Genomic DNA, 112,590 nt, shown 5'->3' on the forward strand with positions numbered 1-112,590 from the left:
GTCGCAGACAGCGGGGTCGCCTTTTCTTTGCTTACTTTCTTTTGGCGAAGCAAAAGAAAGTGAGTCGCCCGCCGGGGCGAGACCCGGCCTCGAAAAGCAAACTAGGCAGCCAGCCAATGAACGCTGAAGAGCTTCTCAGGATCCGTCCAAACCGCCCCCGGCCGAAACCCGGCACGAACAGCCAACGCACGAAGCCCATCCACAGTGAACTTGTGCGAGTACTCCGTATGAATGGTCTCCCCCTCCTCGAACCCAAACCGTTCCCCATTCAAAGAAACGCTCTGAACCCGCCGGCTCACAAGATGCATCTCGATCCGCTGACGAGGCGCGTTATAGAACGCCGCGTGCGCAAACCCATCCAGATCGAAATCAGCATCGAGCTCCGCATTCGCCCGACGCAGCAGGTTCAGATTGAACTGCGCAGTCACGCCTTGCGCATCGTTGTAGGCCGCATGCAACCGATCCGGCGCTTTCACCAGATCGACACCGATCAAGAGCCCCCCGCCCCGCAGCATCCGCGCCGCAAGCTGCAGAAAAGCCAGCGCTTCATCGGGCTCGAAATTCCCGATCGTCGACCCCGGGAAAAAACCAACGCGACGACCCGAGCCAGCCATCGGCGCAGGCAGCACCAGGGGCATCGTGTAGTCCGCGGCAATGGGCTGCACCACAAGCGCCGGATAGTCCGCCTTCAACCGCTCCGCGGCCGCTTCGAGGTGCGCCCCCGAAATGTCGATCGGCAGATAACGCTTGGGCGCCTCGAGCGCATCGAGCAAGAGCCGCACCTTCGTGAGCGACCCCGCACCGAACTCCACGATCTCCGCGTTCGGCCCGACCTGCTCGGCGATCTCCCCTGCGCATTCGCCAAGGATGCGCAGCTCGGTGCGCGTCGGGTAGTACTCGGGCAGTTCGCAGATGCGATCGAACAGCTGCGAGCCGGCCGCGTCGTAGAAGAACTTGGGCGAGATGCTGCGCGGCGTGCGCGACAGCCCCGCCTGCATCTCCCGACCGAACTCGGACAGCGGCACGACAGCCGCCGGCGCGCGCTGTTGTGGCGACTGCTGCGAGGTCTTCGAAGCAACGAACGAAGACAGCGACGAAGAGGAGGTTGGATTGCGCATGATCAAAGGTCTTTCGCGAGCCGCAGCCCCGTGAATTGCCAGCGCGCCGCCGGCGGAAAGAAGTTGCGATAACTCGGCCGCGCGTGCCCGGCCGGCGTGGCGACGCTGCCGCCGCGCAGCACCAGCTGCCCCACCATGAACTTGCCGTTGTATTCGGCCGCGATGCCGGGCATCGGGCGAAAGCCCGGGTACGGGTCGTACGAGGAGCGCGTCCACTGCCAGACGTGGCCGGTCATCTGCGTGATGCCGGGTGCGTCGAACGCGGCCTCCCATTCGAACTCGGTCGGCAGCCGCGCGCCGGCCCATTCGGCATACGCGGCGGCCTCATAGAAACTCAATTGCGACACCGGCGCATCTGCTTCCATCGGTCGCACGCCATGCAGGCCGAACACATGCCATTCGGCAGCGCCTTGCTGCTGCGTGCCGAGGTTCAGGCGCGGATCGTCGGCGGCAAGCCAGTACGCGGGGTGACGCCAGCCATTGGCCTGCACCGCCGCCCATCCGTCGGAGAGCCACAGCTCCGCACGCTGATAGCCGCCATCGGCAATGAACTGCGCATAGTCGCCGCAGTTCACGAGCCGGTCGGCAATGGCGTAGGGCTGCAGCAGCGCCTTGTGGCGCGGCGTCTCGTTGTCGAAAGAGAAATCGGGACCCGCGTGCCCCACCTCTGCGATACCGCCGTGCTGCGGAATCCAGCGCACTGCAGGCGGCACCGCGGCCAGCCGCAATGCGGGCCCGCTCGCCGGCTTGTACGCAGGCAGCAGCGGATTGCATGAGAGCGCATGCAGGATGTCGGTGAGCAGCAGTTCCTGGTGCTGCTGCTCATGGTTCAGCCCGAGCGTGACGATGGGCTCGATGGCGGCCCAGTCCTGCTCGTCGACGCCGCCTTCGAGCAGTGCAAGCACCGCCTCGTCGACATGCCGCCGGTACGCATGCACCTCGTCCACCGAAGGTCGCGTGAGCAACCCGCGCTGCGGGCGCGGATGCCGCGGCCCGAGCGCCTCGTAGTACGAATTGAAGAGGTAATGAAATCGCGGATCGAAGGGCTGATACCCCTCGGCATGCGGTTGCAGAAGCACCGTCTCGAAAAACCACGTCGTGTGCGCGAGATGCCATTTGGTCGGGCTCGCATCGGGCATCGACTGGATGCATTGGTCTTCGGCGGAAAGCGGGGCGGCAAGTGCCAGGCTCGTGGCGCGCACTTCGCGAAACCTGTCGCGCAACATGCTCGCCGCCTGTGTGATCGGCCGGGAAAGCGTCATGGGGTCTCCAGTCGGGTCAGCCGCAAGTTTTAGCCCATAGGGGTCGGCGCAGTCCGTAGGACAAAACGCCGCAGGGGCGCCGCCGGAAAGTCGACGGGCAGCCACTGTGGCACAAGATGGCGGGGCGTGCAGGGCGGCTGCGTATCATCCGTTCGATGCAAACGAACACCTCCCCGGCCAGGCCCAAGGTCGTCATCGTCGGCTGCGGATTCGGCGGACTCGAGGCGGCCCGCAAGCTGCAGCGCGCCGACGTCGATGTCACCGTGATCGACAAGACCAACCACCACCTGTTCCAGCCCCTGCTCTACCAGGTGGCGACCGCCGGGCTCGCCGCGCCCTCGATCGCGGCGCCGGTGCGTGCGCTGTTTCGCAAGCAACAAAACATCACCACGCTGCTCGGCGAAGTGAGCGCCATCGATCCCGCCGGCCGCACGGTGCAGCTGGCGAACGGCACCAGCGTTCCCTACGACCACCTGATCGTCGCCGCCGGCGCCACGCACAGCTATTTCGGCCACGACGAATGGGCGCCCGTCGCGCCGGGCCTGAAGACGCTGGCCGATGCCTTCGAGATCCGCCGCCGCGTGCTGCTGTCGTTCGAGACCGCCGAGACCACCACCGACCCCGCGCTTCGCCGCGCCCTGCTCACCTTCGTGGTGATCGGCGCCGGCCCGACCGGCGTCGAAATGGCCGGCACGCTCGCCGAAATCGCCAAGCACACGCTCTCGGGCGAGTTTCGGCATATCGACCCGAGCAGCTCGCAGGTGCTGCTGGTCGAAGGCGGCCCGCGCGTGCTGCAGGCCATGCCCGAATCGCTGAGCCAGAAGGCGCTCGAGCAACTGGAAAAACTCGGTGTCGAAGTGCGGCTGAATGCACGCGTCACCGCCATCGACAGCACCGGGCTCGAAGTGCAGACCGGCGGCGGCGCGGACGGCGCACCGGTCGCGAGCTACCGAATCGATAGCAGCTGCGTGGTCTGGGCCGCGGGCGTCGCGGCTTCGCCGCTGGGCAGCATGCTCGGCACGGCCACCGGCGTCGAATGCGATCGCGCGGGCCGCATCAAGGTCGAGCCCGACCTGAGCCTCGCGGGCCATCCCGAAATCAGCGTGGTGGGCGACCTCGCGGCCGCCATGAGCCACGCACCCGGCAAGCCACCCAAGCCGGTGCCCGGCGTGTCGCCCGGCGCCAAGCAGATGGGGCGCGCCGCGGCGTCGAACATCCTGCGCCGCATCGCGGGCCAGCCGACGGTGCCGTTCCGCTATGCGGACTACGGCAACCTCGCGACCATCGGCCGCAACTCGGCGGTGGTGGACCTGGGCACGCCCTTCGGCCCGCTGCGCTTCAGCGGCCGGCTCGCGTGGCTGTTCTGGCTGTTCGCGCACGCGTACTTCCTCATCGGCTTTCGCAACCGCGTCGTCGTGATGATGGATTGGGCGGGCGCGTACTGGAGCTTCCAGCGCAATGCGCGCGTGGTGGCCGACGTGCAGGGCAAGAGCGAATCCTGAAACCGGAGCCGAGGCCATGTTGTCGCTGACCTGGTGGATCGCCATTCATGCCGTCGAAGCGCTGTTCCTTCTCTGGGTGCTGCGCTGGGGCGGCGCGGAGCGGCTCGAGGGCACGTGGGCCTCGGGCTTCATCAGCAGCTTCGCGCCGCGCTGGAACGCCGAGGGCCTCCGCATGGCGGCGCTGATCCTGCTGGTGTTCTGCGCGATCACCTTCGTCGCTGGGCTGTTCATGCCCTCGCTGCGTTGCTGGAGCAGCGGCGCCTGCTGAGCGCCGCCGCCGCTTTCAACATCAGGTTCCGATCACACCGCCGTCGTTCTTCGTGATGACCACGGTGGCCGAGCGCGGGCGCCCCGCGCCGTCGGGCCACTTCGACACCGCGAGCGGACGGTCCGGATCGCTGCGCTCGTTGGCCGGCTCGCCCGGATGCTGGATGTTGATGAACAGCGTGCGCAAATCCGGCGTGGCCGTGAGGCCGGTGATCTCGCAGCCGGCCGGGCCGACCAGGAAGCGGCGGATCTCGCCCTTGGTCGGGTCGCAGGCCAGCATCTGGTTGTTCAGCAGGTTGCTGTAGTCGCCCTTGCCGAGCGTGGAGGTCGATACATCGGTCTCGATCCACAGCACACCGCGCGCATCGACCATCAGGCCGTCGGGGCTGCCGAAGGTGTCGCCCTGGATGTTGCCCTGCGCCTCGTAGCGCGATTGCTTCGGGTCGCCCGCGAGCACGAGGTGGTTCCACGCGAACCTGGTCGCGTCGAGATCGCCGCTTTCCTTCCAGCGGATGATCTGGCCCATCGTGTTGTTCGAGCGCGGATTGGCCGCGTCCATGAAGGGCTGGCCCGGCGCGCCGCGGTTGCTGTTGTTGGTGAGCGTGCAGTAGACCTCCTTCGTCAGCGGATCGACGGTCGTCCACTCGGGGCGGTCCATCTTGGTCGCGCCCAAGAGGTCGCTCGCCTGGCGCGCCTTGATGAGCACGTCGCCCTGGCTCGCGAAACCCTTGTCGGCGACAAGCCCGTTCCGGCCCTGCACGAGCGGCAGCCACTCGCCCGTGCCGTCCACATCGAAGCGGCCGACGTACAGCGTGCCGTGGTCGAGCAGTTCGCGGTTGGCCGCGGCGCCGCCGGGCTGGACCTTGTCGCGGCTCACGAACTTGTAGATGTATTCGAAGCGCGAGTCCTCGCCCATGTAGACGACGGCGCGGCCGTCGTTGGTGAGCGCGGTGGCGGCGCCTTCGTGCGCGGCGCGGCCCATGGCGGTGCGCTTGCGCGGGGTCGATGCCGGGTCCTGCGGATCGATCTCGACCACCCAGCCGTAGCGGTTCGATTCGTTCGGGTGCCTGGCCACGTCGAAGCGCTCTTCGTGCTCGTGCCAGCGGTACTTGGCGCCGTTGCCCTTCTTGATGCCCCAGCGCTTCTGGTGGGCGTCGGGGGTGTCGGTGCCCTCGAAGTAGTCGGCGAAGTTTTCTTCGCAGGTCAGGTACGTGCCCCACGGCGTCTGGCCGTTGGAGCAGTTGTTGTACGTGCCCAGCACCTGCGTGCCGGTCGGGTCGCCCGCGGTGCGCAGCATCGGGTGGCCGGCGGCGGGGCCGGTGAGCGTCATCGGCGTGAGCGCGGTGATGCGGCGCGCAAAACGCGACGGCAGCACCTGCGACCACTTCGCGCCTTCGCGCTGCAGCTCGATGACCGACACGCCGTGCGCATTCATCGACTTGCGCACCTTCTCGGCCGTCCAGGTCTTCATGCCGTCGGTGTGCAGCAGGCCGTCGTCGACGTATTCATGGTTCAGCACCAGGAGGCCGCGGTTCGATCCGTCGAGCGGAAAGAAGGCCATGCCGTCGTGGTGCATGCCGGCCTGCAGGGCCTGTTCGTCGGCGGTGTTGGAGCCGTCGGTCTTGAAGGCGGGCATGCGGCCCGCGATGCCGGTGGCGTCGCCCCAGCGGTAGATGACCTGCGCGCTGTAGCCCTCGGGCACGACGACGCGGTCGACGGCCGCCATGGGCACGCTCTTGAAGCCGATGGCGCGGCCCAGCGTGCTCACCGATGAATTGCTGCCGCCGCCGGTGGCTGCGCAACCGGTCAGCGCACCGGCTGCGAGCGGCCCGAAAAGCCCGGCCACCGCCGCCGCGAGACCGCCGCGCACGAACACGCGGCGCCTGGGGTCGGACACGTCGTGGATCGTGGGGTTGGCGGAAGGGTTGGAGTCCTCCATCTGCTCGAAGTCTTTGGCCATTTCTCTGATCTCTTTGTCATGTGGGTTGTGAGAACTTTCGATGTTCGCGTAAACCCGTGAATCTCCCATGACAACGGGAACCCTTTCGGGTGACAGATTTCCGGAATTTAATTCCAACTACTGAATTGAAAAGCCGCCGCTTTTTTGCAATTCTTTCATCTCGCCCCAAAATTGAATTACGGAAATTCCAATGACTCATTTCCTACGGAAATACGTAGTGGCAGCGGCCTGCATGACCGTGCCGCTCTTTGCTCACGCCCAATCCATTCCGCTGGACGACGTGCCCGCGATCGCCAAGGCACTGATGCGCGGCCAGGCGGTTCGCACGAGCTTCGACCTGTCGAAATGCAGGAACGACAGCCCCGGCGAGCCGAGTCCCGCCGTGAGCGGAGGGCTGGTCATCGATCCCTTCAATATCCTGCCCAATGGAACGATCGCGCTCTCGAATACGCATTTCACCCTCGGCCCGGGCAATCAGCCGGTGAACGAGATCATCCGTTTTCGAGTGAATACCGACCGCTCGGTTCAATTGACGATCACCACCCTCTCGATGCCGACCTACCAGCCATTGCGCAATATTGCATTGACCTGCGAGGTGGGGAATAGCGTAAATTTCTTTGTGCAAATTCTTTAGGCAATTCGTTGGCTATCCCAAATTCAATTCAGAAATCGGGTGAATTGCGCGGGGCTCGGGGCGGGTGCACAGGCACCGGGTAACAAGCCTCAGAAGAAGCCTTCACCCCAGTGCGATTCGCGCTGGCTCTTGCGCCAATCCCATGGCGGCACCGGCTTCGTATCGGCCCACAGCCCCAGGTGCCGCGAGCGGGCACTGTCCTGCAGCTTGAAGAGCCCGCCGCCGCGCTTGGTCGCGATCTTGTTGTAGTCGTACACCCAGGCCCAGCCCTCGGACACCATGCGGCTGCCCGCGTCCTCGCCGTTGCACGACACGTCGGCCACGGTGCGGCCGTAGCGGTCGGTGTCGCGCTCGGTGATGACCGCCTTCTCGGCGTAGCAAAGGCGGCTCAGCGCCTGTCGGCTGCGCTGGCCGTAGGGCTGCTTCTTTTCAGGGGCGTCGATGGCCGCGATGCGCACCTTGACCTGCTCGTAGGCACCGATGCGGCCGCAGCGCGCGGTGAGCGTGTCGCCGTCGGTCACGCCGACGATGAGGCAGGTGCGGGGAGCGGCGTGGGCCAGCAGCGAAAGGGAGAAGAGAACGGAGAGAAGGAAGGACGAACGAAAGCGCATGCAGGAATGGAACGGACACGTTGCGAGAAGCAAAAGATTCTCGGCGCGAAGCGCCCGCGCCATCCGGCCGAATCATTTGTTTTCGTCTTCCTGCAACAGGCGCCACATCACCTTGCCGCTGCCGCTCTTGGGCAGCGCGTCCACGAACTGCACCTTGCGCGGAATCTTGTAGACCGCCATGTTCTCGCGGCACCAGTCGATGATCTGCTGCTCGGTCGTGTCCTTGTGCGTCGCGCGCAGCACCACCACGGCCTTGACCGATTCGCCGCGGTAGTCGTCCTTGGTCGAGATGACGCAGGCCTCCTGGATCGCGGGGTGGCGGAACATCAGCAGTTCGACCTCGGCGGGCCACACCTTGAAGCCGCTCGCGTTGATCATGCGTTTGAGGCGATCGGTCATGAAGAAGTAGCCGTCCTCGTCCATGCGGCCCATGTCGCCGGAGCGGAAGAAGCGCTTGCCCTCGAACTCGACGAAGGCGGCCCGGGTGGCATCGGGCCGCTTCCAGTAGCCCTGGAACACCTCGGGGCCGTGGATGATGATCTCGCCCGATTCGCCGATGGGCATTTCCACCAGCGTGTCGGGGTCGACCACGCGCGCGTCGGTGCTCATGAACGGGATGCCCAGGCACTGCTGCTTGGGGTTCTCCGACGGGTTGGTGTGCGAGGGCGCGGCCGTCTCGGTGAGGCCGTAGCCCTCCTGGTACTTCAGGCCGTACTGCTCGAACAGGCGCTGCGCCACAGCCTGCGGCATCGCGGCGCCGCCGCCGCCGATGTGCGTGATGCTCGAGAGGTCGTAGCTCGCGAAGTTGGGGCTGGCCATGAGGTCGATGACCATGGTGGGGATGTTGGTCCAGCTCGTCACCTTCCAGCGCGAGATGAGCCGGCCCGCCACGTCGCGGTCCCAGCGCGGCATGATGACCAGCGTGGCCGCCGCGAGGATCGAGGTGTGCATCATGCTCACCACGCCGGTGATGTGGAACATGGGCACCACGGCCAGCACCACGGCCTCCGATGTCGCATGGCCCCAGAGCTGGCCCGAGACGGCGTTGTGCATCAGGCTCGAATGGTGGTGCACGCAGCCCTTGGGCAGGCCCGTGGTGCCGCTGGTGTAGGGCAGGAGCGCCATGTCGTTGGCGCCCACCACATGCGCGGGGGCCGGGTGGCCGGCTTCGAGCGCGTCGGTCCACGCCATCGCCTGGCCGCCGGCGAGCGCGGGCAGCGGGTGGCGGGTGGTGAGCCAGGCGGTCCATGCGGGCGCGGGTGCGTCGTCGCCGGAAACATCAGCATCGAAGGCGTCGGTGAACTGGGTCACGACGATGTGCGCGAGCCGCTGTTCGGGCGGCAGTGCGTCGCTGGCCTTGGCCAGTTCGGCGGCAAGGTCGCCGGTGGTGAGCGCCACCTTGGCGTCGGGGTCGACGATGTAGTGCTTGAGCTCCTCGGCCCGGTTCATCGGGTTGACCGGCACCACCACCGCATTGGCCCGCAGGATCGCGAAGTGCGCGACCACGAGCTGCGGGCAGTTCTGCATGTCCAGGATCACGCGGTCGCCGCGCTGCACGCCCAGCGCATGCAGCGTGCCGGCCAGCCGCTCGACCTGCCCGGCGAGCTCGCGGTAGCTCATCACGCGGCCGAAGAAGACGAGCGCGGCCTTGTCGGGGTAGCGGGCGGCGGAGACCGAGAGGTTGTGCCAGAGCGAAGTGGCGGGCACGGTGAGCGAATGCGGCAGGCGTTTGGGCCAGAACTTGTAATGCGGGCGTTGTTGCATGGTGGGAACGGCGGGGAAGGAAGAAGAAGAAAAACGAGGGGAAAGCGAAGGGAAACGCACCAGCCTAAGCCGCCCCGGCCGCGCCTCCCATCGGGGAAGCCCCCGGTGCGTCACATTGGCGACGCCCATTCTTCTCACACTGGCCGTGGATCGCGGATGCGCCGTGCGACTACAGACACGGCCGGCTTTCCGCGCGATACCTGACGCTCTCTTCCATCCACCCAACCAACCACCGAAGGAACCCACCATGGCAGCAGACAAGCACGCAAGCGTTCACTGGGAAGGCGCCGGCAAGACCGGCAAGGGCCAGATCAGCACCGAGACCGGCGCCCTGAAAGACTATCCCTACGGCTTCGCGAGCCGCTTCGAGGACGACAAGCGCGGCACCAACCCCGAGGAGATCGTCGGCGCGGCCCATGCGGCCTGCCTGACGATGGCCTTCGCCTTCGCGCTGGAAGCGGCGGGCCTGACCGCGACGCGCATCGACACCAAGGCCGCCGTGCGGCTGGCCAAGGACGGCGCCGGCTTCAAGATCGACCGCATCCAGCTCGAACTGGATGCGGCCGTGCCCGGCCTGGACGAAGCGAAGTTCCAGGAAATCGCGGCCGCCGCCAAAGCCGGCTGCCCGCTGTCGAAGGCGCTTGCGAGCGTGCCCGAGATCACGCTGAAGGCCACGCTGGCCAGCTGACCTCGCTGCTTATGATCGTCTCCACAAAAAGGAGACGGATCATGAACAAGCCCACCCGGACCGCACTGGCGGTCCTTTCTTTCGCCCTTGGCACGCTCGGCACGCTCGGCACCACGGCGGCCATGGCCGCCTACCCCGACAAGCCGATCAAGGTCGTCATCGGCTTCCCGGCCGGCGGCCCGCTCGACCAGCATGCGCGCCTGCTCACCGACAAGCTGCAGGCGGTGCTCGGCCAGCCGCTGATCGTCGACTACAAGCCCGGCGCGGGCGGCTCGGTGGGCGCCGATGCGGTCGCCAAGAGCCCGGCCGACGGCTACACGCTGATGCTGGCCAACACCGGCGTGGCGGTGATCAACGGCGCGCTCTACAGCAAGCTGCCCTACAACACGCAGCGCGACTTCGTGCCGATCGCGCGCACCGCGATGCAGCCGCTGGCCCTGCTGGTCACACCCAAGCTGCCGGTGCAGAACCTCAAGCAGTTCATCGACTACGCCAAGGCGCGGCCCGGCCAGGTCAACTACGGCTCGGCGGGCAACGGCGGCATCAGCCACCTCGTGCCCGAGATGTTCAAGACCGCGACCGGCATCTTCATGGTCCACATCCCCTACCGCGGCAGCGCGCCGGCCTTCACCGACCTGATGGGCGGGCAGGTGCAGTTCATGGCCGAGTCGATTCCACAGGCCGCCAACTATCACAAGCAAGGCAAGGTGCGCGCGCTGGCCGTGACCAGCCGCGAGCGCAACCCGGCGCTGCCCGACGTGCCGACAGTCATCGAGTCGGGCGTCAAGGGCTTCGAGGTGGTGGGCTTCTACGGTTTCCTCGCGCCGAAGGACACGCCCAGGGACGTGGTCGCCAAGCTCAGCGATGCGTTCCGGCAGGTGCTGACCAGCCCCGAGGTGCGCGAGCGCATGGTGAGCCAGGGCGCAGACCCGGCCTACCTGGGCAGCGAGGACTTCGCACGCTTCCTGGCGACGGAAACGCCGCGCTGGGACAAGGCGGTGAAGGCGTCGGGCGCGCGGATGGATTGAGCGCCGCCGGCGTTCAGCGCGGCGTGGCCGCGTGCCGCTCGAGCTGCTCGCGGCTCAATAGCTCGATGCTGCGGTAGCCCACGCGCAGCGTGCCGTCTTCCTCCCAGAGCTTGAGTTGCCGGTTCACGCTCTGGCGCGACACGCCGAGCATGAACGACAGGTCTTCCTGCGATACGCCGAGCGTGGTGCTGCCGCTTGCATCGCCCGGCACGGCGGCGCGTGCATCCAGCGTGAGCAGCCGGTGCGCGAGCCGCACGGGCAGCGGCATCAGGATCACGTCGTCGATCCACGCGAGCGCCTGCCGCAGCCGCAGGCACACCAGCCGCGTGAAGGCCATGTGCACATCGGGGTGCTCGGCGATCAGCCGATGAAAGTCCGCCGCGGCCACCACGGCCATCTCGGTGACGTCGACCGCGAAGGTGTCGTAGACGCGCTCGCGCCCCACCAGCAGCGACACCTCGCCGAACCAGTGCCCGGGTTCGAGCATCGCGATCACCGCCTCGCGCCCGCCCGGCGCGACCACGCTCACGCGCAGCGATCCGCTCACCACGCCGAACAGCGCATCGGGCGACGAGCCCTTGTGGAACAGCGACTCGCCACGCGCCAGCGTGCGCCGGTGTGCCACCGCGAGCAGGCGCGCCTGCACGTCTTCGGCCAGCCGCATGTCGTTGCCTTGCGGCGGTGACGGTGCTGCCGCCTGGGCTTCGGTGGCGCGGGATGAAAGGGGCGTGCGTGGCATCGCGGGTTTGTCCGGGGTGGCGAATGCCAACAACGGACAGTCTTGGTGCATGGGGGTGCCGATAGTACGCAGCGAGCCCGGGTCACCGCAATTGGAGCCATCGCGGCAACCCGATGTCACCTGTCACATGGAGCACACCCCGATGAACACCCAGCCCCAACGAACCGAACTTCAAGCCCGCCGCGAGCGCCTTGTGCTCGACCATTTCGCCGACGAGACCCGGCAGGATTTCGACGCGGTGCTCGGCACCTTCCCGCATCCGCACTACGAGCTGATTCCGAGCGGCGAAGTGCACGACGGCAATGACAACGTGCGCCAGTACTACGCCGAAACGCGCCGCGCCTTTCCCGACCAGCGCCACGAGATCATCCAGCTGCGGCACGCCGACGACTCGGTGATCGTGGAGTTCTGGCTGCTGGGCACGCATCGCGGTCCGCTCAAGGGCATTCCGCCGACGGGCAACGCTTTTCGCTGCCGCATGAACGCCTTCTTCATCTTCGAGGGCGACGTGCTGGTCTGCGAGCGCGTGTACTTCGACACGCTGACGATGCTGCGGCAGCTGCTGGTGGGCGTGCCGCCGGAGATGGTCGGCGCGCTGGTGAGCGGGCTGCTCGGCCAGCCGGCCGCAACGCCCAAGGCCGAGGCCGCCGTCGCATGACCACCGCGCGGCCGCTCGAAGGCCGGCACGCCGTCATCACGGGCGGCGCGCGCGGCATCGGCCTTGCCATTGCGCGGCGCTGCCTGGCGGACGGCGCGAGCGTGGCGCTGTGGGATGTGGAAGCGGAGGCGCTGGCCGAAGCGGTGCGGCAGCTCGCGCCGCTGGGCACGGTGACCTCGGCGCTGGTCGATGTGCGCGACGAAGGCCAGATCGCGCGCGCGGCCTCGGAGGCGCAGGAAGGCTTCGGCGGCATCGACATCCTCGTCAACAACGCGGGCGTGCTCGGCCCGACCGTCACGGCGTGGGAACACACGCCCGCGCAATGGCGCAACGTGCTGGACATCAACCTCACCGGCGCATGGCAGTGCTGCCACGCCATCGTGCCGGTGATGCTGGCTAGGCAGCGGGGGCGCATCGTCAACATCGCCTCGGTGGCGGGCAAGGAAGGCAACGGCTTGAACGCGGCGTACTCGGCTTCCAAGGCGGGGCTGATTTCGCTGACGAAGTCGCTGGGCAAGGAGCTCGCGTTGTCTGGCGTGCTGGTGAACTGCATCACGCCGTCGGCGGCCGATACGGCGGTGTTCGCGGGCGTGCCTGCGGAGCATCGCGAGCAACTGCGCACTGCGTTGCTGGCGCGGGTGCCGATGGGGCGATTCGTGGAGGTCGATGAAGTGGCAGCGATGGCTGCGTGGCTGGCTTCGGACGATTGCTCTTTCAGTACGGGGGCGGTGTTCGATATCTCGGGCGGGCGCTCGGTGTATTGAGCTTTTCAGGGCGTGTGCGCAGGGCACCGGGTACTCCCCTCCGCGAATGTCCCCCGGGCTTCGCCCTCCTCCTTGATTTCGCTGCGGGGAGCACCCGGTGCCCTGCGCACACCAGGCGCTGTCGTTGCATTGGCCGATCGACGAGCGCTCATCGAATCGAAAGACAAGTCCTCATTTCCAGGAGACGAAGATGATCCGAGACCCTGAACCCACCGGCTTTGCGCAACTGGCGCACTTCGATGGCGCGCGCGGCGCGGCGATGCCGCAGGACCGCCTGCGGGCCATTCGCCACGGCGCCGAGGCATTGCGGGAACAACTGCTGGATGCACCTCCGGTGCGCTTTGCGCGCAGCTTCAACCTGCTGCGCATTCCGTATCCGGCGTGGTTTGCTTTCACCGGCGTTTACTCGCAGCAGTTGCTCAAGCCGCACATGGTTCATCTGCTGGCGCGCACGGTGCTGATCCAGTACGACGACTTCGAAGGGCGCCTCCGCACGCTGCTCTTCACGCCGGCCGACTTCGAGGCGGGCAACGAAACGCCCTACTTCAAGCGGCTGAGCGAGCAGACGCCGAAGTTCCTGCACAAGACCATCGCGCCGATCTACCAGACCGTGCCGCAGGCGCTGGCGAGCTGCGGCGTGGCACCCGAACAGATCGACTACATCACCTACGACCACCTGCACACGCAGGATGTGCGCCGCTGGCTCGGCAGCGCGGACGTGCCTGGCCTGCTGCCGAACGCGAAGTTGCTCGTTCACCGGCAGGAGCTCGCGAACGTGCAGGGCCTGCTGCCGGTGCAGGCCGAGTGGTACTGCCCGCGCGGCCTCGATGGCGTGCCGGCCGAACGCATCGTCGCTTTCGACGGGAGCATCCAGCTCGGCCGCGGGCTTGCGCTGGTGCACACGCCGGGCCACACCGAAGGCAATCACTCGCTGGTCTATCGCACCGGCGACGGGTTGCGGGTGAGCAGCGAGAACGGCGTGGCGGCCGACAGCTGGGCGCCGCTGCAGTCGCGCCACAACGGCATCCGCCGCTATGCGCAAGCGACGGGCGCGGAGGTGATCCTCAACGGCAACACGCAGGAAAGCAGCAACGACCAGTACCTGTCGATGGTGCTGGAGAAGACGCTCGCGGGCACCTCGCCCACGCACGGGTTCAGCAACGTCGTGCCGTCCAGCGAATGCTCGCCGCACTGGCTCTTTCCGGGCGCGCCGACCAGCCACCTCTGGGGCGAGACGAGCTTCGGCACGCTGGCCCGGCGCTGAAAAGAAAAAAAGAGAAGGAGACAACCGATGAACACCGCCACCCTCGATGCCGCCGACACGCGCACGCCCGCCTCGGCCGATGCGCGCGACGACGCCGCGCTTTTCCGCAAGATCACCTGGCGGCTGATGCCGCTGCTGTGCGCCTGCTACGTGCTGAACTACCTGGACCGCACCAACGTCGGCTATGCGCAGTTGCAGATGAAGGACCAGCTGGGCTTCAGCGATGCGGTGTTCGGCCTGGGGGCCGGCATCTTCTTCATCGGCTATGCGGTGTTCGAGATTCCGAGCAACCTGATGCTCGCGAAGATCGGCGTGCGCGCGACGCTGCTGCGCATCATGGGTCTGTGGGGGCTGGCTTCGGCGGCGATGATGTTCGCGACGACGCCGATGCAGTTCTATGTGCTGCGCTTCCTGATCGGCGTGTTCGAGGCGGGCTTCGCGCCCGGCGTGCTGTTCTACCTGACGCTGTGGTTTCCGTCGCACCGCCGCGCGCAGGCGACCGCCCTCTTCTTCATGGCCTTCGGCGCGGCGCCGATCGTCGCGGGGCCCATCGCGGGGCTCACGATGACCTACCTCGACGGGGTGCTCGCGCTGCGCGGCTGGCAGTGGCTGTTCCTGCTCGAAGGGCTGCCGAGCGTGCTGCTGGGCATCGTCGCGTTTCGCTGGCTCTCGAACAGCCCGGCACAGGCGCCGTGGCTCACGGCTGCCGAGAAGCAGCGCGTGGCGCGCCTGCTGGCCGAGGACCAGGCCGCGAACGGTGCCGCCGAGCGGCACACCTTCGGTGCGGCCATGCGCGACGGGCGCGTGTGGCTGATCGGCTTCATGTCGTTCCTGATCATCCTGGGCATCTATGCGCTGTCGTTCTGGCAGCCGACCATCCTCAAATCGATGGGGCTCAGCGTGCTGCAGATCGGTTTCTATTCGGTCATTCCGGCGGTTGCGGGCATCGCGGCCAACATCGTGGTCGGGCGGCATTCCGACCGCCGGAAGGAACGGCGCTGGCATTTCGCCATCGGTGCGCTGGCGGGTGCGGCGGGCCTCGCGCTGACCACGCTCTTCATGCAGAGCCCGCTGGCGGCCGTGCTGTGCCTGGCGCTGGCGGCCATGGGCATCTCGAGCGCGTTCACCGTGCTGTGGGCGATTCCGGGCAACTTCATGTCGAAGAGCGCCGCGGCCGCGGGCATCGCGCTCATCAGCACCATCGGGGGCAGCGCGGGGCTGGTCGCACCGATGATGGTCGGTGCGCTCAAGACGCTGACGGGCGGCTTCACGGCCAGCCTCTATGTGCTGAGCGGGGCGCTGGTGCTGTCGGCGCTGCTCATGCTGCTGGTCCTGCCCGCGAGCGCGCTGGCCAGGCGGTAGCGCACTCGCGCCGCGCGCGCCGCACCACCGGCGCGCGGCACCGATCCATTTCGGTGCACATATCTTGCATACCAGTTGGCACAAAAGCTGCTGGTATGCAGGCGAATGTCTACATCCGCATCCGAAATCAGTGCACGCATCGTCGAAGCGGTGATGGCGCAGAAGCTCGCGCCGGGTTCGCGCCTGGGCGAGCAGCAGTTGGCCATGCTCTTCGACTGCAGCCGCACCATCGTGCGCGAAGCTCTCACCCGGCTGGCCGCGCGCGGCATCGTCACGGTGAGCGCCCGGCGCGGCTGGTTCGTGATCGAGCCCTCGCAGGAAGAAGCCCGCGAAGCCTTCGAGGCGCGCCGCGTGATCGAGCTGGGGCTCATCCGCAGCGCGGCCACCACCGGCAAGCTCGACAAGGCGGCACTCCGTCAATTGAAGTCGCACCTCCAGCGTGAAAAAGGCGCACTGAAAGAGAGCGACGTCGGCAACCGCAGCTTCCTGCTGGGCGACTTCCATGTGTGCCTGGCCGAGTGCCTGGGCAACACGCTGCTGGCCGATACGCTGCGCGACTTCACCGCGCGCACCACGCTGATCGCCATGCTCTACCAGAGCACGCACGACGCGGTGCAGTCCTGCGAAGACCATGTGCAGATCGTCGCGGCGCTCGAGCGCGGCGACCACGCCGCCGCCGAGGCGCTGATGGCCGAACACATCGGCACGGTGCAGTCGGCACTGCGCGTGCAGGCGCCCACCGATCCGCTCGCGCAACTGCGCGATGCGCTGGCGCCGCTGCAGAACACGGCCTCGACCCCACCCAAGCGCCGCAAGCCCGCCGCGCCTTCCGGCGACGACCCCGATTCATCGACTTACCTAGGAGCCCTGCTATGACTTTCTCTGCATCGAAACGCCACCTCGCCCTCGCGTTCGCTTCCGTCGCCATGCTGGCCGCGGCCGGCGGCGCCCACGCCCAGAACGCACTGGACAACGTGCTCAAGGCCAAGACCATCAAGATCGCCGTGCCGACCGACTACCCGCCCTACGGCTCGGTCGACAAGAACATGAAGCCGCAGGGCCTGGACGTGGAGATGGCCGAACTCATCGCCTCCAAGCTCGGCGTGAAGGTCGAGCTGGTGCCCGTGACCAGCGCCAACCGCATTCCGTACCTGCAGACGCGCAAGGCAGACCTCGTGATCTCCACGCTCGGCAAGAACCCCGAACGCGAGAAGGTGATCGACTTTTCGTCGGCCTATGCGCCCTTCTTCCAGGCCGTGTACGCCGCCAAGAGCATGAAGCTCACGAACTTCTCCGACATGGCCGGCAAGACCGTCGCCGTGACGCGCGGTGCGATGGAAGACCAGGAACTGAACAAGGTGGCGCCGCCGAACGTCGACTACCGCCGCTTCGAGGACAACAACGCGACGATCGCGGCCTTCGTGGCCGGCCAGACGCAAACCCTGGCGACCAGCGCGGCGGTCGCCGGCGACATGCTCGCCAAGAACCCCAAGGTGAGCGCCGAGTTCAAGCTGCTGCTGAAAGACAGCCCCTGCTTCGTCGGCATCGCCAAGGGTGAGACCGCATTGAAGACCAAGGTCAACGAAATCATTGCCGCCGCCAAGAAGGACGGCACGCTGGACGCCCTGTCGAAGAAGTGGCTCGGCAAGGCCGCCGGCGATCTTCCGGTCTGATCGAGTCACGCGGCCATGAACATCGAGTTTGACTTTTACGCGGTGCTCTCCGAATGGCCGCTGCTGCTGCGCGGCGTGGCGTGGACCGTCGGTCTCACGGCCATCGGCACCGTGCTGGGCATGATCGTGGGCACGTTCTGCGCGTGGGCGCGTGCCGGCGGGCCCGTGTGGCTGCGCGCCATCGTGGGCACCTATGTGGAGCTGATCCGCAACACGCCGTTCATCGTGCAGCTGTTCTTCATCTTCTTCGGGCTGCCGGCGGCGGGCGTGAAGCTCTCGCCCGAAGTGGCGTCGGTGATCGCGATGGTGCTGAACCTCGGCGCGTATTCCACCGAAATCATCCGTGCCGGCATCGAGGCCACGCCCAAGGGGCAGATCGAAGCGGCCGTGAGCCTCGCGCTCAGCAAGGCGCAGGTCTTCTTGCGCGTGGTGTTGCCGCCCGCGCTCAAGAAGGTGTGGCCGGCGATGGTGAGCCAGATCGTCATCGTGATGCTGGGCTCGGCGGTGTGCGGCCAGATCTCGACCGAAGAGCTGAGCTACGCGGCCAACCTGATCCAGAGCCGCAACTTCCGCGCGTTCGAGGCCTTCATCGTCGCCACGCTGATCTACCTGGCGCTGTCGGTGGCGCTGCGGCGGCTGCTCGACTGGGCAGGGCCGAAGTTCTTCTTCGGCCGCTGAACGCGAGGAACCCATCGCCATGAGTGATTTTTCTTTGTGGGACATCCTGCGCAACCTGCTGATGGCGCTGCGCTGGACCGTCGTGCTCTCGCTGATCGCCTTCATCGGCGGCGGCCTCGTGGGCGGGCTGCTGCTGTTCCTGCGCCTGCGCGGCGGCAGGATTGCGGGCAAGGCCGTCGGCCTCTATGTGCAGCTCTTCCAGGGCACGCCGCTGCTGATGCAGCTGTTTCTCGCCTACTTCGGCATCGCGCTGTTCGGCGTCGACGTGTCGGCATGGACCGCCGCGAGCGTGGCGCTCACGCTCTACACCAGCGCCTTTCTCACCGAAATCTGGCGCGGCTGCGTCGCCTCGATTCCCAAGGGCCAGTGGGAAGCATCCGGCAGCCTGGCCTTGAGCTTCGGCGAGCAGATGCGCCATGTGATCCTGCCGCAGGCCGTGAAGATCGCGATCGCGCCGACGGTCGGCTTTCTGGTGCAGGTGATCAAGGGCACGGCGCTCGCCTCGGTGATCGGCTTTGTCGAGCTCACCAAGGCCGGCAGCATGATTTCGAACGCCACCTTCCAGCCCTTCGTGGTGTTCAGCTGCGTGGCGCTGCTTTACTTCGTGCTGTGCTTCCCCGTGAGCCTGTACGCCAAGAACCTCGAGAGGAAGACCCATGGCCGCCGTGCTTGACCAAGCCAAACCCGAATCCACGACCTTCGCCGCGCCCATCGTGCGCATCACGGCGCTGCGCAAGTCCTACGGCACCAACGAGGTGCTCAAGGGCATCGACCTGGACGTGAAGCGCGGCGAGGTGATCGCCATCATCGGCAAGAGCGGCTCGGGCAAGAGCACGCTGCTTCGTTGCATCAACGGGCTCGAAGTGTTCCAGGAAGGCTCGCTCACCGTCGACAGCAAACCGCTGCTGCACGAAAGCGCGATGGCCATGCGCGAGCTGCGCCAGCGCGTGGGGATGATCTTCCAGAGCTTCAATCTTTTTCCGCACCTCACGGTCGGCAAGAACGTGATGCTCGCGCCCACGCTGGTGAAGAAGCGCGGGTCGATGGAGGCCGCTTCGCAGGCGCGCAAGCTGCTCGACCGCGTGGGCCTCGCCGAGAAGTTCGATGCCATGCCCGACCAGCTCTCGGGCGGCCAGCAGCAGCGCGTGGCGATTGCCCGTGCGCTCGCGATGGAGCCGGCCGTGCTGCTGTGCGACGAGATCACCTCGGCGCTCGACCCCGAACTGGTGGGCGAGGTGCTGCGCGTGGTGGAGTCGCTGGCCGACGAAGGCATGACGCTGCTGATGGTGACGCACGAGATGAGCTTCGCGCGCAAGGTGAGCGACCGGGTGATCTTCATGCACCAGGGGCGCGTGCACGAAATGGGGCCGCCGGCGGAGCTGTTCGGGAATCCGCAGACGGCGGAGTTGAAGCAGTTTCTTTCTTCGCTGCACGATTGAGGGTTTCGGCTCCGACTGTCCGCGGTTATCCTCCGCCCATGGCCTGCCTGAAGAACGCGTCGATTATTCGCACCATCGAGAAGATGGTGGGTTAGCGCGCGATCCGTAAGACAGTCACGCCATGCAACCCGCCCCACGAGGCGGGTTTCTTTTTGCCTCCTGGGGATTGTTCCAAGTCACAGGAGAAAAGAGATGACCCCCATGCTCCACATGGTCTGCGGCAAGATCGGCGCCGGCAAATCGACGCTCACCCGGCGCCTGGCAGAGGCGCCGGCCACCGTGCTCATCAGCGAGGATGCGTGGCTGGCCACGCTGTACCCGGGCGAGATCGTCGCGCTGCCTGACTACGTGCGGGCCTCGGGCCGGCTCAAGCAAGTCATGGCCGCGCACGTGGTGGCGCTTCTGCAGGCCGGCGTGTCGGTGGTGCTCGACTTTCCGGCCAACACGGTGAGCAGCCGGGCCTGGGCGCGCGGCATCTTCGAGAAGGCGGGCGTGCCGCATCGGCTCCATTTCCTGGATGTGCCGGACCCCATCTGCAAGGCGCGGCTCCGCGCACGCAATGCAAGCGGCGAGCACCCCTTCGAGACGACAGATGCCCAGTTCGACCTGATCACGCGCCATTTCGTCGCGCCCGAGGAAGCGGAAGGCTTTCATGTGGTTCGCGCTCCGCAGGCCTGATCCATAAGATCGCCAGTGATGCACATCGATCAAGCCCTCCCCGCCGAGGCGGCCACCGTCGCCGCTGTCCTCAATGAAGCCGCCCAATGGCTCGCCACCGAGGGGAGGCCGCTGTGGTCGGGCACCGACATCGGCATCGAACGTATCCAGCGCGACACCGATGCCGGGCGCTACTTCATCGCGCGCGAGAACGGCGACGTGGCCGGCGTGGTGCGGATCGACATGGAAGACCCGTACTTCTGGCCCGAGATCGAACCCGGCAGCTCGGCCTTCGTGCACAAGCTGGCTGTTCGCAGGTCTTGGGGCGGCAAGGGCGTGTCGACCACCCTGCTGACCTTCGCGCGCGAGCACACCCGTGGCCTGGGCCGCCCGTACCTGCGCCTCGATTGCGTGGCGGACCGGCAGGCGTTGCGCTCGCTCTACGAGGGCTTCGGCTTCGTATTGCACAGCGTCATCCAGAAGGAAACCAGGTCGTTTGCCCGTTACGAATTGCGCGTCGACGGCTGACTGTCCGACAGGCGATGGCGCCGCGTCGGCGCTGGCGGGAACACACCGGCCTGTGGCAAGCTCGGAACCCCTATGAACCTCCGCCCTTCGTCCCTCACCTCCCGTCGCCGGATGCTGCAGGCCCTGCTCGGTACGGCCGCCCTGCAGGCCCCGTTCGCGGCGCTGGCCGGCTTCAACTTCTTCACCAGCGAATACACCGCGAGCCGCGACGAGCTGCAGGCGATGATCGCCAAGCGCTTCCCGGTGGCCGAGCGCTATGCCGAGATCTTCATGGTCGGGCTGCGCGATCCGCAACTGGGGCTGGATGCCGGCGCCAACCGCGCGGCCCTCACCGCCACGCTGACGATTGCAAGCCCCTTGCTGGCCGCGTCGCCGGTGCAGGGGGTCGTGTCGATGAGCAGCGCGCTGCGCTACGACGCCGCCACGCGCACGCTGCGGCTCGATCGCCCGAAGTCCGAACGCCTCGAGCTGCAGGGCGTGGAAGGCCGCGATGCCGAACGGCTGCAGAAGGTCGGCTCGATCGTCGCGCAGGAACTGCTGCAGGGCCAGGTGCTGCGCAGCTTCACCGCCGACGAACTCACCATGGGCCGCAAGACCTACGAGATCGGCGACATCACCGTGCAAGACAACGGCATCAAGGTGCAGCTCAAATGAAATACCCCTTGCTCGTCGCCGCGCTGCTGATGGCGGGCTGTGCCGCCATCGTCCCCACCGCAAAGCAGCACTTCGACCTGCAGGCGCATCGCGGCGGCCGCGGGCTCGCACCCGAGAACACGCTGGCCGCGTTCTCGAACGCGATCGACCTGGGCGTGACCACGCTGGAACTCGACATCGGACTCACGGCCGACAACGTGGTCGTGATCTCGCACGACACCGCGCTCAACCCCGACCACACGCGCGACGCAAACGGCAGCTGGCTCGCATCGCGCAGCGGCGCGGCCGTGCGCGCGCTCACGCTGGCCCAGTTGCAGACCTACGACGTGGGCCGCCTGAACCCCACGAGCAACTACGGCAAGCAGTTCGCACTGCAGCAGCCGCGCGACGGCGAACGCATTCCGACGCTCGCCGCGCTGTTCGCGCTGATGCAGGCACGCGGCGCCGCGGCGGCCACGGTGCGTTTCAACATCGAGACCAAGATCGACCCGACGAAGCCCGACGAAACCGCCGCGCCCGACCCCATGGTGCGCGCGCTGCTCGCCGAGATCGACAAGGCGAAGATGGCCGACCGCGTGACCATCCAGAGCTTCGATTGGCGCACGCTGGCGCTGGTCGGGCAGCTCGCGCCGCAGTTGCCGCGCGCCTACCTCAGCACCGCGCGCACGCTCAAGGACAGCCGCTGGACCGCCGGCCTCGATGCGGCCGGCTTCGCCTCGGTGCCGCAGCTGGTCAAGGCGGCTGCGGGCAAGAGCGCGGGGCCCGTGATCTGGTCGCCGGCCTATGCGGACCTGACGCCCGCCGCCATCAAGGAAGCACAGAAGCTCGGCATGAAGGTGCTGCCCTGGACGGTGAACCAGCGCGCCGACATGCAGCGGCTGATGGACTGGGGCGCGGACGGCATCATCACCGACTACCCCGACGTGCTGCGCGACCTGATGCGCGAGCGCGGGCTGTCGATGCCACCCTCCGGAAAGGTAGCGGGATGAGCGCGGCACAACAGATCGACACCATCGCCGCGCATATTGCAGCGCTGAATAGCGGCGGTGGCGGCGGATCGGTCACCGCGCTCTCGAACGATGCCCGCGCCAGCACCGAGCTGCTCGGCGCCCTGCCGCCACGCTACGGCGAGGTCTTGCTGAACCTGCTCGACCGGCTCGAATCGAGCGCGCTCTTCAGCGAAGAAAGCTGCTCCTTCAGCCAGAAGGACCTGCTGGACAACCTGCAGGTGTGGGTCGACAAGGCCCGCGGCCAACTGGTGTCTTAGGGCACAGGTTTATCATCCTGTCCCATGCGCACCCTGCTGCTCGCCCTCATGATCGCCCTGCTGCCCATCCGCGGCTGGCTGGGCGACGCCATGGCGGTGGAGATGGTGCGGCACTCGCTGCCGGCCGCCTCGCTCGTCGCACAAGAGGCCTCCCCGGCCTCGGTGGCGGTGGATGCGCATTGCCACGAAGCCATGGAAGCAGCCGACAGCGGCGACATGAGCACCATGGCGCACCACCATGACGACGGCAACGGCAGCGACCACGGCACCGACCACCAGGGTTGCGGCACCTGCACCGCCTGCCAGGTCTGCCACACGGTGGCCCTTGGCGGCACACCCCTCATCGATATCGTGCACAGCGCCCCCCAGGCGCCGCCGGCCGCCCACTCGGCCCGCTTCGCGAGCGCAGAGCCCGTTCCGGGCCTGAAGCCGCCCATTTCCTGATCTCCCTGCCCGTAGTCCGTCCGCAGTGAGCCTTTTCCGGCTCTCGGCGTTGGTCGTATTGCTCATGGAGATCGAGCGTGAACCCCATTGTTCGCCGGCACATTGCCGGCCCCCTTCGCTATCGAAGAAGTAGCAGCGCGCTGTTCAAGCATGCCGCCGCACTCGGCAGCGCTTTCGTGCTGGCCGGCTGCGCCAGTCTTTCCCCCGACGGCGGCACTGCCGACGTGCAGGCGCTGATCGGCAACAACCCGCTGATGGCGGGCACCGCCGCCCAGCGCGTGCCCGACGAGGCCTCGCAGAAAAGCGTCGATGCGCTGCTCGCCAAGCCGCTCGACGCCGAGGCCGCCGTGCGCATCGCGCTCGTCAACAGCCCGCGCGTGCAGGACGCCTTTGCCACGCTGCAGATCAGCGACGCCGACCGCGTGCAGGCCGCGAGCCTGCCGAACCCTGTGCTCTCGTTCAGCCGCCTGGCGCAGGGCCGCGAACGCGAGTTCGAGCGGATGCTGAGCTTCAACGTGATCGGGCTCGTCACGCTGCCGTGGCAGGCGCGCTGGGCCGGTCAGCGGCACGAGGCCGCCAAGCTGCAGGCCGCGCAGAGCGTGCTGCTGCTGGCCGCCGACACGCGCCGCGCGTGGGTGCGCGCGGTGTCGGCGCAGCAGAGCGTGGTGTACCTGCGCGATGCGAAGGACGCCGCCGAAGCCGGCGCCGAGCTCGCGCACCGCATGGCGCAGGTCGGCAACTGGAGCGCGCTGCAGCGCACGCGCGAGCAGCTGCTGCTGGCCGATGCGGCAGCGCAGCTCGCACGCGCCGAGCAGACCGCCGTTGCCACGCGCGAACAGCTCACCCGCCTGCTCGGCCTGAGCGGCGAGCGCATCGGCTACACGCTGCCCGATCGACTGCCTCCCCTGCCGCCGTCCGCGCCTGACCTCGGCGACGTGCAGGCCCGCGCGCTGCGCGATCGGCTCGATGTGCGTTCGGCGCAGGCGCAGAACACGGCGGTGGCCGATTCGCTCGGCCTCACGCGTGCCACCAGCGTCATCAACGCCATGGACATCGGCGGCGTACGCAACACCACCTTCGAGAACAATGCCGACCGGTCGCGCTCGACGAAACGCGGCTTCGAGCTCGACCTGCCGCTCCCGTTGTTCGACTGGGGCCAGGCCCGCACCGGCCGCGCCGAGGCGCAGTACATGCAGTCGGCCGGCCGCTTGCGCGACGTGGGCGTGCTGGCCGCGAGCGAGGCGCGCGAAGCCTGGCAGGGCTGGAACACCGCCTATGCGCTGGCGCGCCGCTACCGCGACGACGTGCTGCCGCTGCGCAAGAAGGTCAACGAAGAGATGGTGCTGCGCTACAACGGCATGCTCGCGAGCGTGTGGGAGCTGCTCGGCGAAACCCGCGCGAGCATGCTCGCCGTCAATGCGGGCATCGAGGCGCAGCGCGATTTCTGGCTCGCCGACACCGACCTGCAATTCGCGCTCACGGGCAGTTCGCCCGGCGGCATGACGGCGCTGCAGACGGCCACGGCCGGCGATGCGCCCGCGTCGGGAGGGCACTGACATGAACCGCCGCAACTTCTTCGCAGGCGCCGCCACGGCCGTCGCGGCCACCACGGTCAGCCGCGTCTCGATGGCCGCCTTGCCCGAGCCGGTCACGCAGAGCTCCACCGCCACCGCAGCGCCGCTCGCGCCGCCGAACGGCCGCCCCTACAACCCCGTCGTCACCCTCAACGGCTGGACGCTGCCCTGGCGCATGAACGCCGGCGTCAAGGAGTTCCACCTCGTCGCCGAACCCGTCGTGCGCGAGATGGCGCCCGGCTTCAAGGTCAACATGTGGGGCTACAACGGCCAGTCGCCGGGCCCGACCATCGAGGTGGTCGAGGGCGACCGCGTGCGCATCTACGTGACCAACAAGCTGCCCGAGCACACGACGGTGCACTGGCACGGCCAGCGCCTGCCCAACGGCATGGATGGCGTGGGCGGCATCACGCAGCCGCACATTCCGCCGGGCAAGACCTTCGTCTACGAGTTCACCGCGCGCCGCCCCGGCACCTTCATGTACCACCCGCATGCCGACGAGATGGTGCAGATGGCGATGGGGATGATGGGCTTCTGGGTGACGCATCCGAAGGAAAGCCATCCGCTCATCGAGCCCGTGCAGCGCGACTTCTGCTTTCTGCTCGGCAGCTTCGACGTGGAGCCCGGCAGCGCGACGCCCAAGGTCAACACCATGACCGACTTCAACATCTGGAGCTTCAACAGCCGCGTGTTCCCGGGCATCGACACGCTCAATGTGCGCAAGGGCGACCGCGTGCGCATTCGGGTGGGCAACCTCACGATGACCAACCACCCGATCCACATCCACGGCCACGAGTTCGAGGTGACCGGCACCGATGGCGGCCCCGTGCCGCGCACCGCGCGCTGGCCCGAGGTGTCGGTGGACGTGGCGGTGGGCCAGATGCGGCAGATGGAATTCATCGCCGACGAGGAAGGCGACTGGGCGCTGCATTGCCACAAGTCGCATCACACCATGGGACCGATGGGCCACGACGTGCCGACCATGATCGGCGTGGACCACAAGGGCGTGGCCGAGAAGATCAAGAAGCTCGTGCCCGACTACATGGTGATGGGCGACAAGGGCATGGCCGACATGGGTGAAATGGAGATGCCCATCCCCGACAACACGATGCCCATGATGACCGGCGCGGGCCCCTTCGGCTCGGCCGAGATGGGCGGCATGTTCACGCTGCTGAAGGTGCGGCGCGACCAGAAACCGGGGGACTACAGGAACCCGGGCTGGTTCAAGCACCCGGCCGGCACGGTGGCGCGCGAAGTGCCCGGCGCCTCCGTGCCGCCGGCCACGCGCAATGCGCCATCGCCGGGCAACAGCCATGGCACCGATGCCACCGTGCGCAAGCCTTCGGGCGGGCACAACCACTGACTTCATTCACTTTCATTCCGGAGTTCACCTCATGAACAAGACCTTCAAGTCCATCGCCCTCTGCATCGCGCTCGCAGCCGCTGCGGCCGCTTCGCAAGCCCACGAGAACCACGCGCCGAAACCCAAAGGCGCCGCCACGCTCGCGCCCGAGCAAAAGCCCTGGGGCATCGAGGGCAAGGCCAGCAACGTGCGGCGAACCATCGACATCGCGATGGCCGACGACATGACCTTCACGCCGTCGGTCATCGAAGTGCGCGAGGGCGACACCATCCGCCTGCGCCTGAAGAACAAGGGCAAGGAGCTGCACGAGCTGGTGCTCGGCACCGAGCTGGAGATCGCGAACCATGCGGCCATGATGAAGAAGTTTCCGGACATGGAACACGACGATCCGTGGATGGTGCACGTGCCCCCGGGCAAGACCGGCGAGATGGTCTGGACCTTCAACCGCGCCGGCGACTTCGACTTCGCGTGCCTCGTGAAAGACCACTTCGAGCTCGGCATGGCCGGCCGCATCCGCGTGCTGGCAGCCGCGGCCAAGAAATCCTGAATGAACGAATGAGCGAACGAACCAAGGAGATCACCATGCAACGACGAACCCTCTTGAAGCGCGCGGCACCGCTGCTGGCGCTCGCCGCCACCACCGCCACCTTGCCGCTTGCCGCTTTCGCCGCGGCACCGATGGTCGAGATCTGGAAAGACCCGAACTGCGGCTGCTGCCAGGACTGGGTGAAGCACCTCAACAAGAACGGCTTCGCCACGAAGGTGCACGACGAAAGCAACGCGGCCGCGCGCACCCGGCTCGGCGTGCCCGCCAAGCTGGGCTCGTGCCACACAGGTCTGATCGGCGGCTATGCCCTCGAAGGCCATGTGCCCGCGCGCGAAGTGCAGCGCCTCTTGAAGGAAAAGCCCAAGGCCGTCGGCCTCGCGGTGCCCGGCATGCCGGTCGGCTCGCCGGGCATGGACGGCCCGGCCTACGGGGATCAGCGCGATCCGTACGACGTGCTGCTCGTGCTGGCCGATGGCAGCACGCGCGTCTATCAAAGCTATCGCTGAAGGAGCATGACCATGAAGAAAATTCTCACCGCCCTCTGCGCCACCCTTCTTGCCGCAGCCGCCTTCGCGCAGGCCGTCCTGCCCGCCGTCGAAGGCGAAGTACGCAAGATCGACACCGAGGCGAAGAAGATCACCCTCAGGCACGGCGACATACCGAACCTGGAGATGACCGGCATGACGATGGTCTTCCGCGTGAAAGACCCCGAGCTGCTCGGCAAGGTGAAGCCCGGCGACAAGGTGCGCTTCACGGCGGACAAGGTCGATGGGGCGCTGACGGTGCTGTCGATCGAACCGGAGAGCTGATCGCCAGGCCGATCACGCGGCCTCTGCATAGAATGAAGAATTACCAACGCATCGGGAGATCAAATTGGGAAACTCCGATCTGCAATTGGCGCTTTCTTCATTGAGTGTGGCGGAGCGCATCGAACTCGCCGAAGAACTGTGGGACAGCGTCGCACGCGATGCCGAGTCGCAAGCGCTGACCGAGCGTGAACAGAGCGAAATTGCGATGCGCCGTGCCGAGCATCGTGCCGATCCGCAGGCCGTCGTGCCCTGGAGCCAGGTCAAGACGTCGCTGAAGCTCTGACCTTGCTCGACATCGTCTTTCGGAAAAGCGCCGCACTCCAGCTCCAGAAGGCGCAAGACTGGTACGAATCGCAGCGTGCAGGTCTCGGTGCAGAGTTCGCTCGCAGCCTGGAGGCGGTGATCAATCGGATCGCGCGACAACCGGAAGGCGCCCCGCTGGTTTGGGAAGATGTTCGCCGGGCCCACCTCAAGCGCTTTCCCTACGCGGTCTTCTTCATCGTCGAGCCGGATCGCGTGGTGGTGCTTGACTGCATGCACCACCGCAGGAATCCGGCGAGTTGGCCGCAGCCCTGAGCGCGGGCCTCTCCCCTCTTAGCTGAACCGCCGCGGATCGAACGGCGCCAGCGGCGTCTCGGGTTCGATGCCCGCGAGCAGTTGCGCCGCGAGGCGCCCCGTGCGCGCCGAACCGCACAGGCCTACATGGCCATGACCGAACGCGAGCACGATGTCCGTGCTCGCCGCCGAAGGCCCGATGCAGGGCAACCCGTCGGGCATGCTGGGGCGGCGGCCGAGCCAGTGCTTGACAGCCTTGGCGCCGCCCGTTTCTGCAAGCGCGGGAAACATCGATTGCAGATGGCGATGCAGGATCTCCGCGCGGCGCCAGTCGGGCGCTGCATCCAGCCCGCCGATCTCGACCTGGCCGGCAGCGCGCAGGCCGCCGTCCATCCAGTGCGCGATGAGCTTGCCGTCGGCCACCATCACCGGCGTGCGTGGACCGATGGCCGCGCCTTCGATCACCACGTGGTAGCCGCGCTCGGTGTCCAGCGGCACCGGGGAGCCCGCGGCCGCGGCCAGCGGACCGGAATACGCGCCGGCGCAGATGGCGGCGGCATCGCAGGCGATGTCGCCGTCATTCGTGCGCACCGCGCGCAAGCGGCCGCCCTCGATGCGAAAGCCCGTGGCACGCCCGTGGATCCGCTCGGCCCCAGCATTCACCGCATGCTGCGCCAGCGCCGCCACGTAGGTGCCCGGATCGCGGCAGTGGCCGGCCTCGGGCACGAAGATGCCCAGTGTGTAGCGCGCATCGAGGTCGGGTTCGCGGCGGCGCAGTTCGTCGGCCGGCCATTCCTCCCACTGCACGCCCACGCGTCCGCGCACGCGCCAGCCCATCGCGTCGTCTTCGAACTCGGCGCGCGAGCGGTAGGCATGCAAAAGCCCGCGCTGCTCGATGAGCTGCGGCACACCGGCCTCGGCGGCGAGGTGCGCGTGCAGCGCGGGCGCGTCCGCCAGCAGCGTGCGCAACGCATCGGCAGTGCGCTGCACGCGCGCCTCGGTCCAGCCCGAGGCCAGGTAGCGCAGCAGCCACGGCAGCGCGCGCGGCAGGTAGCGCCAGCGCACCGCGAGCGGTCCGAGCGGATCGGCCAGCCAGCCCGGCACCTTGCGCCAGGCGCCCGGCAGTGCGGGCGGCACCACCGAATGGGAGGAAAGCCAGCCCGCGTTGCCGTAGCTCGTGGCCTGCGGACCGCCGGGTGCCTCGGGTTCGAGGAGGGTCACGCGCAGCCCCGCGCGCAACGCCTCGATGGCCGTGGCGCAGCCCACCGCACCCGCGCCGACGACCACCACGTGGCGCCGCGCACCGCCCTCGGAGGAGAAACCACTTCTTGCAACTGTCATGGCGCCCATCGTAGAGGCTGGAGAGGTGCGGACCCATAATCGGCCGCCATGCCAGCCCCGTCTTCTCCCTCTTCCTCCTCCCATCCCGCCGGTGCCATCACCGACGTCGCCGACATCGAAGTCGGCCATTTTTCCGACACCCGCCGCCCCACCGGCTGCACCGTCGTCATGGCGCGCGACGGCGCCGTGGCCGGTGTCGATGTGCGCGGCGCCGCACCCGGCACGCGCGAGACCGACCTGCTCTCGCCCGGCAACCTGGTGCAGCAGGTGCACGCGGTCATGCTCGCGGGCGGCAGCGCCTGGGGCCTGGCGGCCGCCGAGGGCGCGATGCGCTGGCTCGAGGAACGCGACATCGGGATGGACGTGCGCTTCGGCACCCTGCCCATCGTGCCCGCGGCCGTGCTGTTCGACCTGCCGATGGGCGATGCGCGCATCCGCCCCGATGCGGCCGCCGGCTATGCGGCCTGCGATGCGGCCTCGAACGCGGCGCCCGCCGAAGGCAACGTGGGCGCCGGGAGCGGCGCGCTGGTGGGCAAGCTCTTCGGCGTGCACCGCGCGATGAAGGGCGGCATCGGCACCGCGTCGGTCACCGTCGGCGGCGTCACGGTGGGGGCGCTGATCGCGGTCAACTCGCTGGGTGACGTGATCGACCACAACACCGCCCAACCCGTCGCCGGCGCGCGCACCGAAGACGGCACCGCATTGCTCGACACCCGCCGCGCTTTGCTGCGCGGCGACCTGCCCAAGCCCCTGCTCGCGGGCACCAACACGACCCTGGGCGTGGTCGCGACAGACGCAGTGCTGACCAAGGTGCAGGCCAACCGGCTTGCCAACGTGGCGCACGACGGGCTCGCGCGCGCCATCAACCCGGTGCACACGATGAGCGACGGCGACACGCTGTTCGCGCTGGCCACCGGCCGCGTGCCGCTCGAAGGCAACGCCCCCGGCATGACGGTGCTCGGCACCATGGCCGCGGAGGCCGTGGCCATTGCCACGCTGCGCGCCGTGCGTGCGGCACGATCGGTGACGGTGGGCGACCTGCACATTCCCTCGGCCAGCGACCTCGCCGCGCCCCGCGCCTGACGCACACACAACAAGGAAAGGACCACCATGGCGTTCCCCAGAACCCTGAAGCTGATCCTGCTGTCGATCCGCGACTTGATCGCCTCGGCCGGGCCCATCATCTTTCTCGTGATCGGCCTGCTGATCGCCGCCTACTGGTACCTGCAGCCGCAGCCGCCCAAGCACGTGACGCTGGCCACCGGGCCCACCGGCAGCGCCTATGCGGAGTTCGGCAAGCGCTATGCGGCGGCGCTCAAGGCCAGCGGCATCACGGTCGAACTGAAGCCCACCTCGGGCTCCTGGGAAAACCTGGAGCTGCTGCGCAAGGGCGGCGCCGACGTGGGCTTCGTGCGCGGCGGCAGCGCCGATCCGGTGGCCGACGAAGAGGCGGGGCTCAGTTCGCTCGGCAGCCTGTTCTTCGAGCCGATCTGGCTCTTCTACCGCGCCGACAGTGCGCTGAAGGTCGACAAGAAGACCGGCACGCTGACCTCGCTCACGCAGCTGCGCGGCCTGCGCGTGAACGTCGACATGCCCGGCAGCGGGCTGCCCGAGATCATGGAGCGGCTCTTCAAGGCCAACCGGCTCGGGCCCGACGACGTGCTGCTGTCGAACCTCGAACAGGCCGCGGCCGCCGAGGCGCTGCAGGCCGGGCTGCTCGATGCGATCGTGTTGTCTTCGGCGCCGCAATCGCCGCAGGTGCAGCGGCTCTTGCGCGCGGGCGACATCAAGCTGATGGATTTCGGCCAGGCCGATGCGTACTCGCGGCGCTTTCCGTTCCTCTCGGCGGTGACGCTGCCGCGCGGCGTGGTCGATTTGTCGAAGGACCTGCCGCCGTCGGACGTGTCGCTGCTCGCGGCCACCACCTCGCTCTTGTCGCGCGAGGAAACCCACCCTGCCCTGCGCCAGTTGTTCGCGCAATCGGCGCAGACGGTGCACAGCGGCGCGGGCTGGTTCAACCGGGCGCGCGATTTTCCGAACACGCGCACCAGCGAACTGCCGGTCAGCCCCGAGGGCGACCGCGCGATCAACGGCACACCGCCGTTCTGGCAGCGCTACCTGCCCTTCTGGGCCAGCAACCTCGTCGAGCGCATGTGGCTGGTGCTGGGGGGCCTGCTGGTGCTGATGCTGCCGCTGAGCCGCGTGATCCCGCCGCTCTACCAGTTCCGCGTACGGCGGCGCGTGTTTCGCTGGTATGCGCGGCTGCGCGACATCGAGGGCAAGGTCGATGCCAAGACGGGCGATCGCGACACGCTGCTGAAAGAGCTCGACGAGCTCGATCGCGTGGTCAACAAGGTGGCGGTGCCGCTGTCGTATGCGGACGAGCTCTATGCGCTGCGCAACAACATCTACGCGGTGAGAAAGCGTGTGCTGGCCGGAACGGCGAAGGGCGACACGGCCTCGACACAAGCGCCTGCCGTGACGCCAAAGCCTGCGGAATCCGCTTGACGCCTTGGTCCTGCAAACGCTGATCGATTTCGCCGAGCCGCGCGGCGACGGAACGGCGCGGCTGCGCGTGGCTTTCGGCGCGCCTTCCCGCGTGCTCGTTGCGCACACTGCCGAAGAAGTGAAACCGGTGCTGGAGGCCGTCGAGGCGCTGTCGCGCGAGGGCCGCTGGTGCGTGGGCCATCTGCGCTACGAGGCAGCGGAGGCTTTCGATCCAGCCTTCGCAGTGCACGCGGGCGAAGGGCCGCTGGCGTGGTTCGGCGTGCACGATGCCGCCGTGCCGTGGCCCGAGACCATGGCCGCCGCCGTGCCCTCCGTCGCTTGGCAAGCCGGCCTGTCGCGCGCCGGCTTCGACCGGAACATGCAGGCCATCCATCGCGCGATCGCGAATGGCGAGCTGTACCAGCTCAACTACACCGCGCCGCTTCGCGCCGAATTCCAGGGCAATGCACGCGACTGGTTCATGGCTTTGCGAAACGCGCAGCCCAACGGCTACGCCGCCTTCATCGACACCGGCGACGAGCAGGTGCTGTCGGTGTCGCCCGAGCTGTTCTTCGACCGGCAGGGCGACCGGATCCTTGCCCGGCCCATGAAGGGCACCGCCCCGCGCGGTGCGACCGCCGTGGAAGACGAGGCGATGGCGCTACGGCTGCGCACCGTGCCCAAGGAGCGCGCCGAGAACGTGATGATCGTGGACCTGATCCGCAACGATCTCTCGCGCGTCGCGCAGCCGTTTTCGGTGCGTGTGCCGCGGCTCTTTCACACCGAGGCGCTGCCCACTGTCTGGCAGATGACCTCCGACGTCGAAGCGAAGCTGCGCGACGGCGTTTCGCTGGTCGATGTGTTCTCCGCGTTGTTCCCTTGCGGCTCGATCACGGGCGCGCCCAAGGTCAGTGCGATGCGGATGATTCGCGACCTGGAGCCCGAAGCGCGCGGCGTGTACTGCGGTGCTGTCGGCGTGGTGCGGCCCGGCGGGCATGCGACCTTCAACGTGCCGATCCGCACCGTGACGCTGCGCGGCACCGAGGCGCGATGCGGCATCGGCAGCGGCATCACGGCCGATGCAGAAGCCGATGCGGAGTGGGACGAGTGGCGACACAAGCGGGCCTTCCTGGGACAAGGCCGTGCGGATGTATCGTCTTCGGACATGAGTTCCTTCGAATTGCTCGAAACCCTGGCGCTGGCCGATGGCTCGCTGCGCGATGCGCCCGCGCACCTGGCACGCATGCAGAACGCGGCTTCGCACTTCGGCTATCCATGGAACGAGGCAGTCGTGGCGGCATGCCTTCATCGCCTGACCCAGGTGCATCCGACAGGTACGTGGCGCGTTCGCCTTCTGCTCGATGCGCATGGGCAACCGCGCGCGGAAGCCTTCGCCATGGAAGCGCCGCCATCACGCGTGCAACTGCAATTGGCCTCCCGCGCCTTCGACGAGGCCGAGAGCGACTTCTCCCGTTTCAAGACCACGCGCCGCGCGCACTACGAGGCCTTTGCGCCCACCGCGCCCGGCGTGTTCGACACGCTGCTGTGGAACCGCCGCGGCGAAATCACCGAATGCACGCGCGGCAACATCGCACTGCAGCTCGAGGATGGTCGCTGGGTCACGCCGCCGCTGCGCTGCGGCCTGCTGGGCGGCATCGGCCGCTCACGCCGGCTGAGCGAGGGGCAACTGACCGAGGCCGTGGTGCGGGTGGACGAGTTGCCGCGCGTGCGTGCGCTGGCCTTCGTCAACAGCCTGCGCGGCTGGCTGGATGCAGACCTGAGGTGAAGCGGCGGGCGAGGCCCCGCCCTACCAGCAGCTGCCGCTCCAGTCGAACACCTTGACGTACTGGTCCTTCTTGTCGACCCAGAAGGCCTGCAGGCAGCTCCGGCTGACCTGCCGATCACGGTACTGAGTCGACTGTTCGGGGCCACCGGGTGTCCATCGTGTGGTTGAACCGACCGGATCCCTGACGGTCGCGGTGTACTGCCCGCCCTCGTACATCATCATGGTGAAGTTCGGGTCCTGGGCACTGTCCTTGATGCTGGTGGGCTTGCCGTATTCCTTGAGCACCTCCGTGAATGGCTTGCCCACGAAGCTGTTGCCCTTGATGCCGGTAGCTGTGAGGTATTTCGCCGGGCTGCAGGCAGACAACATGACCAGCGCGCCGATCGCGGCCCAAAGACGCTGTACCTTCATCGGTTGATCCTCCCTCTATGTTGACGATCAGAACATTCTCGCAAACCGAGTACCGCTTGAACTTGCGTGCACGCCGGCAAGCAGAATCGCTGCCATGGAACACGCAGCAGCCTGCGCGGCAGGCTGGATGCGGATCTTTTCGGTTCTGAAAAATCGTTCAACAAAGCGCTTGACTTAGAGCGCGCTCTAATTTCGAGAATCAACGCCATGGAAACCAGTCTGACCATCGCGGAAGTCGCAGAGCGCACCGGCCTCACGGCCTACACGCTGCGTTACTACGAACGCATCGGCCTCATCGCCGCGGTGCCCCGTGCACCCGGCGGTCAGCGGCGCTATGCGAGCGCGGACATGGACTGGCTGGATTTCCTGTTGCGCCTGCGCGAGACAGGCATGCCCATCCAGGGCATGCAGGCCTTTGCCGGGCTTCGAAGCCAGGGGGACGCCAGTGTCGGCGAACGGCGCGAGATGCTCGAAGCGCACCTCGCCGAGGTTCAGGCCCGGGTGGAGGCGCTGCAGCAATCCATGCAGGCGCTTTCGACCAAGATCGCGCACTACCGTGCGATGGAGGCCAAGGTCAAGACGAAGCGTCCCTCGTTGTCGGGCAATGCCCCGGAAAGAAAGACGAGCGATGACGAGCACACAAGCCAACCAGACCCACAACGGCAACGACAACCTGCGCTACGCGCGCGGGCTGGCCAAGCTTCAGGAAATCGACGGTGAAGGCGGCGTCAAGGTCGTCGAGAGCCTGGCGGACATCGCGCCCGACTTCGCGCGCCTGCTGATCGAGTTTCCGTTCGGCGACGTCTACTCCCGCCCCGGCCTGGACCTTCGCTCCCGCGAGATCGCGGTGGTGGCCGCGCTCACGGCCATGGGCAATGCGGCGCCGCAATTGAAGGTGCACATCCAGGGCGCGCTGAATGTCGGCGTGACGCGCACCGAAGTGATCGAAATCATCATGCAGATGGCCGTGTACGCGGGCTTCCCGGCGGCGCTCAATGGGCTCACGGCTGCACGCGAGGTGTTTGCGATGGACGCACCGCAGGGAGAGCCCGCATGAAGCACCGCAGTTTTCGCGTCCGCCTGCCGCTGCTTGGACTGACGCTGCTTGCGACCGCAATGCAGGCACCCGCCTTGGCGCAAATGCCCGCGTTGCCCACCTGGACGCTTGAGAAACGCCCCGCGCATGACGAGCTCTCCTCGCCGGTCGGCATGGCCTACGACGCCGCAGGTTCTCTCTATGTCGCCAACTGGTCGGCCGGGACCATCCTGCGCTTTGCGCCCGACGGCACCCGCTCGGTGTTCGCATCGGGCTTGAGCGGCCCCAGCGGGCTGGCGATCGGCCCTTCCGGCGACATCTTCGTCGCGTCGTACAGCCAGAACCTGGTGTGGCGCTTCACACCGAGCGGCACGCAGAGCGTGTTCGTGCGGGGCCTGGCTACGCCGGCGGGCCTGAGCTTCGACCGCAAGGGCCGGCTGCTGATCGCCAACCGCCAGACCAACCAGATCCTCGCGGCGCATCCCGGCGGCAGGATCGAGGTCGCTGCCGAGGGACTGCAAACGCCGGTCGGGGCGGTCGAGCTGCCAAGCGGCGAGTTGATGGTCAGCAACATCGCGGGTGGCGTCTCGCTGGTCGGAAGCGACGGACGTGCGCGAAGCATCCACAGCGGACTGCGCAGCCCGGGCCCGGGCATCGTCGCGGACCGGGAGGGCGCTGCGGCCTATGTGGTCGACTACGGCGGCACGACGGTCAGCCGAATCGACCGCGAAGGAGGCCGCGTCGTGGTGGCGGACGGCCTGTCCAGCCCGGTCGGACTCACCTACGCGCCCGACGGAAATCTGTTGGTCGCCACCTGGGGCGCGAATGCGGCCTTCCGGCTGGTACGGCCGCGCTGACAAGCCGGCCGCTGCCCCATCCATGAAAAAAGCGCGCGGCCCCTTGCGGAACCGCGCGCTCTTGCCGAAGCGGCCTGAGGCTTACTTGAGCGCCTTGTAGCGCATGCGCTTGGGCTTGGCGCCTTCTTCGCCGAGGCGCTTCTTCTTGTCGGCTTCGTACTCCTGGTAGTTGCCGTCGAAGAAGGTCCACTGGCTGTCGCCTTCGGCCGCCAGGATGTGGGTGGCGATGCGGTCGAGGAACCAGCGGTCATGGCTGATGACCATGACGGTACCGGCGAATTCGAGCAGCGCGTCTTCGAGCGCACGCAGGGTTTCGACGTCCAGGTCGTTCGAGGGTTCGTCCAGCAGCAGCACGTTGCCGCCCGCGATCAGCGTCTTGGCCAGGTGCAGACGGCCGCGTTCACCGCCCGACAGCGTGCCGACCTTCTTCTGCTGGTCCGCGCCGTTGAAGTTGAAGCGGCCCGCATACGCGCGGCTGGCCATCTGGAACTTGCCGACGTTGATGATGTCCAGGCCGTTCGAGATGTCTTCCCACACGGTCTTGTTGTTGGCCAGTTCGTCGCGGTGCTGGTCCACGAAGGCCATCTTGACCGTCGAGCCGATGACGACCTCGCCGGTGTCGGGCTTTTCCTTGCCCGCGAGCAGCTTGAAGAGCGTCGACTTGCCGGCGCCGTTCGGGCCGATGATGCCGACGATCGCGCCCGGCGGCACGGTGAAGCTCAGGTTGTCGATCAGCATGCGGTCGCCGAAGGACTTGCTCACGCCGTGGAACTCGAACACCTGCTGGCCCAGCCGCTCCGCCACAGGAATGAAGATTTCCTGCGTTTCGTTGCGCTTCTGGTATTCCATGTCGCTCAGCTCCTCGAAGCGGGCGAGGCGCGATTTGCTCTTGGCCTGGCGTGCCTTCGGGTTCTGGCGCGACCACTCCAGCTCCTTCTTCAGCGCCTTGGCGTGGGCTTCTTCGCTCTTTTGCTCCTGCGCCAGGCGTTCGCCCTTCTGCTCGAGCCAGGTGCTGTAGTTGCCCTTCCAGGGAATGCCGCGACCGCGGTCCATTTCCAGGATCCACTCGGCCGCGTTGTCCAGGAAGTAGCGATCGTGGGTGATGGCCACCACGGTGCCCGTGAAGCGCTGCAGGAACACTTCGAGCCACTCGACCGATTCGGCGTCCAAGTGGTTGGTCGGCTCGTCGAGCAGCAGCATGTCGGGCTTGGACAGCAGCAGGCGGCAGAGCGCCACGCGGCGCTTTTCACCACCCGACAGCAGGCCGATCTTGGCGTCCCACGGCGGAAGGCGCAGCGCGTCGGCGGCGATTTCCAGCTGGTGCTCGGAATCGGTGCCGGCGGTGGCGATGATGGCTTCGAGCTGGGCCTGCTCGGCCGCCAGCGCGTCGAAGTCGGCGTCTTCGGCACCGTAGGCGATGTACACCTCTTCCAGGCGCGCCTTGGCGGCGAACACCGCGCCCATGGACTCCTCGACCGATTCGCGCACCGTGTGCTCGGTGTTGAGCTTGGGTTCCTGCTCCAGATAGCCGATCGTCATGCCCGGCATGGGCAGCGCCTCGCCCTCGAACTCCTTGTCCACACCCGCCATGATCTTGAGCAGCGTGGACTTGCCCGAGCCATTCAGGCCGAGCACGCCGATCTTGGCGCCGGGGAAGAAAGAGAGCGAAATGTCCTTCAAGAGCTGCCGCTTGGGCGGCACGGTCTTGCTGACACGGTTCATCGAATAGACGTATTGAGCCATCTGTGGATAGTTACCTTGGGTAGCAGAAATTGGGGGAAAAGCGCGGGCGCCAGAACAACGCATCCGGGCGCGGCAAACCACCGATTATCGACTCATGCGACAATAGCGACCGTTGCCGGGTCCAGTTGCCCGCAACACCGGCTCTCTGCCGGGGACGAAGAAGACCCCCTTTTGATCGTTTTCACAGCGGGTTTTCCGGCTCCCACCCCTGACCTTCATCTGCCTTGACTGGCTCGGTGTCAACATTAAGACGCCAAGCGGGCCGATGCCACTGCGCCGTGTATGGCGCTTATTGTTTCCAATGAATTTTGATGAACTGAAGCTGGCTCCCGCCATCTTGAAGGCTGTGCACGAGCACGGTTACGACACCCCCACCCCCATCCAGGCGCAAGCCATCCCCGCCGTTCTCGAAGGCCACGACCTGCTCGGCGGCGCCCAGACCGGCACCGGCAAGACCGCAGCCTTCACGCTGCCGATGCTGCACAAGCTCACCATGAGCCGCAGCGCCACCAACAAGTTCGGCGGCGTCGGCATCCGCGCCCTCGTGCTGACCCCCACCCGCGAGCTCGCGGCGCAGGTCGAGGAATCGGTCCGCACCTACGGCAAATACCTGCAGCTCGACTCGACCGTGATCTTCGGCGGCGTCGGCATGAATCCGCAGATCAGCAAGCTCAAGAAGGGCGTCGACATCCTCGTGGCCACCCCCGGCCGCCTGCTCGACCTGCAGCAGCAGGGCATGCTCGACCTGAGCCAGGTCCAGATGCTGATCCTGGACGAAGCCGACCGCATGCTGGACATGGGCTTCATCCACGACGTGAAGAAAATCCTGGCCCTGGTGCCCAAGGAAAAGCAGAGCCTGCTGTTCTCGGCCACCTTCAGCGACGAAATCCGCGACCTGGCCGCCACGCTGCTCAAGAACCCGCAGAGCATCCAGGTCACGCCGCGCAACACCACCGTGCAGCGCATCACCCAGGTGATCCACCCCGTGGGCCGCGGCAAGAAGAAGGCGCTGCTCGCGCACATCATCAACGAGAACAAGTGGAGCCAGGTGCTCGTGTTCACGCGCACCAAGTTCGGCGCCAACAGCGTGGCCGAATTCCTCACCAAGAACGGCATCGAGGCGATGGCGCTGCACGGCAACAAGAGCCAGAGCGCACGCACGCAGGCGCTGGCCGGTTTCAAGAGCGGCGACATCCGCGCGCTGGTGGCCACCGACATCGCCGCCCGCGGCATCGACATCGACGAGCTGCCGCACGTCGTGAACTACGAAATCCCGAACGTCAGCGAAGACTACGTTCACCGCATCGGCCGCACCGGCCGTGCCGGTTCGAGCGGCGAGGCCGTGAGCTTCGTGTGCCTGGACGAAGAAGGCTTCATGCAGGAAATCGAGCGCTTCACCAAGCAAACGATTCCGGTGCAGATCGTCGAGGGCTTCGGTCCTGAAGACGGCGAGCGCGCCGAGCCGATCGCCATGGGTCGCCAGACGATCTGGGGCGGCGCAGGCCGTCCGCCGAGCCGTGACGTGATGCAGGCGGCCGCCAAGGCCGCGCGCACCGAGATGCTGCAACGCATCCGCGAGAACAAGGCCGGCCAGGGCGGCGGCGAGCGCGCTGGCGGTGGTGGTGGCGGCAACGGCGGCGGTCAACGCCGCGGTGGCGGCCAGGGTGGTGGCGGCCAAGGCCGCAACGCCAATGGCGGCGGCCAGGGTCAGGGTCCGCGCGGCCAGGGCGCACGCCCGCCGCAAGGCCGCGGCCCGCAAGGTCCGGCACGCACGCCGCACCATGCACCGCAGCATCACCAACAACAGAATCATCTGCCGCACGATGAGCGCCAGCCCCGCCATCACGGCAACAGCCACAGCCCGACGCAGGCCAACCAGGTCGCGCACCTGCGCGCCGAAGCGGTCGCGGGTGGCGACGGCCAGCCGGATCCGTTGCGCACGAGCGTCGACCACATGGGTGGCGGGCGTGGTCGCGGACGCCCGGGTGGCGGTGGCGGCGGCTACGGCGGCAACCGCTCGGGCGGCGGCGGCCGCTCGGGTGGCGGCGGTGGTTATGGCGGCGGCGGTGGCAACCGTTCCGGCGGCGGCGGCGGTGGCCGCTCCTTCGGGCGCTGAGCACTGCGGGCAGGGACACCTGCTTCGGAAATGAACAAGGGCACTTCGGTGCCCTTTTCTTTTGGGCGCCTTTGTCTTGTTTTGCGGGCAAGACACAATCGTCAAGTCATGCAATACATCCCGCCCAACTACGCCACCCTCTTCGTAGCCACCTGCAACCTGCTCAACCTCGCGAACCCCCACCGGGTGTACTACGAGAACCAGGACGCCTACAACGAGCGCGAGTACGAGCGGAAGATCGACTGGATCGGCGAGCGCTTCCACGCGCTCAACGCCGATGTGCTGGCGGTGCAGGAGGTGTGGGACGAAGCGGCGCTGAAGGCCGCCATCGCGCGCAGCGGCCTGCGCTACGACTTCGTTTCAGTGCCGGGCGCCGAGAACACGCCGCCGCCTGGCAGCCCGCCGGGCACACCGCCCAGTCCGGGCGCACAAGGCACGCCGCGCGTCGGCATCGCGACGCGGCTGCAGGTGGACAACGTCCAGTCCTTCATCGACTTCCCGCCGGGCTTCGGCGTGGACGTGCCCGGCCTCGGCTCCCACACGCGCTTCGAGCGCCCTCCTCTCCTGGCCACGCTGCGCATGAAGCACGGCCAGCAGGTGCATGTGCTGACGGTGCATCTGAAGTCCAAGCGCCCCAAGTTCCTGCAGGACGCGCAAGGCAACCACCTGGAGGACCGCGACGACCGCAAGGTCGGCGTGATGGCCTCGCTGCGCTCCTTGCTGATGCGCGGCGCCGAGGCCGCCGCACTGCGCTGCATCGTGATCGACCTGCTGCAAGGCACGAACACGCCGCTGGTGGTGATGGGCGACTTCAACGACAACCCGCACAGCGTGACCACGCAGCTCGTGGCCGCCACCTCCGAAGTCGCCTACGACAAGGCCGCGCGCGACGTGGCGCTGTTCAATGCCTACGAGATGCAGGGCGAGTCGGCGCTGAAGAAGGACGTGGCCTATTCGCACATCCACCAGGGTTTTCCGGACGTGCTCGACCAGATCCTGGTGAGCGAGGAATTCATCGCGAGCAGCCGGCACAGCCTGGGCGACGTGCGCCGCGTCGACTACTTCAACGACCACCTGCACGAAGGGCGCGACCGCTCCCGCTCGGACCACGGCTTCGTGCGCGCGCTGCTTCGGCTGCGCACGGACTGAAGCCGCTCGGCGGCCTGCGCGCCGGCCCTTCAGCCGGCCTTTCAGCCGGCCTTGAGCTTCAGGGGCGGCCGGCTGAGCTTCGGTAGGCGGCGGCGCGAGGCGAGCACGTCCTCGATGTCCTGCCGCGCGCCTTCGATGAGGCGGATGACCGCGCGCTCGGCGTCGTCGGGGTTGCGCGCGATCACCGCATCGAGCACCGCGCGGTGCAGCGGCAGCGAGTGCGCGGGGCCGTGGGGCTTGGCCGCCGAAATCTCGAAGCTGGTGCGCAGCAGCGCGTTGAGCGCCTTGCTCATCTGCGCCAGCATGCGGTTGCGTGCGGCGCCCAGGAGCCCGTTGTGAAAGCGCAGGTCGAAGGTGACGTAGTCGCCGCCGTGCTCCACGGCTTCCTTCATGCCGGCAAAGGCGCTTTCTATTTCCTCGATGTCCTTCGCATCGGCCCGTTCGGCGGCAAGCCGCACGGCCGCGGGCTCCACCACGCGCCGCAGGTCCTGCAGGTCGCGCAGGAACCCCGGCGTGAGGCCGGCGCGCGACTGCCAGGTGATGACATCGGGATCGAACCAGTTCCAGTGGTCCTGCGGCAGCACGCGCGTGCCGACCTTGGGGCCTGTCGCGACGAGGCCTTTGGCCGCGAGCGACTTCATGGCCTCGCGCACCACGGTGCGGCTCACGCCGAGTTCTTCTCCCAAAACCGGCTCGGGCGGTATCGAGGACCCGACCGCATAGCGGCCGGCCGCGATGGCTTCGCCGAGCAGTTCGAGCGTGCGGCCGTGGATGTTCTTGATCATGCGTGCGATGTGAAATTTGCTATCCCAACGACCGAAAACATCAAGGCTCCGGCTCGTTCATCAGGCCTATCATATGATGATTGAAACGCCATCCGGCAGGGCAAACCCTCGAGGTTCTGCACCGAAACCGGCAATCGAGAGACACCACCGATGAGCACTCCCCCCAAGAAAAAATCCAGCGAACTGCGCAGCCAGCAATGGTTCGGCCGCCATGACCGCGACGGCTTCATCTACCGCAGCTGGATGAAAGGCAAGGGCGTGCCGCACGACCAGTTCGACGGCCGACCGGTCATCGGCATCTGCAACACCTTCAGCGAACTCACGCCCTGCAATTCGCACTTCCGCACGCTTGCCGAGCAAGTGAAGATCGGTGTGTACGAAGCGGGCGGCTTCCCGCTCGAATTTCCGGTGATGTCGCTCGGCGAGACGCTCCTGCGCCCGACCGCCATGCTGTATCGCAACCTCGCGAGCATGGACGTGGAAGAAAGCATCCGCGGCAATCCGCTCGACGGCGTGGTGCTGCTCATGGGCTGCGACAAGACCACGCCCGCATTGATGATGGGCGCGGCCAGCGTCGACCTGCCGACCATCGGCGTCTCGGGCGGCCCGATGCTCTCGGGCAAGTGGCGCGGGCAGGAACTGGGCTCGGGCACCGGCGTGTGGCAGATGAGCGAGCAGGTGCGCGCCGGCACGCTGAAGCTGCAGGATTTCTTCGAGGCCGAGAGCTGCATGCACAGGAGCCACGGCCACTGCATGACGATGGGCACCGCGAGCACCATGGCCTGCATGGTCGAGTCGCTGGGCATCGGGCTGCCGGGCAACGCGGCCTACCCCGCCGTCGACGGTCGGCGCAATGTGCTGGCGCGGCAGGCGGGCCGGCGCATCGTGGACATGGTGCACGAGGACATGAACATGTCGAAGATCCTCACGCGCGAGGCGATCGAGAACGCGATCAAGGTGAATGCGGCCGTGGGCGGCTCGACCAACCTCGTGATCCACCTCTTGGCCATCGCGGGCCGCATCGGCGTGGACCTCACGCTCGACGACTTCGACCGCCTCGCCTCGGAGCTCCCCTGCCTCGTGAACCTGCAGCCCTCGGGCCAGTTCCTGATGGAAGACTTCTGCTACGCGGGCGGCCTGCCGGTGGTCATCAAGGAGATCGCGCAGCACCTGCACAAGGACATCCTCACCGTCACCGGCCAGAGCCTCTGGGACAACGTGAAGGACGCCGAGAACTACGGCCCGCAGGTCATCCGGCCGCTGGCCGAGCCCTTCAAGGAGAAGGCCGGCATCTGCGTGCTGCGCGGCAACCTCGCGCCCAACGGCGCCATCATCAAGCCGAGCGCGGCCACGCCCGAGCTGCTGGTGCACAAGGGCCGCGCGGTGGTCTTCGAGAACGCCGACGACCTGCACAAGCGCATCGACGACGAAGACCTGGACATCGACGAGCACTGCATCATGGTGCTCAAGAACTGCGGCCCCAAGGGCTACCCCGGCATGGCCGAGGCCGGCAACATGCCGCTGCCACCCAAGGTGCTGCGCAAGGGCATCACCGACATGGTCCGCATCAGCGATGCGCGCATGAGCGGCACGGCCTACGGCACGGTGGTGCTGCACACGGCGCCCGAAGCGGCGGCGGGCGGTCCGCTGGCACTGGTGCAGAACGGCGACATCGTCGAGCTCGATGTGCCCAACCGCAAGCTGCATCTGCATGTGAGCGACGAAGAGCTGGCGAAGCGCCGCGGGAAATGGGTCGCGCCCGAGGCGCCGCTCGACTCGGGCTACTGGAAGCTCTATGTCGACACGGTATTGCAGGCCGACCAGGGCGCGGACCTCGCGTTCCTGCGCGGCCGGCGCGGGGCTTTCGTGCCGCGCGACAATCATTGAATGACAAGACTGGTAGCAATCGACTGGGGCACGAGTTCCCTCCGCGGCGCTTTGCTGGATGCGGACGGCAAGGTGCTCGAAGAGCGCAGCGATGCGCGCGGCATCCTCAAGGTGCCCGAAGGCGGGTTCCCCGCCGTCTTCGAGGCGCTGTTCGGCGACTGGATGCGCCTCGAAGGCGTGCAGTGCCTCATCTCGGGCATGGCCGGCAGCAAGCAGGGCTGGGTCGAGGCGCCGTACTGCGCCTGCCCGGCCGGCCGCGTCGAGGTGGGCCGCAAGATCATCCGCATCGACGCCATCCCAGGTGCGCGCATCGCCATCGTGCCGGGCCTGAGCGACGAGCACGACGGCGTGCCCGACGTGATGCGCGGCGAGGAAGTGCAGATCTTCGGCGCCATGTCGCTCATCGGCGCGAGCGACGGCCTCTTCGTGCTGCCGGGCACCCACAACAAGTGGGCTACCGTGAGGAAGGGCCGCGTCGCGAGTTTCCGCACCTGCATGACGGGCGAGTTCTACGCGCTGCTGAGCCAGCATTCGATCCTCGCGCGCACGCTCGATGCCGCCGCGCCGCTCGACGAAGCGGCGTTCCTGCAGGGCGTGACCCAGTCGGAAAACGGCCATGGCCTGCTGCACAACGCCTTCGGTGCGCGCACGCTCTCGCTGTTCGAGCGCATGCCGAAGGAAGAGCTGTCCAGCTACCTCTCGGGCCTCCTGATCGGCGAAGAGCTCCGCACCCAGTCGCTGCATGCGGTCGGCGAGGTGGTGCTGATCGGCTCGCCCGTGCTCACCGAGCGCTACACCCTGGCCCTGCGCGCCGCCGGCGTCGCCACGCGCACGCTCGGCGCCGAAGCCACCTGGGCCGGACTGCATGCGCTGTCCGGCTTTCTTGCCGCAGACAGCAACAGAATCCAGCCATGACCACCTCTCTCGAAAAATTCCATGCCGCGATGCGCGAGCTGCCGCTCGTGGCCATCCTTCGCGGCCTCACGCCCGCCGAGGCCGCGGACGTTGGCGACGCCATCGTCGAGCCCGGCTTCCGGCTGCTCGAAGTGCCGCTCAATTCGCCGCAGCCGCTGGACAGCATTGCGCTCATGCGCAAGCGTTTTCCGCAAGCGCTGGTGGGCGCGGGCACGGTGCTCGATGCGCAGCAGGTGCGCGACGTGCACGCGGCCGGCGGCGAACTGATCGTCTCGCCCAACTTCAATGCCGCGGTCATCACCGAAGCCGCCAAGCTCGGCATGGTCTGCCTGCCCGGCGTGATGACGCCCACCGAGGCCTTCGGTGCGCTGGCAGCCGGTGCCACCGGGCTCAAGCTGTTCCCCGCCGAACTGGCGTCGCCCGCGGTGGTGAAGGCATTGCTCGCCGTGCTCCCCGCCGGCACGCCGGTGATGCCCGTGGGCGGCATCACGCCGCTGAACATGGCGGAGTGGCGCGCTGCCGGTGCGGCCGGCTTCGGCATCGGCTCCGCGCTCTACAAGCCGGGCAAGCAGGCTGCGGCCGTGCGCGATGATGCGAAGAAATTCATCTCGGCCTGGACGGGCACCACGAACGCCTGATTTCGCGCCGGCTCCCAGGAAAAAAGAAAGAGACACGATGTCCGCCGATTCCGACTACGCCAGCCCCGCCGTCCGCAAACTGCGCGAAGACCTCGCGCTGGCCCTGCGCGCCGCCGCCCACCACGGGTTGTCCGAAGGCGTCTGCAACCACTTCAGCGTGATGCTGCCGGGCGCGCAAGACCGCTACCTGATCAACCCGCGCGGCCTGCACTGGAGCGAGATCGGCCCCGACGACATCGTGCTGATCGACGTGCACGGCGAAGTGCTCGCCGGCCGCCACCGGGTGGAGCCCACCGCTCTCTTCATCCACGGCGCGGTGCACCGGCTCACCGGCCACGCGGTCGTGCTGCACTGCCACATGCCCTACGCCACCGCGCTCACGCTGACAGTCGACCGCGCGCTCGATCCGACCGCCAGCCAGAACGCGATGCGCTACATGAACCGCATCGCGATCGACGCGGTCTACAACGGCCTGGCGCTCGACGATGCCGAGGGCGAGCGCATCGCCCGCGCGATGGCCGGCAAGGACATCGCGTTCCTCGCGAACCACGGCGTGATCGTGGCGGGCGCCAGCATCGCGCACGCCTACGACGATCTGTACTACCTCGAACGGGCGTGCCTGCACCAGGTGATCGCGCAGTCGACCGGGCGGCCGCTGGTGCCCGTCGATGCGAAGCTGGCCGCGCATGTGGCGGCGCAGATCCAGGGCGAGCGCGAGCAGTCGGACCTGTTCTTCGAGGCACTGCGCCGCATGCTGCCGCCGCCTTCGCGCGGCTGAACGCGCGCGGACACGCACACGCACAAGGCCTCCCGGCCTACAACCAACGGCACACCCGTGACGGTGCGCGACGGGTGTGCAAGACCTTAGGATCAAGGCATGTCCGGCACGCGCTCCCCAGGGAGGTGCGCACGGGCTTACAGCTCTTCATCCGATTTCGCCTCAGCCTTACACAAGGTTCACACAAGGCGGCGACGATGAGGCTTCCAACCACTCCACGGGAGTTGACATGAAAAAGCTCACTTTCGCAGTCGCCGCAGCCGCCTTGATGTCGCTGGCGGCACTCAGCGCACCGGCGCAGGCCCAGACTGGAGGCCGCTTCATCCAGGCCCAGGTGTACGTGGTGCCCGCACCGCCGCCACCGCGCCGCTACTACGCGCCGCCGCCTCCGCCGCGCCACTACCACCCGGGCTACTACCGCGATGGCCGTCACTACGACCATGGCCGCCGCTGGGACGACCGCCGCCACTACGGAGGCCGCCGCGACAACGACCATGACGGCGTGCCCAACCGCTACGACCGCCGGCCCAACAACCCCTACCGCTATTGATCGACGAGAACAAAAAAACCCGGGCCGAGCGCCCGGGTTTTTTCTTCGGGGCGCCGCTCAGGCCGCCGCAGGTTTCGGCGCCGCCGCATAGGCCGGCGTGTCGCTCGACAGGCTCTGCTTGAGCTGGCGCGAAACCTCGTCGGCCAGCACCTCGGGCTTGCCGGCCTCCACGCCGGCGAACGCCTGGCGCGCCACATCGTCGGGCGATGCCTTGGCGCCCGGCACATGGGCCGCCATGTCGGTGTCCATGTAGGCCACGTGCAGGCTCGTCACCTGCGTGCCCTGCCCCGCCAGTTCATTGCGCAGGCCGTTGCTCAGCGACCATGCGGCCGACTTGGTCGCGCTGTAGGTCGCCACGCTTGGGAAGCTGGTCCAGCTCAGCGCCGACAGCACGTTCACGACCGCGCCGCCGCCATTGGCCGCGAGCACGGGCGCGAAGGCCTGCGTCAGCGCCCAGGGGCCGAAGAAGTTGGTCTCGAGCTCGGCCCGCGCCGCATCGACCGCGCCGGCACCCAGCAGGTTCGATCCGCGCGAGATGCCCGCGTTGTTGACGAGCAGCGTGACGTCGCCGCAGGCCGCCACCGCAGCGGCGATCTGCGCGGGCTGCGTCACATCGAGCGGCACCGGCGTCACGCCGGCCAGCGTGATGCTCTTCGGGTCGCGCGCGGCGCCGTAGACCTTGCTCGCACCCGCCGCAAGCGCAGCCTTGGCGAAGGCCAGCCCGAGACCGCGGTTGGCGCCGGTGATGAAGACGACGGAGTCCTTGATTTTCATGGGGGTCTTTCGGTAGGTAGAAAACTGTTTCAGGCCTGCGCCACCCGGCGCAGCAATCCGGCGGGCGTGCGCGGCCAGCCCACACGGCCGAACCAGGCGCCGCCGGCAATCGCCGAGGCGATCACGATGCCGTACACCACCAGCGCCACGCCCTGCGCAGCAAACACGCCGGTGAGACCGCCGCCCCAGCGCAACGCGAGCCAGCCGCCCGCGCCCGCCACCGCGAGCCGCGCGATGTTGCCGAGCACCGGCCACAGCAGGCGGCCTGCACCCTGCGAGGCGAAGTACAGAACGAGCCCCACGCCGAAGAGGCCGTAGAACGGCCCCACCACGCGCAGGTAGTGCGCGCCGGTCTCCAGCATTGCCGGATCGTTGCCGAACAGCAGCAGCCACGGACGCGGGAACAGCGCGGCGGCGAGGCCGATGGTCTCGGTCAGCGCAAAGGCCAGCGCCGCGCCGGCCCAGGTGGCGCGCAGCGCGCGTTCGCGCTGGCCCGCGCCCATGCAGGTGCCGACCATCGCGACCAGTGGGGCGCCCAGGCCGAACACCAGCGGCACCAGCAGGTATTCGAGCCGCGAAGCCGTGCCGTAGCCGGCCAGCGCGCCCGAGCCGAAGTGGCCGGTGAGTGCGGTCGCGATGCCGATCGACAGGTTGGTCGCCACCGTCGACACCGCGCCCACCAGCCCGATGCGCAGGATGTCGCGGAACAGCGGCCACTGCAGCTTCAGCGCCGACAGCGTCGGCTTGAGCAGGCTGCGCGAAGAGCGCAGGTAGACGATGAGCGCAATGGAGCCCAGCAGGTAATACAGCAGCAGCGCCATTGCACCGCCGGCGATGCCCATGCCCGGAATCGGCCCCCAGCCGAAGATGAGGAGCGGCGACGCCGGAATGAGGAACACCACGCCCACCACCGTCACGTTGGCCGGCACCGACATGTTGCCGGTGCCGCGGATGATGGCCGAGAGCGAGTTGAAGAGCCACACCAGCACCGCGCCCGCGAACACCCAGTTCGAGTAGGTGAGCGCCGCGTCCAGCGCGGGTCCGGTGCCGCCCATGATCCCGTAGAGCCATCGCCCGCCGAACAGCAGCGCGAGCGTGAAGCACAGGCCGAAGCCGAGCGCGATGACGACCGCATGCCACACCAGCGCATCGGCGGTGTCGCGACGGCGTGCGCCGAGCGCGCGGGCGATCGACGAGGCGATGCCGCCGCCCATCGCGCCGCTGGAAGTCATCTGCATCAGCATCACGATCGGGAACACGAGCGCCATGCCCGCGAGCGCGTCGGTACCGAGCTTGCCGACGAAGTAGGTCTCGATGAGCCCGACGGAGGCCTGCGCCACCATCACGAGCACGTTGGGTGCTGCCAGGCGCAGCAGCGTGGGCACGATCGGCGCTTCGAGCAGCAGGCGCGTGCGCGGGTCGAGCTCGGTGTGGGCGGCGGTTGTCATGGTTGTGGCGTCCCGGTCGTCAGGCGCGCGCTGCGGCGGGCGTCACCGGCGTACCGGCCTTGGCGGCCGGACGTCGGATCATCATCACGACCACGGCCGCGACAAGGCAGGCGGCGCCGGCTGCGTACAGCGCAGGCGTGTAGGTCAGCAGCAGCGTGCGCGCAAAGCCTGCGCCGTACGCGGCGGTAGCGGCGCCCAGCTGGTGGGCGGCGAAGATCCAGCCGAAGACCAGGCCCACCTTGGCCGGGCCGAAGGCGGCGCCCGCGAGCTTGACGGTCGGCGGCACGGTGGCGATCCAGTCGAGGCCGTAGAACATCGCGAAGAGGCCGAGACCATAGATCGTGAATTCCGAATGCGGGAGCCAGAACAGCGACAGGCCGCGAAGGCCGTAGTACCAGAAGAGCAGCTTGCGGTTGTCGTAGCGGTCCGAGAGCCAGCCCGAGAGGATGGTGCCCACGAAGTCGAAGGCGCCCATCATCGCGAGCACGGAAGCGGCGGGCACGGCGCCCATGCCGTTGTCGCCGCACAGCGAGATGAAGTGGGTCTGCACAAGGCCGTTGGTGCTCAGGCCGCAGATGAAGAAGGTGCCGGCCAGGATGAGGAAGGTGCGGTTGGTCGCCACTTCCTTCAGCACGCGGAACGGCGTGGCGAAGTTCATCGTCGCCGCGGGCGCGGTCGGTGCCGCAGGCTGCGTGCCGGGCTTTTCGCCGTAGGGAAGCAGGCCGACATCGGACGGGCGATTGCGCACAAGGCACAGCGCGAGCACCGCGATCAGCACGCTGCCGATCACGATCGGCACGATGGCCGAGCGCCAGCCCCAGTGCTCGATCATCCAGGCCGCGAACGGCAGGAAGGCCAGTTGCCCCGTCGCCGAACTGGCCGTGAGCATGCCGATGACCAGCCCGCGGCGCGCGACGAACCAGCGGTTGGCCACCACCGCGCCGAGCACCAGCGCGGTCATGCCGGTGCCCAGGCCCAGCATCAGGCTCCACAGCACGAAGAGCTGCCAGAGCTGCGAGGCCATGGTGACCAGCGCCATGCCCAGGCCGACCAGCGCGAGGCCGGTGCAGATCACCGCGCGCAGGCCATAGCGTTCCATCAGCACCGCGGCGAACGGGCCCATGAGGCCGAACAGTGCGAAGCGCAGCGCGAGCGCCGAGGAGATCTGCTCGGTGCTCCAGCCGAATTCCTTGCCCAGCGGCTGCAGCATCGCGCCCGGCAGGCCCAATGCGGCCGACATCGTCAGCATGGTCAGAAAGGTGATGGCGGCGACGATCCAACCGTAGTGGATGCCGCGGCGCTGCAGCCATGCGGAAACTGGGGTGGCGAACATGGGACCTCTGCTGTTGGAATGGGATGTGGAGGAGAAGAGAAAGCTATGCCGCGCGCGGCTGTTCGCGCCTGGCGAAAGTGGTGTTGCGGGTGGTCCGGTCAGTCGCTGCCGTCGGCCGCGTCCTCGGTGCCGAGCAGCTCAAGGGATTCGTCGATCAACAGGTGCAGCGCCAGCACGCGCTCCACCCCCAGGAGCGCATTGAGCTTCTGCTGCGCGGTCTTCCAGTGCTGCTGCGCTTCCCGCCACTTGGCCTCGCCCTCGGGCGTGAGCGCCACGAGGAGGCTGCGCGCATCGGCACCGGCGCTTTGCGAGATCCAGCCCGCGGCGATCAGCGGCTGCAGGTTGCGGCTCAACGTGGAAGCGGTCATCTTGAGCTCGCCCGCCAGGTCGACCGGGCGAGAGGAGCCCAGCCGCTTGAGGTGCGACAGCAGGGAGTACTGCGTGGTCTTGAGACCGCTCTTGGACACCTCGGCGTCGTAGTGCGTCGACAGGCGACGCATGAGCTGTCGTACCTTGAAACTCGTGCAGCCGCGGGGTTTGGTCTGGATGTCCATGGGCAATGATTGTAGGTGCAACTGTTGCATATACAATTCACAACCCCATTCAAAGCCCCCAGGAGCAGTACAGGCATGACGCAACCCACCAGCCAGCTCGACGCATGGATCGCCGAGGAACGCGCGATCACCGACCGCCTCGAAGGTGGCCCCGGCCCCGGACTCGCCCGCCCCGAGCAGATCGCCGGCAAGACCGGGCTCGAAGTGATGCAGGCGATGCTCAACGGCGAGATTCCCTACGCGGCCATCGCCAAGACGCTGGACTTCACGATCGTCTCGGTCAGCAAGGGCGTCGCCGTCTTCCAGGGCACCCCGCTCGCGCAGCACCTGAACCCGCTGGGCACCATCCACGGCGGCTGGGTCGCCACGATGCTGGATTCCGCCTTGGGCTGCTCGGTCCACACGATGATGCCGCCCGGCCGGGCCTACACGACCGCCGAGCTGAGCGTGAACTACGTGAAGGGCCTCACGCCGAAGGTGCAGCGGGTGCGCGCCGAAGGCAAGGTGATCCATTGCGGGCGGCAGCTTGCGACCGCCGAGGCACGGCTTGTCGGGGCCGACGGGACGCTGTATGCGCATGCGACGACGACTTGCCTGGTGTTCGAGGTGCCGGCGGCAAGATAGATAACTACCATCAGTAGGCCTTCGTCTTGTAAGTCCAAAAGGGTCGCCCTCCTCCCCGCGTTGATAATTGTTCTCATCGGCGCCGCCGCAAGCCGGCCGCCGGTGCCTGTCACCCCAAGAACACGTCAGTTATCGACCTGGAGGATCTGTCATGACCCAACGCCTCGGCGCCCGAACCCCTGCGCGCGCTGCGCACGCACTGATCGGCGCCACCACCGCCTGGCTCGCCATCACCGCCCTGCCCGCGCACGCCGCCGAAGAACTCACGCTCTACACGACGCGCGAGCCCGCGTTGATCCAGCCGCTGATCTCCGCCTTCAGCGCGCAAAGCAATATCAAGGTCAACACCGTGTTCGTGAAGGACGGGTTGCTCGAGCGCGTCAAGGCCGAGGGCGCACGCTCGCCGGCCGACGTGCTGATGACGGTGGACATCGGCAACCTCATGGACCTCGTCGACGGCGGCGTGACACAGCCCGTGAAATCGCCCGCGCTCGAATCGGCCATTCCGGCCAACCTGCGCGGCGCCGACGGCCAGTGGTTCGCGCTCTCGATGCGTGCCCGCGTTCTGTATGCCGACAAGGCCCAGCCGCTCACCAGCTTCCGCTACGAAGACCTGGCCAACCCGAAGTACAAGGGCAAGGTCTGCATCCGCGCGGGCCAGCACCCGTACAACACGGCCCTCGTCGCAGCACTGATCGCGCACGACGGCGAAGCCAAGGCCGAGCAGTGGCTGCGCGGCGTAAAGGCCAACCTCGCGCGCAAAGCCACGGGCGGCGACCGCGACGTGGCGCGCGACATTCTCGGTGGCATCTGTGACATCGGCATTGCCAACTCGTACTACGTCGGCCAGATGAAGAGCGCCAAGGAAGGCACCGACGCGCGCAAGTGGGGCGATGCGATCAAGGTGGTGCGCCCGACCTTCGCCAATGCCAAGAGCGGTGGCACGCACGTCAACATCAGCGGCGCCTCGGTGGCGAAGAACGCACCGCAGCGTGCCAACGCGGTCAAGCTGCTCGAGTTCCTGGTGTCCGAGCCGGCACAGGCGCTCTACGCGCAGGCCAACTACGAGTACCCGGTGCGCAAGGGCGTGGCGCTCGATCCGATCATCGGCCAGACCATCGGCGAGCTGAAGGTCGATCCGCTCCCGCTCACCGAAATTGCCAAGTACCGCAAGCAAGCCAGCGCGCTTGTCGACAAGGTCGGCTTCGACCAGTGATGGACGCGGGCAGGCCCGCCTTGCCGGTGCCTGAAAAATGCAAATGACACGGCGCCAGCCGCCGGCCCTGCAAGCCGCAGGACCGGTCTGGCGCCTTGCCTCGCTCGCCATCGCCATCGGCGTGCTCGCGCCGGTGCTCACGCTCCTGTGGCTCGCCTTTGGTACCGGGGTCGGGCACTGGGGGCCGCTGTTCGCGCATGTGCTGCCGCAGGCGGCGCTCAACACGGCACTGCTGCTGGCCGGTGTCGGCACGCTGGTGCTGCTGATCGGCACGGGCTGCGCGTGGCTCGTCACGGCGCATGACTTTCCGGGGCGCGGCATGCTGCATTGGGCGCTGCTGCTGCCGCTCGCGATGCCGACCTACATCGTCGCCTTCGCTTACCTCGACCTGCTGCATCCCATCGGCCCGGTGCAGGGCGCGATCCGCTGGATGCTGGGCTTCGACAGCCCGCGCCAGTTCCGGCTGCCCGACCTGCGCTCGATGCCTGGCGCGATCTTCGTGCTCGGCTTTGTGCTCTATCCGTATGTCTACATGACGGCGCGCGCGATGTTCATGACGCAGCCGGCGCACCTGCTGGAAGCCGCGCGCACGCTGGGCGAGAGCCGGCGCGGCGCGTTCTTTCGCGTGGCGCTGCCTCTCGCGCGCCCTGCGCTGGCGGTCGGGCTGAGCCTCGCGCTGCTCGAAACGCTCAACGACATCGGTGCATCGGAATTCCTCGGCGTGAACACGCTCACGGTCGCGGTCTACACGACGTGGATCACGCGCTCCGACCTGGCCGGTGCGGCGCAGATTGCATGCGCGATGCTGTTCGTGGTGGTGGCGCTGGTCTGGCTCGAACGCAATGGCCGCCGACACCAGCGCTTCGGCTCGTCGCAGCGCATGCGCGCAGTGCAACCGCGGCGCCTGCATGGCGGCGCGGGCTGGGCCGCGACGGCGGTCACTGCGCTGCCGGTGCTGATCGGTTTCGTGGCGCCTGCGCTGTATCTCGTCTGGGAAAGCGCCAAGCGCCTGCTTCAGGGCGGCGGCGTTTCGCACGGACTCATCGCGAGCCTCGGCAACACGATCGCGCTGGCCGCGGGCGTCACCGTGGTTGCGGTGGCCGCGGGATTGATCGTCGCCTGGGCCGCGCGCAGCCAGGGCACAAGCCCCAACCGCGCACGCTGGCAGGCGCGCGCCGCCACGCTGGGCTACGCGGTGCCGGGCACGGTGCTCGCCATCGGCCTGCTCACGCCGGCGCTGGCCTTCGACGCCGCGCTCGCCACCGCCTTCGGCTGGCAGGGCCTGCCGCTGATGAGCGCGGGCATCGTGCTGATCGTGGCCTGCGCGATCCGCTTCCTCGCGATGCCGGTCGGCGGCATCGAAGCCGGCCTCGCGCGCATTCCGCCTGCCATCGAGCAGGCCTCGCGCCTGCTCGGCGAAACCACCGCGGGCACGCTGCGCCGCGTGCACCTGCCGCTGCTGCAGCCCGCCATTGCCGCGGGGGCGCTGCTGGTCTTCGTCGATGCGATGAAGGAGTTGCCCGCCACGCTGCTGCTGCGCCCCGCCAACTTCGATACCCTGGCCACCTGGCTGTACGCCGAGGCCGCGCGCGGCACTTACGAAGAAGGCGCGATCGCGGCGCTCGCCATCGTGCTGGCCGGCCTTTTGCCGGTGGTGCTGCTGGCACGCAATCAGCTGGGCACGGCACCAGTCGCGCCCGTTCCAGAACACGCATGAGCGCCGCGCCGTGCCGCCCCCAGCAAGCTCGCTCCCGCCTGGCGGGAAGGCGCACGGCGCCAAGGGTGTACCAATGAGTTCTCCACTGCATCTCGAATCGATCCAGCTCGCGTACGACACGCCGCGCGGGCTGCACACCGTCGTCGACGACTTTTCGCTGTCGCTCGCTGCCGGCGACATCGCCTGCCTGTTCGGCCCCTCGGGCTGCGGCAAGACGACGGTGCTGCGCGCCATCGCGGGCTTCGAGCCGCTGCGCGCGGGCACGATCCGCCTCGACGAAGTGGTGCTGTCTTCCGCTCGCTCGCACCTGCCGCCCGAACAGCGGCGCGTGGGGATGATGTTCCAGGAGTACGCGCTGTTCCCGCACCTCTCGGCCGCGAAGAACGTCGCCTTCGGGCTGCGTCGCCTCGACCGCGCGGCGCAGCAAGCGCGCGTGGCCGAGATGCTGGCGCTGGTGGGTCTGGCCGAGGCCGGCGAGCGCTACCCGCACGAGCTCTCGGGCGGGCAACAGCAACGCATCGCCCTGGCTCGCGCGCTCGCGCCTTCTCCGGCCCTGCTGCTGCTCGACGAACCGTTTTCCAATCTCGACGGCGGCACGCGCGAACGCCTGACTGCCGAGGTGCGCGGCATCCTCAAGCAAGCCGGCCAGACCGCCATCCTGGTCACGCACAACGAGGCCGAAGCGCATGCGATGGCCGACCGCATCGGCGTGATGCACAACGGACGCATCACGCACTGGCTCGATACCGCGGCCTAGCACAAGGCGCCCAAACGGCGAATGGGCTTTCCGGGAAAAGGTTGTTCGGGATCGCAAGAATCGCGGCGATCCAAGTACCCAACCGAAGACGGAGAGCCCCATGTCCCAACCCCTCACCCTCGTCAGCCATCTGCTGTGCCCCTACGTCCAGCGCGCCGCCATCGCGCTCGGCGAAAAAGGCGTGCCCTTCGAGCGCGTCGTGATCGACCTCGCGAACAAGCCCCAGTGGTTTCTCGACATCTCGCCACTCGGCAAGGTTCCGCTGCTGAAAGTGCAGCGCCCCGACGGCACCGAGGCCGTGCTGTTCGAGAGCAACGTGATCTGCGAGTACCTCGAAGAAACGCAGCCCGGCGCGCGCCTGCACCCCGAAGACCCGCTCACCCGCGCCGAGCACCGTGCGTGGATGGAGTTCGGTTCGGCCATCCTCGCCGACCTCTGGGGTTACGAAACCACGCAGGACGCGGCCGTGTTCGAGCAGAAGCGCCTCGCGCTGGTCGCGAAGTTCGAGCGCGTCGAAGCGGCGCTCGGCGCCGGCCCTTACTTCGCGGGCAAGGACTTCAGCCTGGTCGATGCGGTGTTCGCGCCGGTGTTCCGTTACTTCGAGGTGTTCGACACGCTCATCGATTCGCGCATCTTCGCCGCGCTGCCCAAGGTCGATGCCTGGCGCAAGGCGCTGGCTGCCCGGCCGAGCGTGCGCAACGCGGTGGTGCCCGAGTACCCGCAGCACCTGATGGAATTCCTCAAGCGCCACGAGGCCCACCTGCTGACAGCGGCGGCTTGATCGCTGCGGCGGGAAGCCGACAATAGCGGCTCCCCTCCCCTTTTCCCTCATAACTACACGGCACCACGAGATGCGATTCCTCCACACCATGCTGCGCGTTGGCAACCTCCAGCGCTCCATCGACTTCTACACCAAGGTGCTCGGCATGAACCTGCTGCGCACGTCGGAAAACCCCGAGTACAAGTACAGCCTCGCCTTCCTCGGCTTCGACAAGGGCAACCCCGAGCAGGCCGAGATCGAGCTCACCTACAACTGGGGCACCGAGAGCTACGACCTGGGTACCGCCTACGGCCACATCGCGCTCGGCGTGCCCGATGCATACGCGGCCTGCGAAAAGATCAAGGCGGCGGGCGGCAACGTGACGCGCGAAGCCGGTCCGGTCAAGGGCGGCACCACGGTGATCGCCTTCGTGACGGACCCTGACGGCTACAAGATCGAACTGATCCAACGTGCCGAGCACGCCGAAGGCGCCGGCCTGCGCTGAAGCACGCGGGCAACGCCATGGCCAGCCCGAAGAAGGAACAGAAGAAGGCGACGACAGCGCGCCACGTCGCGTTGCTGCGCGGCGTGAACGTCAACGGCATCACCGTCAAGAGCGCCGAACTGAAAGCGCTCTTCGTCGAACTCGGCTTCGGCGCGGTGCGCACGGTGCTCGCGAGCGGCAACGTGCTGTTCGACACCGACGAGCGCGATGCCGACGCCTTGCGCACGCGCATCGAGCAGGCGCTGCGCGATCGCTTCGGCTACGACGCATGGATCGTGCTGCTCACGCAGAAGCAGGTGGCCGACATGGCCGCAGCGTATCCCTTCGAACGCATCGACGAAGAGCGGCATCCGTACCTCGTGTTCGGCTCCAACCCCGCGATGCTCGACGAGGTGATGGAAAAGGCCGGCACCATCGACCCGAAGCTCGAGCGGCTGAAGCAAGGCAAAGGCGTGCTGTATTGGCAATGCTCGCGCGGCGAAAGCACCGATACGCCGGTGGCCAAGCTGCTGGCGAAGACGCGCTACAAATCGAGCACGACAGCGCGCAACCTGCGCACGGTCGAGAAGCTCCTCATGGACTAGGGCCTGTTCACAGGCCCGAATCAGCAGCCCAGCAGATCGGCCAGCTGGTCGATGTCGCGCGCATGCAGGCTGTTGTCCGGCTGCGGCGAAACATCCTTCGGCTTGGCGCGGCCGAACTCGTGGGGGCGCTCGATGTAGGCGGTCTTGAGGCCGCACACGCGTGCGGCCGCAAGGTCGTCATGGTGCGCAGCCGCCAGCATCACCTGCCCCGGCGTTGCATCGAACACGCCGGCCACGCCGAGGTAGGTGCGCGGATCGGGCTTGTAGGCCTTGAACACCTCGGCCGACAGCACGCAGTCCCAGGGCAGGCCCGCACGCTTGGCCATCTCGGTCAGCAAACCGATGTGCCGTTCGAGAGCGTGCAGATGGTGAACTTCTTCTTGAGCCGCGTGAGCCCGGGCACCGAATCGGGCCACGCCGGCAGCCGGTGCCACGCACGGCTCAGGTCGCGCTTGGCGGCGGTGTCGAGGCGATCGGCCAGGTCGAAATCGCGCAGCACCTGCTCGAGCATGCTCAGGTGCAGCTCGTCGAGCAGCGTGAAGCCGCCCTCGCCCGCCGCGATGCGCTCCATCACCGCCTTCATTGCCGGCTGGTAGCCGGCACGCCATGCAAGTGCGAAGGTCGCGCCCTCCACGCCCGGCAGCACGCGCTCGACCTCGGCGGCAATGCCGCTGTGCCAGTCGACCACCGTGCCGAACACGTCGAATGCGATGACCTTCAGGTCGCTCGCGTCGAACGCGGCGTCCATGTCAGCGGGGCAGCTGGCTCGCTGCGCGTGCCAGCTGTTCGATGCGCGTCCAGTCGCCGTCGCGGATCGCGTCCGTGGGCACGATCCACGAGCCGCCCACGCAGGCCACGTTCGACAGCGCGAGAAACTCGGCCGCGTTGCCCGCATGGATGCCGCCGGTGGGGCAGAAAGTGACATCGCCGAACGGGCCCTGCCAGGCCTTGAGCATCGGCAGGCCACCCGCTTGCAGCGCGGGGAAGAACTTGAGCTCGGTGTAGCCGTCTTCCTGCGCCGTCATGATTTCGCTGCCGGTCGCCACACCAGGCAAGAGCGGCAGCCCGAGGTCGTGGCAGGCCTTGCCGACCGCGCGCGTGTAGCCCGGGCTCACGCCGAACTTGGCGCCAGCCAGCGCCGAAGCCTGCGCATCGGCCGCGCTGCGGATGGTGCCGGCGCCGGCCACGGCTTCGGGCACTTCCTTGGCGATGGCCTCGATGCACTGCAGCGCCTGCGGCGTGCGCAGCGTGACCTCGAGCATGCGGATGCCGCCGGCCACCAGCGCGCGCGCCAGGGGAATGGCGTCTTTCACGTCGTTGAGCACGATGACCGGAATGACCGGTGCGTCGCGCATCACATCGAGGGCGGTGAGTTTGTCGTTCATAGCCATGAGCAGGCTCCTTCTTCTGCGGTGAGTGCATTGCGGCGCATGCCGGCGAACAACTCGCGGCCGAGGCCGTGTCCGTCGGCAATGCGCTGCGCTTCGGGCAGTGTCGCGATCTCGCGCGCGGCCCATTCGTCTTCGGGCAGCAACACGGCGAGCGTACCCGCTACCGCGTCCAGCCGGATCACGTCGCCGTCGCGCACCTTGGCCAGCGGTCCGCCTGCCGCCGCTTCGGGCGACACGTGGATGGCCGCCGGGATCTTGCCCGACGCACCGCTCATGCGGCCATCGGTGACCAGCGCGACGCGAAAGCCCTTGCCCTGCAGCACCGACAGCGGCGGCGTGAGCTTGTGCAGCTCGGGCATGCCGTTGGCCTGCGGGCCCTGCCAGCGCACCACGCAGACCACGTCGCGTTCCAGTTCGCCGGCGGTGAAGGCTTTTTGCAACGCAGCTTGCGAATCGAACACGCGCGCGGGCGCTTCGATCACATGGCGGTCGTCAGGCACGGAGGAGACCTTGATGACGCTGCGGCCCAGGTTGCCGCTCAGCAGCTTCAGGCCGCCCGTGGCGCTGAACGGCTCTGCCACGGTGCGCGCGACCGCATCGTTCTTCGACGGAGCGGCGGGTGCCCAACTCAGGCGCTGTTCGCCGCCATCGGCCAACGTCGGGATGTTGGCGAATTCGCGGATGCCGCCAGCGCGCACGGTGAGCACGTCGGCATGCATCAGGCCCGCATCGACCAGTTCGCCGATCACGAAGCCGGGGCCGCCCGCGGCCTGGAACTCGTTCACGTCGGCGCTGCCGTTGGGGTATACGCGGGTCAGCAGCGGAATGACGTCGGAGAGCTTCGAGAAATCGTCCCAGTCGATCACGATGCCTGCCGCGCGGGCCACGGCCACCCAGTGGATCAGGTGATTCGTCGACCCCCCGGTGGCCAGCAGTGCGGCCATCGCATTCACGATGCAGCGCTCGTCGACCATCTCGCCGATGGGCGGGCAGTGGAACGCCGCATCGCTCGCGCGGCCCAGCACCGTGCGCACCGCCTCGCGCGTGAGCGTTTCGCGCATCGCGTCGCCGGGCTGGATGAAGGCCGTGCCGGGCACATGCAGGCCCATGGCTTCGAGCAGCATCTGGTTGCTGTTGGCGGTGCCGTAGAAGGTGCAGGTGCCCACCGTGTGATAGGCCGCCATTTCCGCATCGAGCAGGCCCTGCCGGCCCACGAGGCCCTGCGCCGCTTGCTCCCGCACCTTCGACTTGGCGTTGTTCGAGAGGCCTGAGGGCATCGGGCCGGCAGGCACGAACACGGTGGGGAGATGGCCGAAGTGCAGCGCGCCGATCAGGAGGCCCGGCACGATCTTGTCGCACACGCCGAGCATCAGCGCGCCATCGAACATGTCGTGCGTGAGCGCAATGGCGGTGCTCATGGCGATGACATCGCGGCTGAAGAGGCTCAGTTCCATGCCGGGCGTGCCCTGCGTGACGCCGTCGCACATGGCCGGCACGCCGCCGGCGACCTGCGCGGTGGCGCCGAGGCGCCGTGCCTCCTGCTTGATGATGTCCGGATAGCCCTGGTACGGCGCGTGGGCCGAGAGCATGTCGTTGTAGGCGGTGACGATGCCCAGGTTGGGCGCGCGCTCGGTCACCACCCTGAACTTGTCGTTGGCCGGAATGCCGGCCACGGCGTGGGCCACGTTGGCGCAGCCCATGCGGTCGGAGCCTCGGTCGCGGTTGCGGATTTCGGCGAGCTGTGCGAGGTAGGCGCTGCGCGTGCCATGGCTGCGCTCGCGGATGCGATCGGTGACGTCGCGGACGGTGGGGTGTGTGCTGCTCATGGGGGTAGTTGGCTCTTGCTGCGTGTCGCCGGAGCGACTGGAGGCCTGAAGACCCATCGTACCAAGGCAGGCGCAAATGGCCGATGAAATCCGGGCGCCAAACGATACGAATTTACTCAGGCTTGGCCCATGGCGACCTCAAGCGGCGCACCAATGAAAAAGCCCGGCAATGCCGGGCTTTATTGCGGGTGTCGCGGGTGTGTTCAATCCACCAGCCTGGCCTCGACGCGACGCGCCTCGGCGTTGTTGCCCGACCCCGCCGTCACCTCGGGCTTCTGCAGGTCGATCTTGGAGGCCGGAACGCCCAGGCCGACGAGCACGTCGCGCACCATCTCGGCACGCTTCTTCGCGAGCGATTCGTTGAGGGCTGCGTCGCCGGTGGTGTCGTGGAAGCCCGAGACCACCACCTTGCGGCCGCTCTCCACGCCCTTGATGACCGCGGCCAGCGCCTCGGCGGCGCCCGGTGCGAGGTCGGCGCTGCCGGTGGCGAAGTAGAAGTTCACCACGCCGTTGACCACGCGGATGCTCGCGCCATCGGGGATCGTGACCGTGACCGTCTCGGTCACTTCGGCCAGCCTGGGCGCTTCGCCGGGTGCGGGCGACGAGATCACCACGGCCGGGGGCGTGCCCTGTGCCGCGACCGCGGCACCGGAGGCGCTGTGACCCTTGTGCCAGATCACGATGCCCACGACAAAGAAGATCACCAGCGCGATCAGCGCCATGAGAAAGCCGAGGATGAAATTCTGCTGGCCGTCGTCGTCGCTCATGGGTGCGCGTGCTCCGTAATTGAGGGGTCGGTAAATAATGGTGCGGTGAACCATGACTCCGAAATTGTAGGCGGCGCTCCTGACAGGCCCGTGTCGGACCCCGCGCCGAATCCGGGCCCGCCCGGCCTGGACCCCATGCCCAGGCCCCTGCGCGATCCGCAGCCCATGCTCGAGCGCGCGATTGCCGACTGGGGCGGGCACGACGACCTCTGGCTGTTCGGCTACGGCTCGCTGATCTGGCGGCCGGAGTTCGGCTTCATCGAGCGGCGCCCGGCCTGGGTGCACGGCTGGCACCGGGCGCTGAAGATGTGGAGCCGCGTGAACCGCGGCAGCGTCCAGACGCCGGGCCTCGTGTTCGGCCTGCTCTCGGGCGGCAGTTGCCGCGGCATGGTGTTCCGGGTGCCCAAGGCCGACGGGCTCGAAACGCTGCGCCGCCTCTGGCTGCGCGAGATGCCCACCGGCGTGTACGACCCCAAGTGGCTGCGCTGCGGCACCGCCGAGGGGCATGTCAACGCGCTGGCCTTCACGCTGTCGCGGCGCAGTCCCAACTTCACTGGCGACCTGAGCGACGAGCGCTACCGCCACATCTTCGCCCACGCGGTCGGCCGCTACGGCAGCTCGCTCGACTATGCGCAGCAGACGCTGCTCGAACTGCAGCGGCATTCGATCCACGATGCGGCGCTGGCGCGGCTGGTGGCACTGGCCGAGGCCAAACAGGCATCCGAGGCAGCCGCCGATTGCGATACCTCCCCGGCTTCGGTATATGTTCCGGGGTCTTCCGACAATTCCTCTTCCCAACCTTCATCCGGGCCTTTGTCCGGACCGTCCAAGGAAAAACCATGAACCATCGTCGTCTCTTCGCCACTGGCACCGCCCTCCTGGCCACCGCCGTGCTCGCCGCCTGCGGCAGCATGGGGGGCAAGCCGAGCACGGCCGTCGAGCTGGTGCCGACCGCTGCGATCACGCCCAACCCGACCCGCGGCACGGTCAAGCTCACCGCCCTGGACCACGGCGTGCGCGTCTCGGGCGAAGTGCGCGGCCTCGTGCCGGGAAGCGAGCACGGCTTCCATATCCATGAAAAGGGCGACTGCGGCGACAACGGCAACGCCTCGGGCGGCCACTTCAACCCGACTGGCGGCACGCACGGCAAGTTCGCCGCGCCGGGCAGCCATGCCGGCGAACTGCCGAGCCTGGTGGCCGACGCCGGCGGCGTGGCGCGCTTCAGCGTGGACGACCACTCGATCTCGCTGACCGACGGCGCCGCCAACAACGTGGTCGGCCGCGCGCTGGTGGTTCATCGCGACCGCGACGACTTCACGACGCAACCGGCCGGCAACTCCGGCCCGCGCATCGCCTGCGCCGTGATCCCGAAGGGCTGATCCGCCCGATCAGCGTCCCGCGCGTTCGAGCCACAGCGCCTCGGCGCGTGCCAGGGCCTCGGGGGTGTCGATGTCGGTCACGATGCCGGCATCGTCCACCACCAGGTCGGCAACCGAGTCGATCGCGCGCATCGACCGGAGAACCGGCGATGCGCCCAGGTTCCCTTCCAGCGCTGCGAGCTGCGCGCGGCATCCGGCGGCAAAGGCGACCGGGTGGCCGCGCTCTCCCATGAACTGCGGCTGCACCGCATTCACCCGGCCGTTGAGCGCGCCGGCCACGGCCCGCAGCGTCTCGGGCCGCACCAGCGGCAGATCGCCCGGCAGGATCAGCCAGCCGATGGCATCGGGCGTTGCGCGCACCGCGGCGGCAATCGAATCGCCCATGCCCGGATGGCCCACGTCTTCCAGGTGCCACGGCAGGCCGCTCGCGCGCACAGCATCGAGCGTGCGTTCCAGCACCGGCTTGCCCGCGAGCAGGGCCTTCAGTTTCGAGCCCGTGCCGCCGGCTGCAATGAAGCGCTCGCCCCGGCCGGAGGCCAGCACGATCACCACGGGAGAATTCGCCTTTGTCGTCATGGGCCGAGTATGTGCGCAACAATCCCGGCATGACTTCCCCTCTCTCCAACGAAGCGCTCGCCGCGCTGCGCAAGAGCTACGAACGCGCCGAGCTCGGCGAAGCCCACAGCGCGGACGATCCGCTGAAGCAATTCGAACGCTGGCTCACCGAGGCCATCGACGCGCAGGTGCCCGAGCCCAATGCGATGACGCTGTGCACCGTGGGCAGCGACCTGCGGCCCTCGAGCCGCATCGTGCTGATCAAGGGCTACGACGCGCGCGGCCTCGTCTGGTACACCAACTACGAGAGCCGCAAGGGCCGCGAGCTCTCGGGCAATCCGTATGCGTCGCTGCAGTTCCACTGGGTCGAGCTCGAGCGCGTGGTGCGCATCGAAGGCCGTGTCGAGAAGGCCGGCGCCGACGAGAGCGACGCCTACTTCGCGAGCCGACCGCTCGATTCGCGCATCGGCGCCTGGGCCAGCCCGCAGAGCGAAGTGATCAGCGGTCGCGACGTGCTGGTGAAGAACGCGGCCGTGGCCGCCGCCAAGCACCTGCTCTCGCCGCCGCGTCCGCCGCACTGGGGCGGCTACCGCCTGGTGCCGGACCGCTGGGAGTTCTGGCAGGGCCGCAAGAGCCGGCTGCACGACCGGCTGCGCTACCGGCTCGAAGGCACGGACTGGGTGCGCGAGCGGCTCGCGCCCTGAACGTTCCTGTCAGGCCTCGCAGCTGACTACTTTGAATTCGACGCGACGGTCCAGCGCGTCGCTCGCATCGTCGGCCCCGGTGCCGACGATGTTCTCCCGAAAGCCCATGCCCGACTCGCGCAGCTTCTTCGCAAGCGGCGGCGCCTCGGTCACCAGCCGCGACTTGACGCTCACCGCGCGTTGCAGCGACAGCCGCTCGTTGACCGACTCCGAGCCCGTGCGGCTCGTATGCCCCGTTACCACCACGCACGAATCGATCTGCGCCGCCTGGCGCGCGATCTGCCGCAGCCACATCGGGTAAGCGGCGCTGATCTTCGGATCGCCGAGGAAATCGGTCGAGCCCGGCTTGAACAGGAACTTGACGCTCAGGTTGTTGGTTTCCAGGCCCAGGCGCGCGATGGTGCCGAAGGTCTTTTCCGCATCTGCCGTGCGCCCGAGTTGCGACTGCGTGAGGTACATGCCGCTGTAGATGCGCAGTTGCTGTCCGTCGGGCCGCTTGGCCGCCGCCTCGTAGCGGCCCAGCGCCTCGCTCATGCGGCCGGCTTCGTAGGCCGCGGTGGCTTCCTGCAGCACGGTCGAGGTCGGCAGGCGTTCGAGGTACAGCGCATCGGCCGCCTGCCCCGGCTGGGTTTCGGCGGTGCGGATGTAGCCCTCCACGCCGCGGTCCTTGCCGTTCACCGGGCTGTCGCGAAAGAACGCGGTGGGCCGGGTGTCGAGCGTCGCGTCGCTGATGCGCGCGACCGACTGCGCGATCACCACGCCGCTCTTGATTTCCGTCAGCGCGAGGTTCAGGCGGTAGCGCCCGCCGGTGGCGTCCTTGTCGCGCATCAGCGTGCCGTTGAGCACGTACTGCGCATTGCCGATCTCGGTGGTGTTGAACGGGGACACGGTGAACTGCTTGAACTGCGCCTGCATGCGCTGCACGATGCGCTGCTCGGCCACGCGCGTCACCTCGGTCTGCTGGCCGCTCGCGCCTTCGAGCAGCGGGTCGATCACGATGCGGCGCTGCGTGAGCGACTCCACCTTCGCGAGAAAGGCCGGGAGCTTCTGCGTCTGCACGATCAGGTCGTCCACCGCCTGGTCGACGGCCTGGTCGAAGGGCATCGCGTTGCCGGGCACGGGGCGGTTCGCGCAGGCGGCGGCGAGCGCAGCGGCGCACAGCGTCAGCGCGCGCAGCGTGGTGCGGACCCTCTGGCCGAACTGTCGAGTGGTGGCGTTCATCGTCGTCATCAGCACTGGCTCCTCAATGTCTTCATGTCCTCGTCCGACAACGGCTCGCCGACGGCGGCGCGCATGTTGATGTCGGTGCAGCGCTTGGAAGGCGCGGGTCTTCTTGCAACGGGCTCTCTCGGCATTTCATGCGGCTGCGTTGCAGGCGCGGCCGATGCTGTGGCCTGGGGCCTGGGTCTGGCTGCCGGGCGCACCGCGGGAGCGGGCGCCGGTGCGGACCTGGACTCGGCCTCCACTGGCTTTTCTTTTTTTTCCGGCGCCTCGCGCGGCACGTTGACCGACAGGCACGGCGTCCTGCACGGCTTGCCGTCGGCCGCCGCCTGCGCGGGTGGGCCGTACAGCGCGATCACCGTCGCGACCACCGCCATAGCAACAAGGGGCGAAGAGCACGCCGGGTAAATCATCAGCCGGCAAATGTAGGGCTGCAGGCGCCCTGCGCCATTCCACCAAACGGCCACCCCTGCCAAACGGCATAGGGGCCGGCGGACGGCCGATAAAGCGAAAGACCGCGAGCCGGCTGCGAAGGGAGAACCGAAGGACTCAGCTTCTCAGGGAAGCCACTGCACCCAGATCATCACGAGCGTGAGGGTGCCCAGCGCCAGCACCGTGGACACGGCCACGCTGGCCGTGACGAGGTCCTCGGCCGTGCGGTAGCGCTGCGAGAACAGGAACACGTTGGCGCCGATGGGCAGCGCCGCCGCCACCACCATCACGGTGAGCGGAATGCCGCGCACGCCGAGCAGCCAGCCGATGACGGCCACCAGCAGCGGATGCAGCAGGTTCTTCACCAGCGCCTGCACCAGCGCGCCGCGCCAGTGCCGACCGATGGGCGTGAGCGCGAGCGTGATGCCCACCATGACGAGCGCCACCGGGCCGAAGGCCTGGCCGAGCAGCTGGATGGGCTTGTCGATCACCTCGGGCATCACGAGGCCGGTCTGCGCGAACAGCAGACCCGCGATGATCGGCAGCGGCACCGGATGGATGATGGCGTTGCGCAGGGCCCGCAGCACGGTGCGCGCCATCGAGCGTTTTTCTTCGCCGCTGACCACCGCGTGCTCGCGCGCCACGGCCAGTTCGAGCACGAGCGTGGCGCTGGTCATGAGCACCAGCGAATGCAGCGAGATGAGCGTCAGCAGCACCACCATGCCCGCCTCGCCGTAGGCAAGGCCGACGAGCGCGATGCCGATCATCACGGTGTTGCTGTAGGTGTTGGCGAGCGCGATCACCGCGGCGGTGCGGTTGAAACCGCGCAATGCGAGCGTGCCTGCGAAAAGCAGACCCGAGGCGATGAAGTAGGCGGCAACCGGCTTGAGGCTGAGCTCCTGCACATGCACCGTGCTCATCGCGCGGAACAGCAGCGCGGGCGCGAGCAGCAGGAAGATGAGGTTCGACAGGTCCTTCACCGCGTTGCCGCCGATCCATCGGCGCCTGCCGGCCAGGTAGCCCGCCGCGATGAGGATGACGACGGGGAGCAGCGAGGAGATGACGAAGGAGTTCACCCCGTCGAGGATAGCCGCCCCACCCTCGCTCCCTCTCCCGGAGGAGAGGGAGCGAGCGGCGTCAGAACGTCACGCGCAACCCGACCTTCAGCGAACGCCCCGGCAACGGCGCGTTCGGATACACCGTCGTCGTGAGGATCGACGTCGGGCTGTAGGCCAGCTTGTTCGTGATGTTGTCCACGCGCGCATACCAGGTAAGGTTCGCGCGCTGCACCTTCATGCGATAGGAAATCGCGGCATTCCACAGCGTGTAGGCGTCGGTCTCGCGTGCACCGACGCTCGGCACATGGCGCTGTGCGGCGTTGTAGTCGAAGCCCAGGCGCGCGCTCCACGGGCCGTTGCCGTAGACCAGCGTCGCACCCGCGCGGAACGGCGCGATGCGCGGCAGCGGCTCGCCGGTGTCCAGGTTCTTCGCGCGCACGACGTCGCCGCGCCATTCGAGATCGAGCGTCGAGGCATCGGGCATCGGCGCGAAACCGTCGTTACCCAAGAGGCGCAGGTTGCCGCTCGCCTCGATGCCGGTGAAGCGCGCGCGCACGCCGCTGTAGAGGTACTCGGCCAGCGTGTCGGTCGCGGCCGGATCGGTCACCACCTGGCCTTCTTCGTCGAGCGTGCGGCCCGATGCGGTGAGGCCGATGTAGTTGCTGAAGCGGGTGACGTAGGCGTTCACGCGGGCCGTGTCGGGCCCGGACTTCCATTGAGCGCCGAGGTCGAAACCGGTCGACTTTTCCTTCTTCAGGTTCGGGTCGCCCACTTCCCACGCGGCCGTGGCCACGTGCGGGCCGTTGGCGAGCAGTTCGTAGTCCTTCGGCGCGCGCTCGGTGTAGGCGAGGTTCGAGGTCAGCTGCCACTGCGGCGTGAGGTTGACCAGCGCACCGAACGCCGCGCTGTGCGGATTGAAGGTGCGCTCGCCGATCGCGAAGCGGGTGACCGACGGATCGTCCGGATAGCCCAGCGAGCGGATGCGGACCTTCTCGGTGCGCGCGCCGAAGCTCAGCTTGCCCCACGAGGTGCCGTACTCTTCATAGAGGAAGAGCGCATTGGAGCGCGTGCGGCTGTGCGGCGCAAAGGCCTCCTCGCCGTCGGCGGCGAAGCGGTTGGTCTCGCTGCTGAAGCCGACGAGGCCTTCGAAGTTGCCGATCTTCTGGTGGCGCGCCTCGATGCGCAGGTCGTTGCTCATGTTCGAGAACGTGGTGCCGGCTTCGGGCCCTTCGAACTCGGTGTGGCGGTAGTTGGTGTGGCTCACCTTCGCATGGATGCTGCTGATGATGCCGCCCGGTCGCCACTCGCCTTCGAGCGCATAGCGGTCGGACTTCATGCGGATGGTCACGTCGTCCTCGGCCACGGTGCCGTAGTTGCTGCGGTAGGTGCTGGCGGAGGCGCCGATCCAGCCCTGGTCGAAGAACAGCGTGCCGCCGACCGCGCCGCCGTTCGCCTCGTTGGCCGAGTTGCAGATCTTGCGGGCGCGCCATGGCGAGCCGGGCTTCTCGCAGTTCAGATCGATGGGCACCGAGACGTCTTTCGAGTCGCGGTTGAAGGCGTCCACATGCAGCGCAAAGCGGTCGTTGCCGCCTTCAAGCACCACGCCGCCGCTCTTTTCCTTGTTGCCGGTGGAAAAGCCCAGGTCGGCGCGGCCACCGAAGCCGTTGATGGGCTCGGTCGGGATGCGGTTGTCGATCACGTTGACCACGCCGCCCACGGCGCTGCCGCCGTACTGCAGCGCCGAGGGGCCGCGCAGCACCTCGATGCGGTCGGTGACCAGCGCGTCCACCGGCACCGCGTGGTCGTAGCTCAACGCCGAGGCGTCGGGCGCGCCGCCGCCGTTCTGCAGGATGCGGATGCGGTCGCCGTCCTGCCCGCGGATGATCGGGCGGCTCGCGTTGGGGCCGAAATAGCTGCTGCTCACGCCGGGCAGGTTGTTGAGCGTTTCGCCGAGCGTCGAGTCGGAACGCAGCAGGAGCTTGTCGCCCGAGAGCGTGACGGTCGGCGCGATCAGATCGTTGGCACCGAGCGGATTGCCGGTGACGGTGATGGCGGGCAGGCTGGGGCCATCGGCGGACTGGGCCTGGGCGACCTGCTGGGATGCCTCGGTCTGCGGCTGGGTCTGGGTCTGGGTCTGGGCGTGGGACGCGCTGGCGAAGGCGAGCGAGAGAACGGCGACGCCGATGGCGCTGCGACGGAAATTGGGAATCATGGTGGGCACTCGTTGAATCAATGGACGGCACGCCGTCACCCGCACGAGGCAGGCGCAGCAACCGGAACACGGGGGGATTCAGCGAGTGGAAGGCGGGCCGCGCGCGTCGAACAGCGCAACCCAGCGGGCGATGGCTTCGCCCTGCAGATACGCGAAAGTGGCCGAGGGCAGCAGCACCGGCAGCACCACCAGCGGCACGCCGGGGACGCTCGATCCGTGCGAGAGCTGGTCGTACAGCCGGCACTCGGCGTCGGTGTGGTCGCCGAAGAGGCTGACCACGCCGTGGCCCGCGTGGACATGGGCGCCTTTGTCGGCATGCGCCGCCTGGGCCGTGGCTGCCGCGGCCGGCAGGCCGGGCACGTGCAGCGAGCGGTGCATCACGCCCAGCGTGCCCGCGAACCACAGCGCGATCGCCAGCACGGCGAGGAGCGCGCGGGTCGAGAAGCGAGGGGATTGGCGGGCGGCGAACTGCACGGAAAAGGAAGGGGGGTCAGGCCTTGACGCGCGAGGCGAAGGTCTTCTGGAACTTCTCGACCTTGGGGCCGACGACGAACGCGCAGTAGCCCTGGTTCGGGTTGTTCAGGAAGTAGTCCTGGTGGTAGGCCTCGGCGGTCGAGTAGTTGGCGAGCGGCGCCACCTCGGTCACGACCGGTGCGCTGTAGGTCTTGCTGGCCTCGATCTCGCGGATGACGTCTTCGGCGACCTGCTTCTGCGCGTCGTTCGTGTAGTAGATGCCGCTGCGGTACTGGGTGCCGACGTCATTGCCCTGGCGGTTGAGCGTTGTCGGGTCATGCACGACGAAAAAGATCTCCAGGATCTCTCGCAGGCTGATCTGGGCGGGATCGAATTCGAGTTTCACGACCTCGGCATGGCCGGTGCGGCCGGTGCAGACCTGCTCGTAGGTCGGGTTGACGACCTGACCGTTGCAATAACCCGATTCCACGTCGAGTACGCCCTGCACGCGGTCGAAAACCGCTTCGGTGCACCAGAAGCAGCCTCCGCCGATCACGATGGTTTCGGTGGGTGACGGTGAAGAAGACATGGCACTGCTCCGGCAGGTTGGGAATCGGCGAACCCGATATTGTCGCGGCTTGACGTGACGGATGCCGGTCACTACATTACTAACCCGCGAGTCATTAACCCACATGTCCTCCCCCCGCTCCCTTGTCGACAAGTTCTGCCCGGTCCGCGCCAAGCGCGAACGCCGGAAAGAGGCGCGCCCCGGCGAACTGCTCGCGGCCGCGCTCGACCTGTTCGTGGAAAAAGGCTTTGCCGCCACCCGCTCCGAAGAAGTGGCGGCGCGCGCCGGCGTTTCCAAGGGCACGCTCTTCCTGTATTTCCCGAGCAAGGAAGAGCTGTTCAAGGCCGTGATCATGGAAAGCCTGGGTGGCCGCTTCACCGAGTGGAACGCCGAATTCGAGGCCTTCGAAGGCACCACCGCCGAGATGCTGCGCTACTGCATGAACGTGTGGTGGGAGCGCGTGGGCATGACCAAGGCCTCGGGCCTGACCAAGCTCATGATGAGCGAAGGCGGCAATTTTCCCGAATTGGCGGAGTTCTACCGCCAGCAGGTGGTGCGCCCCGGCCATGACCTGCTGCGGCGCATCCTGCAGCGCGGCATCGACCGCGGCGAATTCGCACCGGTCGACATCGACCATGCGATCTATTCGGTGATCGCGCCCATGGTCTTCCTGATGCTCTGGAAGCATTCGGCCATGGTCTGCGTCGACGGCGAAAGCGCCCTGGACCCCGAGAAATTCCTCGCCACCCAGGCCGAAACCGTGCTCTACGGGCTCAGCGTGCGCCCCGGAGACAAGGCATGAAGAAGACTTTTGTATGGCCGAGCGAGCCGCTGGCGTCATCCGGGCCACCTAAAATTGAAGGTTTGTCCTGAGCCCACAAGGAAAGCCACGCCATGAACCCCACCCCCACCCTCGAGCGCTTGCGCTTCAACATGATCGAACAGCAGATCCGCCCCTGGGATGTGCTGGACATGGACATCCTCGACCTGCTGGCCACCATCCACCGCGAGGACTACGTGCCGGAAGCCCACCGCACGCTCTCCTTCTTCGACATGGAACTGCCGCTGCTCGACGGTTCCGTACCCGGCGAAATCATGCTGTCGCCCAAGGTCGAGGCGCGCACGCTGCACGACCTGAAAGTGCAGAAACATGAGTCGGTGCTCGAAATCGGTACCGGTTCGGGCTTCATGGCCGCCCTGCTCGGTGCCCGCGCCGCCCAGGTGCTGTCTCTTGAGATCAACCCCGTGCTGGCCGCCCGCGCCGCCGAGACGCTGCGCCAGAACGGTGTGAGCAACGTCGAAGTGCGCCATGCCGACGGTTCCGTGCCCCTGCCCAGCGGCCCGAGCTTCGACGTGATCGTGCTGAGCGGCTCCGTCGCCCGCATCCCGCAGAACCTCTTGGGTTCGCTCAAGGTCGGCGGTCGCCTCGCGGCCATCGTGGGCGAGGAGCCGATGATGCGCGCCCACTTCGTCACCCGCACCAGCGAAAGCAAGTGGGACACGATCCAGCCCTGGGACACCGTGGCACCGCGCCTCCTGAATTTCCCCGAGCCCTCGCGCTTCTCGTTCTGAGCGGGCCGCACCAATGATCGACCAAGTCCGCCCCGCCGACCTTGCCGCCTGGTTCGCACAGGACGCCGATGCCGCCCCGGTGCTGCTCGACGTGCGCGAACCGTGGGAGCTGCAGACGGCGAGCGTCGCGCCCGCGGGCTTCACGCTGGTGGCGATCCCGATGAACGAGATCCCTGGCCGCCTCGCCGAGTTGGGCGAAGGCCAGCGCATCGCATGTCTCTGCCATCACGGCGCGCGCAGCCAGCGCGTGGCCGCGTTTTTGAACCAGAACGGCTTTGACCAGCTCGCCAACGTGGCGGGCGGCATCGACGCCTGGTCGTCGCACGACCCCTCGGTCCCGCGCTACTGATTCTTTCCCTCAAGGACGTTCAATGCCTCCACGGCCCCGGCTTCTGCCACTTTCCGCAGCACTCGCCAGCGTTATCACGACCCTGCTTGCACTGCCGGCCCAAGGCCAGACACTGAACGAACTCTATGAATCCGCCCGCGGCTACGACGCCACGTACCAGGGCGCCCGGGCGCAGTACGACGCGAACGTCGCGCGCGCCGCGCAGGCCAAGGCCGGCATCCTGCCGGCCGTCGGGCTCACGGCCGGCGTGAACCGCAGCAACCTCGACATCGACACCCTCACGGGCACCAGCCGCGGCGCCAGCGCTTCGCGCGACTTCAACACGCAGAACGTCGGCATCAACGCCACGCAGCCGCTCTATCGTCCCGCCAACTGGGCCACCTACGAGCAGGGCAAGCGCCAGACGGAGATTGCATTGGCGGTGCTCACCACCGCCGAGCAGGACCTGATCGTGCGCGTGAGCCAGGCGTACTTCGACGTGCTCGCGAGCCAGGACAGCCTGGCGCTGGTGCGCGCGCAGAAGGTCGCCGTGGCCGAGCAGCTTGCGTCGGCCAAGCGCAATTTCGAAGTCGGCACCTCCACGATCACCGACTCGCGCGAGGCGCAGGCTCGCTACGACCTGGTGATCGCGCAGGAAATCGCCGCCGAGAACGACCTGCAGGTCAAGAAGATCGTGCTCGACCAGCTCGTCGGCCGCCCCGGCAGCGTGCCGGTGCCGCTGGCTGTGCCGGTCGTGCTGCCCACCGCCCAGCCTGCGGACATCAACGCCTGGGTCGCGCAGGCCGACGAGGTGCATCCCGCGATCCAGCAGGCGCGCCTCGGTCTGGACGTGGCCGGGCTCGAAGTGCAGAAAGCGCAGGCCGGCCACAAGCCCACGCTCGACGCCAGCCTGGGCTACAACGTCACGCGCAACCCGACCGGCACCAGCACCAGCACCGTGGGCACGCGTGTCAACGCCGCCACGGTCGGCGTCACGTTCAACCTGCCGCTCTTCGCCGGTTTCGCGACCGAGAACCGCATCAAGGAAACGCTGGCGCTCGAAGACCAATCGCGCAGCGTGCTCGACGGCACCCGGCGCAGCGTGGCCCAGGCCACGCGCGCGGCGTATCTCGGCCTCGTATCGGGTGCGGGCCAGGTCAAGGCGCTGGAAGCGGCCGAGGCCTCGAGCCAGAGCGCGCTGGACGCCAACAAGCTCGGCTACCAGGTGGGCGTGCGCATCAACATCGACGTGCTCAACTCGCAGAGCCAGCTGTTCCAGACCAAGCGCGACCTCGCGCAGGCGCGCTACAACGTGCTGCTGGGCAACCTGAAGCTGCGCCAGGCCAACGGCACGCTGACGACCGCGGACATGAATGCGATCAATGCGACGCTGGCGAGCAATGGGAGCACGCCGGCCGTGCCGTCGGTCACGACAACGCCGGATCGTTCGCCTGTGCCCTCTTCGACGACGGTGACGCCGCCCAGCATTCCGGTGGTGCCACCGGTGCCGGTGCAGCCGTTCAACCCGACGCCGCCGACGATGCCTTCGGCTCCCGTGCCGCCGGTGATCGTGAATCCGCCTGTGCGCTGACCTTGGCGGTCAGTCGAGCGTAGGCTCCGCCCTGGTCTCTTCCAGCGGCACGCCTTCCACCGCCGCCACAGGCTCCGCAGCCTGCGCAATCGCCAGCACCGCAGCCGCCGTGCGTTCAGCAGCCCCGCGGTTCGACGACGAGAACGCCAGCGCCGCCTGCGCCATCGCTGCACGGCGCTCGGGGTTCTCGACCAGCTTCAGCGCCGCCGTCACCGCCTGCTCCATGCCCTCGACGCGCAGCGAAGCACCCGCGGCCAGCGACAGCTGCGCCGCCTCGGCGAAGTTGAAGGTCGACGGGCCCATCACCACCGGGCAGCCGCAGGCGGCCGGCTCGATGAGGTTCTGCCCGCCCAGCGGCTCGAAGCTGCCGCCCAGCAGCGCCACGTCGGCCAGGCCGTAGTACAGCGCCATCTCGCCGAGCGAATCGCCGAGCCAAATCTCCGCATCCCTCGGCTGGCCCGCGGCACTGCGGCGTGCAACGGCGAAACCCTGCGATTCGATCAGCGCCGCCACTTCGTCGAAACGCTGCGGATGGCGCGGCACGATCATCCATTGCACGTCGTGCACGCGCTTGGCGATCGAGCGGATCGCGCCCTGCTCGGGCGGCACCGGCGAGGTCGCTCCGAAACGCTTGAGCACCTCGAGCAGCAGCCGCTCCTCGCCGTCGCGCGAACTCGCGAGCACGACCATGGGCTTGGGCAGGCGCTCGCGCAGCGAGGTCGCGGCAGTCAGTTGCCGCGCGTCGGGCGTCGCATCGAACTTGAGGTTGCCGTAGATGCCGGCCACCTTGGCGCCAAGGGACACCAGCCGGTGCGCATCGGCTTCGGTCTGCGCCCACACGGCCGCGAGGGCCGAGTACGCGGGCCGCGCGAGCCAGCCGAGACGCTCAGCGGCGGCCAGCGACTTCTCGTTGAGCCGCGCATTGGCCAGCACCAGCGGAATGCGGCGCTCGGCGCAGGCAGCGGCCATCTCGGGCCAGACCTCGGTTTCCATCAGCACGCCGATGCGCGGCTTGAAGCGGTCCAGGAAGCGCGCGACGGCGCCCGGCGTGTCCCAGGGCTGCCAGACCTGCGTGTCGCCGGGCTCGAGCAGCTTGGCGCCCTCTTCGCGGCCGGTGGCGGTGCCGTGGGTGAGCAGGATCGGAATACCCGGGTACTGCCGCCGCAACTCGGCGATGAGGATCGCGGCCGCGCGCGTTTCGCCGAGCGACACCGCATGCACCCAGCACTGGGCCTCGCCGGTGATGGATTCGTCGTAGTGGCCGAAGCGCTCCTCGACGGCCACGGCATAGCCCGGCTCGGCCTCCGCCCGGCGCCGCAACTTGCGGCGCACCAGCGGTTGCACGACGGTGGTGAAGGCGCCGTACAGGCGCAGCAGCAGGGAACGCACAGATGTCAGTGAGAGGCTTCGGCCAGCTTGGCGTCGGGTTTGGCGGTGCGCAGCAGCGCGAGCATTTCGGCCTGGATGCGCTGGAGCGCAGCATCGGTCTGGCCTTCGAAGCGCAGCACCAGCACGGGGGTGGTGTTGGAAGCGCGGATCAGCCCGAAGCCATCGGGCCAGTCCACGCGGAGGCCGTCGATGGTCGAGACCTTGGCGGGGGCGGCAAAGGTGGCGCTCTTGACCAGCATGTCGACCACCGCGTGCGGCTCGCCCTCGGCGCAGGCCACGTTGAGTTCGGGCGTCGAGAAGCTGGTGGGCAGCGCGTTGAGCACATCGCTCGCGTCCGGGCTCTTGCTCAGGATTTCGAGCAGGCGGCAGCCGGCATAAGTGCCGTCGTCGAAGCCGAACCAGCGTTCCTTGAAGAAGATGTGGCCGCTCATCTCGCCGCCCAGCGGCGAATCGATTTCCTTCATCTTCGCCTTGATGAGCGAGTGGCCGGTCTTGTAGATCATCGGCTTGCCGCCCGCGGCCTCGATGGCGGGCGCGAGGCGCTGCGAGCACTTCACGTCGTAGACGATGGTGCCGCCCGGCACGCGGGAGAGCACGTCTTGCGCAAAGAGCTGCATCTGGCGGTCGGGAAAGATGTTCTGGCCGTCCTTGGTGACGATGCCCAGGCGGTCGCCGTCGCCGTCGAAGGCCAGGCCCAGTTCGGCTTCGCCCTTGGCCAGTTCGGCCATCAGGTCCTTGAGGTTCTCTAGCTTGCTGGGGTCGGGGTGGTGATTGGGGAAGTCGCCATCGACTTCGCTGAAGAGCTCGACCACTTCGCAGCCGATGGCACGGAAGATGGCGGGGGCCGTGGCACCCGCGATGCCGTTGCCCGAATCGACCACGATCTTCATCGGGCGTGCCAGCTTGATGTCGCCGGCAATGCGCTGCGTGTAGGCCTCGGTCACGTCGACCTTGCGCACGCTGCCGCCGGGGGCCAGCTTCGCGGTGCCGTCTTCCATGGTCTTTCGCAGGCCCTGGATCTCGTCGCCGTAGATCGCGCGGCCGGCCAGCACCATCTTGAAACCGTTGTAGTCCTTGGGGTTGTGGCTGCCGGTGACCTGGATGCCGCTCGTGCACAGCGTGTGGGCTGCGAAATAGAGCATGGGCGTGGTCACCGCGCCCACGTCGATCACCTCGATGCCGGTGGCCACCAGGCCCTTGATCAGCGCCTCGGCCAGTGCGGGGCCCGACAGGCGTCCGTCGCGCCCCACGGCCACCGTCTTCTCGCCGGCGGCGCGGGCAGCGCTGCCGAATGCGCGGCCAAGCGCTTCGGCCACCTCTGCATCGAGGGTGACGGGCACGACGCCGCGGATGTCATAGGCCTTGAAGATCGACGCGCTGAGTTGCATGAAAGGCGTTTCCCGATGGGTTTTTGGAACGGGGCATTGTAGGCAACGCCCCGCCTGCCCACATGTCCGAAAACGGCCAGTCGAAACGGGATGAAACCGTATCATTTGCCCATGCCTACCCCTCACGCCCCCTCTGAAGCGCTCGAGAGCGACGCCTGCTACCTGGCGATGAAGACGCACGATGCGCGCTTCGACGGATCGTTCTTCACCGCCGTGACCTCCACCGGCATCTATTGCCGGCCGGTCTGCCGCGTCAAGCTGCCGCGGCGCGAGAACTGCCGGTTCTTCGTGCACGCGGCGCAGGCCGAGGCCGAGGGCTTCCGCCCCTGCCTGCGCTGCCGGCCCGAACTGGCGCCGCGCGCAGCCAGCTGGTCGACCGAAGACTCCTCGCGCATCCTCGCGCTGCAGGCGGCACGGCTGATCGACGAGCCCGATGCATGGACCCACGGCGACGACAACGGCCCCGGCGCGGCGCAGATCGCAGCGCGCCTGGGCGTGAGCGACCGGCATCTGCGGCGCATCTTCGAGGCGCAATTCGGCGTCTCCCCCCTTCAATACCTGCAGACGCGCCGCCTCCTGGCCGCCAAGCAGCTGATCGCCGACACGCGCCTGCCGATGACCCAGGTGGCGCTGGCCAGCGGTTTTGCCAGCGTGCGCCGCTTCAATGCCGCCTTCGTCGAGCACTACGGCCTCAACCCGAGCGCATTGCGGCGCGCGGGCGGCACCCAGGGCGGCGAAGGCAAGGCGATCGAGGTGCGGCTGGGCTTTCGCCCGCCCTACGACGTGAACGCGATGCTCGGCTTCTTCGCACGCCGCGCCCTGCGGGGTGTCGAGGTGGCGACGACGGCCGACGGCAAAACGCCCGCCAAGGGCAGCACGCCGGCCTATGTGCGCCTTGCCCGCACGTTGCGCGTGCAGCAAGGCGGACAGGCCCACGCCGGCTGGCTGCAGTTGCGCTTCGACATCGAACGCGAGCAGATGCTGCTGTCGGTCAGCGATTCGCTCGCCGCGGTGCTGCCGATCGTGATCAGCCGGGCTCGCGCCATGCTCGATCTCGATGCCGAACCGATGGCGATCAACGCGGCGCTGCATGCGGCCTTTCCGCACGGCGACGGGTTGCGCGTGCCCGGCACGGTCGACGGCTTCGAGCTTGCAGTGCGCGCGGTGCTGGGCCAGCAGATCACGGTGGCTGCGGCGCGCACGCTGGGCTCGCGGCTGGTCGAGGCGTTCGGCGAACCCATCGCCACGCCCATCGACGGCCTGGACAAATTGTTTCCAACACCCGCGGCACTGGCGGCGGCGAGCGGCGATGTGCTGGGGCAGCTCGGCATCGTGCGGCAACGCCAGGCTGCCCTGCAGGCCATCGCAGGCGAAGTGGCGGCCGGCAAGCTGGCGCTGCATGCGGGCGCCGACGTGCCCGCAACCATCGCCGCGCTGCAGGAACTGCCCGGCATCGGCGCATGGACCGCGCAGTACATCGCGATGCGCGCGCTGCGCTGGCCCGATGCCTTCCCGGCCGGCGATGTCGCGCTGCAGAAGGCACTGGGCGTGACCACCGCGCGCGCGGCCAGCGAGGCGTCGCAGGCATGGCGCCCCTGGCGCAGCTATGCGGTGCTGCGGGCTTGGCACGCGCCCTCGCCTCCCTCGGTCGCCCCAAACGCGGCAGCGGATTCTTCCAACATCACAACGGCAGGCGTCGCAGCCTGAAATGTCATGAAGTTCAAGAGCAAGACCATCTACACCTCGCACATCGACACGCCGCTGGGCGGCATCACGATGGCGGCCACCGACCAGGGCCTGGCCGGCGTCTGGTTCGACCAGCAGCGCCACTGGCCCGACACCACGGGTTGGATCGCGAAAGACGACCATCCCGCGCTCGTCGAAGCCGGCACGCAGCTGCGCGACTACTTCGCGGGCAAGCGCAACGATTTCGACATGCCGCTGGACCTGTCGCACGGCACCGCGTTCCAGCAGAGCGTGTGGCAGGCGCTGCTCGCGATTCCCGCGGGCAAGACGATGACCTACGGCGCGCTCAGCGTTCATGTGGGCAACCCGGCCGCGGTGCGCGCGGTGGGCGCGGCCGTGGGGCGCAACCCGATCAGCGTGATCGTTCCCTGCCACCGCGTGCTGGGCTCCGACGGTTCGCTGACCGGTTACGCTGGCGGGCTTCACCGCAAGACCGCGCTCCTGGAACTGGAAGGCGCGAGGTAAGGCTCGCCCCCAGGCTGCGCGCACTTCGTGTCGCTTCGCCAACCCCCTGCCGGGGGCAACACCTGAGGCCCGGCAAAGCCGGTTCCTCGGTGTTTCCGGAAGGGGCACCGGAACAACAGAGATCATGACCACTACAACGCAGAACAACATTGCCGCCGGCACCGCCAAGCCCTGGCTCATCGACCTGGTATTGCTCGGTGCGCTCTGGGGCGCGTCCTTTCTCTTCATGCGCATCGGCGCGGCCGAGTTCGGTGCGCTGCCGACGGCCGCGGTGCGGGTGGCCATCGCCGCGCTGTTCCTGCTGCCGATCGCGCTCGTGCGCGGTCAGGGGCCGGCCATCGCCACGCACTGGAAGGCCACCTTCGGCGTCGGCGTCTTCAACTCGGGGATGCCGTTCGCGCTCTTCTGCTTTGCGCTCCTGACCATCAACTCCGGCCTCGCCGCCGTCATCAACGCCACCGTGCCGATGTTCGGCGCGCTGGTCGCGTGGGCGTGGTTCCGCGAGCGGCCGAGCGGCTCGCGCATCGTCGGCCTGGTCATCGGCTTTACCGGTGTTGCGATGCTCGCGAGCCGCAGCGCCGGCCTGCACGCCGGCGCGAGCAGCAATGCCGCGCTATGGGCGGTGATCGCCTGCCTCGGGGCGTGCCTGTGCTACGGCATCTCGGCCAGCGCCACCCGCCGCTACCTGGGCGGCGTGCCGCCGCTGGCCACCGCGACGGGCAGCCAACTGGGCGCCACGCTCTTCCTCGCGCTGCCGGCCATCTGGCTCTGGCCCGCGCAGATGCCGAGCCTGCGCGCATGGCTCGCGCTGGTGGCGCTGGGCATCGCCTGCACGGGCGTGGCGTACATCCTGTTCTTTCGCCTGATCGAACGCGCCGGCCCGGCCCGCGCACTGACCGTGACCTTCCTGGTGCCGGTGTTCGCGCTCTTCTACGGCGCGGTGTTTCTGGGTGAAAGCATCACGCAGTGGATGCTGGTTTCTGCTGTGGTGATCGTGTGCGGCGTGGCGCTCTCCACCGGCGTGGTCAGGCTCGGCCCCAAACCAAAGACGGCCTGACGCTGGCGCTCAGATAGCGCCGGCCACCACGTTGACTGACAAGGCCAGCACCAGCATGTTGAATGCAAAGGCCAGCACGCTGTGGACCAGCGTGATGCGCCGCATCTCGCGCGATGTAGCCTGCACGTCGGACACCTGCGAGGTCATGCCGATCACGTACGAGTAATAGAGAAAGTCGAAGTAGTCCGGGGCGTCGTCCTTGCCCGGAAAGTCGAGCCCGCCATCGGGCGAGCCGCCCTTCTGGTCGATGTAGTAGCGGTGCGCGTAGTGAAAGGCGTAGATCGTGTGCATCATCAGCCACGAGCCGACCAGCGCCACCACGCCAAGCACGACGTGGCCCGCGCGCTCCCAGCCAGTCAGTTGCTTGACCTGCTGCAGCAGCATCGCAATGGCGACCACGCTCACGGCCACCACCACCAGCATCGACACCAGGATCATCAGGTTGGGCTGGTCCAGCGACTGTGCCCGCTCGCGCGTGCGCCGCGCGTCGAAGGTCTCGATCAGCCACCAGGTCAGCAACTGGTACACCAGCACCCCGGCGCACCAACCCGCCAGCCCGCGCGCCATGCCGCCGAACGGCCACGGTGCCAGCGCCACGGCGACACCGACCACCGTGCCATAGAGAAGACGCTGCGGGCCCGTGGTCGTGGAGAGATGTTTGCGCATGCGGCACTGTAGCGCCGCCCTCCGCGCCATCAAGAAATTCCTACAAGAAGAGCCGCATTCCACGCATCCGACGCGCTGCGTCGCATCACTAAGGTACCGCTGGTTCAAGGGAGTCTGGCCCCGAGGCATCACGCGCAGACGATGACCGCTGCGCCACGCAATGTGCCCGGGACCTTCATCTTTCTCGTCAAGGATCCTCATGCTCTCGCTTCGCTCCCGTCCGCTCGACTGGACATTCAGATTCGGCGCCCTCGGTGCGCTGGTGGGTTCGGGTTTTCTCTTCGCCACCGCACCCGCGCTGGCCGACCCATCGCCGGCACTGGACCGGTTCAGTCTTTCGGTGGGCGGCTTCAGTGCCGACCCGAAGCTCAATGCCTCGGTGGCCACACCCTACGGAACGCTGCAGACGGGCGACATCAAGCCCGGCCGTGTGACGATGCCCCGCATCACTGCCGACCTGCTGCTTGGCGACAGCCATGGCATTTCCTTCGACTACTACCAGTACAAGCGCGACTACGGCGGCCAGTTCGGCAACAACACCTCGTTCGGCCCGTTCGGCACACTGAGCACCCTCGGCAACGCGAACCTCAACACCAAGCTCGACTTCGCCAAGCTCTCGTACAAGTGGTGGCTCGGCTCGGGCAACACGGTGTTCGGCCTGGGTGCCGGCGCGGCCTACTACCGCGCAACGCTGGGCGTCACTGCATTCGCGGCGGTGAACGGACAGGTCGGCACGCTGAACGAGAGTTCGAGCGACAACGCGATCGCGCCGCTGCTGGAGCTGGGCGTGCGCCATGCCATCACGCCCGACCTGCGCCTGTTCGCCGACGCCTCGGGCGTATGGAAGAGCAGCGGCCGCTTCCACGGCAACATCTACAACGCATCGGCCGGCGTCGAGTGGTTTCCGGTGAAGAACGTGGGCCTCGTGGTCTCGTATGGCGTGACCAACATCGACCTGACCCGCGACGGCAGCACGGCCGACTCGCGGCTCAAGGTGCGCCTGCAAGGGCCTTCGGCGTTCCTGAAGGCGCGCTTCTGACGCGCAGTCGAGCCCGGGTCATGAATCGGCAGACGGCCCGCTTCGGCGGGCTTTTTTGTGTAGCCACTCTTCGCAAGACGCGGCGCCGCGCGAGCTTTAGCCTCTGGCCGCGAGATCGATCAACGACCGACCGAAGACCGGAGACACGAAGCCATGCCCGCAGTCCGCCCCGCGCTCACGCCCCTGCCATCCCCCTCGATTGCACGCATCTCGCGCATCGCCTTGGGCGATGTGATCCACCGTTCCGCGCGTCGCTTCGGCGCGCGCACCGCGTTGATCGACGGGGCGCACCGCATGACCTACAGTGAGCTCGACGCCGCATCGAACCGCTTCGCACACCACCTGCTGGGCCTCGGCCTTTTGAGCGGGGAGCGCGTGGGCATGTTGTGCAACAACTCGATCCAGATGGTGGTCGCGATGCTCGGCATCCAGAAGGCCGGAATGGTGTGGGTGCCGATCAACACCGCGCTTGCGGTCGATGCCATCGGCTACATCCTCTCGCATGCGGAGATACGCCACATCGTGATCGACACGGCCCTGCACGCCAAGCCCGCGCTGCGCGATCTGCTGCAAGACAAAGGCGTCGCACCGATGCTCTGCGTGCTCGATGGCGATGCACCGCCTGCGGGAATTTCCACCGTGCCGGAAGCAATCTCGAAAGGCGCCGCCGCGCTGCCCGACGTGGACATCGACAGCACGCAGCTTGCGCTCATCATGTATACGAGCGGCACCACCGGCCGGCAGAAAGGCGTGATGCACTCGCATGCCTCGGTGCACTCGGTGCTGCTGAGCAACATGGTCGAATGGGGCAGCAGCCCAGAGCGCTGCGATGTGTGGAGCAGCGTGCTGCCGCTTTTTCATTGCGGCCAGCACACGGTGCTGATGTCGGCGCTCGCGGTCGGCGGCGCGCTCGTCATCTTTCGCGGCTTCGATCCGGCCGCGGTGCTCGAGGCCATCGAGCGCCACCGCATCACCGTCGTGGTCGGTCTGCCGATGATGTACGGCGCATTGCTCGCGCATCCGCAGCGCACGGCGCGCGACCTGTCGAGCCTGCGCCTGTGCGTCTATGCGATGGCGCCGATGTCACGCACGCTGCTGCTGCGTCTGCTCGACGGGTTCTGCCCGAACTTCGCGCTGGTCTCCGGCCAGACCGAGATGTACCCCGGTGCCACCATCTTCGAGGTGCAGGAGCAGCGACAGCGCTTCGGCTCCTATTGGGGCGTGGGCACGCTGGTGAACGAGGTCGCGGTGATGAGCGACGGCGGCGAACTGCTCGGTGCGAACCAGGTCGGTGAAATCGTCTTTCGCGGTCCCAATGTGATGCTCGGCTACTACAAGGACCCCGAGGCGACGGCGAATGCGCAGCGCTTCGGCTGGCACCACTCTGGCGACCTGGGCAAGCTCGACGACGACGGCCAGTTGATCTTCCTCGACCGGCTGAAGGACATGGTGAAGTCGGGCGGCGAGAACGTGCCGTCGCTCAAGGTCGAGGAGGTGCTGTTGCGACACCCCGCCGTGCTCAATGCGGCGGTGGTCGGATTGCCGCACGACCATTGGGGCGAGGCCATCACCGCCTTCGTCACGCGTCGGCCCGATGCGCCGGCGGAACTCACGGCCGCGGACCTCGCCACGCACTGCCGGGAACACCTCGGCGGTTTCGAGGTGCCCAAGGAAATCGTCTTCCTGCCCGCGCTGCCGATGACGTCGACCGGAAAGATCCAGAAGTTCGAGCTGCGCCAGGCGCACCAGGATCACTATCGGCGCGGTTGAGGCGGTGCGGGCGATCGCGGCGCAGAGGCGCGCACTTCCTTTCTCGCCTTGCCGGCGGGTGCGGCGAGCCGCGTGCCTTCCCATTGCCCGCTGGTGCAGAGGTCGCGGATCACGTCGCCGATCAAGTTGCAGATCGCACGCTTCGCATTCGTCGTGGGCAGGTGCACCGACACGCACAGCCCGAGCGTGCGAAACATCGCAGGCGAATCGATCCGGTGCGCCCTCAGGCGGTCTTCTCGCACCTCGCGCTGCGCGAGGCCGAGCGGCATGATGGTTGCGCCGAGCCCCGCTTCGACCGCCGCCTTCAGCGTGTAGACCGAGTTGATTTCCGCCGCCACGCGCGCCGGCGGCTGGCCCGCCGCCTCGAGCACCGCATCCACCAGCCAGCGTGTGCAATGACCATGCGCATTGGCAGGCCACACCAGCGGACGCGCCGTGGCTTGCGCGATGCTCACATCGCCCGGCGGCAGTGCATGCGGGTCCTGCGGCGATTCGAGAAAAACGAAATCCTCTTCCACCAGCGGCGTGAAGGCGATGTCTTCCACGGGCATGGTGGGCGAGAAGATCGCCACGTCGACACGGCCGCGCAGCAACTGGTCGGCCATGTTGCCGGTGAGTTCCTCGTTGAGGTGGAACACCACGTCCGGGTAGCGCCGCGCGGCCGCGCGCATCAACGGCAGCGCGATCATCGGCGACACGCTCTGCGGCAGCGCCGCCACCACCGAACCCACCACCGAATCGGCCGCCACGTGCACCGCGGCCTTGGCATCGCCGACCTGCTTGGTGATGCCCTGCGCGTATTCGTAGAACACCTTGCCCGCCTCGGTCACCGTCACGCCGTTGCGGCTGCGCAGCAGCAGCGGCGTGCCCAGTTCGCCTTCGAGCTCGGCCATCTGCTTGCTGAGTGCCGACTGCGCCACGAAGAGCTGCTGCGCCGCGCGAGAGAGGCTGCCGCAATCCACGATGGCGACGAAATACTTGAACTGGCGCAACTCCATCGGCGTGTCTCCGGCCGCCGGCTGCAGGGGTGCAACGGGCGGGCGGTCATTCTAGGACCGTGATCTCGGTGAGGCGCTCGTCAGTTCACGCAATCGAAGCTCGCCGCATCGTTCGCATCGCCCGTGCCCTTGTAGCGCGGATACGCCGGGTACTTGCACATCGGGCGCGCCATCGTGGTGGCGCCCGCCGCATCGACCTTGCGGTGCACCAGCTTCTGCGCCGAGACGGGCACGCCCTGCTCCACCCAGGTGGACATCGCCTTCAGCAGGTCGACCTTGTCGGGTCCCGCGCCGCCGTAGCAGTGGCCCACGCCGGGCGCCAGGAAAAGCTCGACCGTCTCGTCCGCCTTCTGCGCGCCCAGGGTGCCGACGACCTGCTCGTAGTAGCGCGCGTTGTCCCGCGCGCTCACCGAGGTGTCGTTGGTGCCGTTCCACATGATCAGTTTCGCGCCGCGCGCATGCAGGCGCCCGAGGTCCGGGTCGGCCGCGCTGAACATGCCGCCGACGATGCCCATGCGCGTGAGCCACTGGTCGGGGTTCCAGGTCGCGGTGTCGAAGGCTGCATCGCGCGTGATGAACGAGCGCACGAAGCCATCGGAGAAAAGCCCCTGTACCGACGCACCGCCGAACGCCGCCTGCGGCCAGATGTATTCACCCCAGCCCTTGGGCGAGTTCTCCGCGCCGAAGTTGTAGCCCGTGTGCGACCACGCACCGTCCGATGTCGCGACCGGCGAGGTGATGGTCTTCACGGTGGCGATCTGCGCATCGGACAGGCAGCTGTCGCCAGTGTCCGCACCGCCCGCGCAGCGCAGCGCCGTCGCGTCGAAGGTGCAAGCCGCGGGCCTGGAGATGATGCCGTCCGCCACGCCGTCGAGCCCGTCGCACTGCGCGAGCACCGCGTTGGCCAGCAGCGTCTGCTTGGCCGGATTCAATGCGTTGGCGGGCACGCGCACCTGCCTGGCGATGCGGTTGAACTGCATGAAGAGGCCCATGATGTTGCCGGCCGGCGCGCGCGCCACGATGCCGTCGAAGTCTTCGGGAAAGCGCTGGGCCTGCATCATCGCGTCGTGCCCGCCCATCGAGCAGCCTTCGAAGTAGCTGCGCGTCGGTGCGGTGCCGAAGAACTGTGCGATCACCTCCTTGCCCGGGGGCAGCGCGCGATGCTCGGACTGCTGCGTGAAGTCGAGGAGTTTGACCGGATCGAGTGCGAACTCGCCCTTGAAGTAGTTGAGATCGGTGGCGCCCGGGTAGTCGTAGCCGCCGTTGGTGCCGACCGTCGCATAACGCTCGGTGAGGATCGATTCGCTGAACTGCGCGGCGGTGGCCGTGGGCATCTGGCCGTCGAAGCCGCCGCCACCAATGAAGGCGAGCTTGCCATTCCAGCCCGAGGTCGGCAGCCGCGCCTCGAAACGCAGCGTCGAGCCCTTGAAGCTCGCGGTCACCACGCAGTATTCGGGCTGCGGCGTCTTCGCGGCGACGACCTTCGCATCGTCGATGACGACAGCGCCCGCGGCCAGCGCCCGCCCCTTGAGCGCGGGACACTTCTCGGCAAGCGATGCGGCCGGCGGTGGCGGCGCAGCGGGCGGCTGTGCAGGAGGAGCGGCCGGAAGCGGCAGCGGCGAGAAGCCCCCGTTGGCCCCGCCTCCGCCGCAACCGGCCGCAAACACAACAACCGCGATCGAGACCAGCGTGTGCCTGGCTTTCATTTTTTATGTCTCCTGGTGAAGAGGAAAAGACTCGGCCGGGCCGATGATCTTTCCGGGGTTGAAGATGTCGTGCGGGTCCAGCGCCTGCTTGATCGCGCGCATCAGCCCGACGGTGTGCACGCCGTGTTCCTCGACGAGGTACTGCATCTTGTGAAGGCCCACGCCGTGCTCGCCGGTCGATGTGCCGCCGTGGCGCAGCGCGCGCTGCACGAGCCGATGGCTGAAGGCTTCGGCGGCTTCGTTTTCTTGCACGTTGTTCGGGTCGACCAGCACGAGGCAATGGAAATTGCCGTCGCCCACATGGCCGAACACGGGCGCGAGCAGTCCGTGCTCTGCGATGTCGGCCTGCGTTTCTTCCACGCATTGCGCGAGCGCGGACAACGGCACGCAGGCATCGGTGGTCAGGCTGCGGCTGCCTGCCTTCAGCTGCAGGCAGGCGAAGTAGGCGTGATGGCGCGGCGTCCACAGGCGCGAGCGCTCTTCCTGCAGATTGGCCCACTGGAACTCGCCGCCGCCGTGGCTGGCAGCGATCTCGCGGACGATGTCCGACTGCTCGTCGATCTGCGCCTTGCTCGCACCGAACTCCAGGAACAGCGTGGGGTTCTCGCTGAGCGAAGTGCGGCTGTGCGCGTTGACGGCGCGAATCGTGAGCGCATCCAGCATCTCGGCGCGCGCGAGCGGCACGCCCATCTGGATCGACTCGATCACGCAATCGACCGCCGCGGCCACCGTCGGGAAATGCACCACCGCCGCTGCGTAGGCCTCGGGGTGCGGGTGCAGCCGCACGGTCGCTTCGGTGATGAGGCCCAGCGTGCCTTCGGAGCCGCAGTACAGCTGCGTGAGGTTGTAGCCCGCCGAGCTCTTGCGCGCCTGCGACGCGGTGCGCACCACGTCGCCGTTGGCGGTGACCACGGTGAGGCTCACGAGGTTGTCGCGCATCGTGCCGTAGCGCACGGTGTTCGTGCCCGAAGCGGCAGTGGCCACCATGCCGCCGATGGATGCGTCCGCGCCCGGATCGACCGAGAAGAAGAAGCCGCTCTCCGACAGCGCCGCATTCAGTTGGCCGCGCGTCACGCCGGCCTCGACCGTGGCCGTCAGGTCGCCAGGGCGGATGGCCAGCACCTTGTTCATCTGCGAGAAGTCGACGCACACGCCGCCCTCCACCGCGAGCAGGTGCCCCTCGACCGACGAGCCCACCCCAAAGCCGATGACCGGCACGCGCTCCCGCGCACAGGCCCTGACGACGAAGGCCACCTCGTCGGTGCTCTGCACGAAGACGACCACATCGGGTGGCTGAGGCAGGTAGGCCGATTCGTCGGTGCCGTGCTGCAGCAGCACGGCCTGGCTGGTCGAGCAGCGCTCGGCAAAACGGCGTTGCAGCAACGCGATCAACTCGCTCGATGGCGCGCGGCGTTTCGCGCGCGCAGGGGAACTCACAACCGCATCCATGGGGTCTTCTTTCTTGAACTCTGGAGAAGCACCGCGAGCGAATGCCGCGGTGCGGGGGAACGCCTCAGCGCTTCTTCGGTGAAGCGGCTTGCGGCTTGACGAAGAGCACGAGCACCGCGCCGATGACGAGCAGCGCGGCCAGCATGTGCAGGCCCGCATCGGTGCTCTGCGTCGCGTCCTTGATGAGGCCGATCATGAAAGGCGCGCTGAAGCCCGAGAGGTTGCCGAAGGAGTTGATGAAGGCGATGCCCGCCGCGGCCGCCGCACCGCCGAGAAACGCGGTCGGCATGCCCCAGAAGATCGGCAGCGTGGCCATGATGCCCATCGTGGCGAGCGTGAGCCCCGCCATCGCATACACCGCGTTGCCGTGGAAGGCCACGCTCAGCACCAGCCCCACGGCACCGACCACGGCCGCGATGGCGCTGTGCCAGCGGTACTCGAGCCGGCGGTCGGCACTGCGCGCCACCAGGTACATCGCGACGACGCCGAAGGCCCACGGGATGGCGCTGACGAGGCCGATGTCGAGCGCGCCCTTCACGCCGATCGCCTTGATGATGCTCGGCAGCCAGAACGAGATGCCGTAGAGCCCCGAGACGAACGAGAAGTACACCAGCGCCAAGAGCCAGACGCGTGGATTGGCCAGAACGGTGAGGATCTTCGCTTCGGACTTGCCCGCATCTTCTGCCGCGATGTCGCGGGCGATGAGTTCGCGCTCGGCCGGCGTGAGCCATTGGGCGTCTTTCACGCGGTCGTCGAGGTAGCGCCACACGACCGCGCCCAGCGCCACTGTCGGCAGGCCCTGCAAGAGAAAGAGCCACTGCCATCCGGCCCAGCCATGCACGCCGCTCATGCCTTGCAATATCCAGCCCGAGATCGGCCCGCCGAGGATGCCCGCGAACGGAATCGCCGCGAGGAAGAGCGAGGTCGCCTTGCCGCGCCGCGCAGCCGGGTACCAGTAGGTGAGGTACAGGATGATCCCGGGGAAGAAGCCCGCCTCGGCCGCGCCGAGCAGGAAGCGGATCACATAGAACGATATCGGCGAACTCACGAACATCGTCGCTGCCGAGAGGAGCCCCCAGGTGACCATGATCCGCGCGATCCAGCGGCGCGCGCCTACGCGGTGCAGCACCACGTTGCTCGGCACCTCGAAGAGGAAATAGCCGACGAAGAAAATGCCGGCACCCAGGCCATACACCGCCTCGCTGAACTGCAGGTCGCCCTGCATCTGCAGCTTGGCGAACCCGACGTTCACGCGGTCCAGGTAGGCCACGATGTAGCAGAGGAAGAGCAGCGGTATCAGGCGCCAGCTGACCTTGCGGTAGACCGCGTCGGAGGTGCTGTCGAAGCGGCCCCCGTAGGGTTGTGTCATTGCGGGTGTGCTCATGGGTGTTGTCTCTCGCTTTGGAATGCCGACGATGGTCGCGTCGGCGCGAGCCCTCGCCGCAGCGGGTTAACGCGCAAGATTCATATGGATTGAAGACCTGCGTATCTCCGAACGAGATACCTGCCGGCGTTGCGCGTTTGCCGCAAAACTGTTGTCCTTAGTACTAACCCCTGAGGCAGCCACCCTTTCGGCTGTCTATGATCGGCGCAAACATGTTGTAACAATCTGGCCGCAATCCGAAAGAAAGCAATCGATGGAACTCCGCCCCCTCCCTTCGCCGCTTCGCATGGCCGCACGCGGGCTCGCGGCGGTGCTGCTCACAGCCGGCGCTTCGGCCCATGCGCTCGTGATCGGCGTCACCGAAGGCGTGAGCTACCAGGTCACCGAGGCGCAGATCGCGCCGCGCTTCGAGCCGATTGCCGAAGCCCTGAGCAAGGCGCTCAAGCAGCCGGTGACGATCAAGGTGCTGATCTCGTACAACCTGACGCGCGAGGCGCTGAAGAAGAAAGAGGTGGACCTGGTGTTCATCCACCCGGCGCACGTCGCGCTCGAGGCGGTGAAGTCGGGCAGCTACAAGGCGCTGGCCTTCACCGCGGGCTACACCGACTACAAGGTCTCCTTCCTGTGCAAGCAGGCGCAGCCCATCTCCGACTGGAAGGCTGTCGCCGGCAAGAGCCTGGTGCTGCCCGAGGTGGACTCGATCACCTCGGTGATCACGCGCGCGATGCTGCGCGAGCACGGCGTCGCGGAGTCCGCAGTCAAGGTGACCAACACGCGCTTTCAGGAAGCCGTGCCCTTCTACGTGACCAACGGCTTTGCCGCGTATGGCGCGACCGCATCGGCCGGCGTGATCAAGACCTGGACCGACGGCGGCGGCAAGGTCTGCGCGGAATCGCGCGGCGTGCCGATCAAGCAGTGGCTCGCATCCACCAAGACCGATGCCGCCACCATGGCCACGATGCGCGAAACGCTGCTCGGCCTCAGCCAGAGCGATGCCGGCAAGCGCGCGCTCGCAGCCTCGAACTACACGGGCTTCGTTGCGGCCACGAACGACTCGGAAGCGGACCTGATGCGCTGGCTGGGCATCTGACGCCCCGCACCTGAAAAACCACGGGCGGGGGCAGAATCCCCCGCTTGCGCTTTTTCAGGAACACCCATGACCGATCTCTCGAGCTTTCCCATCACGAAGAAATGGCCCGCCCAGCACCCTGAGCGCCTGCAGCTGTATTCGCTGCCCACGCCCAACGGCGTGAAGGTGTCGATCCTGCTGGAGGAGACCGGCCTCGCCTACGAACCGCACCTGGTGAGCTTCGAGACGCAGGACCAGATGTCGCCGGAGTTCCTGTCGCTCAACCCGAACAACAAGATCCCGGCGATCCTCGATCCCGACGGCCCCGGCGGCAGGCCGCTCGCGCTGTTCGAATCGGGCGCAATCTTGATCTATCTCGCCGAGAAGACCGGCAAGTTCATCCCGAAGGATGCCGCGGGCCGCTACGAAACCATCCAGTGGGTGATGTTCCAGATGGGCGGCATCGGGCCCATGTTCGGCCAGCTCGGCTTCTTCAACAAATTCGCCGGCAAGGACTACGAAGACAAGCGCCCGCGCGACCGCTACGTGGCCGAGTCGAAGCGCCTGCTCGGCGTGCTCGACAAGCACCTGGCGAACCGCACGTGGATCATGGGCGACGACTACACGATTGCCGACATCGCCTCGTTCCCCTGGATCCGCAACCTCATCGGTTTCTATGAGGCGGGCGACCTGGTGGGGTTCAGCGACTTCAAGAACGTGGCGCGCGTGCTCGAGGCGTTCGTGGCGCGGCCAGCGGTCGTGAAGGGCCTGAATATCCCCAAGCGGGGCTGACCGCCCGGCGGCCCTTCCTCGGCATTCAGGACTCAGGGCCGCAGCGTCTGGCGCACCAGCGCCGGATCGCGCGCGATGTCTTCCTCGCGGAACGGGAAGCGCAGCCAGTCTTTCTTCGCGTAGCGGGCCACCGGTGCAAGGCCCTTGCCGTTCGTCACCGCGGTTTCCTTCTCGCCGTGCGCGAGCAGCGTACGGGCCTGCACGCCGCGCCGGTCGAAGTACACGACCTGGAGGTAGGTGTTGCCGTGGGAGCGATCGCCCATGGTGTAGTCGCCCTCGTTGGCGCAGGAGATGCTGAAGTAGCCCTCGGCATCGCAGCCTCCGAAGAGCGGAACCTCGCGGCCTTCGCTGCGGGCGAAGCGCAGCGTGCCCAGCGGGGCGTCCAGCGCCCGGCCCTTCTGTCGCATGTCGTCGACCGCAGCGGCGAGCGCGCTCGCCACGCGCGGGTCTGCCGCATTGATGCCAGTCGGCGTTTGCAGCGGCGCCTCCGCAGAGAACGCCTTTGCATAGAGCTCCTTGGCCGGAATCTGCCGCAGCCGGGTCCAGAAGGCATCCCACAGCAGTGCCCCGCGGTCCTGCGCACCAGCGCGGTTCGACCAGTTGCGAAGCACCTGACAGGCCTGCTGCACATCGGGCGTCGGCGCGCCCTGGCCGGACGCTGCGCACGCCGCATCGAGCAGGGGTTGCTTGAACTGATCCGCGGTATAGGAGCGAGCCTCCTCCGTCTTCTGCATCATGCGTTGCGCCAGTTGCATGGACGAGGTTGCGCCCGAGCCCGCGAGTTCTTGCGCAATGCGATGCCCTTCCCTTCCGCGCATGCTCAGCGCGCGGCCCTCGCCGCCAAGGATCGATGCGAAGCCCGTCAACGGCTGCGCCGGGTTGGTCAGCCAGTAGCTGTCGTTCATGTTGGCCACGTAGTCCTCGCGCAGCATGCTCGGCAAACGATCGACGGGCATGCGACCCGGTTGTACCGAAGCCTGAACGGTTTGCCATTCGCATGTCGCGCGGCTGCCGTCGAGCACGGGCGTGTCCGGATCGAAGGCGGCAAAGGCCTTGGACAGCGGCGTGGCGCAGGCTGCGCGCAGGTCGTTGGGTACGCCGGGCACCGCACCGACGTCGGCATACCAGACGCGGCCGTCGCCCCGCCCGATGGCGGCGGTGTTGACCCATGGCATCGCTGCCTCCTGCTTCTGGATCTGGATGAATTCGTCGAGCGAACGCGCCTGGTCCCAGCGGAAGAAGTTCGGAAAGATGCGCGCGTTGTTCGCGTTGACGTCACGTATCGCGAACGCTTTGCGGGCGCTCCAGCCGAGCGCCGGATTGCGCGCCCCCAGATCGACCACCGGCCCGAAACGCGTGCGGTAGAGCGTGCGTTGAACCGCCTCGAAGGTCCCGTCGGCCCGGCGCACTTCCACCGTCAGCGGCTGGGCCTGCATGCGCTCGGACACGCCGTCGACCATGTAGCGGGTCGGGTCCTCCGGGTCCAGCACCAGGTCGAACAGCCCGAAGCGCCGCGCCGCAGACACCGTGTGGCTCCAGGCGACGTCGTTGTTGAAGCCGATCATGATCACCGGGATGCCGAGGAAGGACACGCCCGCCACGTTCATCTTTCCCGGCAGCGTCAGGTGCGCCTGGTAGAAGCGGTCCGGCCCGCCCCAGTACCAGTGCGGGTTGCCGAACAGGACACTGCCGCCGCGCTCGCCTGTTGCTTGCTGCCCGAAGGCCAGCACATTGCTGCCGATGCCGCGCGCGTCGCCCACGGGAATCTCGAGCCGGGACGACAGCGAGAGCTTGTCCGCCGGCGCGGGCGAAGCCGCCGCGGCAGGCTTCGCATTCACGATCTCGGAGACGAAGTGGGTGTACCCGCCTGCCAGCGCGGCGGCGATCATGCGCCGGTAGACATCGTCCGGCTCGATGGTCCGCACCCACGGCGCATCGTCGCAAGCGTGCCGCGCCCCCTTGCCGCCGCCCTTCTGGAGCGATCGCACATGGCGGTTGTAGCCCTCCGCGTAGCCGGCAATGAGTTCGTCGAGATCGGCCGGCTGCTCGCGCTTGAGCGCCTCGACCGCATCGGGGCCGGCGAAAGCCTTGAAGAAGAAATCGAGATCGAGGTTGACAGGGGTGCCGAAGGTCGAGCGCGTGGCGGGCTTCTTGTCCGCACCGAAGTACAGGGACCGCTGTCCGCTGTAGGTAACGAAGGCATCGGCCAGCGTGCATAAGGCGTCCTCGGCTTGCACCTGGCCGTAGCCGATGCCAAGGCCTCGCCAGGTGCTGGCGCGAATGTGGGGAATGCCGTCGCCGGTGCGGCGTATCTCGATCGATGCCGTCGCCGTCGTCGCTGCAGTCGGTGCGTCACGCCGGGCCCATGCGGGCGCGGTGCCGATGAAGGTGCAGGCAAGAGCGACGGCGGCGATGCAGCGGCCCAACGCTCGGGCGCCTGGCCTGGCGGTTGTTTTCATCATGTATTCCTTGAACGGTAGGGAGCCGGTGCGCGACCGGCTATTGCAGGTCGGAGCCTCGGCGCCGCGCTTCCTCCAGTGCGGGCTTGACCAGGCCGGCGCCCGCGAGCGCCCACAAGGTGAGTGCCTCGTCGAATGCGCGCACATGCCGGGGGTCTTCGCCCAACCAGTGGACAAGTTGTTCTGCGTGAACGTGCGAGGGCACGTCGTGAAACTGGCAAAAGAGCGTCCAGGCCGTATCGACGGCAGTCGCTGCGGAAACAGAAGTTCTGGTGGCCATCGTCGACTGCGTTGAATCTGTGCCGGGGTTGGCTTTGTCTTTCGTATTGACGCAGCACCCTCGCATATGTTCATTTCGGAGAGTTCCGAAGAAGCTGGCACTCACGTGGCACACGATGCAAGCGAGGCCGCGCAAGGTCTTCGGCGCTCGCCCTGCTTGGGCACATCCGTGTCGTCGCGCCATCGGCCACCCAGCGCCCGGTGCGGGCCGGGCGTGGTGACATCCATCTATATCTGGACGACCTGCGACGCATCGCGCACGGCGCTGCGTGCGCGGGACTGGGCGGCGAGCAGCGCGTTGCCGATCTCGCCCGTGCGAACGGAGGTCACGGACAGCAGCGTGTCGCTCAGGCCATGGCTGTCTTCGCACGCGCCCTGCAGGTAGATGCCCGGATGGAAGTCGGGCGTGGCCTTCAGGCGGTAGTAGCGATCGACGTCGTAGTTGCCGATGTAGGGCGAGAGCGGCTCCAGCAGGTCCTTGTGCTGGTCGCGCGCATAGCCAGTGGCGAGCACCACGGCGTCGTAGCGCACGGTGCTTTCGCGTTCCACGTCGCGGTCGAGCAGCGTGAGGTGGACGCCGTCCTGTGCGGCGCGCACCGCCCGCACCTCGTGCTGGCGCAGCATGCGCAGGCGCGAGCTGCGCGCCACCTTCTGGTCGTAGAAGACCTTGTAGATCTGCTGGATCAGGTCGAGGTCGGCCACCGCGTAGTTGGTCTGCGAGAACTCGTCCAGGAGCGCGGCGCGCACGTCGCTGTCGCGGCTGAACATGTAGTCGGTGAAGTCGGCGTTGAAGACTTCGTTGACGAAGGGGCTGTCGTCCGAGGGGCGGATCGAGCGCGCACGCATGATGAGGTCGACCTGCGGCGCGCCGGGGCGCCCCTGCAGGTCCATGAAGATCTCCGCCGCGCTCTGGCCCGCGCCGACGATGGCGACGCGGCGTGCCTGCGGATGCTGCGCCATGTCCTTCAGGTAGCTGCTCGAATGGAACACGCGCGGATCGTCGCGCAGGGCGCGAAAGCCTTCGGGAATGTTGGGCACGCCGCCGATGCTCACCACCAGGTTGCGCGCAAGGCGCTCCTGCACACGGCCATCGGCCGTGCGCGAGCGCACGCGCAAGAGCGACACCTCGCCGCCCTGCTTCTCGGGCAGCACCTCGAACACTTCTTCGCCGTAGCGGCAGGCTTCCTCGAACTGGCCCGCGGCCCAGCCGAGGTAGTCGTTGAACTCGTGGCGGCTCGGGAAAAAGCTCTTGAGGTTGATGAAGTCCGTCAACCGGCCCTGTTCGTGCAGGTAGTTCACGAAGGTGAAGCGGCTGGTGGGATTGCGCAGCGTCGCCAGGTCCTTCAGGAACGAGATCTGCATGTGCGCCTGGTCCAGCAGCATGTGCGGATGCCAGGCGAAGCTGGGTTGCCGTTCGATGAACAGGGCGTCCAACGGCTTGCCGCCATGGCGCTTCTCGTCAAGTGCGATGGCCAGCGCGACGTTCGACGGGCCGAACCCGATCCCGATCAGGTCATGGATGTGCTGCATGGGATGTCAACTCCTGTGTGTGTTGGATGCGATCGAAAAGGCGCGGGTCTTCACGCGGCGAGGCTCGCCGGGGCGCGCGCCCGGTCTTCTGCAATGCGTCCGGCCTTCATGGTGATCACGCGGTCGGCCAGGTGGAAGTAGCGGTCGTCGTGCGAGATGACCACCAGCAGGTGGCCCTTGGCGCGCAACTCGGGCAACAGCTCCGTGTAGAAGAGATGGCGGAAGGTCGGGTCCTGGTCGGCCGCCCATTCGTCGAACACCAGCACCGGCCGGCCTTCGAGATAGGCGTGCACCAGTGCGAGCCGCTTGCGCTGGCCGGTCGACAGGTCGACGGTGCTGAAGGAGCCGTCCTTGATGCTCACCTTGTGGGCGATTTCCAGGCGCTGCAGGTAGGGCAGCGCGGCCTGCGGCAGTCCGTGGGTGCCCTCGCCCTTGCCGTCGCCGGCGAGGTCCTCGAACAGGTAGAAGTCGGAGAACACGGTGGTAAAGAGCTGGCGGTAGTCATCGCGCGCCTGCGGCGTGACGACCGCGCCGTCGCGCAGCACCTCGCCCTGCTGCGGTGCATAGAGGCCCAGCAGCAGCTTGATGAGCGTGGTCTTGCCGGAGCCGTTGTCGCCCACCACGAACACCATCTCGCCGCGGCGCAGTTGCAGGTCGATGGGGCCGAGCACGAAGGGCTCGCCGCCATCGGGCGCGTCGAAGGCGTAGTGCACGCCGCGCATGCCGATGCCCTCCGACAGGCTCTGCGGCCCACCCGCGCGCTCCAGGTGCAAGTGCGGCTCCGGGCTTGCGAAGCGCGCCGACAGGTCGGCGATACGCATGAAGGCGATCTTGGCGCGGCCCACGTTGGGCAGCGAACGCGCGATCTGGTCGATCGGCCCCTTCAGGAACAGCAGCACCAGCACGAAGCCGCTGAGCACCACGGGCTCGGTGGTGCGGAACGCGGCCCAGCCCAGGATCAGCGCGATCAGCAGGAAGAACATGGCCGAGCCGAACGAAGTGGCCAGCACGAAGACGTTGATGGCGCGGCTGTTGACGCTGCGGATGCTGTCGACGATGCGCTCGATCTGGCCGCCGAACATGCGGGTGCGACGGTCGCGGTGCATGCGCAGTTCCTTGGCGCCTTCGCTGATCGCCTGGTAGGCCTTGTGCAACTGGTCCTCGTGCTCTCGCGCCTTCCAGAAACCGACCTCGGCGCGGGTCTGCGCCACGGTCTGGAAGGTGGCGCCCAGCACCAGCGCCACGAACAGCAGGCAGAAGAGCGGCAGCGAAAGCCACGCCAGGTAGGCCAGGCAGCCCAGCGCGACCGCCACCGCGATGAGCGCGGTGGACAGCACGAAGGCGGCGTCGCTGATCATGTCCACGTCCTGCGACAGCACGGGCATGAGGCGGTGGGTGCGGTAGCGCTCCAGCGCGTCGATGGGTGCCGAGAGGATCTTCTGCGCGAGGCTCTTGCGCACCTGGGCCACCAGCTTCTGGCCCACGAAGTTGGTGGAGATGTCCGACGCCATGCGGCCGAACAGCGCCACCAGGCACAGCCCGATGAAGGTCAGCAACAGCCCGCCGGCCATGCTGCCCTGCTGGTTGAGCACCTGGTTGATGGTGCGCAGCAGGGCGACTGTGGCCACGCCCGCGAAGACGCCCGTGACGATGGACAACAGGATCCACGGATAAAAGGGCTTCAGCAGGCGCGCGACCTCCGCGCGATTGCCGCTGCCGGCGCCAGTAGCACTGGGAGATGTCATGCAAGGAATCTTTCCGCCCATCGGGGCGATTGCGTTCATGCGGCGCGATGCCGTCCCTTGCATAGACGAGCGGGCGCGGCCGATGTTCATGCGAGGCGCCGGGCGGGAGGCTTTTTCGCGCCGCGCCGGTGAACATGCGAGGCGCTCGCACGTCTGGAAGGAATGCACCCCGAGCGACGCTTCGCGGCCCTCCGCGGGGCCGGCCCATGATTCCGCTGCTGGCACCGATCTTCCGGGGCGAGCTCGCGCATCTCGGCGAAGGGCTTCAGTGCGCACGCACGCCGCCACCCGGCGCGGTGCGCGTGGCCGACCTGCTGCAGCCCGGCTCGCGCCTTGCGGAGGTGCTGCGCACGCACGCACGCTTCAGGCGCCACGGCGATGCGGATCAGCGGGCGGTGGCTTCCGCCTGGACTCTGCGATACGCCGAGGTGCTGCTGCCTCCGGTCGTGGCTGCGGCGAGCATGCTGCACCATGTGTTTCCGCTCTCGGCGGAGCAAACGTGGGTGCGGCTCGATGGCAACGGCGACGTGGTCGACTTCCACATTGTCGAGCTGGGCGAATCGCGGCGTGGCGCTTCGACCGCCGAGCGCTACGCGCCGCTGCTGCGGGAGCACCTCGCGCCGCTCTTCGACGCGCTCGCCGGGCTCGCGCGGATCGCGCCGAAGATCCTCTGGGGCAACGTGTCACGCCATCTCGAACCCATCCTCGACCAGGGCCTGCAGCTGACCGGCGGATCGGCCGGCATCGCACAGGACCGAACCTGGCTGCTATACGAAGCCGAGTGGCCGGGCGCGGGCACCGGCGCCAATCCGCTGCATGGCACCCGGCGCGAGGTGACGCGGCGGCATGAAGGCCGAGACATCCCCTTGAGGCTGCACCGGCAGTGCTGCCTCTATCACCTGCTGCCCGGCGAGGGCTACTGCGGCGCGTGCCCCCTGGCGCCCCAGAACCGCAAGGATGGGGTCGAGGAAGCAGCGCAGCAAACGCAGGAAAGCCACGGGTGAGACGCGCGGATGAACAGATCGCCGGGTACTTCGTCTTCCCAGGAGAGATCTCAAACCATTCATCCCACACCTATGCCCAAGGCAAAGCTCGTCTACATCCTCTCGCTGAGAAATGCCGCCGCCGACAAGGCAGGCCAGTTCATCGACTACAAGGGTGAACCCCGCTACATGAAGTCCCCGCTCGAGTACCTCGCCGAGGCGCTCGATGGCACGCCGCTGGGCGATGCCTATTCGCTGGAGGGCATCGTCTTCGACGACGACGCGCAATCGCCGCGCGACCAGGCGGCGCTCGCGGACTACGGCTTTGCCTGGAGCGCCGACAGGAAATGGATCTTTCCGCCGGACCTGCGCGCCCAGGGCAGGCTGCTGCGGGAAATGCTGCACCCGGTGCCCTCCGCCTACCGCCGCCTGCCGCTGAACGCGCCCGAGCGCACCGCAGGCAAGAACGCCTTCGAGCGCGCGCTGCTGGACAAGCTGCTCACGCTGCGCGCCGATGCGGTCGTGCTCGACGGGCTGCTGGTCATCCTGGATGAGCTGGTGCGGCCCGGCAGCCGCTTCTACCGCAAGATCGTCAATATCCATCCGGGCATCACGCGGCTCGAATCGCCCTTCCAGCGCCGCGGCGCCTACGCCACGCTCGACGCGCTGCACGGCGCGCAGGGCCAGAAGGTGGTGGACTGGCAGACCATGGCCAAGGCGCCCACGACGCCGGTCCTGAAGACCGGTGCATCGCTGCACTACGTGGACAACGGCATCGATTCGGGCGAAGTCATCTACGACGTGCTCGGCACCGACATCGCACCGGACGACTCGATCCTCGAGCTGCGCTGGAACAACTTCAACCGCAGCCTTTTCCCGGCGCTTCACCAGGGCCTGGCCCTGCTGGCCCCTCACCTCTGAGACCGCCCGGCGCGGTCCACCCCAGGAGACACATGACTACTGCCACCACCACCCGGCCCACGGCCGCCGCCGACCCGCGCGCGGGCGCACCGCTGATCTCCTACGCCGACGGCGTGGCGCACGAAGTCGCGTTCGACGGACGCGCCTTCATGGTGCGCAACCGGACGACCGGGTCGCTGTCGCAATGGAAGCTCGACGATGCCGGCGCGGACAAGGTGCTCACGCAGGTCGAAGGCGACGCCGCCTATGCAACGCCGCATGTGCTTGCAGCGCTCGAGGCCTTTTTTGCACACCATCCCCAGCACAAGGCCGTCACGCTCGCGAGCGCGGATCGCTTCGGCGAGCTCGCACACGCCGGCGTGCTGCTGCCGGGAAAAGACGGGCAGATGCAGGCCTTCAGCGAACAGCTGTGGCAGCAGCCGGGGCTCTGGCTGCCCACCGTGCACGCGCCGATGGCGCAGCAGTTCGCGCTGACCAACGGCAAGTACCACCCGCGCCGCCCGCCCAAGCCGCGCGGCATGCTCTACCAGCGGTTCATTCCCTGGCTCGGCAAGACCTTCTCGTTCCGCAGCATCGACTTCGAGCGCGACCTGCCGATGTTCAACCGCTGGATGAACGACCCCGACGTGGCGAAGATCTGGGAGGAGGAAGGCGACCTCGACAAGCACCGCGCCTACCTCACGGCCATCGACCGCGACCCGCACATGTATTCGATGATCGCGAGCTTCGACGGCGAACCCTTCGCGTACTTCGAGATGTACTGGGCCAAGGAAAGCCGCATCGCCCCCTTCTACGACGTGCAGGACTACGACCGCGGATGGCATGTGCTGGTCGGCGACCCCGCAGTGCGCGGCAAGGCCTACGCGACCGCGTGGCTCACCTCGATCTCGCACTACATCTTCCTGTGCGATCCGCGCACGCAGCGCGCCGTTGGCGAGCCGCGCATCGACCACGTGCAGCAGATCCGCAACCTCGACAAGTCCGGCTACGCAAAGCTCAAGGAGTTCAATCTTCCGCACAAGCGCGCACAGCTGGTGGTGATGCTGCGGGAACACTACTTCTGCGATGCGCTGTGGCTGCCGCGCGCACAGGAAGCGGCGGCGCATACCGCATGACCTGTAGTTAAAAGGGCTAAGGATTTGTTGTCGAGATACCACTGGCGTTGAAAAAAGCGGTACCAAAATAAGAACCATTCTCATTAAAATCCGCCGTCCTAACTATTTGGAAGTCCTTTTCATGCGCCCTCTTCCCCTGCCCCGGCAGCGCCTGCTGAACGCTTCGCTCGTGGCTGCCTTCGGAACCGCCACAGCGTTCTGGAGCCTCGCCGCATCGGCCCAGGGACAGCAGTCGACCCAGCCCTCGACTTCCGCCTCGGTACCCGATTCGACTGGCAATGCGCTTCCGACAGTCACCGTGCGCGACGAGCCCGAAACCGCGAACGGTCCGGTGCAGGGCTACGTGGCACGCCGCAGTGCGACGGGCACGAAGACCGATACGCCGCTGATCGAGACGCCCCAGTCCATCTCGGTGATCGGCCGCGAAGAACTCGACGCACGCGGGGTGCAGAACATCATGGAAGCCGTGCGCTACACGCCGGGCGTGGCCGCCGGCAACTGGGGCTATGACGCCCGCGGCATCGACTGGCTGCTGCTGCGCGGCTTCGACACGACCAATACGATGTACCGCGATGGGCTGTCCCTGCCGGCCGGCATGCTGACCGAGCCCTACGGCCTGGAGCGCGTCGAAGTGCTGCGCGGCCCGGCCTCGGTGGCCTACGGCCAGTCCGATGCGGGCGGCATCGTCAACCGCGTGAGCAAGCTGCCCAGCGCCACGGCCGTGCGCGAAGTCGAAGTACAGCTGGGCAGCTTCGGTCGCAAGCAACTGGGCGTGGACCTCGGCGGCGCGATCAGCGACACGCTGACCTACCGCCTCGTGGGCGTCGCGCACGACAGCAACACCCAGGAAATCTATCCGAACGGCGAGGCCGTGAAGGTCAAGCGCGACTACCTCGCACCCTCGTTGCGCTGGCAGCCCTCGGCAGCGACCTCGTTCACCTTGCTGGCCGAGTTCCTGCAGAGCAAGGCCGGCGACGACACCGGCTACGTGGTCGGCCCCAAGGGCGTGCCCACGTGGGTGAAGGAAGGCGAGCCGCGCTACAGCTGGATCGAGCAGAAGCAGAACGCGCTCGGCTACATGTTCGAGCACCACTTCAACGACAACTGGACAGTGCGCCAGAACGTACGCTTCATCGACTTCGACACCGACAAGCACCACATGCGCACTGCCCTGCAGGCCGACGGCCGCACGCTCTCGCGCACCGCGCGCTACGACCCCGAGCGCGTCCACCAGCTGACGGCCGACACCAACCTGCAAGGCCGCGTGCGCACCGGCATCGTCGAGCACACGCTGCTGTTCGGCGTCGACTGGAGCCGCAACAACTACTCGGTGCGTACCCTCACCGGCCCCGCGCCGAGTATCGACCTGCTCTTCCCGGTGTACGGCCGGCCCGTTGCCGAGCCCACGCGCCTCACCCAGAACAACTCGCAGACCACCGAGCAGCTCGGCGTCTACCTGCAGGACCAGATCAAGATCGCCGACCGCTGGGTCGTCACGCTCAGCGGCCGCCAGGACCATGTAAAGACCGACGCATTCGATCGCCTGGCCGGCAAGGCCACCTCGCAGACCGACAACCAGTTCAGCGGCCGCGCGGGTTTGACCTACCTGTTCCCCAATGGCTGGGCACCCTACGTCAGCTATGGCGAATCGTTCCTGCCGACCATCGGCGTGGACGCCAACAGCCAGCCGCTGCGCCCGAGCCGCGGCAAGCAATGGGAAGCCGGCGTGAAGTTCCAGCCCGAAGGTTCGCGCTCGCTGTTCACGGCCGCCGTGTTCGACGTGCGCAAGTCGAATGTCGTCACCACCGACCAGCGGACCTTCGAAAGCCGCCAGATCGGTCGCATCCGCTCACGCGGCATCGAGCTGGAAGGCAAGTCCGAAATCGCGCGCAACCTGAACCTCACGGCCTCCTACACCTGGCTCGACATGAAGGTGATCCAGAGCCTGGACACCAACGAGCTGGGCAACACGCCGATCCAGGTGCCCAAGCAGACCGCGTCGCTGTGGCTCGACTACACGCTGAACAACGGCTGGGGCGTGGGCGGGGGCTTGCGCTACATCGGCCGCCGCTACAACAACGTGACCAACACCGACGCCGAAGGCGGTGTCACGCTGCTGGATGCGACCGTGCACTACCGCCAGGGCCCGTGGCGCTTCTCGCTGACCGCCACCAACCTGGCCAACCGCAAGTACACCGCATCGCGTGCCTTTGGCGGCTACTACCCGGGCAACGACCGCGCAGTGGTCGCGAGCGCCAAGTACCAGTTCTGAGATCGAAGGTGCCGGCGCAAGCCGGCATCCGGTCCTGAAACGACACAGGCCACGTGGTGCCATCGGGCGCCACGTGGCCTGTTCTTTTTTTGACTTGCAGGCAGGCTAGACCCGAACCCCTGCCCGCGTTTCTCTCGTCTCCACCGCTTCGAGTTCGCGCAGCACGGCCGCATGCAGCGCACGATCGGCCAGCACCCCGATGTGGTCGCTGCCCGCAATCACCTCGACGCCCTCGGTGCGCACACCCGGGCTCGCCGACATCTCCTGCGACATCCACCAGCGCACCGGTGCGGGTGCTTCATCGGCCGCCACATGCGCGATGCCCAGCCGCAGGCAGTTGACGCGGCTCCAGAGCGTGTGCTCCTGCGAACCCGCGGCCGGGCCGTCGGCCGGCAGCGCCGCACCGTAGGCACGCACCACCTCGCGAAGGAACATGTCGTGCTGCGCGCGCGCCATGCGGCCCAGCGTCTGCTGCCAGAGACCGCGCATGGCCGAACGTGCCAGCCACTGCTGCAGCGAGGCGTCCAGCGGCTCGCGCTCCGCGGCATCGAGCGCCGGTGCGCCAGCGAGCGCCGCGCGCATCTGCGGAAAGGCCGCGATGTCGACGGCGCCGACCCACGCGATGTCGAAGCGTTCGCGCAGCAGGCGGGCGACCTCGAGCCCCACGAGCGCGCCCACCGACCATCCGAACAGCGCGATGGGCCGTCCCTTCGCCTCTTCGCGCGATGCGATGGCCCGCGCATGGCGCTCGGCCATCGCCTCCACCGAATCGCCGGCCCATGCCGCTTCGCTGCCGGGTTCGCTGACAACGGTGAGCACGGGCACCGCGTCCTGCAGCGCCGCGTACTCGTCGCGCTTCCAGGCGCGGGCGGGAAAGGCATAGAGCGCGACGGGCGCGGATGCCGCAGTCGCGGCTTCGTCGAAGACAGGGTGTGGTTGCTGCGTCATCAAAGACTTTCCTCCAGGGTGACCAGGGGCGCGCCGCGGCCCTCGTCGAAATCGGCCCGATTCGCCGGCAGGCACAGGGCGGCGGCCAGCTCATCGAGCACGGGATGTTCGAACACGTCGCGCAGCTGCATCCGCGCAGCGGGCAAGCGTTCGCGGTCGACGCGCTCGTTCCATTGCACGACCAGGCGCGCGGCCCGCAGCGAATCGCCGCCGAGCTCGAAGAAATGCGCGCGCGGCGGCGTGGCGGGCGCCGAAAGCACGCCGCGCCATGTCTCGGCCAGCGCCGCGAACGCGACAGCCGGCAGGACCCTGCGCGATGCGCTTGCAGCGGCATCGCGCACCGGCGCGCGCGTCAACGCAGACCCGTCGGCCACCGGCGACTCCAGCAGCGATGCCACCGAGCGGCCCGCGCCCTGAAGCAGCGCTTTCACCAGCCCTTCCATCTGCGCGGCCAGCCCGGCGATGCCTGCGGGCTCGAACACCCCGCGCGCATGCTCGAAGCTCAGCCACATCTCCTCGTCCTTGGTCTCGACGATCAGCACCAGCGGCACGCCCAAGGTGCCGCGGCCCGACGAGGCCTGGATGCCGAGGCTCGGTCCCGCGCCGCGCGAGATCGCCTCGTCCACCGGATAGTTCTCGAAGATCACCAGCGTGTCGTACAGCGGCTGCCCCGGCGTGCCGAGCCAGCCCTGCACGCGCGGCAGCGGCGCATGTTCGCGCTGGCGCAGCGCGAGGTTGGCCGAGACGATCTGCCGCAGCCATGCGCCCACGCCCATCGCACCGTCGGGGCGCAGCATGAGCGGCAGGCTGTTGACGCACAGCCCCACCACATCGTCGATGCCGCGCATCTCGAACGAGCGACCCGACATCGTGACGCCGAAGCACACGCCCTCGCGGCCGGTGCGCTGCATCAGCAGCAGCGCCCAGGCGGCCTGCACCAGCGTGTTGAGCGTCACCTGCTCGGCCTGCGCCATGGCGCGCAGCGCGCGCGTGGTGGAGGCATCGAGCACCACGCGGCGGCTGTCGCAGCCACCCGCCGCCCAGCGCTGGAGCGGCACGCCGCACAGCAGCGTCGGTTTGCTGCCGATGTCCGCGTAGCAGTCCTGCCAGTACGTCTTCTCCTCGTCCTTCGCATCGCGCCCACTTCGCACGGCGGCAACGAAATCGGCATACGGCTGCAGCGGCGAGGTCACCTTCTGGCCGGCGTACAGCGCGAACAGCTCGCCCATCACGCGCGACACACTCCAGCCGTCGAACAGGATGTGGTGCCAGGTCCAGGCCAGCCGCCAGGCGTTGTCGCCCACGCGCACCGCCACCCAGCGCGCGAGCGGCGGACGCGCCATGTCGAAGCCGCGCAGGCGCTCCTCCTCGCACAGCGCATCCCAGGCTTCTTCCAGCGCCGCTTCGTCGCGGTGCCGGCTGCGCCAGTCGAGCAGCTGCACCGGCGCCTCGAGCTGCCGCAGCACCACCTGCATCGGCTCGCCCTGCGGCAGCCAGTGGAAACCGCTGCGCAGCGCGGCATGGCGCGCCACCGTGGACTGCCAGGCCGACTTCAGCCGGTCCGGGTCGAGGTCCACCATGTGCACCAGCGTCTGCACGACATTGATCTCGGTGCCCGGTGCGATCGAGCTTTCGAACAGCATGCCCTGCTGGCCCGGCGCGAGCGGATGGATGTTCTCGATCTGCGTCGCGGCCTCGGGCAACCTCGCGACCAGCGCATCGAGCGCGCCAGCCTCCAGGGCCGCGAGCGGAAAGTCGCTCGGCGTCACGCCCTGCGCATCCGCGAGGCCGCTCGTGCAGTGCGCGATCAGCGCGAGCAGTTCCTGCCTGAAGCGGTTGACCCATCCCTGCACGCTCGCCGCATCGTGCCGCGCGCGGCTGTACATCACGCGCAATGCGAGCTCGCCCGCATACACCTGGCCGCTGACCTGGAACTCGTGGCCCATCGGCGCGCCTTCGTTCACGGCCACGCCCATGCCTTCGGCCGCGAGGGTCCACAGCGCGTCCGCGTCGAAGTCGCCATCGAACTGGCCAAGGTAGTTGAAGACCACCTGTGCATGCGCCGCAGTGCCCACGTCCCCCACATCCCCCACATTCCCGCGCTGGCGCAGCAGGCCGAAGCCCAGCCCCTTGCCCGGGATGTCGCGCAGGCTTTCCTTCACCCGCATGAGCGCGGCACCCGGCTCGCCCATCGGCGCGAGGGCTACCGGGAACGCGCTGGTGAACCAGCCCACGGTGCGCGTCAGGTCGATGCCGTCGAACAGGTCTTCGCGGCCGTGCCCTTCGAGGTCGACCAGGATTCGCTCGTGCCCGCTCCACGCGCACAGTGAGCGGCCCAACGCCGTCAGCAGGATGTCGTTGACCTGCGTGCGGTAGGCCGCGGGCGCGTCCTTGAGCAGCGCCTCGGTCGCGGCCTTGTCCAGCCGCAGTTCCACGCTGGCCTGCTCGGCCGTGGTGGCGGCGCCTTGCGGGCGATCGCACGGCAGCTGCGCGGGCACTTCGGCCAGCGCCTGCCAGTGCGCGCGTTCGCGCTCGTCCTGCGCCAGTTGCGCGGCGTGGGCCTGCAGCGCCTGCGACCAGTCCTTGTAGCTGCTGGTCTTCTCCGGCAACACGACGGCCTCGCCGCGCAGCAGCTGCGCGCAAGCCGTGCCGAGGTCTTCGAGCAGGATGCGCCACGAGACGCCGTCCACCGCGAGGTGATGGACCGCGAGCAGCAGCCGCTGGCTGCCGTCCTCGACCTCGATCGCCAGCGCGCGCAGCAACGGGCCGTGCGCGATGTCCAGGCTGCGCTGGGCTTCGTCGCACAGCGCCTCGATCTGCACTGCGTCGCGGGCCTGCCGTACCCAGAGCAGTTCGTGCGCCGGATGGTGCGCGCTCGTGCCGTAGCGCTGCGTCCATCGGCCTTCGGCGTTGCGGTCGAAACGCAGCCTGAAAGCGTCGTGGTGCGCGATCACCGCCTCCAGGGCCTTGCGAAGCGTTGCCAGCGCCACCGGCGTGCGGGGCTGCAACAGCACCGACTGGTTCCAGTGGCTCGGCACCGGCAGCTTCGCGCCCAGAAAGTCGGCCTGGATCGGCAGCAGCGGCACCTCGCCCTCGAGCAGGCTCGCGGGGCGCTGCGCCCCAGCCTGCACCGCCTCGGCCACCGTGGCCAGCAGCGCCACCGTCTGGCGCTCGAAGAGTTGCCGCGGCGTGATGCGCCAGCCCGCCTTGCGCATGCGCGCCACGATCTGCAGGCTCAGGATCGAATCGCCGCCGAGTTCGAAGAAGTTGTCCTGGCGGCCCACGCGCGCCACGCCCAGCACCTCGACCCAGCTCTGTGCGAGCGCGGCCTCGACCTCGCCTTGCGGCGCCTCGTACGGCGCGTCGGCGCCGGCCGCCTCGGGCGTAGGCAGCGCCTTGCGGTCGATCTTGCCGTTGGCGTTGAGCGGCAGCTTGTCCAGCACGACGATGGTTCCGGGCACCATGTAGTCGGGCAACGCTTCGCCCAGTGCCTGCCTGAGGCGCGGCACGTCGAGCCCCTCGCCCGCACCCACATAGCCCACGAGCCGCGCACCGCCCTGCCCCTCGGCGGCCACCACCACCGCCTGGCGCACGCCGGGCTGCTGCAGCAGTTGCGCCTCGATCTCGCCGAGCTCGATGCGGAAGCCCCGCACCTTCACCTGGTGATCGATGCGGCCCAGGTACTCGAGCTGGCCGTCCTCGCTCCATTGCACGAGGTCGCCCGTGCGGTAGAGGCGCCCACCCGGCGCGCCGAAGGGATCGGCCACGAAGCGTTCGGCCGTGAGGCCCGCGCGTTGCAGGTAGCCGCGCGCGAGACCGGCGCCGCCCAGGTACAGCTCGCCGGGCACGCCGCGCGGCACGAGGTTCATGTCGGCGTCCAGCACATGCGCGCTGCGTTCGCCGACCGGCCGCCCGATGGGCGCATAGCCCGGCACGCAGCGCTCGTCCGCCCCCACCTTCCAGAGCATCGGCGTCACCACCGCTTCGGTGGGACCGTAGCCGTTGATCAGGATCTTCGGTTTGAGGTAGCGGCACACCGCCTCGAAGCCGTCCCGCGGCATCGCCTCGCCGCCGAACGAATACAGGTGGATCGGCGGGCACTGCCCGCTGTCGCGCGCCTCCTTGGCCAGCTCGCGCAGGTACACCGGCGGGAAGCCGGCGTTGGTCACGCCATGGCGCTGCATTGCCGCCAGCGTCTGCTCGGGCGTCCAGAGCGAGTCGTCGCGCACCACCAGGCTGGCGCCGCAACCCAGCGCCGTGTGCAGCCGCTCGTGGGCGCCGTCGAAGGCGAACGAGAGGAAATGCAGCTCGCGCGAATGCGGCCCCATTTCATAGAGCACCGCCGTGTCGCGGCAATGCATGTCGAAAGGCCCGTGCATCACGCTCACGCCCTTGGGCTTGCCGGTGGAGCCGGAGGTGTAGATCACATAGGCCAGGCTGTGGTCGTGCAGCGGCACGCCGGGGTTGTCGCTGCGCTCGCCCGACAGGTCTTCGCGGTCGACGAGGAGCACACAGTGCTCACCCTCGGGCCGCGGCATGCGTCCGGCCAGGGCTTCGCTGGTGAGCAGCAGGCCGATGCCGCTGTCCTGCACCATGTAGGCCAGCCGGTCGACCGGGTACTCCGGGTCCATCGGCACATAGGCGCCACCGGCCTTCAGCACCGCGAGGATGCTCACCACCATCTCGAACGAGCGCTCGAGCGCGATGCCCACGCGCGTCTCGGGCTTCACGCCCCGTGCGATCAACCGGTGCGCGAGGCGGTTGGCGCGCGCGTTGAGCGCGCCATAGGCCAGTGCCTCGTCGCCGAAGATCACCGCCACGGCATCGGGCTGTGCCTCTGCCTGCGCCTCGAAGCGCCGGTGCACCGCGCGCACCTCATTCGCATCGACGGGTGCGGCGGCCTGCTCATGTGGGTTCTCGCCCCATTGCTTGAGCAGCGCCAGTTCGTCGGCCGGCACCACCTGCAGCGTGCCCACGCGCGTGGCGGGGCTCAAGGTCAGCGCCGCAACCAGGCCGCGGATCGCCTCGGTCATCAGGCTGCACAGGCGTTGCGCGCCGACCGCCGCGGTGACCTGCGCGCCGATCTTGAAGCCCTTGCCCTCGTCGTCCACCGAGATCGCCACCGGGTAGTTGCTCCGCTCCCGGCTGCCGAGCACCTCCATGCCCTCCCAGGCCGCCGGCACCTCGCCTTCGAGGGCTTCGGTATAGCGGTAGTTGAACAGCACGGAGAACAACGGCGTGCTGCCGATCAATCCGCTGCAACGCTGTGCGCGCGACAGGCTGGCGTGCTCGTGGTGCAGGAGGCCCGTGAGGGCCTTGTGCGTCTGCCGCAGGCAATCCTCCGCGCTGTGCGCATCCAGCCGGATTCGCAGCGGCAGCGTGTTGATGAACATGCCCAGCGCACGGCCCGCATCCTTGCCGCTCTGCATGCGGCCAAGCAGCACCGTGCCGAACACGACATCGTTCTTTCCTGTCGTCCTGCCCAGCAACACGGCCAGGGCGAGATGGAACAAGGCCGCGGCGCTCACGCCATGGCGTTGCGCCTGTCGCCGCACCTGTTGCGCCAGTTCGGCATCCAGCGGCTCGCGCGCTTCTTCCGCATCCGTGCCGTCGCCTTGCACGTTCAGCAGATTGAAGGGTGCCGTGGGCTCCTGGACGTCCGCGAGCATTTCCGAGAAGAAAGCATCGTGCTCGGCCTGGCTCACGCCAAGGCGTGCCTGCGCGACATAGCGCCTGTAAGGCACGGTTTCGGGCAACTCGGCGTGGCGGCCCTGCTGCACCAGCGCGATCTCCTCCACGAGCAACTCGAGCGTGGTGTGATCCAGCACCAGGTGATGGGTCAGGAGCTGCAACTGCCACCGCTCCCGGCTCGCGGAAAAAGAACCCGTGGCATGAATCATCGGTGCGCGCCGCACATCGACACGATGGTCCGCAGGGCGCTCCCCCGTCTCCGCACCGCTCGCGAGGTCGCGATCTTCCGTCGCCCATTGCAGGTGCAATCGCGCTTCTCTTTGAACGACCTGGACCGGCTCCTTCAAGCCCTCCCACAGCACGGCGGTGCGCAGGATGTCATGGCGTTCGATGATCGTGTTGAAGCTCTCGATGAACCGCTCGAGACGTTCCCGCGTGTCGAAGCTCAGCACATGCCGCGTCACGTAGGCATCGCCTTCGGTTTGCAGCATGTGGTGAAACAGCATGCCTTGCTGCAGGGGCGCGAGAGGATAGATGTCCTGGATGTTCGCGGCGCCGCCGAGGACCGACGCTTGCAGGCTTTCGATCTGCCTGTCGTCGAGATCGATCAAGGTCAGCATCTCCGGCCGGATCGCCTCGCATCCCATCGGAATGCGGTTCTCGGGAACCACGACCTCGGTGCCCCCTTGCTCCTGCGCCAATGCCTGCACGAAGGCCGCGAAGCGAGGCTGGCGGAACAACGTGCGCACCTGCACGCGCCATCCATGCGCGCGCATGCGCTCGAGCAGGCTCAGCGCAAGCAGCGAATGCCCGCCGAGCTCGAAGAAGTTGTCGTTGCGACCCACGCGAGGAACCCCAAGGACCTCGGCCCAGATCGCGGCGAGCCTGACCTCCACATCGCCCTCGGGCGCTTCGTAGGTGCGCTCGCTGGCAAATTCCGGTGTGGGCAGCGCCTTCCGGTCGACCTTGCCGTTCGCATTCAGCGGCAGGGATTCCAGCACCACGACCACGCCCGGCACCATGTAGTCGGGCAGCACCTGGCCGAGCTTCAGCTTGAGCTGTTCCACATCGACTTGCTGCCCCGCATGGACGGACAGGTAGCCCACCAGACGCCCACCCGCCGGGCCTTCGCTGACCACCACGGCAGCCTCCCGCACGCCGGCCTGCGCAAGCATCTGCGCTTCGATCTCACCGAGCTCGATACGGAACCCGCGCACCTTCACCTGGTGATCGGTACGACCCCGGTATTCCAGCTGCCCGTCGACGTTCCAGCATGCAAGGTCGCCCGTCCGGTAGAGCCGCTGCCCTCCGTCCGTGGCAACGAATCGCTCCGATGTCAGGGTCGCCCGATTCAAATACCCTCGCGCAAGGTTCACGCCGCCCAGGTACAGCTCGCCCACCACGCCCACAGGTGCGGGATTGAGCTGCGCATCGAGCACGCGGACCTGCGTCGCATGGATCGGCCGGCCGATCGGTACATGGCCTCGCCCGTCGTCGCGGCAGGTCCAGTGCGTGACATCGATCGCGGCCTCGGTCGGCCCATAGAGGTTGTACAGCGCGGCCTGCGGCAGCCGCTTGAAAGCTCGATTCTGCGTTTCGACAGGCAGGGCTTCGCCACTGCAAACGATGCGACGCAAGCTCGTGCACGCCTCGACATCTTCATAGGCCAGAAAGGCCTGCAGCATGGAGGGCACGAAATGCAGGGTGTCGATCCCATGCTTCCTGATCAGGGCCACCAGCCGCTCCGGCTCGCGGTGATCGCCCGGGTTCGCCACGACAAGACGCGCGCCATACATCAGGGGCCAGAAGAACTCCCACACCGAAACATCGAAGCTGAAGGGCGTCTTCTGCAGCACCGCATCGCCTTCGCCCAGTTGATACGCCTCCTGCATCCAGACGAGACGGCTGCAAAGCGCGCGATGCCTGTTGGCTGCCCCCTTCGGCTTGCCGGTGGAGCCCGAGGTGTAGATGACGTAGGCGAGACTGTCGCCATGCAGCGCGATCTTCGGATCGCTCTCCGGTTCGGCACTGGTGTCCAGCGTGTCCAGCAGCAACATGCCCGCCCGCCCCAGTGTCGACATCTGTTCGACGAGGTGGCTCTGCGTGAGGAGCAGTTCGACGCCACTGTCGGCCAGCATGTAGGCCCATCGGTCCGCGGGATACTCCGGGTCGAACGGCACATAGGCGCCACCGGCCTTCAGGATGGCGAACAGCGCAACGACCATTTCGATCGACCGTTCCACGGCCACGCCGACCAGGCTCTCCGGCCCGACGCCGCGCCTCGCCAGATGGTGGGCCAGGCGATTGGCCCGCCGGTTCAGTTCGGCGTAGCTCAACGCCTGATCGCCGAAGACCAGCGCGGTCGCATCCGGTCGAACGGACGCCTGGCGTTCAAAGAACCGATGCACGGGCTCGAAATCCAGGCCGCCTTTTTCACCGTTCTCCCACGCCTGCAGCTGCTGGCGATCCGGAGCATCGAGCAGATCGAAATTTCCGACGCGGCATTCGGCATCGGCCGCGAACTGCTTCAGCACCTCCAGATAGGCTTTCGCCATCCGATCGACGGTGGTGCGGTCGTACAGCGCCGTGTTGTATTCGAGCTGGCCCGTCACGCGCGATCCGGAAATCGTCAGATCGAGCGAGAGTTCGAACTTCGCGCTGTGGTGCGGCCGCTCCATCTGCCTGACATCGAGGCCCTCCAGGACGGGCCCCTGGGCGCCGTCTTCCATCTGCAGCCCGAACATCACCTGGAACAGCGGCGTGCGCCCCGCCTCGCGCCGGTCAGTGCGGCTCGCGAGCAGCACGTCGAAAGGCAGGTCCGCATGGTCGAGCGCGGCCAGCACGTCGCCACGCACCTGCCGGCAGATTTCGCGCAGCGACATCTGCGGCGCGAGCCGCGCACGGAAGACCTGCGTCGTGACGAAGAAACCCAGCATCCCGTGCAGCTCCTCGCGGTGCCGCCCTGCCGAAGGCACGCCCACCGCGAAGTCGTACTGCCCGCTGTAGCGCGCGAGCACCACCTGCCAGGCGGCAAACATCACCACGAAAGGCGTGCTGCGCTCGGCGCGACAGAACTTCAGCAGCGCCTCGCACAGCGGTGCCTCGAGCGCGAAGTGCGTGGCTGCACCGTCGAAGCCCAGCTGTTCGGGGCGGGCATGGTCGGTCGGCAACTCCAGCGCGGGCACCTCGCTGCCCAGGTGCGCGTTCCAGTGGTCCAGGTCGCGCTGCATCGCGCCGGAGGCCGCACGCTCGCGCTGCCAGCGCGCGTAGTCCACATACTGCAGCGGCAACGCCGGCAGGTGCACCGTGCCGGGTGCGCGCAGCGCGGCGGCGTAGGCATCGGCCAGGTCCTTGGCGAGGATCGGGTTCGACCATGCGTCGGAGACGATGTGATGCAGGCAGATGGCAAGCACATGCTCGTCGTCGGCCAGCCGAACCAGCCGCGCCACCAGCGCCGGCGCCACGTCCAGGTCGAAGACGTGGGAGACGGTGCGGCGCACGACGTCGTCGAGCTTTTCCTCGCGCGACGCGGGCGCCTCGCTCCGCAGATCGATGCGCTCGATGCCGAAGGCGGCTTCTGCCTGCACCGTCTGCAGCGCCGCACCGTCGCGGATGAAGAAGCGCGTGCGCAGCACCGCATGGCGCTCGACCAGGGCCTGGAACGCACGCTCCAGCGCATCGGCGTCGAGCGCCCCCTTCATGCGAAACACCCGCGGGAGGTTGTAGGCCGTGAGCTGCGGGTCCAGGTTCTGCAGGAACCAGAGCTGCTGCTGCGCGAAGGACATCGCCACCGCCTCCCCGGGTGCCGTGCATGCGGCAATGGCTTCGGGGTTCGCGTCCTTCGGCATCTTCGTCGTCTCGTTCATCAAGCGTTTCCGTTCAAGAGGTTGTGGCCTCGGTCTCGAGCTGCCAGGCGCCGGCGAGCTGTTCTGTCTGTGCGAGGTCGCTGCTTGCGGCGCGCACCGCGCGCGCCAGCGTCGTGACGCTGGGGTGGTCGAACACCACCCCCGGTGCGATCTCCACGCGCAGCAGCCGGCGGATGCGCGCGGCCAGCTTGATCACCAGCAGCGAATGGGCGCCCAGTTCGAAGAAGTCCTCGTCCACGCCGATGGACGCGCGGCCGAGCAGCTCGGCCATGCCGGCTGCCAGCAGGTGCTCGAGCGCATCGCGCGGTGCTTGTGCGCCTTCCTGCGGCGCGGCGGCTCCGGCCGGCGCAGGCATGGCGGCCGCCAGCGCGAGCCGGTCGACCTTGCCGTTCGCAAGGCGCGGGAAAGCCTCGACCTCGACACAGCGCGACGGCACCATGTGCGCCGGCAACAGCGCGGCCAGCCGCTCGCGCAGCCCGCCCACCTTGTCCGCATCGCCGGCCACGCAGGCCACGAGCTCCACCCCGCCGGCCGGCACCGCCACGGGCAGCACCACCGCCTGGCGCACGCCTTCCTGTGCGAGCAGCACCGCCTCGATCTCGCCCGGCTCCACGCGGAAGCCGCGCACCTTGAGCTGGTGGTCCGCACGCCCCGCGATGCGCAGCGCACCGCCGGGCAGCACGCATGCCAGGTCGCCGGTGCGGTAGAGCCGTTCGCCCGGAGCGAAGGGATCGTCGATGAAGGCCTCCGCCGCCACGCCGCCGAGGTAGCCGCGGCACAGCTGCGCGCCGCCGATGCACAGCTCGCCGAGCGCGCCGGTGGGAGCGAGCCGCAGTGCGTGATCGAGCACGCGCACGCGGTTGTTGGCCAGCACCTGCGACAGCGGCAACTGGTCGGGGAAGGCCGCGCCGGGCTCGAGCCGGTGCACCATCACACCGACGGTGGTCTCGGTCGGGCCGTAGTGGTTGTAGACCGTGCAGGCGGGCGGGGGCGCCGCGCGCGCGATGCGCTCCAGCAGCGAGCGCGATGCCGCCTCGCCGCCGAGCACCAGGAGCCGAGGCAGCACCGGGCTCTCGGCCTCGAGCAGTGCCTCCAGGTGCGAGGGCACGATCTTGATCGCATCGATGCGGCGCTCGGCCATGAAGCGGGTGAAGGCGGCTGCGTCCTTCGTCGCCTCGGCGCCGGCCACCACCAGGCACGCGCCGTTGAAGAAGGCGCCGAACAGCGCCGTGTTGCCGAGGTCGGC

At 67.8% G+C, this 112,590-nt stretch carries 103 protein-coding genes and 1 pseudogene (1 of these 104 only partly in view); 66 read left to right on the forward strand and 38 right to left on the reverse strand.

All coding sequences use genetic code 11. The features are described 5' to 3' along the window. Positions 1-101 precede the first annotated feature (101 nt). The gene (egtD, locus tag J2W23_RS26910) at positions 102-1,118 is read right to left on the reverse strand and encodes an L-histidine N(alpha)-methyltransferase (RefSeq protein ID WP_373423994.1); all 1,017 of its coding nucleotides are present in this window, start codon (positions 1,116-1,118) and stop codon (positions 102-104) included. 2 nt (positions 1,119-1,120) lie between these two features. After that, positions 1,121-2,380, reverse strand: coding sequence for an ergothioneine biosynthesis protein EgtB (gene egtB / locus J2W23_RS26915; protein ID WP_307650928.1), 1,260 nt, complete (start codon positions 2,378-2,380; stop codon positions 1,121-1,123). A 155-nt stretch (positions 2,381-2,535) separates the two neighbouring features. Between egtB and J2W23_RS26920 the strand changes: the two genes are divergently transcribed. Both J2W23_RS26920 and J2W23_RS26925 read left to right on the forward strand, forming a co-directional pair. Next, complete coding sequence (locus tag J2W23_RS26920; protein ID WP_307650929.1) at positions 2,536-3,882, forward strand: NAD(P)/FAD-dependent oxidoreductase; 1,347 nt, start codon at positions 2,536-2,538, stop codon at positions 3,880-3,882. A 16-nt stretch (positions 3,883-3,898) separates the two neighbouring features. Continuing rightward, complete coding sequence (locus tag J2W23_RS26925) at positions 3,899-4,150, forward strand: hypothetical protein (RefSeq protein WP_307650930.1); 252 nt, start codon at positions 3,899-3,901, stop codon at positions 4,148-4,150. Between the two features lie 21 nt (positions 4,151-4,171). Here the strand turns inward: J2W23_RS26925 and J2W23_RS26930 are convergent, their stop codons facing one another. Beyond that, positions 4,172-6,109 carry a PhoX family protein gene (locus tag J2W23_RS26930; RefSeq protein WP_307650931.1) on the reverse strand — a complete coding sequence of 646 codons (1,938 nt, stop codon included), beginning with the start codon at positions 6,107-6,109 and terminating at the stop codon, positions 4,172-4,174. Between the two features lie 232 nt (positions 6,110-6,341). Between J2W23_RS26930 and J2W23_RS26935 the strand changes: the two genes are divergently transcribed. Next, positions 6,342-6,743 carry a VirK family protein gene (locus J2W23_RS26935; RefSeq protein ID WP_307650932.1) on the forward strand — a complete coding sequence of 134 codons (402 nt, stop codon included), beginning with the start codon at positions 6,342-6,344 and terminating at the stop codon, positions 6,741-6,743. Between the two features lie 89 nt (positions 6,744-6,832). On the opposite strand, the gene J2W23_RS26940 is transcribed toward J2W23_RS26935, so the two are convergent. Together J2W23_RS26940 and J2W23_RS26945 are read right to left on the reverse strand one after the other, a co-directional pair. Further along, the gene (locus J2W23_RS26940; RefSeq protein ID WP_176656249.1) at positions 6,833-7,354 is read right to left on the reverse strand and encodes a thermonuclease family protein; all 522 of its coding nucleotides are present in this window, start codon (positions 7,352-7,354) and stop codon (positions 6,833-6,835) included. A 72-nt stretch (positions 7,355-7,426) separates the two neighbouring features. Continuing rightward, positions 7,427-9,118, reverse strand: coding sequence for a long-chain fatty acid--CoA ligase (locus J2W23_RS26945; protein ID WP_307650933.1), 1,692 nt, complete (start codon positions 9,116-9,118; stop codon positions 7,427-7,429). Between the two features lie 247 nt (positions 9,119-9,365). On the opposite strand from J2W23_RS26945, the gene J2W23_RS26950 reads away from it, so the two are divergent. Next, entirely contained in the window at positions 9,366-9,806 is a 441-nt protein-coding gene (locus J2W23_RS26950) for an OsmC family protein (protein WP_176656247.1), read from the forward strand. A 41-nt stretch (positions 9,807-9,847) separates the two neighbouring features. Further along, positions 9,848-10,834, forward strand: coding sequence for a Bug family tripartite tricarboxylate transporter substrate binding protein (locus J2W23_RS26955; RefSeq protein WP_307650934.1), 987 nt, complete (start codon positions 9,848-9,850; stop codon positions 10,832-10,834). 13 nt (positions 10,835-10,847) lie between these two features. Here the strand turns inward: J2W23_RS26955 and J2W23_RS26960 are convergent, their stop codons facing one another. Beyond that, positions 10,848-11,573, reverse strand: coding sequence for a Crp/Fnr family transcriptional regulator (locus J2W23_RS26960; protein ID WP_307650935.1), 726 nt, complete (start codon positions 11,571-11,573; stop codon positions 10,848-10,850). A 142-nt stretch (positions 11,574-11,715) separates the two neighbouring features. Between J2W23_RS26960 and J2W23_RS26965 the strand changes: the two genes are divergently transcribed. From J2W23_RS26965 to J2W23_RS27070, 22 genes are all read left to right on the forward strand, one after another. After that, on the forward strand, positions 11,716-12,231 hold the full coding sequence (locus J2W23_RS26965; RefSeq protein WP_307650936.1) for an ester cyclase: 516 nt from the start codon (positions 11,716-11,718) through the stop codon (positions 12,229-12,231). Continuing rightward, the gene (locus tag J2W23_RS26970) at positions 12,228-12,995 is read left to right on the forward strand and encodes an SDR family NAD(P)-dependent oxidoreductase (protein WP_307650937.1); all 768 of its coding nucleotides are present in this window, start codon (positions 12,228-12,230) and stop codon (positions 12,993-12,995) included. Before J2W23_RS26965 ends, J2W23_RS26970 begins: the two co-directional genes overlap by 4 nt. A 190-nt stretch (positions 12,996-13,185) precedes the next feature. Continuing rightward, the gene (locus tag J2W23_RS26975) at positions 13,186-14,259 is read left to right on the forward strand and encodes a hypothetical protein (RefSeq protein ID WP_307650938.1); all 1,074 of its coding nucleotides are present in this window, start codon (positions 13,186-13,188) and stop codon (positions 14,257-14,259) included. Positions 14,260-14,286: 27 nt separating this feature from the next. Beyond that, a complete protein-coding gene (locus J2W23_RS26980) occupies positions 14,287-15,621 on the forward strand; it encodes an MFS transporter (protein ID WP_307650939.1) in 1,335 nt (444 codons plus the stop codon). Between the two features lie 105 nt (positions 15,622-15,726). Further along, positions 15,727-16,497: a GntR family transcriptional regulator gene (locus tag J2W23_RS26985; protein ID WP_307650940.1), complete on the forward strand. Its 771-nt coding sequence runs from the start codon at positions 15,727-15,729 to the stop codon at positions 16,495-16,497. Beyond that, the gene (locus J2W23_RS26990) at positions 16,494-17,294 is read left to right on the forward strand and encodes a transporter substrate-binding domain-containing protein (protein WP_176656239.1); all 801 of its coding nucleotides are present in this window, start codon (positions 16,494-16,496) and stop codon (positions 17,292-17,294) included. The genes J2W23_RS26985 and J2W23_RS26990 overlap by 4 nt, the downstream gene beginning before the upstream one ends. A gap of 15 nt (positions 17,295-17,309) precedes the next feature. Continuing rightward, complete coding sequence (locus J2W23_RS26995; protein WP_176656238.1) at positions 17,310-17,972, forward strand: amino acid ABC transporter permease; 663 nt, start codon at positions 17,310-17,312, stop codon at positions 17,970-17,972. Positions 17,973-17,991: 19 nt separating this feature from the next. Next, on the forward strand, positions 17,992-18,645 hold the full coding sequence (locus J2W23_RS27000) for an amino acid ABC transporter permease (RefSeq protein WP_176656237.1): 654 nt from the start codon (positions 17,992-17,994) through the stop codon (positions 18,643-18,645). After that, entirely contained in the window at positions 18,629-19,411 is a 783-nt protein-coding gene (locus J2W23_RS27005; protein WP_218104344.1) for an amino acid ABC transporter ATP-binding protein, read from the forward strand. Before J2W23_RS27000 ends, J2W23_RS27005 begins: the two co-directional genes overlap by 17 nt. A 192-nt stretch (positions 19,412-19,603) precedes the next feature. Next, positions 19,604-20,089: an AAA family ATPase gene (locus tag J2W23_RS27010; protein ID WP_176656236.1), complete on the forward strand. Its 486-nt coding sequence runs from the start codon at positions 19,604-19,606 to the stop codon at positions 20,087-20,089. An 18-nt stretch (positions 20,090-20,107) separates the two neighbouring features. Further along, positions 20,108-20,596, forward strand: coding sequence for a GNAT family N-acetyltransferase (locus J2W23_RS27015; protein ID WP_307650941.1), 489 nt, complete (start codon positions 20,108-20,110; stop codon positions 20,594-20,596). A 72-nt stretch (positions 20,597-20,668) separates the two neighbouring features. Next, the gene (locus J2W23_RS27020) at positions 20,669-21,250 is read left to right on the forward strand and encodes a DUF1439 domain-containing protein (RefSeq protein WP_307650942.1); all 582 of its coding nucleotides are present in this window, start codon (positions 20,669-20,671) and stop codon (positions 21,248-21,250) included. After that, a complete protein-coding gene (locus J2W23_RS27025; RefSeq protein ID WP_307650943.1) occupies positions 21,247-22,239 on the forward strand; it encodes a glycerophosphodiester phosphodiesterase in 993 nt (330 codons plus the stop codon). The genes J2W23_RS27020 and J2W23_RS27025 overlap by 4 nt, the downstream gene beginning before the upstream one ends. Next, positions 22,236-22,517, forward strand: a complete 282-nt coding sequence (locus J2W23_RS27030) for a hypothetical protein (protein WP_307650944.1) — start codon at positions 22,236-22,238, stop codon at positions 22,515-22,517. The genes J2W23_RS27025 and J2W23_RS27030 overlap by 4 nt, the downstream gene beginning before the upstream one ends. A gap of 24 nt (positions 22,518-22,541) precedes the next feature. Then, on the forward strand, positions 22,542-22,961 hold the full coding sequence (locus J2W23_RS27035; protein WP_307650945.1) for a hypothetical protein: 420 nt from the start codon (positions 22,542-22,544) through the stop codon (positions 22,959-22,961). A 77-nt stretch (positions 22,962-23,038) separates the two neighbouring features. After that, the gene (locus tag J2W23_RS27040; RefSeq protein WP_307650946.1) at positions 23,039-24,517 is read left to right on the forward strand and encodes a TolC family protein; all 1,479 of its coding nucleotides are present in this window, start codon (positions 23,039-23,041) and stop codon (positions 24,515-24,517) included. 1 nt (position 24,518) lies between these two features. Further along, a complete protein-coding gene (locus tag J2W23_RS27045; protein WP_307650947.1) occupies positions 24,519-25,898 on the forward strand; it encodes a multicopper oxidase family protein in 1,380 nt (459 codons plus the stop codon). Between the two features lie 31 nt (positions 25,899-25,929). Next, positions 25,930-26,445, forward strand: a complete 516-nt coding sequence (locus J2W23_RS27050) for a cupredoxin domain-containing protein (protein WP_307650948.1) — start codon at positions 25,930-25,932, stop codon at positions 26,443-26,445. 35 nt (positions 26,446-26,480) lie between these two features. Beyond that, a complete protein-coding gene (locus tag J2W23_RS27055) occupies positions 26,481-26,951 on the forward strand; it encodes a DUF411 domain-containing protein (protein WP_307650949.1) in 471 nt (156 codons plus the stop codon). A 12-nt stretch (positions 26,952-26,963) separates the two neighbouring features. Continuing rightward, positions 26,964-27,254 (forward strand): copper-binding protein, encoded by a 291-nt coding sequence (locus J2W23_RS27060; protein ID WP_307650950.1) that lies wholly within the window; start codon positions 26,964-26,966, stop codon positions 27,252-27,254. 64 nt (positions 27,255-27,318) lie between these two features. Beyond that, complete coding sequence (locus tag J2W23_RS27065) at positions 27,319-27,537, forward strand: addiction module protein (RefSeq protein WP_307650951.1); 219 nt, start codon at positions 27,319-27,321, stop codon at positions 27,535-27,537. A 2-nt stretch (positions 27,538-27,539) separates the two neighbouring features. Continuing rightward, positions 27,540-27,830 (forward strand): type II toxin-antitoxin system RelE/ParE family toxin, encoded by a 291-nt coding sequence (locus tag J2W23_RS27070; RefSeq protein ID WP_307650952.1) that lies wholly within the window; start codon positions 27,540-27,542, stop codon positions 27,828-27,830. 18 nt (positions 27,831-27,848) lie between these two features. Here J2W23_RS27070 and J2W23_RS27075 read toward each other — a convergent pair whose 3' ends face one another. Then, on the reverse strand, positions 27,849-29,150 hold the full coding sequence (locus J2W23_RS27075) for an NAD(P)/FAD-dependent oxidoreductase (protein WP_307650953.1): 1,302 nt from the start codon (positions 29,148-29,150) through the stop codon (positions 27,849-27,851). 48 nt (positions 29,151-29,198) lie between these two features. Here J2W23_RS27075 and J2W23_RS27080 point away from each other — a divergent pair, with 48 nt between their 5' ends. From J2W23_RS27080 to pabB, 3 genes are read left to right on the forward strand one after another with little or no spacing between them, the layout of a single operon-like run. After that, on the forward strand, positions 29,199-30,233 hold the full coding sequence (locus J2W23_RS27080) for a P1 family peptidase (RefSeq protein WP_307650954.1): 1,035 nt from the start codon (positions 29,199-29,201) through the stop codon (positions 30,231-30,233). A 27-nt stretch (positions 30,234-30,260) separates the two neighbouring features. Then, on the forward strand, positions 30,261-31,658 hold the full coding sequence (locus tag J2W23_RS27085) for a TAXI family TRAP transporter solute-binding subunit (RefSeq protein WP_176656223.1): 1,398 nt from the start codon (positions 30,261-30,263) through the stop codon (positions 31,656-31,658). 4 nt (positions 31,659-31,662) lie between these two features. Beyond that, the gene (gene pabB, locus J2W23_RS27090) at positions 31,663-33,423 is read left to right on the forward strand and encodes an aminodeoxychorismate synthase component I (RefSeq protein ID WP_373423996.1); all 1,761 of its coding nucleotides are present in this window, start codon (positions 31,663-31,665) and stop codon (positions 33,421-33,423) included. A 21-nt stretch (positions 33,424-33,444) separates the two neighbouring features. Here pabB and J2W23_RS27095 read toward each other — a convergent pair whose 3' ends face one another. Beyond that, positions 33,445-33,834 (reverse strand): hypothetical protein, encoded by a 390-nt coding sequence (locus J2W23_RS27095; protein ID WP_307650955.1) that lies wholly within the window; start codon positions 33,832-33,834, stop codon positions 33,445-33,447. A 66-nt stretch (positions 33,835-33,900) separates the two neighbouring features. Here J2W23_RS27095 and J2W23_RS27100 point away from each other — a divergent pair, with 66 nt between their 5' ends. From J2W23_RS27100 to J2W23_RS27110, 3 genes are read left to right on the forward strand one after another with little or no spacing between them, the layout of a single operon-like run. Beyond that, entirely contained in the window at positions 33,901-34,554 is a 654-nt protein-coding gene (locus J2W23_RS27100; protein ID WP_307650956.1) for a MerR family transcriptional regulator, read from the forward strand. Continuing rightward, positions 34,463-34,891, forward strand: coding sequence for a carboxymuconolactone decarboxylase family protein (locus tag J2W23_RS27105; RefSeq protein WP_176656220.1), 429 nt, complete (start codon positions 34,463-34,465; stop codon positions 34,889-34,891). Before J2W23_RS27100 ends, J2W23_RS27105 begins: the two co-directional genes overlap by 92 nt. Then, the gene (locus tag J2W23_RS27110; RefSeq protein WP_307650957.1) at positions 34,888-35,727 is read left to right on the forward strand and encodes an NHL repeat-containing protein; all 840 of its coding nucleotides are present in this window, start codon (positions 34,888-34,890) and stop codon (positions 35,725-35,727) included. Before J2W23_RS27105 ends, J2W23_RS27110 begins: the two co-directional genes overlap by 4 nt. Positions 35,728-35,808: 81 nt before the next feature. On the opposite strand, the gene ettA is transcribed toward J2W23_RS27110, so the two are convergent. After that, positions 35,809-37,470 (reverse strand): energy-dependent translational throttle protein EttA, encoded by a 1,662-nt coding sequence (gene ettA, locus J2W23_RS27115; RefSeq protein WP_013542636.1) that lies wholly within the window; start codon positions 37,468-37,470, stop codon positions 35,809-35,811. A gap of 301 nt (positions 37,471-37,771) precedes the next feature. On the opposite strand from ettA, the gene J2W23_RS27120 reads away from it, so the two are divergent. Both J2W23_RS27120 and J2W23_RS27125 read left to right on the forward strand, forming a co-directional pair. After that, complete coding sequence (locus tag J2W23_RS27120; protein ID WP_307650958.1) at positions 37,772-39,586, forward strand: DEAD/DEAH box helicase; 1,815 nt, start codon at positions 37,772-37,774, stop codon at positions 39,584-39,586. 108 nt (positions 39,587-39,694) lie between these two features. Then, positions 39,695-40,735 (forward strand): endonuclease/exonuclease/phosphatase family protein, encoded by a 1,041-nt coding sequence (locus tag J2W23_RS27125; RefSeq protein ID WP_307650959.1) that lies wholly within the window; start codon positions 39,695-39,697, stop codon positions 40,733-40,735. A 41-nt stretch (positions 40,736-40,776) separates the two neighbouring features. On the opposite strand, the gene J2W23_RS27130 is transcribed toward J2W23_RS27125, so the two are convergent. Then, entirely contained in the window at positions 40,777-41,520 is a 744-nt protein-coding gene (locus tag J2W23_RS27130) for a FadR/GntR family transcriptional regulator (protein WP_176656216.1), read from the reverse strand. 150 nt (positions 41,521-41,670) lie between these two features. Here J2W23_RS27130 and J2W23_RS27135 point away from each other — a divergent pair, with 150 nt between their 5' ends. The 5 genes from J2W23_RS27135 to J2W23_RS27155 all read left to right on the forward strand — a co-directional run bounded on the left by J2W23_RS27135 (position 41,671) and on the right by J2W23_RS27155 (position 46,288). Continuing rightward, a complete protein-coding gene (locus tag J2W23_RS27135) occupies positions 41,671-43,407 on the forward strand; it encodes an IlvD/Edd family dehydratase (protein WP_307650960.1) in 1,737 nt (578 codons plus the stop codon). After that, the gene (locus tag J2W23_RS27140; protein WP_307650961.1) at positions 43,408-44,322 is read left to right on the forward strand and encodes a 2-dehydro-3-deoxygalactonokinase; all 915 of its coding nucleotides are present in this window, start codon (positions 43,408-43,410) and stop codon (positions 44,320-44,322) included. Next, positions 44,319-44,960 (forward strand): 2-dehydro-3-deoxy-6-phosphogalactonate aldolase, encoded by a 642-nt coding sequence (locus tag J2W23_RS27145; protein WP_307650962.1) that lies wholly within the window; start codon positions 44,319-44,321, stop codon positions 44,958-44,960. The genes J2W23_RS27140 and J2W23_RS27145 overlap by 4 nt, the downstream gene beginning before the upstream one ends. 37 nt (positions 44,961-44,997) lie before the next feature. After that, positions 44,998-45,738 carry an aldolase gene (locus J2W23_RS27150; protein WP_307650963.1) on the forward strand — a complete coding sequence of 247 codons (741 nt, stop codon included), beginning with the start codon at positions 44,998-45,000 and terminating at the stop codon, positions 45,736-45,738. Positions 45,739-45,967: 229 nt separating this feature from the next. Continuing rightward, positions 45,968-46,288, forward strand: a complete 321-nt coding sequence (locus J2W23_RS27155) for a hypothetical protein (protein ID WP_176656211.1) — start codon at positions 45,968-45,970, stop codon at positions 46,286-46,288. A gap of 57 nt (positions 46,289-46,345) precedes the next feature. On the opposite strand, the gene J2W23_RS27160 is transcribed toward J2W23_RS27155, so the two are convergent. The 4 genes from J2W23_RS27160 to J2W23_RS27175 all read right to left on the reverse strand — a co-directional run bounded on the left by J2W23_RS27160 (position 46,346) and on the right by J2W23_RS27175 (position 50,397). Then, on the reverse strand, positions 46,346-47,062 hold the full coding sequence (locus J2W23_RS27160) for an SDR family oxidoreductase (RefSeq protein WP_307650964.1): 717 nt from the start codon (positions 47,060-47,062) through the stop codon (positions 46,346-46,348). Positions 47,063-47,091: 29 nt separating this feature from the next. Continuing rightward, on the reverse strand, positions 47,092-48,510 hold the full coding sequence (locus J2W23_RS27165; RefSeq protein ID WP_176656209.1) for an MATE family efflux transporter: 1,419 nt from the start codon (positions 48,508-48,510) through the stop codon (positions 47,092-47,094). 19 nt (positions 48,511-48,529) lie between these two features. After that, positions 48,530-49,843: an MFS transporter gene (locus J2W23_RS27170; RefSeq protein ID WP_307650965.1), complete on the reverse strand. Its 1,314-nt coding sequence runs from the start codon at positions 49,841-49,843 to the stop codon at positions 48,530-48,532. A gap of 98 nt (positions 49,844-49,941) precedes the next feature. Then, positions 49,942-50,397 carry a MarR family winged helix-turn-helix transcriptional regulator gene (locus J2W23_RS27175; protein WP_176656207.1) on the reverse strand — a complete coding sequence of 152 codons (456 nt, stop codon included), beginning with the start codon at positions 50,395-50,397 and terminating at the stop codon, positions 49,942-49,944. Positions 50,398-50,472: 75 nt separating this feature from the next. Here J2W23_RS27175 and J2W23_RS27180 point away from each other — a divergent pair, with 75 nt between their 5' ends. From J2W23_RS27180 to J2W23_RS27210, 7 genes are all read left to right on the forward strand, one after another. Then, positions 50,473-51,021 carry a PaaI family thioesterase gene (locus J2W23_RS27180; RefSeq protein ID WP_206174599.1) on the forward strand — a complete coding sequence of 183 codons (549 nt, stop codon included), beginning with the start codon at positions 50,473-50,475 and terminating at the stop codon, positions 51,019-51,021. 151 nt (positions 51,022-51,172) lie between these two features. Next, positions 51,173-52,237, forward strand: a complete 1,065-nt coding sequence (locus J2W23_RS27185) for a Fe(3+) ABC transporter substrate-binding protein (protein WP_176656205.1) — start codon at positions 51,173-51,175, stop codon at positions 52,235-52,237. Positions 52,238-52,280: 43 nt separating this feature from the next. Beyond that, positions 52,281-53,954 (forward strand): ABC transporter permease, encoded by a 1,674-nt coding sequence (locus J2W23_RS27190; protein WP_307650966.1) that lies wholly within the window; start codon positions 52,281-52,283, stop codon positions 53,952-53,954. 73 nt (positions 53,955-54,027) lie between these two features. Continuing rightward, the gene (locus J2W23_RS27195; protein ID WP_307650967.1) at positions 54,028-54,711 is read left to right on the forward strand and encodes an ABC transporter ATP-binding protein; all 684 of its coding nucleotides are present in this window, start codon (positions 54,028-54,030) and stop codon (positions 54,709-54,711) included. A gap of 100 nt (positions 54,712-54,811) precedes the next feature. Next, positions 54,812-55,492: a glutathione S-transferase family protein gene (locus J2W23_RS27200; RefSeq protein ID WP_307650968.1), complete on the forward strand. Its 681-nt coding sequence runs from the start codon at positions 54,812-54,814 to the stop codon at positions 55,490-55,492. A gap of 70 nt (positions 55,493-55,562) precedes the next feature. Continuing rightward, entirely contained in the window at positions 55,563-55,976 is a 414-nt protein-coding gene (gene gloA / locus J2W23_RS27205; RefSeq protein WP_176656201.1) for a lactoylglutathione lyase, read from the forward strand. Positions 55,977-55,993: 17 nt separating this feature from the next. Then, positions 55,994-56,560, forward strand: a complete 567-nt coding sequence (locus J2W23_RS27210) for a DUF1697 domain-containing protein (protein ID WP_307650969.1) — start codon at positions 55,994-55,996, stop codon at positions 56,558-56,560. 20 nt (positions 56,561-56,580) lie between these two features. Here J2W23_RS27210 and J2W23_RS27215 read toward each other — a convergent pair. The 4 genes and pseudogenes from J2W23_RS27215 to J2W23_RS27230 form a co-directional block, all read right to left on the reverse strand. Beyond that, positions 56,581-57,308 (reverse strand): annotated as a pseudogene (locus tag J2W23_RS27215) (haloacid dehalogenase type II). Position 57,309: 1 nt separating this feature from the next. Then, positions 57,310-57,945, reverse strand: coding sequence for a bifunctional 4-hydroxy-2-oxoglutarate aldolase/2-dehydro-3-deoxy-phosphogluconate aldolase (gene eda / locus J2W23_RS27220; RefSeq protein ID WP_373423999.1), 636 nt, complete (start codon positions 57,943-57,945; stop codon positions 57,310-57,312). Further along, positions 57,942-59,777 (reverse strand): phosphogluconate dehydratase, encoded by a 1,836-nt coding sequence (gene edd / locus J2W23_RS27225; RefSeq protein WP_307650971.1) that lies wholly within the window; start codon positions 59,775-59,777, stop codon positions 57,942-57,944. Before edd ends, eda begins: the two co-directional genes overlap by 4 nt. A 203-nt stretch (positions 59,778-59,980) precedes the next feature. Then, the gene (locus tag J2W23_RS27230; protein ID WP_307650972.1) at positions 59,981-60,544 is read right to left on the reverse strand and encodes an OmpA family protein; all 564 of its coding nucleotides are present in this window, start codon (positions 60,542-60,544) and stop codon (positions 59,981-59,983) included. Between the two features lie 135 nt (positions 60,545-60,679). Here J2W23_RS27230 and J2W23_RS27235 point away from each other — a divergent pair, with 135 nt between their 5' ends. Together J2W23_RS27235 and J2W23_RS27240 are read left to right on the forward strand one after the other, a co-directional pair. Continuing rightward, entirely contained in the window at positions 60,680-61,387 is a 708-nt protein-coding gene (locus tag J2W23_RS27235; protein WP_176656195.1) for a gamma-glutamylcyclotransferase, read from the forward strand. After that, positions 61,384-61,923: a superoxide dismutase family protein gene (locus J2W23_RS27240; protein ID WP_013542668.1), complete on the forward strand. Its 540-nt coding sequence runs from the start codon at positions 61,384-61,386 to the stop codon at positions 61,921-61,923. The genes J2W23_RS27235 and J2W23_RS27240 overlap by 4 nt, the downstream gene beginning before the upstream one ends. Positions 61,924-61,932: 9 nt before the next feature. Here the strand turns inward: J2W23_RS27240 and J2W23_RS27245 are convergent, their stop codons facing one another. Continuing rightward, positions 61,933-62,499 carry a nucleotidyltransferase family protein gene (locus tag J2W23_RS27245; protein WP_307650973.1) on the reverse strand — a complete coding sequence of 189 codons (567 nt, stop codon included), beginning with the start codon at positions 62,497-62,499 and terminating at the stop codon, positions 61,933-61,935. 29 nt (positions 62,500-62,528) lie between these two features. On the opposite strand from J2W23_RS27245, the gene pdxH reads away from it, so the two are divergent. Next, a complete protein-coding gene (pdxH, locus tag J2W23_RS27250; RefSeq protein WP_176656193.1) occupies positions 62,529-63,182 on the forward strand; it encodes a pyridoxamine 5'-phosphate oxidase in 654 nt (217 codons plus the stop codon). A 9-nt stretch (positions 63,183-63,191) separates the two neighbouring features. Here pdxH and J2W23_RS27255 read toward each other — a convergent pair whose 3' ends face one another. Beyond that, positions 63,192-64,412: an OmpA family protein gene (locus tag J2W23_RS27255; protein WP_176656192.1), complete on the reverse strand. Its 1,221-nt coding sequence runs from the start codon at positions 64,410-64,412 to the stop codon at positions 63,192-63,194. A gap of 24 nt (positions 64,413-64,436) precedes the next feature. Here J2W23_RS27255 and J2W23_RS27260 point away from each other — a divergent pair, with 24 nt between their 5' ends. Beyond that, positions 64,437-64,811 carry a hypothetical protein gene (locus J2W23_RS27260; RefSeq protein WP_307650974.1) on the forward strand — a complete coding sequence of 125 codons (375 nt, stop codon included), beginning with the start codon at positions 64,437-64,439 and terminating at the stop codon, positions 64,809-64,811. 149 nt (positions 64,812-64,960) lie between these two features. On the opposite strand, the gene J2W23_RS27265 is transcribed toward J2W23_RS27260, so the two are convergent. From J2W23_RS27265 to msrA, 4 genes are all read right to left on the reverse strand, one after another. Continuing rightward, positions 64,961-65,911, reverse strand: coding sequence for an AEC family transporter (locus tag J2W23_RS27265; protein ID WP_307650975.1), 951 nt, complete (start codon positions 65,909-65,911; stop codon positions 64,961-64,963). A 61-nt stretch (positions 65,912-65,972) separates the two neighbouring features. Next, positions 65,973-68,105 carry a TonB-dependent receptor gene (locus tag J2W23_RS27270; RefSeq protein WP_307650976.1) on the reverse strand — a complete coding sequence of 711 codons (2,133 nt, stop codon included), beginning with the start codon at positions 68,103-68,105 and terminating at the stop codon, positions 65,973-65,975. Positions 68,106-68,183: 78 nt separating this feature from the next. Next, a complete protein-coding gene (locus tag J2W23_RS27275) occupies positions 68,184-68,579 on the reverse strand; it encodes a hypothetical protein (RefSeq protein ID WP_176656188.1) in 396 nt (131 codons plus the stop codon). Positions 68,580-68,595: 16 nt separating this feature from the next. Then, positions 68,596-69,147 carry a peptide-methionine (S)-S-oxide reductase MsrA gene (msrA, locus tag J2W23_RS27280; RefSeq protein WP_307650977.1) on the reverse strand — a complete coding sequence of 184 codons (552 nt, stop codon included), beginning with the start codon at positions 69,145-69,147 and terminating at the stop codon, positions 68,596-68,598. A gap of 103 nt (positions 69,148-69,250) precedes the next feature. Here msrA and J2W23_RS27285 point away from each other — a divergent pair, with 103 nt between their 5' ends. From J2W23_RS27285 to J2W23_RS27300, 4 genes are all read left to right on the forward strand, one after another. Further along, positions 69,251-69,928 (forward strand): TetR/AcrR family transcriptional regulator, encoded by a 678-nt coding sequence (locus J2W23_RS27285; RefSeq protein ID WP_176656186.1) that lies wholly within the window; start codon positions 69,251-69,253, stop codon positions 69,926-69,928. Positions 69,929-70,020: 92 nt separating this feature from the next. Then, positions 70,021-70,698, forward strand: coding sequence for a protein-L-isoaspartate O-methyltransferase family protein (locus J2W23_RS27290; protein ID WP_307650978.1), 678 nt, complete (start codon positions 70,021-70,023; stop codon positions 70,696-70,698). Between the two features lie 13 nt (positions 70,699-70,711). Continuing rightward, positions 70,712-71,047: a rhodanese-like domain-containing protein gene (locus tag J2W23_RS27295; RefSeq protein WP_176656184.1), complete on the forward strand. Its 336-nt coding sequence runs from the start codon at positions 70,712-70,714 to the stop codon at positions 71,045-71,047. Positions 71,048-71,069: 22 nt separating this feature from the next. Then, positions 71,070-72,617, forward strand: coding sequence for a TolC family outer membrane protein (locus J2W23_RS27300; RefSeq protein WP_307650979.1), 1,548 nt, complete (start codon positions 71,070-71,072; stop codon positions 72,615-72,617). Positions 72,618-72,626: 9 nt separating this feature from the next. On the opposite strand, the gene J2W23_RS27305 is transcribed toward J2W23_RS27300, so the two are convergent. Together J2W23_RS27305 and J2W23_RS27310 are read right to left on the reverse strand one after the other, a co-directional pair. Then, positions 72,627-74,006, reverse strand: a complete 1,380-nt coding sequence (locus J2W23_RS27305; protein WP_176656182.1) for a 3-deoxy-D-manno-octulosonic acid transferase — start codon at positions 74,004-74,006, stop codon at positions 72,627-72,629. Between the two features lie 5 nt (positions 74,007-74,011). Beyond that, positions 74,012-75,394, reverse strand: coding sequence for a phosphomannomutase/phosphoglucomutase (locus J2W23_RS27310; protein ID WP_307650980.1), 1,383 nt, complete (start codon positions 75,392-75,394; stop codon positions 74,012-74,014). Positions 75,395-75,505: 111 nt separating this feature from the next. Here J2W23_RS27310 and J2W23_RS27315 point away from each other — a divergent pair, with 111 nt between their 5' ends. The 3 genes from J2W23_RS27315 (at position 75,506) to J2W23_RS27325 (ending at position 78,662) form a co-directional block, all read left to right on the forward strand. Beyond that, complete coding sequence (locus tag J2W23_RS27315) at positions 75,506-77,101, forward strand: DNA-3-methyladenine glycosylase 2 family protein (protein ID WP_307650981.1); 1,596 nt, start codon at positions 75,506-75,508, stop codon at positions 77,099-77,101. A gap of 6 nt (positions 77,102-77,107) precedes the next feature. Further along, the gene (locus tag J2W23_RS27320) at positions 77,108-77,605 is read left to right on the forward strand and encodes a methylated-DNA--[protein]-cysteine S-methyltransferase (protein WP_176656179.1); all 498 of its coding nucleotides are present in this window, start codon (positions 77,108-77,110) and stop codon (positions 77,603-77,605) included. Positions 77,606-77,729: 124 nt separating this feature from the next. Further along, positions 77,730-78,662 (forward strand): DMT family transporter, encoded by a 933-nt coding sequence (locus J2W23_RS27325; protein ID WP_307650982.1) that lies wholly within the window; start codon positions 77,730-77,732, stop codon positions 78,660-78,662. A 9-nt stretch (positions 78,663-78,671) separates the two neighbouring features. Here J2W23_RS27325 and J2W23_RS27330 read toward each other — a convergent pair whose 3' ends face one another. Beyond that, positions 78,672-79,328, reverse strand: coding sequence for a DUF1345 domain-containing protein (locus J2W23_RS27330; protein ID WP_307650983.1), 657 nt, complete (start codon positions 79,326-79,328; stop codon positions 78,672-78,674). Positions 79,329-79,527: 199 nt separating this feature from the next. On the opposite strand from J2W23_RS27330, the gene J2W23_RS27335 reads away from it, so the two are divergent. Then, entirely contained in the window at positions 79,528-80,367 is an 840-nt protein-coding gene (locus J2W23_RS27335) for a hypothetical protein (protein ID WP_176656176.1), read from the forward strand. 153 nt (positions 80,368-80,520) lie between these two features. Then, entirely contained in the window at positions 80,521-82,137 is a 1,617-nt protein-coding gene (locus J2W23_RS27340; RefSeq protein ID WP_307650984.1) for a class I adenylate-forming enzyme family protein, read from the forward strand. Here the strand turns inward: J2W23_RS27340 and J2W23_RS27345 are convergent. The 4 genes from J2W23_RS27345 to J2W23_RS27360 form a co-directional block, all read right to left on the reverse strand. Beyond that, positions 82,122-83,135, reverse strand: coding sequence for a LysR substrate-binding domain-containing protein (locus tag J2W23_RS27345; RefSeq protein WP_176656174.1), 1,014 nt, complete (start codon positions 83,133-83,135; stop codon positions 82,122-82,124). The genes J2W23_RS27340 and J2W23_RS27345 overlap by 16 nt on opposite strands. An 80-nt stretch (positions 83,136-83,215) precedes the next feature. After that, positions 83,216-84,841: a tannase/feruloyl esterase family alpha/beta hydrolase gene (locus J2W23_RS27350; protein WP_307650985.1), complete on the reverse strand. Its 1,626-nt coding sequence runs from the start codon at positions 84,839-84,841 to the stop codon at positions 83,216-83,218. Positions 84,842-84,844: 3 nt separating this feature from the next. Continuing rightward, positions 84,845-86,290, reverse strand: coding sequence for an FAD-binding oxidoreductase (locus tag J2W23_RS27355; protein ID WP_307650986.1), 1,446 nt, complete (start codon positions 86,288-86,290; stop codon positions 84,845-84,847). Between the two features lie 64 nt (positions 86,291-86,354). After that, positions 86,355-87,674, reverse strand: coding sequence for an MFS transporter (locus tag J2W23_RS27360; protein ID WP_307650987.1), 1,320 nt, complete (start codon positions 87,672-87,674; stop codon positions 86,355-86,357). A 253-nt stretch (positions 87,675-87,927) separates the two neighbouring features. Here J2W23_RS27360 and J2W23_RS27365 point away from each other — a divergent pair, with 253 nt between their 5' ends. Together J2W23_RS27365 and J2W23_RS27370 are read left to right on the forward strand one after the other, a co-directional pair. Then, a complete protein-coding gene (locus tag J2W23_RS27365) occupies positions 87,928-88,764 on the forward strand; it encodes a phosphate/phosphite/phosphonate ABC transporter substrate-binding protein (protein WP_307650988.1) in 837 nt (278 codons plus the stop codon). 66 nt (positions 88,765-88,830) lie between these two features. After that, the gene (locus tag J2W23_RS27370) at positions 88,831-89,535 is read left to right on the forward strand and encodes a glutathione S-transferase N-terminal domain-containing protein (RefSeq protein WP_307650989.1); all 705 of its coding nucleotides are present in this window, start codon (positions 88,831-88,833) and stop codon (positions 89,533-89,535) included. A 32-nt stretch (positions 89,536-89,567) separates the two neighbouring features. Here the strand turns inward: J2W23_RS27370 and J2W23_RS27375 are convergent, their stop codons facing one another. The 4 genes from J2W23_RS27375 to J2W23_RS27390 all read right to left on the reverse strand — a co-directional run bounded on the left by J2W23_RS27375 (position 89,568) and on the right by J2W23_RS27390 (position 95,548). Continuing rightward, a complete protein-coding gene (locus J2W23_RS27375) occupies positions 89,568-91,994 on the reverse strand; it encodes a penicillin acylase family protein (RefSeq protein WP_307650990.1) in 2,427 nt (808 codons plus the stop codon). A 40-nt stretch (positions 91,995-92,034) separates the two neighbouring features. Next, on the reverse strand, positions 92,035-92,274 hold the full coding sequence (locus J2W23_RS27380; RefSeq protein WP_307650991.1) for a hypothetical protein: 240 nt from the start codon (positions 92,272-92,274) through the stop codon (positions 92,035-92,037). Positions 92,275-92,501: 227 nt separating this feature from the next. Continuing rightward, positions 92,502-93,803 carry a lysine N(6)-hydroxylase/L-ornithine N(5)-oxygenase family protein gene (locus tag J2W23_RS27385; RefSeq protein WP_307650992.1) on the reverse strand — a complete coding sequence of 434 codons (1,302 nt, stop codon included), beginning with the start codon at positions 93,801-93,803 and terminating at the stop codon, positions 92,502-92,504. A gap of 50 nt (positions 93,804-93,853) precedes the next feature. Further along, positions 93,854-95,548 (reverse strand): cyclic peptide export ABC transporter, encoded by a 1,695-nt coding sequence (locus J2W23_RS27390; RefSeq protein ID WP_307650993.1) that lies wholly within the window; start codon positions 95,546-95,548, stop codon positions 93,854-93,856. A gap of 206 nt (positions 95,549-95,754) precedes the next feature. Between J2W23_RS27390 and fhuF the strand changes: the two genes are divergently transcribed. The 4 genes from fhuF to J2W23_RS27410 all read left to right on the forward strand — a co-directional run bounded on the left by fhuF (position 95,755) and on the right by J2W23_RS27410 (position 100,839). Next, on the forward strand, positions 95,755-96,552 hold the full coding sequence (fhuF, locus tag J2W23_RS27395; RefSeq protein ID WP_307650994.1) for a siderophore-iron reductase FhuF: 798 nt from the start codon (positions 95,755-95,757) through the stop codon (positions 96,550-96,552). Positions 96,553-96,624: 72 nt separating this feature from the next. Next, positions 96,625-97,452 carry a formyltransferase family protein gene (locus tag J2W23_RS27400; RefSeq protein ID WP_307650995.1) on the forward strand — a complete coding sequence of 276 codons (828 nt, stop codon included), beginning with the start codon at positions 96,625-96,627 and terminating at the stop codon, positions 97,450-97,452. A 32-nt stretch (positions 97,453-97,484) separates the two neighbouring features. Beyond that, positions 97,485-98,567 (forward strand): GNAT family N-acetyltransferase, encoded by a 1,083-nt coding sequence (locus J2W23_RS27405; RefSeq protein WP_176656162.1) that lies wholly within the window; start codon positions 97,485-97,487, stop codon positions 98,565-98,567. A gap of 121 nt (positions 98,568-98,688) precedes the next feature. Continuing rightward, on the forward strand, positions 98,689-100,839 hold the full coding sequence (locus J2W23_RS27410) for a TonB-dependent siderophore receptor (protein ID WP_307650996.1): 2,151 nt from the start codon (positions 98,689-98,691) through the stop codon (positions 100,837-100,839). Positions 100,840-100,944: 105 nt separating this feature from the next. Here the strand turns inward: J2W23_RS27410 and J2W23_RS27415 are convergent, their stop codons facing one another. The 3 genes in view from J2W23_RS27415 to J2W23_RS27425 are tightly spaced (at most 13 nt apart) and all read right to left on the reverse strand, a layout consistent with a single transcriptional unit that may run on beyond the window. After that, complete coding sequence (locus tag J2W23_RS27415; protein WP_307650997.1) at positions 100,945-101,787, reverse strand: thioesterase domain-containing protein; 843 nt, start codon at positions 101,785-101,787, stop codon at positions 100,945-100,947. After that, the gene (locus J2W23_RS27420; RefSeq protein ID WP_307650998.1) at positions 101,787-111,344 is read right to left on the reverse strand and encodes a non-ribosomal peptide synthetase; all 9,558 of its coding nucleotides are present in this window, start codon (positions 111,342-111,344) and stop codon (positions 101,787-101,789) included. Before J2W23_RS27420 ends, J2W23_RS27415 begins: the two co-directional genes overlap by 1 nt. A 13-nt stretch (positions 111,345-111,357) precedes the next feature. Then, positions 111,358-112,590 carry the end of a non-ribosomal peptide synthetase gene (locus J2W23_RS27425; protein WP_307650999.1) on the reverse strand. Its footprint extends 1,875 nt past the window's final position, so only the last 1,233 of its 3,108 coding nucleotides appear in the window; its start codon lies off the right edge, out of view; the stop codon is at positions 111,358-111,360.

Source organism: Variovorax boronicumulans (assembly GCF_030812215.1).
Classification (GTDB): Bacteria; Pseudomonadota; Gammaproteobacteria; order Burkholderiales; family Burkholderiaceae_C; genus Variovorax; species Variovorax boronicumulans_C.

Coding starts and splice junctions, on each gene's coding strand:
- egtD (WP_373423994.1), bottom strand. CDS start 1,118: ATGCGCAATCCAACCTCCTCTTCGTCGCTGTCTTCGTTCGTTGCTTCG.
- egtB (WP_307650928.1), bottom strand. CDS start 2,380: ATGACGCTTTCCCGGCCGATCACACAGGCGGCGAGCATGTTGCGCGAC.
- J2W23_RS26920 (WP_307650929.1), top strand. CDS start 2,536: ATGCAAACGAACACCTCCCCGGCCAGGCCCAAGGTCGTCATCGTCGGC.
- J2W23_RS26925 (WP_307650930.1), top strand. CDS start 3,899: ATGTTGTCGCTGACCTGGTGGATCGCCATTCATGCCGTCGAAGCGCTG.
- J2W23_RS26930 (WP_307650931.1), bottom strand. CDS start 6,109: ATGGCCAAAGACTTCGAGCAGATGGAGGACTCCAACCCTTCCGCCAAC.
- J2W23_RS26935 (WP_307650932.1), top strand. CDS start 6,342: ATGACCGTGCCGCTCTTTGCTCACGCCCAATCCATTCCGCTGGACGAC.
- J2W23_RS26940 (WP_176656249.1), bottom strand. CDS start 7,354: ATGCGCTTTCGTTCGTCCTTCCTTCTCTCCGTTCTCTTCTCCCTTTCG.
- J2W23_RS26945 (WP_307650933.1), bottom strand. CDS start 9,118: ATGCAACAACGCCCGCATTACAAGTTCTGGCCCAAACGCCTGCCGCAT.
- J2W23_RS26950 (WP_176656247.1), top strand. CDS start 9,366: ATGGCAGCAGACAAGCACGCAAGCGTTCACTGGGAAGGCGCCGGCAAG.
- J2W23_RS26955 (WP_307650934.1), top strand. CDS start 9,848: ATGAACAAGCCCACCCGGACCGCACTGGCGGTCCTTTCTTTCGCCCTT.
- J2W23_RS26960 (WP_307650935.1), bottom strand. CDS start 11,573: ATGCCACGCACGCCCCTTTCATCCCGCGCCACCGAAGCCCAGGCGGCA.
- J2W23_RS26965 (WP_307650936.1), top strand. CDS start 11,716: ATGAACACCCAGCCCCAACGAACCGAACTTCAAGCCCGCCGCGAGCGC.
- J2W23_RS26970 (WP_307650937.1), top strand. CDS start 12,228: ATGACCACCGCGCGGCCGCTCGAAGGCCGGCACGCCGTCATCACGGGC.
- J2W23_RS26975 (WP_307650938.1), top strand. CDS start 13,186: ATGATCCGAGACCCTGAACCCACCGGCTTTGCGCAACTGGCGCACTTC.
- J2W23_RS26980 (WP_307650939.1), top strand. CDS start 14,287: ATGAACACCGCCACCCTCGATGCCGCCGACACGCGCACGCCCGCCTCG.
- J2W23_RS26985 (WP_307650940.1), top strand. CDS start 15,727: ATGTCTACATCCGCATCCGAAATCAGTGCACGCATCGTCGAAGCGGTG.
- J2W23_RS26990 (WP_176656239.1), top strand. CDS start 16,494: ATGACTTTCTCTGCATCGAAACGCCACCTCGCCCTCGCGTTCGCTTCC.
- J2W23_RS26995 (WP_176656238.1), top strand. CDS start 17,310: ATGAACATCGAGTTTGACTTTTACGCGGTGCTCTCCGAATGGCCGCTG.
- J2W23_RS27000 (WP_176656237.1), top strand. CDS start 17,992: ATGAGTGATTTTTCTTTGTGGGACATCCTGCGCAACCTGCTGATGGCG.
- J2W23_RS27005 (WP_218104344.1), top strand. CDS start 18,629: ATGGCCGCCGTGCTTGACCAAGCCAAACCCGAATCCACGACCTTCGCC.
- J2W23_RS27010 (WP_176656236.1), top strand. CDS start 19,604: ATGACCCCCATGCTCCACATGGTCTGCGGCAAGATCGGCGCCGGCAAA.
- J2W23_RS27015 (WP_307650941.1), top strand. CDS start 20,108: ATGCACATCGATCAAGCCCTCCCCGCCGAGGCGGCCACCGTCGCCGCT.
- J2W23_RS27020 (WP_307650942.1), top strand. CDS start 20,669: ATGAACCTCCGCCCTTCGTCCCTCACCTCCCGTCGCCGGATGCTGCAG.
- J2W23_RS27025 (WP_307650943.1), top strand. CDS start 21,247: ATGAAATACCCCTTGCTCGTCGCCGCGCTGCTGATGGCGGGCTGTGCC.
- J2W23_RS27030 (WP_307650944.1), top strand. CDS start 22,236: ATGAGCGCGGCACAACAGATCGACACCATCGCCGCGCATATTGCAGCG.
- J2W23_RS27035 (WP_307650945.1), top strand. CDS start 22,542: ATGCGCACCCTGCTGCTCGCCCTCATGATCGCCCTGCTGCCCATCCGC.
- J2W23_RS27045 (WP_307650947.1), top strand. CDS start 24,519: ATGAACCGCCGCAACTTCTTCGCAGGCGCCGCCACGGCCGTCGCGGCC.
- J2W23_RS27050 (WP_307650948.1), top strand. CDS start 25,930: ATGAACAAGACCTTCAAGTCCATCGCCCTCTGCATCGCGCTCGCAGCC.
- J2W23_RS27055 (WP_307650949.1), top strand. CDS start 26,481: ATGCAACGACGAACCCTCTTGAAGCGCGCGGCACCGCTGCTGGCGCTC.
- J2W23_RS27060 (WP_307650950.1), top strand. CDS start 26,964: ATGAAGAAAATTCTCACCGCCCTCTGCGCCACCCTTCTTGCCGCAGCC.
- J2W23_RS27075 (WP_307650953.1), bottom strand. CDS start 29,150: ATGACAGTTGCAAGAAGTGGTTTCTCCTCCGAGGGCGGTGCGCGGCGC.
- J2W23_RS27080 (WP_307650954.1), top strand. CDS start 29,199: ATGCCAGCCCCGTCTTCTCCCTCTTCCTCCTCCCATCCCGCCGGTGCC.
- J2W23_RS27085 (WP_176656223.1), top strand. CDS start 30,261: ATGGCGTTCCCCAGAACCCTGAAGCTGATCCTGCTGTCGATCCGCGAC.
- J2W23_RS27095 (WP_307650955.1), bottom strand. CDS start 33,834: ATGAAGGTACAGCGTCTTTGGGCCGCGATCGGCGCGCTGGTCATGTTG.
- J2W23_RS27105 (WP_176656220.1), top strand. CDS start 34,463: ATGACGAGCACACAAGCCAACCAGACCCACAACGGCAACGACAACCTG.
- J2W23_RS27110 (WP_307650957.1), top strand. CDS start 34,888: ATGAAGCACCGCAGTTTTCGCGTCCGCCTGCCGCTGCTTGGACTGACG.
- ettA (WP_013542636.1), bottom strand. CDS start 37,470: ATGGCTCAATACGTCTATTCGATGAACCGTGTCAGCAAGACCGTGCCG.
- J2W23_RS27120 (WP_307650958.1), top strand. CDS start 37,772: ATGAATTTTGATGAACTGAAGCTGGCTCCCGCCATCTTGAAGGCTGTG.
- J2W23_RS27125 (WP_307650959.1), top strand. CDS start 39,695: ATGCAATACATCCCGCCCAACTACGCCACCCTCTTCGTAGCCACCTGC.
- J2W23_RS27130 (WP_176656216.1), bottom strand. CDS start 41,520: ATGATCAAGAACATCCACGGCCGCACGCTCGAACTGCTCGGCGAAGCC.
- J2W23_RS27135 (WP_307650960.1), top strand. CDS start 41,671: ATGAGCACTCCCCCCAAGAAAAAATCCAGCGAACTGCGCAGCCAGCAA.
- J2W23_RS27140 (WP_307650961.1), top strand. CDS start 43,408: ATGACAAGACTGGTAGCAATCGACTGGGGCACGAGTTCCCTCCGCGGC.
- J2W23_RS27145 (WP_307650962.1), top strand. CDS start 44,319: ATGACCACCTCTCTCGAAAAATTCCATGCCGCGATGCGCGAGCTGCCG.
- J2W23_RS27150 (WP_307650963.1), top strand. CDS start 44,998: ATGTCCGCCGATTCCGACTACGCCAGCCCCGCCGTCCGCAAACTGCGC.
- J2W23_RS27155 (WP_176656211.1), top strand. CDS start 45,968: ATGAAAAAGCTCACTTTCGCAGTCGCCGCAGCCGCCTTGATGTCGCTG.
- J2W23_RS27160 (WP_307650964.1), bottom strand. CDS start 47,062: ATGAAAATCAAGGACTCCGTCGTCTTCATCACCGGCGCCAACCGCGGT.
- J2W23_RS27165 (WP_176656209.1), bottom strand. CDS start 48,510: ATGACAACCGCCGCCCACACCGAGCTCGACCCGCGCACGCGCCTGCTG.
- J2W23_RS27170 (WP_307650965.1), bottom strand. CDS start 49,843: ATGTTCGCCACCCCAGTTTCCGCATGGCTGCAGCGCCGCGGCATCCAC.
- J2W23_RS27175 (WP_176656207.1), bottom strand. CDS start 50,397: ATGGACATCCAGACCAAACCCCGCGGCTGCACGAGTTTCAAGGTACGA.
- J2W23_RS27180 (WP_206174599.1), top strand. CDS start 50,473: ATGACGCAACCCACCAGCCAGCTCGACGCATGGATCGCCGAGGAACGC.
- J2W23_RS27185 (WP_176656205.1), top strand. CDS start 51,173: ATGACCCAACGCCTCGGCGCCCGAACCCCTGCGCGCGCTGCGCACGCA.
- J2W23_RS27190 (WP_307650966.1), top strand. CDS start 52,281: ATGACACGGCGCCAGCCGCCGGCCCTGCAAGCCGCAGGACCGGTCTGG.
- J2W23_RS27195 (WP_307650967.1), top strand. CDS start 54,028: ATGAGTTCTCCACTGCATCTCGAATCGATCCAGCTCGCGTACGACACG.
- J2W23_RS27200 (WP_307650968.1), top strand. CDS start 54,812: ATGTCCCAACCCCTCACCCTCGTCAGCCATCTGCTGTGCCCCTACGTC.
- gloA (WP_176656201.1), top strand. CDS start 55,563: ATGCGATTCCTCCACACCATGCTGCGCGTTGGCAACCTCCAGCGCTCC.
- J2W23_RS27210 (WP_307650969.1), top strand. CDS start 55,994: ATGGCCAGCCCGAAGAAGGAACAGAAGAAGGCGACGACAGCGCGCCAC.
- eda (WP_373423999.1), bottom strand. CDS start 57,945: ATGAACGACAAACTCACCGCCCTCGATGTGATGCGCGACGCACCGGTC.
- edd (WP_307650971.1), bottom strand. CDS start 59,777: ATGAGCAGCACACACCCCACCGTCCGCGACGTCACCGATCGCATCCGC.
- J2W23_RS27230 (WP_307650972.1), bottom strand. CDS start 60,544: ATGAGCGACGACGACGGCCAGCAGAATTTCATCCTCGGCTTTCTCATG.
- J2W23_RS27235 (WP_176656195.1), top strand. CDS start 60,680: ATGCCCAGGCCCCTGCGCGATCCGCAGCCCATGCTCGAGCGCGCGATT.
- J2W23_RS27240 (WP_013542668.1), top strand. CDS start 61,384: ATGAACCATCGTCGTCTCTTCGCCACTGGCACCGCCCTCCTGGCCACC.
- J2W23_RS27245 (WP_307650973.1), bottom strand. CDS start 62,499: ATGACGACAAAGGCGAATTCTCCCGTGGTGATCGTGCTGGCCTCCGGC.
- pdxH (WP_176656193.1), top strand. CDS start 62,529: ATGACTTCCCCTCTCTCCAACGAAGCGCTCGCCGCGCTGCGCAAGAGC.
- J2W23_RS27255 (WP_176656192.1), bottom strand. CDS start 64,412: ATGACGACGATGAACGCCACCACTCGACAGTTCGGCCAGAGGGTCCGC.
- J2W23_RS27260 (WP_307650974.1), top strand. CDS start 64,437: ATGTCCTCGTCCGACAACGGCTCGCCGACGGCGGCGCGCATGTTGATG.
- J2W23_RS27270 (WP_307650976.1), bottom strand. CDS start 68,105: ATGATTCCCAATTTCCGTCGCAGCGCCATCGGCGTCGCCGTTCTCTCG.
- msrA (WP_307650977.1), bottom strand. CDS start 69,147: ATGTCTTCTTCACCGTCACCCACCGAAACCATCGTGATCGGCGGAGGC.
- J2W23_RS27285 (WP_176656186.1), top strand. CDS start 69,251: ATGTCCTCCCCCCGCTCCCTTGTCGACAAGTTCTGCCCGGTCCGCGCC.
- J2W23_RS27290 (WP_307650978.1), top strand. CDS start 70,021: ATGAACCCCACCCCCACCCTCGAGCGCTTGCGCTTCAACATGATCGAA.
- J2W23_RS27295 (WP_176656184.1), top strand. CDS start 70,712: ATGATCGACCAAGTCCGCCCCGCCGACCTTGCCGCCTGGTTCGCACAG.
- J2W23_RS27300 (WP_307650979.1), top strand. CDS start 71,070: ATGCCTCCACGGCCCCGGCTTCTGCCACTTTCCGCAGCACTCGCCAGC.
- J2W23_RS27310 (WP_307650980.1), bottom strand. CDS start 75,394: ATGCAACTCAGCGCGTCGATCTTCAAGGCCTATGACATCCGCGGCGTC.
- J2W23_RS27315 (WP_307650981.1), top strand. CDS start 75,506: ATGCCTACCCCTCACGCCCCCTCTGAAGCGCTCGAGAGCGACGCCTGC.
- J2W23_RS27320 (WP_176656179.1), top strand. CDS start 77,108: ATGAAGTTCAAGAGCAAGACCATCTACACCTCGCACATCGACACGCCG.
- J2W23_RS27325 (WP_307650982.1), top strand. CDS start 77,730: ATGACCACTACAACGCAGAACAACATTGCCGCCGGCACCGCCAAGCCC.
- J2W23_RS27330 (WP_307650983.1), bottom strand. CDS start 79,328: ATGCGCAAACATCTCTCCACGACCACGGGCCCGCAGCGTCTTCTCTAT.
- J2W23_RS27335 (WP_176656176.1), top strand. CDS start 79,528: ATGCTCTCGCTTCGCTCCCGTCCGCTCGACTGGACATTCAGATTCGGC.
- J2W23_RS27340 (WP_307650984.1), top strand. CDS start 80,521: ATGCCCGCAGTCCGCCCCGCGCTCACGCCCCTGCCATCCCCCTCGATT.
- J2W23_RS27345 (WP_176656174.1), bottom strand. CDS start 83,135: ATGGAGTTGCGCCAGTTCAAGTATTTCGTCGCCATCGTGGATTGCGGC.
- J2W23_RS27350 (WP_307650985.1), bottom strand. CDS start 84,841: ATGAAAGCCAGGCACACGCTGGTCTCGATCGCGGTTGTTGTGTTTGCG.
- J2W23_RS27355 (WP_307650986.1), bottom strand. CDS start 86,290: ATGGATGCGGTTGTGAGTTCCCCTGCGCGCGCGAAACGCCGCGCGCCA.
- J2W23_RS27360 (WP_307650987.1), bottom strand. CDS start 87,674: ATGAGCACACCCGCAATGACACAACCCTACGGGGGCCGCTTCGACAGC.
- J2W23_RS27365 (WP_307650988.1), top strand. CDS start 87,928: ATGGAACTCCGCCCCCTCCCTTCGCCGCTTCGCATGGCCGCACGCGGG.
- J2W23_RS27370 (WP_307650989.1), top strand. CDS start 88,831: ATGACCGATCTCTCGAGCTTTCCCATCACGAAGAAATGGCCCGCCCAG.
- J2W23_RS27375 (WP_307650990.1), bottom strand. CDS start 91,994: ATGAAAACAACCGCCAGGCCAGGCGCCCGAGCGTTGGGCCGCTGCATC.
- J2W23_RS27380 (WP_307650991.1), bottom strand. CDS start 92,274: ATGGCCACCAGAACTTCTGTTTCCGCAGCGACTGCCGTCGATACGGCC.
- J2W23_RS27385 (WP_307650992.1), bottom strand. CDS start 93,803: ATGCAGCACATCCATGACCTGATCGGGATCGGGTTCGGCCCGTCGAAC.
- J2W23_RS27390 (WP_307650993.1), bottom strand. CDS start 95,548: ATGACATCTCCCAGTGCTACTGGCGCCGGCAGCGGCAATCGCGCGGAG.
- fhuF (WP_307650994.1), top strand. CDS start 95,755: ATGATTCCGCTGCTGGCACCGATCTTCCGGGGCGAGCTCGCGCATCTC.
- J2W23_RS27400 (WP_307650995.1), top strand. CDS start 96,625: ATGCCCAAGGCAAAGCTCGTCTACATCCTCTCGCTGAGAAATGCCGCC.
- J2W23_RS27405 (WP_176656162.1), top strand. CDS start 97,485: ATGACTACTGCCACCACCACCCGGCCCACGGCCGCCGCCGACCCGCGC.
- J2W23_RS27410 (WP_307650996.1), top strand. CDS start 98,689: ATGCGCCCTCTTCCCCTGCCCCGGCAGCGCCTGCTGAACGCTTCGCTC.
- J2W23_RS27415 (WP_307650997.1), bottom strand. CDS start 101,787: ATGACGCAGCAACCACACCCTGTCTTCGACGAAGCCGCGACTGCGGCA.
- J2W23_RS27420 (WP_307650998.1), bottom strand. CDS start 111,344: ATGAACGAGACGACGAAGATGCCGAAGGACGCGAACCCCGAAGCCATT.